Source organism: Shimazuella sp. NTD247 (assembly GCF_059510415.1).
Window position 1 is genome coordinate 173,015 of the sequence record NZ_JCAJZU010000003.1, and the last position, 115,343, is coordinate 288,357.

The window sequence follows — 115,343 nt, forward strand, 5'->3', positions numbered from 1 at the left end:
TCGGGAGTTAAGACATTTACAAAAAGAGTTGCAGAGCCAAAAAATTGCTGTTCCACACTTATCGATGGGCATGTCACAAGATTTTGAGATTGCAGTCGAAGAAGGCGCGACTTCTGTTCGGCTTGGTTCGATATTAGTAGGGAAACCTAGTTGAATTTTAGTCTTTTTCTACAATATTCGCTAAAGTGAGGGACAAGCTCCTAATTCCCATTAGGGAGGAGAGGAAAGTGATAGTTATGGGACGCTTTATGAATTTTTTCGGAATGAACGATGATGATGAACAATTCGAAGAGGTTGATTTGGAAAGAGAACCTGGGACGACTTCAAAAGGAAAGAGTAATATTGTGTCTTTACATACACAAAAAAACATCCGTTTAATTTTAATTGAGCCTAGAGTGTTTGAAGAAACACAAGAAATCGCTGACAATCTAAAAAGCCATCGTCCAGTTGTGGTGAATTTGCATCGTGTAAGACGTGATCAGGCTAAACGTGTCATCGATTTTCTCAGTGGCACTGTCTACGCTTTAGGTGGTTCTATCCAACGTGTAGGAGATCATATTTTTATCTGCACTCCAGCAAATGTGGATGTACAAGGAACCATTACTGAAATTATGAATGATGATACTTTTTAAAAAGAATTGAGGTGACTTAAGCCATGAGCATTCTTTCTATCGTACCTAATATTATTGGATGGGTGTTTTATATCTACCAGATTGTACTGTTTATTTACATCCTAATGTCTTGGGTCCCTCAAGCCAAAGATTCTCCAATCGGTATGCTGATTGAAAAAATAGTAGAACCGTATCTCAGTATTTTTCGTCGGTTTATTCCACCTATCGGTATGATTGACTTTTCTCCGATAGTAGCATTTATCGCCCTTCAATTAGTAAAGGTTGGAGTTTTGACGATTTGGTATTGGATCTTTTCTCTTATTTAGGAGCACATCATGAAAGACAGTCAACTATTACTTCATTTTCGTAAAGAGGAACATGCCTTTGTAGAACGATGTCTGGATTGGATCTATCAGTCTTCGAGAAAACAAAAAGAAATTGTTACACCTTTTTTAGATCCTAGAGAGCAGTATATTTTGGATACGCTTGTTAGACGAGAGAATGAAGATATCCGAATGGAAATAAACGGCGGGTATGCAGAAGCGGAAAGATGTCGCATTTTGTTATCCCCAGCCTATATTTTGCCAGAAGAACAATCTTTTTCCTTATTGTATTTGCGTTTGACTAGTGAATTGGCACTCGAGCATCGAGAAATTCTTGGTTCCCTTTTAAGCTTAGGAATACAGCGCTTTATGCTAGGTGATATCTTGCCTCATCAGACCGGAGCTGACATTATCTTAGCAAGAGAATTAAAAGATTATATGCTCGGAAGCTTGACAAAAGTCGGAAGAAAGGGGATCATCATTTCGGAGATTGTTCGTGATGAATTAAAAATCGAAAATCAAACAGAGTTGAATCACCATGCTATCGTTTCCTCTTTACGGTTGGATGCTGTTATTTCCGCAATATGCAGATTATCAAGATCCAAATCGACGGAATTAGTCAGGCTCGGCAAATGCAAGGTAAATTGGCAAAAGATAGACAGAGGCGACTATACCGTTTCAACTGGAGATGTTATTTCTGTCCGAGGATATGGTAGAATTCGTTTGTTAGAAGTGAGAGAAGCCACTAAGAAAGGCAAACTCCCCATAAGGTATCTACGCAATCTCTAGCTTTTTCCAGATATTTCTACGTCGCTTGCTGGCAAATAAGCAGGATATCTGTTAATATTGTCGAATAGGGAAGGCATGCGATAGACCATACAGGAGGTATGAAATATTTGTAACGCCAACATATATTCACAACCATCTACTGCAAAAGATCGATTTGGTGGTTATGATAATAGGGTTAAGTTTAATCTTTTTTTGGGATAAGATAATGCTAGTGATAAAAAGAAGTATTCTTTCTCAGAATGAGGTAAGCGATCCTGAATAGGGGAGTAATTGGCGTTATAGCATTGATCGTCCAAGTGGTGGCTACCATCTGTCTGATGATCGGGACTAATTAAGAGAGCATGCAGTTAATTTGGAGGTGCATTCATGCTAACGACGACTGAGATACACAGCAAAGAGTTTAAACGCTCTTTTCGTGGTTATGATGTCGATGAGGTTAATGATTTCTTAGATCAAATTATTCGTGATTATGATTTGATTATTAGGGAAAAAATGGAATTGGAACAACAAGTAGAGGAACTACAAGCTGAACTAGAGAGAGTGATGGAAGGCGAGTCCATGTACGCTAGTTCACAACAGCAGCCTCCTGTTCAAGAAGTTCCAGTACAACAAACCCCGTCTCGCTTTGCTGCTGATAATTCGATGCAGGCTTTACAACCAACAGCGGCCGCGCTTACCTCGATGGAACAAAGCATCCATAAGTCGATTCGAGTTGCACAAGAAGTGGCTGACGAAGTGCGCTTAAATGCAAAAAAAGAAGCAGAACTCATTGTGCAAGAAGCAGAGAAAAATGCAGATCGAATCATCAACGAAGCTCTTACCAAGGCTCGTGCAATTCATACCGAATTGCTTGACTTGAAGCAAAAAGCGACAATTTATCGTACTCGTTTCCGTACATTAGTACAGTCACATTTGGATATATTGGACAACTCTGACTGGGGTTCACTAGAAGAAATTGAAGAAGGATTAGACCAGCACGACAAACAGTTAGAACAATTATCCGAAGTAGATGATCACCAAGATTATATGATTGATAATACTTTACCAACTATACAACATGATTTTGATGATGAAGATTCACTTGTAATGGATGAAGTTGCAGTGTCTTATATGGAAGAGGAAGAGGAACCCCGTCGCGAGTTACGTAGAACTTCTCGTAAATTAAAGAAAAAAGCAATGTTCTAGTCTGGTATTCTATTAATCAATGAGTCATAATTATTGATACAATAGTGATGATAGGGAGAGTAGATGGAATCGCACCTCATTTAGCGAGCTGGGGAAGGTGGAAGCCCAGTTGAGGAATTCTTTCGAAGATCACCCTGGAACTGTTCATCTGAAACCAATTAAGATGAACCGTATAGCCCTCGTTACGGGTATTTAAGGGTGTTCATAGAATAAAAGCTGATATCCAGCTTCCTCTTGTTCATCGAAAAATGGGTGGTACCACGAGCCTTCTCGTCCTATTGGATAGAGAGGCTTTTTTATTTTATTGTAAAGGATTGGGATTATGGCCGATTATAGTAAAACCTTACGCTTGCCAAAAACAGATTTCCCAATGAGAGGAAATTTACCGAATAAAGAACCAGAACGTCAAAAGCGCTGGAAAGAAGAAAATATATATCAGCAAGTGCTTCAAAAAAGAAAAGGCGCACCGAAATTCATTTTGCATGATGGACCACCGTATGCAAATGGAGACCTTCATATTGGTCACGCACTGAATAAGATTTTGAAAGATTTTATTGTTCGTTATCATTCGCTCGCAGGTTTTGATGCTCCATATATACCTGGCTGGGATACACATGGTCTTCCAATCGAACATGCAATTGTTACGAAGAAAAAAGTTGATCGCCGATCCATTGATATTCCTACTTTTCGTGAATTATGCAAAGAATATGCACTATCTTTTGTGGAACGACAAAAGGAGCAGTTTGAACGACTTGGCGTTCGTGGGGATTGGCAAAATCCCTATATCACATTGAAACCGGAATACGAAGCAGAGCAAATTCGCCTCTTTGGAGATATGGTTGAAAAAGGACATATTTATCGGGGCTTAAAAGCGATATACTGGTCTCCATCTTCTGAATCGGCACTGGCTGAAGCAGAGATTGAATATTACGACAAGCGGTCTGCTTCTATTTATGTTGCGTTTCCAGTGGTCGAAAACAAAGGGGTGTTGCCAGAAGGCAGTGAAGTTGTTATTTGGACAACTACTCCTTGGACAATTCCAGCTAACTTAGGAATAGCTATTAATGAAAACTTTTCTTATAGCCTTGTAGAAACCAGTGATCGCAAGGTAGTACTTGCCACGGATTTAGTACCTTCTGTCATGAAAACCATTGGGGTAGACGATTACCATGTGACAGCAAGCTGGAAAGGAAAAGAATTAGCAGGAGTCATCTGCCGTCATCCGTTCTACGATCGAAAAAGCCCAGTCATTTTTGGTGATCATGTCACCTTGGATGCAGGTACAGGTTGTGTACATACCGCACCTGGACATGGGGAAGAGGATTTTTGGGTAGGTCAAAAGTATAATCTTGGAGTGCTTTCACCTGTTGATGAAAAAGGAAGATTTACCGATCAAGCACCTGGGTTTGAAGGGATTTTTTATGATGATGGAAACAAAAAAGTTACTGAAAAATTAGAAGAAGTTGGCGCGTTATTGAAATTGACCTTTATTCAACATTCTTACCCGCATGATTGGAGAACAAAAAAACCGATCATTTATCGAGCAACAGAACAATGGTTTGCTTCCATTGATAGATTTCGTGCCGAGATGTTAGAGCAAATCAAGCAAGTAAAATGGACTCCGAATTGGGGAGAAGTACGACTTTCCAATATGATAGCTGATCGTGGAGATTGGTGTATTTCCCGTCAACGTGTTTGGGGTGTACCATTACCAATTTTTTATTGTACATCTTGTAACCATGCACATATTAATCCAGAAACCATCGAATTCATTGCTGATTTATTTGCACGTGAAGGTTCAAACAGCTGGTATAAAAAAGAGGTCTCAGAACTAATGCCAGCAAATCAAACATGTTCCGAATGTGGAGGAGAAGACTTCAAAACAGAAACAGATACAATGGATGTATGGTTTGACTCTGGAAGCAGTCATCGTGCGGTTCTAAAAAACCGTCCTGAAACCGTATGGCCAGCTGACCTATATCTGGAAGGATCAGACCAGTATCGCGGATGGTTTAATTCTTCGTTATCAACTGCAGTTGCAACAACAGGTAAAGCACCATACAAAGCAGTTTTGAGTCATGGATTTACTTTGGATGGAGAAGGACGGAAGATGTCCAAGTCCTTAGGTAATACGGTTGATCCTGCGAAAGTCATCAAGCAGTATGGGGCAGATATTTTACGACTTTGGGTTGCATCTTCTGATTACCAAGCAGATTTCCGAGTATCTGACGAAATTTTAAAACAAATAGCTGAGGTCTATCGTAAATTGCGGAATACATTCCGTTTCTTGTTAGGCAACTTAGCAGATTTTGAGCCAAGTCAGCATCTAGTTCCATTTGCTCAAATGGATGAATTGGAGCGTTTTGTCTTAATCAAACTGCAGCATTTGGTTGAGCGAGTTACGAAGGGTTATAAAAACTATGAGTTTAACCATGTTTATTCTCAAATACATCAATTTTGCACTGTATTTCTATCCCAATTTTATTTGGATGTGCGCAAAGATCGTTTGTATGTTGAGTCTCCTGATTCTGTTTCGCGAAGAGGAACCCAGACAGTTCTTTATGAGTTGTTAGTGACTCTTGACAGATTGTTAGCACCGATTCTTCCACATACAACCGATGAAGTATGGGAGCATGTTCCTGGTGAGAAAGAATCAAGTGTACAATTGACTGATTTCCCAGTAGCAAATAAAGAACTCGTCGATGAGTCTTTGGAACACAAATGGAATCAGTTCTTAGATCTACGTGATATTGTCTTAAAATCATTAGAAGAAGCTCGTGCCGCTAAAGTGATTGGTAACTCATTGGGTGCTAAAGTAATAATTACTCCAGGATTTGAAGCAGCTGCTTTATTAAATCAAATATCACAGTTAAAAGATATGTTTATCGTTTCTGATGTAGAAATCCAGCCGGTATCTGGAGATGTAGAGCAAGTATTAGTGGAAATTCAGCCTGCTACAGGTGAAAAATGCGAACGTTGTTGGGTTATCTCACCAACAGTTGGCGAAAATCAACATCATCCAACACTCTGTGATAGATGTGCACCAATAGTGGAAGAGAACTTCGCAGATTTAGAAGTGTAATTATCACAAAAATAATAAAAAGGAAAGAGTTGCTGATATAGCAACTCTTTCCTTTTATAATATAATAGCCTTATTATCCAATAAAGGAGATGATCATGGTGATAAAAACCGTTTCCATTTTCAAAAATGTGAAAAATGTTGAACTTTTCGAACAATTTTATACGAAAGTGATTTTTCCTCGACTTCATAAATTTCCTGGAGTTCTTCATACTGATGTGACAAGAATCGTTCCGCTTAGTGAGGAAAAAGTGTCAGATGAGTTGAAAGCAGTCGAATTTATTTTAGAAACTTACTTTGAGTCTTACGAAGTATTGGAATCCATTTTTACAACAGCGGATGGACATGCCTTGATGCAAATAATTGAAGATAATTCACCAGGTGAAATGAATTCGTTTGTGGGGAGTAAAAAAACATTTCAAGCTGATTGGTATAAAGAAGGGGAGAAGAATACAAATATTGATCAAAAGTACCTAGAAACTTTTTAAAAAGTAGGTAAAAATGTGAAGTGGTCTGTTTCTCGATTTTTCACAGATATCAAAATAACATAATACAATAATTTATCTTTATTTACATACTATTCTCTTTCATTTTTTAGTGCATTTTATAACTCTGACCCCTTTAGACCATTATTAAGAATTTCGACTCATAGTTGTAACATGAATGATCGTGATAATGGTTATAAAATAATACAAAGATTTTTCCTTCTTAGATGAAAGTTTAAAAAGCCGATAAAGTGTATCGCTATTGCGCGATCCATTCCATTTTATCGGCTTTTTTCATGCTTGTGTAAACTAGGTTGGATTATATTAAAATAACATTATTTTTGTTTGGCACTTCTAGCATTCAAAGCAGCTAGAAGTGCTTGGGTTGTCAACTAGGAAACAGTGACAATATTGCCTCGTCTCCTAATATTTCCCAAAACATCCTCTGGGAGAAAGTTCGTAAAATCAAACATCCTGAATTCAGAGAAACTGTTATTTTTTCTAGTTATAAAGTTTGGATTCGAGACACTTCCAGACATATCCTCATGAGGAACTGAGAATCCATATTCATTTTTCATGTGGATTTTACGATCGCCACACTCCAGGGTAAGTTCTGAAGGCCCCTCTGCGTGATAGAACTTCCCATCTCGGTTAATTCGGTCACTAATCAGCGTAACCTTCACAAAGAATCCACCAGTAGTATGAAGGTAGTAAGGCTTCATGATTTCTCCACAGAGTTTGTTCCATTCTGACTTAAATATTATATCACCAAATGTACAGAACGAAACGAAATCGGCAATAATGTTTTGCTGCTTATCATTCAAACGGGGAGTATAGATGAGTATTTGATAGGAAAATGCGGTAATATTCATGTCGGCTGTACAAATTGGATAGTATATATGTGAGAAACTTTAATACGTATATTAACTATTACTTACTAACTTTTACAGTATATTGTTTTAACTGTAAAATAATTATAGGTGTATCGGAAGGGAGAAACAGATGAATATTCGCAAAGGAACAATGGATGACCTAACAAAAATTGTAGAAATGTACATTATTGCTAGACGAGATCTAGAAGAAAATGACATTTATCAATGGGACCACAATGATCCAAGTATTCAGATGATCCAAGAAGATATCAAAGCAGGGAATCTCTATGTTGCTGTGAATGAAGAAAATGACATACTGGGTTCTATTGTGTTAGATGAAGAAAAAGAACCAGAACATAAAGATGTAGATTGGGCAGTGGAAGATGGGCAAGCGCTATATTTACACCGCTTAGTTGTGCACTTAGATTTTCAAGGAGAAGGTACTGGGAAAGAATTGATGGTATTCGCTGATGAATATGCCAAAAAACATGGCTATACATCCATTCGTTTAGATGCATACGAAGAAAATGAAGTTGCACGTGGGCTTTATGAAAATTTTGGCTATCAAGAGATGGGTAAAGTTTATTTTCCACGCCGTGATGTTCCTTTTTACAGCTATGAAAAAGAGATTCGATAATCTAAGTAGATTGGTTGATCGCTTTGCTGTATTAACGTTATAATGTGATAGAAAACATTCCTATCACAGAAAGAGATACCATGCGACACATTACCGAAGTCGGTGTGGCATACTATGCTGGTGCTACAGATGAGTTGAAGGTCATTACTTCTAATAACTTTGACTTTGAAGCAACTGGCAAGGGATATGTGACAGTCATGGTTCCTGATGATGATCTTTCGAAGGTGATTGAGCTCAGCTCTGCTACTGGGATTACGCGTGTAGAGATTCATGGAAATGCACTTAGCATTTTTCGTGGGAAAAATGAAGAGACTCATATAATCATCGTAGGAACTAAGCGCTCTTATCAGCTTCTTCCTAATCTGTAAAGATCTGATCAGAAAGAAATAAAAATAGGAATAATGGAACCCTGTCCACTAGTGTTGTGGGCAGGGTTCGCTGCTTTTTCCGTGCTTTTCAAAATACTCCTTTTCCAGTAAAATCGTAACTAGTTGTCCCAACCACTATAGAGAGAGAGTTATGGCTGAGAGCCGAACATCATCCGTCAAGTTGTGGACGCGCGAGTATAAATTTATGCTCCTGATCAACTTTGCTCTTATAGGGGCATTCTATTTGATCGCACCGATTATTCCAGCATTTGCTCGACACACACATGCTGTGGGACAGGCGAATCTCGCTGTTGGTATTTTCATCATTCCAACTCTTATTTTCCGTCCGATTTCTGGTTTTCTCTGTGATCGGTATGGTTATAAGTTGATCGGATTGACAGCAATTGGTCTGATGGTCATTTCCTTTATCGGATATGCCAATGTACATACAGGTGATCAACTTGTATTTTGGCGTATTATCCACGGAATTTCATATGGAATGGCAATTCCTCCTGTTGACGGTTATTGCACACGAATTATTCCAGTAGCAAGATCTGCAGAGGGTTACGGATATTTTGGTGCATCTGGAAATCTCGGTATGACTGTGATTTCCAGTACCAGTCTGTATCTTGCAGATAAGGGTTATTTTCTACTGGTGTTCTTTGTTGGAATTGGATTGACAACATTGGCATGTATCTTGTTTTATCTAGTCAGAAGTGCAGATGTTGTTATTTCAAGTACTGGGGAAGACATTTCTAAGCAGTTTGTTGGACAAATGTCCATTGCAAATGTACTGAGGACAATGAGTCCATTTGCAGCAATTATGATGTTTGTCACCATCTATAATGCTGCTGTGACCACTTATATTCAGCCATATACAGAAGAAATGGGATATAAGAATCATGCATGGAAATTTGTACTTGTAAGTTCTCTCGTTATTCTGTTTAATCGACCGCTTGTTGGACGAAAAGCAGATCGTTATGGGAGGATGCCATTTGTTTACATATCGTTTGGCTGTTTTGCCATCGGGGTAATGTGTCTGTGTTTTGGACAAGGACTTGTCTTTTTTTACCTTGCTGCGATTGCCAACGGACTTGCGATGAGTTGTCTTACTCCATGTGTGCTTTCTTTGGCAATCCAATTTATTCCTATCAGTCGAAGAGCACTGGCTACTGGAATTTATTACACCATTTACGATTTTGGAGCATGTCTGTCAGCGTTTGGCGGGGTGATGGGCGAACGATGGAGCTACCACTATGTGTGGCTTTATCTTTCCCCTTGTCTTATCCTTGCCTTTGCTCTTGCATGGAAAAATATGAAAAAAAATCCACTACAGCTCCTTGAAACAAAGCAATTGCAGCTGGTGAAAAAATAAGGTGCGTAATGTAGCCGTTGGGCAAGTAAATTCTTGTTCAATGGCTACAACTATTTGGAAGTACTTTTTTTGTTTTTGGAAATGCTAACAAAAAAAGTGTGGAGGCGTATGATGAACGAACAACAATTGGCAACGTTAAAACAAAAGTTAATCGAAGAAAAACAAGATTTCGAGCAGCATTTAACGGAAAATCATGAGTATGGATTGGAGTTTGGAATGAATGATTCGATAGGTGAACTTTCTGGATATGATAATCATCCAGGAGATATCGGATCTGAGCTTTTCGAACGCGGAAAAGATTTAGCACTTCAAGACTCAGACCAGCACCATATGGAAGCGGTGGAAAGTGCTTTAGCTCGGATAGAATCTGGCGAATATGGAAAATGCGAAGTTTGCCATCAAGAGATACCGTATGATCGATTAGAGGCGATTCCTTGGACAACTACATGTAAAGAACATCATTCTACAAGACAAATAACTGGTCGTCGTCCGATTGAAGAAGAGGTGTTGGCAAATTCCGCTACTCACAGCTACAAAGATGATGAAGATTATAATGCCTATGATGGTGAAGATGCTTGGCAAGATGTAGAGCGTTATGGTACATCCAATTCTCCTGACTATTTTGCTGATGGAACTTCTTACGATGAACTGACAGAGGATAATGATGAAGCAGAAGGCTATGTTGATCTGATTGAAGGATTTGCTATTACTGATATTACTGGACATAGTGAAGGAATGCCGGAAATTGTTCACAATGAAGCTTATTATCGCAAAGAGAGAGAATTAAACATGGAGGAATAGAAAACAGCAATAGAGTAAATCAACATCGAAGCAACTTTTGGTTGCTTCGATACTGTTCATTTCAGTAGCTGTATAGCATCAAGGTGTAACGGTTTTGGCATCGTTTTGATGTGTAGCTTGTAAAATATCATTTTTTGAAAATAGCAGTAAAGAAAAAGCAAAACATAAGACTGCAAACAAACTGACAGAGAGAAACCCATAAACATTCGCATATAAAATACCAGCTACGAATGATCCGATAGTGGAACCCAAATACATTGTTGCGTTTCCAAGTGAGGAGATTGTCCCCCGTGAGGTAGAAGAAAGAGTTTGTAATAAGCTCATCATAATTGGGAACACCATTCCAAAAACGAAATAAATAAAGAAGTAGACTCCAGTAACAACAACGAGATTTGATATAAATGGGAGAATAATAAAGAGGCAAATAAGCAGCATTAGTCCAAAGAGAAAGGAAATTTTAATGCCGATTTTTTGAACCCAGTTACCGCTAAATAAACTGCTGATTGTATTCCCTAAGCCAAGAAATAACATTACTGTTCCAATGCTTGCAACATTTAAATCAAATTTATCAGTAAACCATGTTCCCATAAAGGAAAAAGCTGCAAAATTGCCAAGTTGAAAGAGAAAGTACGCTAGAAAAACGATTTTTGCATTAGTTCCACTTAGGAGAGTGCGGTATCGTTTGAAAATAGATAGATTTCCTTTTGACACCGAAGTAACTGGAATGGATGGCAATAAGCCAATAATGAAGATTACCATTAAAAAAGCACAAGCTCCAATGGCAATAAAGGGAGTAGCCCAGCCATAGGTGGCGAGAAAACTGCCAATAGGTACTCCAAGCATTTGCGAAACAGCTAGTCCTGCTGAAGCAATGCCCATTGCTTTTAAAACTATTTTTGCTGGAACTAATTGCGGAATGGAAGCCCAGACTTGTGGTGAAACAAAAGCACCACTTACTCCTGCTAAAAAGCGAAAGAGCAGCATAGACCAAAAGTTAGAAGCAAATCCACATAATAGGGTGAATAGTCCGAAACTAATCATACCTAGAACCATCACTTTTTTTCGGTTCCATCCATCGGACAGAGGCCCTGCAAAAAGGGCGAACAATGCGTATCCAAGCGCGAAGGAAGTAACGATCCAACCCGACTGTTCAACCGAAATTTGAAATGCATTGCGCAATGTTGGTAATAGTGGGGATACAAGAAAAATGTCTGTTCCGATAATAAACATCATAAAGAAAAATATACTCACAATCTTCCACAAGGTCATGGCCTCCTTTATTTTCTTAGTTCGTAAATAATCGAACAATAGAAATATATCACGACCTATGATATAGTTCAACTATTGAATAAAAAATTTTTTCGGTGGTGAAATATATTGAGAACACTTTATCAACCGAAGCGTGATGAGATTAATTTAGCGACTGTTCTCCATGCTCTAAGCGATGAAATAAGACTTAATATCATCAAAAGTTTAGCTGAGAAAGGTGAACAATATTGTAATGCACTCGAAATTCAGGCTCCAAAATCGACACTTTCTCATCACTACAAAGTATTGCGAGAATCAGGAGTTACTCATACAAGATTAGAAGGGACACAACGATTTGTTTCTTTACGGTATGATGATTTGAATGCGCGTTTTCCGGGTCTATTATCTGTCATTTTACAAGAACTCGGATTAGAACAGAAAGCAGGAAATGATCCATTTTCAAGTGGAAATGGCAAGGGTTGAGAAATGTGATGGGAAGATGAGTCATATATCATTTTCTTCCCCTGCATCCTTGTGCTACAATCGGAAAAGAAGAACAGGAACGGGGGAATTTTGTGTATCTTTTTTTTCTGATCTCCATTTTCGTCATAGCATTAGATCAATGGAGTAAATGGTTGATTGTACATAATATGGAGTTGTATCAATCCATTGCAGTAATTAATGATTTTTTTTGGATTACTTCACATCGAAACCGTGGAGCCGCATTTGGAATTCTTCAAAACCAGCAATGGTTGTTTATTTTAGTTACAAGCTGTGTGGTGGTTGCGATTATTGTCTTCCTATTGAAAATGAAGAAGGAGAATTTCTTAACAAAATTAGGGCTGTCTTTGGTGTTAGGCGGAGCAGTTGGTAATTTTATCGATCGTATTCGCAGTGGAGAAGTCGTAGATTTTTTTCATTTTCAATTCGGAAGTTATCAGTTTCCTATTTTTAATGTTGCCGATTCAGCGATTTGTGTAGGCGTAGTTTTATTTCTTGTTGCCACTATTATGGATTCCAAAAAAGAACAGTACGATACATCAGTAGGAGATGCATAATGCAATTACATTGTATTACGGTTGATGAAGATCTAGCAGGAGAGCGATTGGATAAAGCAGTTGCAAGCCTTAATTCCGAATGGTCGAGAGTTAGAGTTCAGGAATGGATTGCTGCCGATCGCGTAGTAGTCAATGGAAAAATGAAAAAAGAGAGTTATCGATTGAAATTAGGGGAAAAGATTGAAATTGATATTCCCGAAATAGAAGAGCTCGATATTTTACCTGAAGATATATCTTTGGATATCTGTTATGAGGACAGTGATGTACTCGTTTTAAACAAACCTCGCGGGATGGTAGTCCATCCAGCTCCGGGACATTCCACTGGTACCTTAGTAAATGCATTGCTGTTTCACTGCAAAGATGATTTATCTGGTATTGGCGGAGTAGCCCGCCCTGGGATCGTTCATCGTATTGATAAGGATACATCTGGTTTGTTAATGATTGCGAAAAATGATTTATCTCATCATTCTTTAGTAGAACAGTTGAAAGAACATAGTATTTCTAGGGAATACTTAGCTGTTGTTCACGGTAATATTCCCCATGATCGCGGTATGATTGATGCACCTATTGGTCGGGATCCAAAAGATCGAAAGAAGATGGCTGTAGAACACAAACATGGGAAACAGGCAGTAACTCATTTTACCGTTTTGGAACGATTGAAGAATAATGCTACATTGGTAAAATGCGTATTGGAAACGGGGCGAACACATCAAATTCGTGTTCATATGAAGTCTATCGGACATCCGCTTATTGGAGATCCGCTTTATGGACTGACAAAGAATAATTATGGATTTGAAGGGCAGGCTCTTCATGCAGCACTTTTAGGTTTTACACATCCGCGAACAAAAAAACGTATAGAATTAAAAGCTGACCCGCCGATTTCTTTTTTGAATTTAGTGAAGAAATTGCGGGAAAAAAATCCCTAGTTACCTAGGGATTTTTTATATTTTCTTTCGCTAAATATGTTCTATTTTCTCCTATATATCTGCCGCATTCTGCAAATTGGTTGCCTAAAATACTTTTGACGATAAGTTTTCCCTCATCTGTCTCAACGATTTTTCTAAGATCTTCAATTGTTTCATAGTGCGTTTCAATGATAAATTGAATATCCTCCATACCTGGCGGATTTTTTCTTGTACTGTCAATCAGATTGGTAATTTTCATTTTTACTACACCTGGAAAAGTGATCATCTTTGGGAATATATTTTCCATATAGTATTTCTCAAATTTCTTCGAATCTGAAATATTTTTATAAATGCCTACTGTTTTGTACATCCTGTTTCTCTCCTCTGCTGCATAGGAGCAATTCCTACTCTGTCATGATTGCTACAACACGACTCCAACCCGCGCTTGCATTAGCAATGCTGATGGGAAATGCACAAATGGTAAAACCATATGGTTTTGGTAGTTGGTCTAGATTGCACAACTTTTCAATTTGAAGATATTCCTTCTCCCTGCCAAGGAGATGGGATTCCCAAAATTGTGTTTTGCCTTGCTTGGCGTCTTGGGCCATGACATCGAATGGTCTGTCTAGTCCCCATGCATCGATGCCAATAAGCCGAATGCCTTTATCTACAAGATATTCTGTAGCAGACCTTTCTAATCCTGCATGTTTTAAATCGTAATTTGGAGAATTGAAATGTTTTGATGCTCCTGTATAAATAAGAACAATGTCGTACGGTTCAAGTTCATAATCAATTCTCTTCAATTCTTCTGTGACATCAGTCTCAGCAATTCCTTCCCCTGCAGATTTATGTGTCATATCCAATAAAACGCCATTTCCAAAACACCAGCGCAAAGGTACTTGATCGATGGTTCTTGCCGATTTTCCCTTAGATGTTGGTCCGTAGTGATAAGGAGCATCGATATGTGTGCCAGAATGCGTTGATAATGTTACTTCTTCTGTTGCCCATCCTTCACCATTTGGCCAATACGATTCATCTAGGTCAAACAATTTTTTAGATAAATTGGTTGCATTTTTATGGGGTGAATAGGTAATATAATGTTGGTTTAACTCAAACGGGCTTGTCTCATTGGAGAGAGTAGTGCTCAAATCAATTATCACTGTGTTCTTTTGATTATGTAAAAAACGCTCGATCAAGGTTTCATTCCTCCCAAGGGAAATAATTGGTTATTTCTTCTATTATACACATAAACAATTTGCCATTTATATAATATTCGGTTAAATAAAAATAAAAGAAAAGGGTATCTAGTGAGATACCCTTTTTGCTATATCGGATTAAATTTTTGCATATACCAAATCGTTTTCTTCTGAAGAAACAGCTGCTTCTGATTCTTTTTCTTTCAAATGGTTATGGTGTTCTGGGTAAGCATAACTACCATGCTCTGATAGATCAAGCCCAATATGTTCATGCTCTTCTGAAACACGAAATCCTACAACTGCTTTTATAATGGACAGCAGGATGAAGGAGGCGATAGAGACATAGACAATTGTTACAGCAACACCGAGAACTTGAACTCCTAATTGATGAAAGCCTCCTCCATAAAACAAACCAGGTGAGCCGATACCAACTGTTTTTACTAGCTCTGGTTTGGCAAAAAATCCGGTCGAAATGGTTCCCCATATTCCAGCAACACCATGTACAGAAAAAGCATAGATAGGATCATCGACTCCTCGTTTTTCTAGAAAACTTGCAGATATCACCGTGATAGAACCAGCGATAAATCCGATAATAATTGCGGCCCATGGTGCAACAAATGCGCACGAAGCGGTAATAGCTACTAAACCAGCTAACAGGCCATTGACCATAACGGAAACTTCAAGTTTTTGCTTTCTGATATATGCCATAGCCATGGAACCTAAAACACTTGCTGCTGCACCTAAGTTTGTCGTTAATGCTACATATCCAAAAAATCCATCTTTAAGCGTTAATGTACTTCCTGGGTTAAAACCAAACCAACCTACCCAAATAATAATTGCGCCTAATACGGAGTAAACTTGGTTATGTCCTGGAATTACATTGACGGTCCCGTCTTTGTTATATTTCCCTTTCCGTGGCTTTAACATGATCGTAGCAATTAAAGCAGCAACGCCACCTTGTAAATGGACAACGGTAGAACCAGCAAAATCTTGTTTGCCCAGTTCATGCAGCCAGCCTTCCGATCCCCAAACCCAATGCCCCACTACGGGATAGATAAAAATGGTAAAGAGTGCCCCGAACAAAATATACACTCCTAATTTTGCTCGTTCTGCAAACCCGCCCCAAGCAATTGCCAATGATACAGCAGCAAATGAAAACTGGAATAAGTAGGAGATTTCAACTGGCATCGCACCAGCTGAGGTGGAATTGGATAAGAAAAAGTTATTTGTCCCGATCCATTTACCATCGCCAAAAATAAAACCATAACCAACTGCCCAAAAAGCAATGGCTGCAATGGAGAAGCTGAGCAGCTGCTTTGCGGCAATATGTCCTGCATTCTTCATGCGTGTAGAACCTGCTTCTAACAGAGCAAATCCTGCTTGCATAAAGATGACCAATACAGCACTGAAAAATACCCAAAAAGAGTCAGCTAATAAAGATAGATCTGCTACCTTCAAGTTCAACACCCCTAGAATTTTATCTATGTTAGTAAAGCTAACATATTATCGTAATTTAAAAAAATGTTGGATTGATCATAGCATGGATGAGGGAATGTGGCAATTTTTTGTCAAGAAAGCTGACATTTAGACTTTTTTTTCATAGAAATAGGAAATAGATCTAATAAATCCCCTGAATTTGTTCGTGTTTTTTTGGATCGCCTTTTGGCTGAATGATAAAAAAAGTAGTAGAGGAGTATATATTTTTTAAACATGTTGTGTAATATTTTTATTTCATTAGAGATAATGTAAGTTTTTTCGAAAATTGATTTTTACAGTTGCAATACACTCAGCGTTTTTGAACAAATCAATTCGTTAGGTGGTATAAAATATGGGTGATTTAGAAAATATTTCTTCTATTTCTTTTTTTAATCTCTAAGCTACAACTGAAATAAATTATATGAAAATAGAATTAAGTGATATCAATTGTTTAACACATGGTTCGATTGTTTTATCTTTGGAGAACAAAAGGGTTATTTATTACAATAAGAGAGGGATTTCAAGGGAATGAATATGAATATTTTTATCGACTGAAGGAAAAACTAACACAATGGTCTTTTGATGTCTCCAAACCGGGGGATTTTCATGATGTATTAGCTTCTTTTTTGAAAAAAACAGCCTCATCTTGTCATTATGGATATTCAACTTCCTGCGTACGATGGCTTTCATTGGTGTCGAGAAATTCGTGCAGTATCTAAGGTTCCGATACTTTTTCTTTCTTCTAGAGACCATCCGATGGATATGGTCATGGCAATGAACATGGGTGCGGATGATTACATTCAAAAACCTTTCAATATGTATGTATGGCTAAAATTCAGGCGATACTCCGTCGAAGTACAATTATAAAGAACAAGTCACTGATCGAATGGAATGGAATGGTGCGATTATTGATTTAAAGCGCGCTGTTATTCGGATGGAAGGAAATGAGATTGATCAGGTATTTCTGAGTTCATCAGTCTTTTCTCTTCTTAATCCGTTTAAAGAAAGACTCTCCAAATGAAGTACCAGTTCGTTCTGATATTTTTTGATGACTCTTTCTCAAATTATCACTTTTTTCTGCACCACCAATTGTTTTTATTTGCTCATCAACAATCATGCCGCCACTGATTACTTCAAAGTCAAATTGATTATAGTAGGTGTTATAAATGTGCTGTATGACTGGGGTGAAAGCATAGCACCATGGACTGTATGCATCATAAATATAGATGATTTTTTTCATGTCAGTTGCTCTTTTTCATGATTATTTTTCAGATCAGCTAGTACTTCCATCAGTTGAGACTCGGCTTTGCGCAAAATCTGAATCTGTTCTTGGATTTCAGCTAGTTTTTCTTCTCCTTTTTTTATTCCATTTTGAATACAGGCTAATTTGTTGCTGTCCCAAGAACAGTGAAACAAATCAGCAATCTCGTTTGTCTTTAATCCCATTCCCAAATATAATTGAATCATGCGAATCTGCTCGATATCGATTTCGCTATATTGACGGTATCCATTTTTAGTGCGAGTTGGTTTAAGGAGTTGTTTTTCTTCGTAATAACGTAATGATCGAAGGCTGGCTCCTGTTTTCTTCGCGAGTTCACTAATATGCATCATGATTCTCCTCTGGATTCTTTTATTTGAAATAAATATAAACCCTCACACCATGTGAGGGTCAAGGGAAGTAGAGTAGTAAGTTTATTTCGGTTTTTTATAAAATTTGATAATTCGTTTTTCCAATGATTCCCAAGGTGATAGTAACTTGAGTAGTAGTGTTATTTTTACGTTTTTACCGATGGGGTAACGGAGTTTTGGATGTTTGCTTGAGGCCACTCTAGCTACTAAATCTGCTACTTCTTGCGGATTACCTGCATTTCTAACAGTTTGATTTAGTTCTTGTAGGATACCGTCTAAAAAGGATTGATATGGTGATTTGTCATTATGAGAATAAACAGACAAACCTTTAGACCAGATATCTGTTTGATATGAGCCTGGTTCAATCAGTGATACATATATACCAAAAGGAAGCATTTCCAATCGCAGTGATTCCGAAAATCCTTCCACGGCGTGCTTGGAGGCAACATACGGACTTAGTGCTGGAAAACCTATCTTGCCGCTAATACTGCTGATATTGATTATTTTGCCTTGCTTTTGTTCTCGCATATAAGGAAGGATTGCTTTGGTTACTCCAATTAAGCCGAAAAAATTGGTTTCAAACTGCTGCCGATAAGCTGCTATCGAAACTTCTTCTGCAAAACCCGCTTCCGCATAACCTGCATTGTTTACCAATACATCTATTTTTCCGATACGTTTGATTATATTTTGAACAACTTTATTTATTTCTGCTTCTTTCGTAACATCGAGGATATTGGATTCGATGTTCTCATAGGACTCAAACAGCGATCGTTTTTCTTTGTTTCGCATGGTTGCAATAACATAATATCCTTTTTTTGCTAATGTTATGCTGCTGAGATATCCAAATCCGCTTGAAGCTCCTGTAACAAATGCAACAGGTTGATTCATGATATTTCTCCTTTGAAATATGTTAGTAATGGATTAAATATGTATTTAATGCTAGATCACAGAAAATATCCCAATAAATTAGCCTGCGCCCCACTCAATCGAATGGGGCGCAGCTGGACTGGAGATATAAGAACACTAACAAGTGTCAGCGTTCGTTAGAGCTCCACTTGCTAAGCAGGGTTAACCGCTACTTTGCAAATCGTCCAGATTGAACCGTTCGGAATCCCAAAAGGTTCACTTTTTCTTCTTTGGTGCATGCCCTTTGCAACAGTTGATGCATAACCGACATTTTTCGCAGAAAATGGTGCGAAGGGGAATATTCCCACACTCTCTGCAAATTAATGTGTTGCCTGGAGGCAAAGTTGTTCCTTTCCTCGTTGTTGCAGGACACTTTTATTTTATCATTGTTCCGTTTGCTGGGAAATGAATAATTGAAATTTTAAAAAATACAGTTTCAACACTATTTCAAGTGTTGCGAATGGGAATTGTCCTCCTTTGGAATAGTAGTTTCTATATAGAGACAATCCGCTCGATCTCGGAAGAAACAATCCGAAAATATATCGGAAATCAGAAAAAGAAAGGGTGAAAGTCCATGATAAAGTCCTATAAGTTCAAGTTAGAGTCTGCCCATATCCAAAAGGAACAGATCGAAACATGGAGCAAGTATAATTCGAATAACGAGAGACCCTTTCTTTTAGGAAGGGTCTCTCGTTATTTTTGATTATTTTTTTGCAATTCATAACTTAATTTTTGAATAAAAATCGTTTCTGCTTTGGAAAATCGTTTTTCTTCTGCCCGAACCCAACCAAGATAAACGGATTCTGGTTTTGGCAGATCAAGCTCTATCATTACAAAATCCCCATTTGCGACTTGGGGTAGTTTCGAAAGAGAAAAGTCCAATCCAATCGTGACGATGTTTTCTTCGTGTAGTGCTTGAAAGATAGCGTCTTGATTATTGGTAGTAAATAAAACATTTGCTTTTCCATATACTTGTTGGAATTGATCCAAGTACCATTTCATATAATCATCGTTAAAAAACACAAATGATTGTTTCAGCAGCTCTGAAGGGCAGATGGTTCGCTGTAAGGCTAGTGGGGAAGTACGGCTTACACAAGCTACCATTTTCCCTTTCAGCAGTCTTCCAAATGTTAAACGTGTATTTTTTTGAACAAGATGATCAAACAAAATAATGAGTCCAAGATCAACTTTATTATGCAATATATCATCAATAATTTCTTGTGTACCTTTTTCGCTTATTTCCATATCAATTTGTGGATAAGCCCGTTTAAATTGGATGAGGATATCCAAATAAAGCGAAAGTGGTCCAGGTATGGTTGCTAGACGCAGTTCGCCGCTTTGCGTGTTAGAAAAGTCATTTGCTTCATCTTTTAATTCTTGTACCAAGCTGATGATTTCAAATGCTTTTTTTATAATAGCTTCTCCTTCAGCAGTTGGAACAGTTCCTTGACGAGATCGATGGAATAAAGTTACACCTAATTCTGCTTCTAGATTGGAGATAGATTGACTTACAGCAGATAGGGTAATGTGTAAATTTCGTGCTGCATTGGTAAGCGACCCTGTTTTTGCTACTTCGATCATACATTCCAATTGTTCTAGATGCATAGGTATCTTCCATTCTTTATTTTTAGTTAACGTAACATCACCATAATTAAATTTACCTAAATGTACAATATCGTTAAAATAGTTGCAAGTGCTTCTGTTGTATTTGCAAAAATATACCAGTCTTCATCTAAAGGTGTTTATGATTTGGAATCGAGTTTGGGAGTGCAAAATAATGAAATTATTTCAAGTATTTATCCAAGATTTTAAAAAGTTTTTAAAGCACCCAATGAGTATGATTACCTTTTTTGCGGTTGCATGTGTACCGATATTATACAGCGGCTTTTTAATTAAGGGAACTTGGGATCCGTATGGGAAATTAGAAAACTTACCAGTTGCGGTTGTTAATATGGACAAAGGCGCGAAATATCAAGGAGAAACGATGAATGTTGGGAATGAATTTGTACAAGAGTTGAAGAAGAATCCAAAATTTGCATGGAAATTTGTTGATGAATCCGAAGCGCAAATAGGTATTGAAAATAACCAATATTATGCAAAAATTGTTATTCCCAAAAACTTTTCCGAAGACGCTGCTTCTTTAAATAGTGAACATCCACACCAAGCGAAACTTCAATATGAATCCAATAGTTACTACAATTTTATCGGTGGTCAAATTAGTGAAAATGCGATGAAAGAATTGCGTACCAAACTTTCTGCGAATTTGACAGAGGCATATACCAAAAGTGTCTTTCGTCAATTCACCAAGCTGGCCACTGGTTTGCAGTCAGCAGGAAAAGGAGCGGATACATTACATGAAGGTGTTGTTCAGTTGCAAAGTGGTCTCTCTCTCGTAGCTTCCAGTTTGGGCAAATTATCTGATGGTGCCATCAAATTTCAAGAAAGCACAAAGCTTTTGTATCAAGGCTCTGGGAAATTAGCAAAAGGGGCGAGTGACTTAAACATAGGTGCAACACAGTTTTCCAAGGGTTCGCAGCAATTAGCAGATGCTAGCAAACAGTTAGAAAATGGGGCCAAAAGCGCAAAAACAGGAGCGAATGCGCTTGTAACTGGTATTCAAGCATCGAAACAAGGGGCAGATCAGTTGTCTAGCGGTTTAACTTCTACTCTCACAGGCAGCAAACAACTAGAATCTAGTTTAACAACAGCAAGTCAATCAAGTAAATCATTAGCGGATGGAGCAGAACAAGTAGCTGATGGACTTCAGAAGATGAAAATGCTTCACCCTGAACTAGCATTAGATCCCAATTATCAAAAACTGCTTTTGGCAAGTCAATCGGTTGCTAGTGGATCGAAGCAGCTCAGTGAAGGGCAGTCCCAATTGTTAGCAGGCAGCAAGGAATTGACAACGGCTCAACAAAAATTATTAACAGGAAGTCAAAAGTTGAGTCAAGGAAATAGTCAATTATTGCAAGGAGCAAAACAGTTGGCAGACGGGAACAGCAAACTTGCTAATGGATTAGATCAGTACAATATAAAATTTGCCGGTGCTGTCTCAGGAAGTAAAAAACTAGCCACTGGTGCAAGTCAATTAAATACTGGTGCAGTTTCGCTGCAAAATGGGCTGGGTCAATTATCTACAGGCAGTGTGCAAATGGTATCAGGAACTAAACAACTGGCTGCAGGAACTGAAAAACTTAAAACTGGAGCCAATAATTTGAGCAGTGGATCACAGAAATTAGCAACAAAGTTGAACGATGCAGCAGATCAAACTGCTGATTTGAAAGCAGATGATCAAACCTTTCGGTTGTTTTCTACCCCTGTAACCATTCAAACAGATGATAATCGACATATAAGTCTCTATGGCTATGGAATAGCACCATATTTTATCTCGTTAGCTTTGTTTGCAGGTTCACTTGTGTTTACAACTGTTTTTTCTGCACGGACATCAACAGCAGATACAACAGCTTCTGGATGGAAGTTGTTTATGAGCAAAACACTGACGTTTGCTTTGATGAGTCTAGCACAATCGACTATTGCCTGTACTATTTTGGTATACTTGCTAGATTTGTCCGTTCGAGATATTTTGTTATTCTACAGTTTTACAGCCCTTGTTGGATTTACCTTTATGTTTTTCTGTCAGGCAATGGTCACGTTATTTGATCAAGCGGGACGTTTTATCATCTTATTGGTGATGATTTTCCAGTTAGCTTCAAGTGCAGGAACGTTTCCATTTGAACTGTTACCAAGCTGGGCAAAAGCGTTAAATCCCTGGTTACCTATGACATATAGTATTCGAGGATTTCGTGATATTGTTTCAAGTGGAAATTATGGAGATCTATATGGTCAAGTGATTCATTTGATTTTATTTTTAATCGTATTCTTTATATTGACAGCAGGATATTTTTATTTCAAAAGACCGAGTAGAAGAAAACCGCTGTCTACTGTAGTTCAAGCGTAATTGTTTTAAACCAACTCATGGGGAGTTGGTTTTTATTTTTTTTGAGAAAATAATATTGACTCTCCTCTAAGGGCAGCCTTTATGCTCAAGAAAGAAAGGAGGATTAAGATGTACTTGACGGTGAAAGAAGTAGCAAATTTAGCTCATGTAACAGTAAAGACACTGCACTATTATCATAAAATCGCATTATTGATTCCGTCGAAAGTAACGGATGCAGGATATCGTTTATATAATGAGTCGGATCTGGGACGTTTGCAACAAATATTGTTTTATCGTGAGTTGGATTTTTCATTGGAACAAATAAAACTATTACTTCATCAGGAATGCAATCGACAAAAAGTGTTAGAAGAGCAAAAACAATTGTTAGTCACTCGAAAAAATAGACTAGATCAATTATTGGATACCATTAGTAGATCCATAGCATTTGAGAAAAGAGGGGAAAACATGGAGAAAAAAGATTTATTTAAAGGATTTGCAAGTGAACAAGAGTGGAGAGAAGCTTTAGCGGAGCAGGATGAGTATTTGCAAGAAAATTATGGGTACTCTGTGTTAGAAAAACAAGCGAAAATAAATGTGGATGATCTCAATCAGAGAGCAGAAGAAGCAGTTCGTTTTACCAATAAAATGATAAAAGCATTACAATCAGGAATGAAGTTTAATGATGAGCAATTGCTCCAGACGATAGGAGAACATGTTGCTTATTTGAAAGCACAAAATTTATTATCTAATGATGCTGATTTTGTAAAACAGACTGAGTTCTTTTTAGAAGATGATTTCCATCGCACGATGTTGGAGGATCAACAGACAGGACTAGCGTACTTTTTATATGTTGCGGCAAAGGCATATGTAAAAAACCTACAGGGATGATTTTTAAAATATAATGTATCCCCTCTAACAATTTTTCCATTGTTAGAGGGGGGAAATCCTAATGATTAAGCCTTAAATTGGGTTTACATAAAAATCTCCTGAAACCACTTTCAGGATGGTATTGTCAATGGACTTATCATTAAAATTTCCTTTGATAACAACGAGTGTGAAAGTAGGACGTTCTGGTGTGGTCTTTCCTTTTGTACGAGTGAGGTAATTGGTAGGGTCACTCAACAATCAGAGCTTCTTCAATAGAATAGGTTACCTCTTGTTCTTTGTCATTCACAAAGCTAAGATCCCCAGAGTAGTGTTTCATGAGACTCCTTGTTGAATGAGGAATGAGCAGGATTTTCCTGATTATAGCACACTGTGATAATGTTCGTAATATTTAGAAAAATAGACGAATCATTTAATCTTTCAAATTTGAAAGGAAACAGATAAGAATGAAAGATAGATCGATGGTTGGATCACATCTCAACTCATACAATGAAAATACATTACAGGAGGCGAGATAGATGAGAAAACGATCGATGGAAATTTGGATTTTTGTAATTGTTACATTAGGATTAACCACTGCTTTTTTGTTGTCTTCTAATAAATTGCTACAAGCGATCAGTCAAGCAGTGCCAATGTTAGTTGCTATTATAATAGTGCTTTTTATAAAAAGAGATGGAAAATGGAAAGAATTTGGACTTGCGAAACTGGGTACGTGTAAAGGGTATCTTTGGGTATTGATTACAGTAGTAATGGTGATAATAAGTTTCTTTTCTGCTTGGGTATTAGGTGTAATACATTTACCAGTAATAGAAAAGATAGATATGACACAATGGGGCCGTTTATGGTTTATGATAAAAATATTTTTGAATCCTGCCTATTTACTAGGACCAATTCTTTTTGCGATGGGGGAAGAGATTGGTTGGAGAGGATATTTGCAGTCTCGCTTGATGAAAGAAGCTGGTGTACAGAAGGCGATTTGGATCACGGCTTGCGTTTGGGCAGTTTTCCATTATCCATTTTTCTTTCTAGGAAATTATACGGATGAAGGGAATATATGGGTCAACGTAATTCTTTTTACTATCATGATTTTCTCACTGTCCTTTTTGTTCAGTTGGATTCGAATGAGCAGCGGAAGTTTGTGGCCAGTAATTTTGTGTCATGCACTTATCAATATTGTTCGTAGTTTTTTTACAACATTATTTTATATTAAAGGGCCCTATTGGACTTATATCACAGGTGAGAACGGAATCATCACTATTATTTTATGGAGTATTCTAGCGGTGATACTCTACAGAAAACAACAAATACGAACATAAAACAAGAAGACCTCTTTACTCGAGGTCTTTTAGTCGATCAATAAACATGGTAATGATAAACATCGCTAATAAACAAATAACAGATACCGAAACTAGACTTAATAACATGATAGACATTAAATACATGCTAAAATCATATTCTTCCTTTCTTCTCACCACTTTTTTAGAGCAAATATGAAAATTACTGTTATATTTTTAGGCATTTTTCTTATGTATGGCACAATATTTTATTTCCTTAGTTACAATATCGATGAAAGTTTATGTGGGTGGTTTTTAATCATTTTTTTCTACTGAATATCCAGTTATGTTTGTTTTTTACAAATGGATATATCAAAATAATACGACAAAAACGAATGGATTCCTTTTTGTTCCATATTGTGAATATAGAAGATATAATAATAGGATAAAAAAATTGGCAACAAAAAAATTTGTATATTTATATAAAAGCATCTTTTTTTGACATAAAAAAGAGGAAAAACGGAGATGTTCAAAAATGTCCAAATTTCATTTGAGTGAAGTACTAGATATATTATCAAGAACGCCAATTGTATTAAAAAATTTGTTGGGAGGTTTAGCAGAAGGCTGGATTGATCAACGCGAAGGAGAGAAAACCTGGTCTGCTTATGAGGTTGTGGGACATCTGATACATGGAGAGAAGACAAATTGGGTGGTGAGGGCTAAAGTGATTATGAAACAAGAAGAAGAGAGTGTGTTTCCTCCGTTTGAACGGGACGCTTTTTTACGAGCAGGAAAATCTAAAACATTGGAAGATCTATTAAATGAATTCACTTCTATCAGACAAGAAAATATAAAAGAGATTAGGACAATTATCAAATCAGAAGAGGATCTCCAACGTAAAGGCATTCATCCAGAGTTTGGCGTCGTCACGCTGCAAGAGTTACTTTCTACATGGGCTATTCATGATTTGAATCACATCCGTCAAATTGTCCGTGTGATGGCAAAATATTATGAAGCCGAAGTGGGTCCATGGAAGGAATATTTAGGAATTTATCAGTCCAAATAATATATTCTATTTCATTGGTAGTATGGAGGAGAAGAAATGACAGGTTATCGATTATTTGTGGTCGAAGATGAAAAGAAAATCGCAAACGGGATGAAAACATTTTTAGAGCCCTATGGTTACGAAGTACAACTTGTTGATGATTTTCAAAATGTTATGGAGCAGTTTACTTTTTTCGATCCTCAATTAGTTGTTCTAGATATCAATTTACCTTACCAAAATGGGTTTTATCTATGTCAGAAAATGAGAGAGAAATCAGCTGTTCCAATACTTATATTGTCTGCACGTTCTGGTGAAATGGAACAGATCATGGGAATGGAAAATGGAGCAGACGATTATATGATTAAGCCATTTCATTTGGATGTACTGCATGCAAAAATCAAAGCTCTCTTGCGGCGTTCTTATGGTCGTTTATCTGAGTTAGTATTACCTGAAACGCTGCAAGTAGGAGAATTAAAATTATCGATTCCCCAGATGGAAATGAGATATCGAGGAGAAACGCAGTCACTGACAAAAAATGAATGGAAATTGCTTTGTCTCTTTATGGAAAATAAAAGCAGAGTAGTTTCTAGAGACAGTTGTTTAGAGGCACTTTGGGATGATCAAACGTTTGTAGATGACAATACATTGACGGTGAATGTAACGAGATTACGGAAAAAATTACAGCTTTGGGAATTAGAGGATATGATTCAAACCAAGAGGGGAGTAGGTTATTTACTAAATGAACTGGAAGACATGGGGCAATAGTATACTGTTTTATATTCGGGCACATACTGCATGGATTATCCTTGTGTATTTTACATGGATGATGATGTATTTCCTTTTTGCATTAGGATTTTATTATTCAGGGTTTCATTATTCATTCGACTGGCAGCTTTTCGGTTATAGTCTGATTATAGTAACTTTTATTGTAGCATGTTTTGTTATTTGGCAGGGATTACAGCGATCTTCGACTTACACACTCTTTCATCAATTAGCGAAAAAGGAAGAAATAAGAATCGAACCTTTAACGAATCGATCATTGGAGTTCCAACTATTTTGGGAAGCATACCAAAATATGTTTGATCATTTAAAAAAGGAACAGGTGGAGTTGGAGCGTGTCCACAAACAACATCTTCAATTTATACATATTTGGATCCATCAGATGAAAACGACTGCAGCAACACTTTCCTTGTTGGCACAGCAATCAGAAAGTGATAAGAAACCAATGATGGAAGAAGTAGAAAAATTAACGGATGGTTTAGAATTAGCATTAACTATGGCGCGTTTGGACGATTTTTCCCAAGATTACCAAATAAAAGTAGTATGTTTATCGCAATTGCTTCGTCAAGTAATCAATGAAAAACGCAATCTTTTTATTCGACTACGTATTTTTCCAAAAATAGAGACAGTAAACGAAGAGATAAAAATATTAACGGATCCAAAGTGGATGCGTTTTGTATTGGAGCAATTGATTCAGAATGCATGTAAATATTCAGCTCAAATTAAGGACAGTTCTTATCTCCACTTTCAGATCAAAGAAGAAAATACACAAATTCGACTTTCTATTATAGATGAAGGTCCTGGAATCCCAAGGCAGGATTTAAGCCGCATTTTCGATCCTTTCTTTACTGGTGAGAACGGTCGCCAATTTGCAGAAGCAACGGGAATGGGCCTTTTTTTTGTGAAAACAATACTGGAGCAGCTGCATCATGGATATGAAGTTGAGTCTGTTGTAGATTTGGGTACAACCTTTCATCTGTTATTTCAAAAGATGACAAAAATGTAAGGATAAACACAGCAATTGAAAGCATAATCGATGTTGGAAGAGAAGGTATGTCAGTAAACTAAGAAAGGAGGAGGCAAAAAAATGATTTTAGAAGCAAAGAAACTTAGTAAACAATATGGATCCTATCAAAATAATACTTTCCAAGCCGTAGATCAATTTAATCTAGAGATAAAGAAAAATGAGTTCGTTGGAATTATGGGCCCATCAGGAAGCGGAAAATCTACATTATTACAAATGTTAGGAACTATTGAACGGCCGTCATCTGGTGAATTACGCATTGATGGTGCTAAAGTGACGGAGATGACTTCAGATCAATTAGCCGATTTTAGACGTAAGAAATTAGGATTTATATTTCAGGACTTTCAATTGCTCGATTCTCTGTCGATGAAAGAAAATATTTTCGTTCCTGTTGTTTTAAATAAAAAACCACTTGATGTAGCAAATAAAAACTTGGATCAAATAGCCGTTTTTTTAGGGATTGAATCGATTTTACACAAACGGCCATATGAAGTATCTGGCGGACAAAAACAAAGGGTGGCTGCTGCAAGGGCACTCATTCATGATCCATCATTGATATTAGCAGATGAACCAACTGGCAATTTGGACTCCAAATCAGCAAAAGCATTGATGGAATTACTTGTCAAGCTCCATACACAACAAAGTTCTACTATTTTAATGGTGACACATGATGCGGTAACAGCGAGTTATTGTGATCGAATTATTTTTATTAAAGATGGAAAGTACCTACAGGAAATATATAAAGGAGAGAAACGTTCTGATTTTTATGAGCAAATCCTACTTGTGCAAGCAAGCTTAGGGGGAGAGCTGTATGACACGAACATCCCTCATGTTTAAAAATTTGCTGCATCATCGCAGAAGTTATATTGCTTATTTCTTCAGTTGTGTTTTTTCTGTTGGGATATTTTTCTTATATTTAACTTTATTATTTCACCCAATCTTGAAAAAGAATAGTCTGCCAGAACAATTTATCTTTTTACTATATTTAGTGGAAATTATCGTAGCTTTGTTTGCATTTTTGTTTATTGGATATTCGCAATCTGCATTTTTACGAAGCCGAAGAAAAGATATTGGGATATTTCAGTTGCTGGGAATGCGAAGCAAGCAAGTCGCATCGCTGATTTTTTGGGAAAATTTCATGGTAGGCATACTTGCATTAGTTGTTGGAATAACAGCTGGAATAGTAGGCAGTAAATTCTTTTTTTTAGCTGTCTCCTATCTACTGCGTTTGCCTAGCGACATTCCTGCGTCTATCTCGTTTTCATCTATCATTGGTACAATAGTGTTCTTCCTGTTGTTGTTTTTTATTTTATCATCCTTTCAACGAGCATCCATCAACAAGTATTCAATAAGCGAAACGTTACGAGCTTCGGTAAAAGAAAAGCAGAAACCAGTATTTTCAAAATGGCTTGTCCTAATATCTGTGATATTTATCAGCCTAGCATATACTTTATCCCTATCAGCTTCATTTTTTTCTATTATCAAGTATATGCCTGTCATCTTGTTAGCGATTTTGATAGGGACATATTTGCTATTTACACAGACGAGTGTCGCAATAGTAACATGGATAGAAAAGGTTCCAAAATGGTTTTATCGAAACACTAACCTCTTTTTATTTTCTCAACTTCGTTATCGATTAAAAGATAATGCTCGCATTTTGTTTTTGGTTACTATTTTTACAGCGTTGGTGTTGACTGCTGTTGGTGTAAGTGCGACTTATTATGCGCAAGCAGATACCCTAGCAAATGAACACACACCTTATCATTTAAGTATCATCAATAATCCATTTACACAAGATCAGATGAACAAAAAAATAAGTGATCAATCTCTCCGATTAAAAAGAAATGTTCGATTTTCTCTGGTGCAGTTAGAAACAAAAGAAAGCCAAAAAAATAAAAACAATCCCAATGTATTTGTCCTCTCCAGTAGCGCATTTAATCATCTGCGAAACCAAAAAGGGCAAAAGTCGATAATTTTAACGCAAGATGAAATCGTTCAACTTAACAATTCAAACATATTGTATGCGAATGAACAGAGAAAACAAACTTTTTCTGTCATCAGTAATCATAAAACATATCATTGGAAGTGGGATCAGACAGTAAACGAGGTGCTTTTCAATGAACATGACCAAACTCGTGTAATGTGGGTAGTTTCAGATCGTGTATTTCAGGAATTAGCCCGTAATGCGGGTAAGCTTATCACAGCTGAAGGATACCAATTTTTTAATCCAGCGAAAAGCAAATCATTGATTACAGATATGAGAGATACCTTTCAAAAACTTCATTTGGATGTGAAAAATTGCACAGGCACAATGGCAGTTCAAGCATTTTTTCAATCCATTTTTTCACCTATTTTATTTGTAAGTATTTTTATAGGGATATTGTTTTTCTTGGCGGCAGGCAGTATTTTGTACTTTCGCTTGTATATCGATTTACCGCTTGATAAGAAACAGCTGGATATATTGCAGAAATTGGGCCTGCGCAAAAAAGAAGCACAAAAAATAGTAATCAAGCAAATGAAACTGTTTTTTACGGTTCCTTTTCTAGTTGGAAGCATTCATGCATTGTTCGGATTGGTTTTATTTAGTTTTTTATTTGAACGTCCCGTATATATCAGTTTTTTATGGATATGGCTTGTTTATTTTTTGTTAGGTACACTTTATTATTTTTGGACAAAACGAGTCATACTGCAAGCGATTGAGAACAATTGATCATGTATCTTTGCTTTCATATAATTGCTCTAGAAAATATCGCTTGTCCCTTTTAGGAGATAAAGCGCCCAGAGTCCGCCGCACAGAACTGATACAAAGGTTACTCGTGTTTTTGGCAAGAACCTCTCCGCACGAAGGGGGAAAATGGCCTTCGTACAGCTGGAAAAGTCCTTGAGGGAAATGGGGCTAACAACAAGTCATACCATTCTTTTCTAACTGGAAAAGGGAGAGTCTATTCCAACGAAAGGCAATGAGGTTTCTCATATCAGTGTAAGTGTTGGTCTGTTTTTGGGATGTTCACACATATTTAAAGTAGATCCTGAGTGATTTCTTACTGAACATAAGAACATTCTGCTGCTCTAGCAAAGCGTTCCAAAGTAGCTGTTGCAAAACTCTCTAAACCAAAAGATTTTCACACTTACCTTGGCTCGGAAATACGCCATTTTCGAAAGAAATACAGTTGGACTCAAGACCAACTGGCAGAGCAGGTTCGAAACAATGGTAGTCGCATAAGTACGACACGAGTCACCTAGTTCGAGTCTGATCAAAAAGAACTAACAGTGATCGTTGATGAGTTGGTATCACTCATGGAAGCACTGAATACCTCTGCCAATAGACTGTTCTGTAAGACATAAAACTCTTAGAAGAGATAAACATCCCGCTATCACCTTTCAAATGATGATGATAGTGGGACTAATTTTTTTCTCTTATCGAAAGGTAATCTACTTTGATGAAACCAAATCACAAGGGAATAATAGAAAACATTCAATATAACACGTTTGAATATGGTTATTTGCAACAGATTTTTCGACTTTTGGCGGCATTCATTCATATGGAAGGGTGAAAAAAATGGAGGTTTTTGCAAAGTATTTAGCAGGTATTGATAATCTTACCCACCGGGAGCGCATGCAGGAAATATTGGCGTGGGTTATGAATACATTTCCAAATTTGAAACCGCAGATCAAATGGAATACGCCAATGTTTTCGAATCATGGAACATTTATAATTGGTTTTTCTATCGCGAAGCATCATTTCAGTGTTTCACCTGAAGAAAAGGGTATTGTGCACTTCGCCGGTGACATCGCTCAAGCTGGTTATAGTGCAACAAAAGGTTTATTTCGAATTCAATGGAATGAACCAGTGAATTATAAATTGCTTGAGGAAATGATTAAATTTAATATTCAAGATAAGGAGTCATATACGAGTTTTTGGCGAAAGAAATAAAACATTGCAATTTCCATCCCGCTAGGAACGAATTAAAATAGAAAAAGTTCCGTTCTTAGAAGGCAAAACAAAAAGTAACGAACTTCCTTTGAACAACAATGGTTTTAAGAGCAGTTGTTGATACTTAGCAATATTTATATTTGACAAAGGTACTATAAATAAGCGATAATACATCTAGTTTGAAATGAACCTTTAATACAGTCCCGTGAGGCTGGCAAGGGTGCGGAGATAGTACCATTACGTACTTCTTGTTCAGTGTGGACAAGAAGTTTTTTTATTATCTAAAAAGGAGCAGAGTGTTCCATTGTCCACAAAATTAATTTTGGATGAAGCAGCGATCCGTCGAGCACTTACTCGAATTGCACATGAGATTATTGAACGTAACAAAGGTGTAAAAGATATGGTGCTGGTTGGGATTAAGACACGTGGGGTTTTTTTAGCAAGACGATTGCGTGAGCGTATTTGGCAAATTGAAGGACAAGAAGTTCCGATTGGGGAACTGGATATCACGCTTTATCGAGATGATCTTTCTGAGAAAAACAAAGAACCTCAACTGCGTGATACAGATGTCCCGCCAATTGTAGGGAAGAAAGTAATACTGATTGATGATGTTCTCTACACTGGCCGCACGATTCGCGCTGCAATGGATGCATTGATTGATTTAGGAAGACCAGAGATGATCCAACTAGCAGTATTGGTTGATAGGGGACATAGAGAACTGCCGATTCGTCCTGATTTTGTTGGAAAAAATGTTCCTACTTCGAAGCGAGAAATCGTTCATGTCTCCCTTTTCGAAGCAGACCAGCAGATGGATGAGGTGTCCATCAAACAAAAATGAATAAAACCTTTTAAAGGTAGTCCTGTGAGGCTGACAAAGGTGAACTTTTGACAATTCCAAAAGTCTCTTTGCCATGCAGGCGAAAGAGACTTTTTTTAAAGAGGGAAATCCTATTATCACAGGATAAAATATGAAGCACAATCGGAGGAGAGCAAATGGCTAAAATTCTTTTGAAGAATGGACGTATTTTTGATGCTGATGGAGATGAACTAGTATATCGGGATATCCTGATTGAAGGTAATCGAATCCAAAAAATTGGGGAACATCTAGAAGATAGTGATGCGGATATCATCGATTTAGCAGGCAAATTTGTTGCTCCTGGATTTGTGGATTTACATGTTCATCTACGGGAACCAGGATTTACACACAAAGAGACGATTGAAACAGGTAGCAGGGCAGCAGTGAAAGGTGGTTTTACCACGATAGCTTGTATGCCAAATACAAGACCTGTTATTGATACAGTAGAAGTAGTAGAAGAAATACTCTCCAAAGCCAAAGCAGCGGGTTATGCAAGAGTTTTGCCAATTGGTGCGATTACTACACGTCAGCTTGGAAAAGAGCATACGAATATGGAAGCATTGCAACAAGCAGGCATATTTGCACTCTCCGATGACGGGGTTGGTGTTCAGAGCAGCCAGATGATGCGGGAAGCAATGCAAAAGGCAAAAAAGCTTGGATTGCCAATTGTGGCGCACTGTGAAGATGACACACTTGTCAAAGGCGGAGTGGTTCATGAAGGGAAATTTGCTGCAAAACATGGTCTAAAAGGAATGCCTAGTCTTTCTGAATCGATTCATATAGGCCGAGATATTCTACTAGCTGAAGATACTGGTGTGCATTATCATGTATGCCATATCAGTGCAAAAGAATCGGTAAGGCTGGTTCGAGAAGCAAAATCGCGCGGTCAAAAAGTAACAGCAGAAGTTACCCCGCATCACTTGCTTCTTTGCGAAGATGATATACCAGGAGCCGATGCAAACTGGAAAATGAACCCTCCACTACGAGCGAAAGCGGATCAAGAAGCTCTGTTGGCCGCGCTGAAAGATGGGACAATTGATTTTATCGCTACGGATCATGCCCCGCATGCGGAAGATGAGAAAGCAGCAGGAATTGAACTTGCCCCATTTGGTATTGTTGGCTTGGAAACTGCATTTCCTCTGTTATATACCAAACTTGTAAAAACCGGTTTCCTCAGCTTGCGACAGTTAGTAGAGCTGTTGAGCACTAAACCAGCAGAGCGATTTGGACTGCCATATGGAACATTAGCAGAAGGTGAACTGGCTGATATCACAGTGGTTGATTTGGAAAAAGAACAAACAATAGATCCTGATACTTTTCTTTCCAAAGGCAAAAACACTCCATTTACAGGCTGGGACACAGTAGGATGGCCAACACTGACAATCGTTGATGGACAAGTAGTATGGAAAGCAGAATAAGATACAAACAGCGGAGGGGAATTTGAATGAAAGCACGTTTACTTCTGATCGATGGGACAGTATTTACAGGTGACTCTTTTGGAGCGAAAGGTGAAACAGTCGGTGAAGTGGTTTTTAATACAAGTATGACTGGCTATCAGGAGATTCTTACTGATCCATCCTATTGTGGTGAATTGATTACCATGACATATCCTTTGATTGGTAACTACGGATTAAATCGAGAAGACAATGAGACAATGACTCCTCATGCTCGTGGATTAATTGTGCGGGAACATGCAACTTACGCTAGTAACTGGAGAAATGAATACGCCATTGACGAATGGCTGGCGTTAAACAATATTATCGGTATTTCTGGAATTGATACACGTATGTTGACAAGAATAATTCGCATTCATGGAACGATGAAAGGCATGATTACTACAAGCGATGAACCAGTAGAAGTTTTATTGTCTCGCTTAGAAGATACTTCCTTACGCACGGATCAAGTTTCACAAGTAAGTACAAAGTCGGTACAAATTTCTCCTAACAATGGAAAACGGGTAGTGTTAATCGACTATGGTGCCAAGCATAATATCCATCGGGAATTAGTAGAACGCAATTGTGAAGTAATTATTGTTCCTTATAACACGACAGCTGAAAAGATTTTAAGTTACCGGCCTGATGGTGTCATGTTGTCTAATGGACCTGGAGACCCAAAAGATGTTCCAGAATCTGTCCAAACCATCCAAGGTCTGCTCGGAAAAGTACCGATCTTTGGAATCTGTCTCGGCCACCAGCTTCTTTCACTCGCTTGTGGAGCAGATACAGAGAAATTGAAGTTTGGTCATCGAGGTGGGAACCATCCTGTAAAAGAACTAGCTACTGGACGATCTTATTTAACTGCACAAAATCATGGATACGTCGTACGCGAATCTTCCTTAGAAAACACGCCTTTGTCTGTGAGTCATGTTGCGTTAAATGATGGAACGATTGAAGGAGTGGAGCACAAAGAGTTTCCAGCTTTTTCTGTTCAATATCATCCAGAATCAGCACCCGGACCACTTGATTCAGGCTATTTGTTCGATCGGTTTATGACAATGATGGAGGGGAAATAATCATGCCAAAAGATACGACACTAAAGAAGATTCTCGTAATCGGATCAGGGCCTATTGTAATCGGTCAAGCTGCGGAGTTTGATTATGCAGGAACACAGGCCTGTCAAGCATTAAAAGAAGAAGGTATGGAAGTTGTGCTTGTCAATAGTAATCCGGCCACCATCATGACAGATACCAATATGGCAGATAAGGTTTACATTGAGCCTCTTACAGTAGATTTCCTTACGCAAGTCATTCGCAAAGAAAGACCAGATGGGTTATTGCCAACCCTTGGTGGACAAACCGGATTGAATCTTGCTGTGAAATTAGCGGAATCAGGTGTTTTGGAGCGAGAGGGAGTACGTCTACTCGGTACGGAACTCCGAGCTATCACATGCGCAGAAGACCGTGATCAATTTCGCGCTCTGATGCACGAATTGAATGAGCCCGTCCCTTCCAGTGAAATTGTACAGACTGCGGATGAAGCAGTAACTTTTGCGAATTCAAATGGATATCCAGTAATTGTACGTCCTGCTTATACACTAGGCGGTACAGGCGGTGGAATTGTAAACAATGAGGAAGAACTAAGAGAGATTGTGGAAAATGGTCTTCGTCTGAGTCCGATCACCCAATGCTTAGTTGAACAGAGCATCGCAGGTTTCAAAGAAGTAGAGTACGAAGTAATGCGTGATGCCAATGACAATGCGATTGTTGTATGTAATATGGAGAACTTTGACCCAGTTGGGGTGCACACAGGAGATAGTATCGTATTTGCACCAAGTCAAACCCTTTCTGACAAAGAATATCATATGCTTCGATCCTCAGCGTTGAAGATGATTCGTGCTCTCGATATTCGGGGCGGATGTAACGTACAGTTCGCTCTTGATCCAAATAGTTTTCAATACTATGTCATCGAGGTAAACCCAAGGGTCAGTCGTTCTAGCGCATTAGCATCCAAAGCAACTGGTTATCCGATTGCAAGAATTGCAGCGAAGATCGCGATGGGTTACATGTTAGATGAGTTAATCAATCCTGTAACCGGACAAACATATGCTTGTTTCGAGCCGGCATTAGACTATGTAGTTAGTAAAATTCCACGCTGGCCGTTTGATAAATTTTCTTCTGCAAATCGTCGTCTAGGGACACAGATGAAAGCAACTGGTGAAGTAATGGCAATTGGACGGACATTAGAAGAATCCCTTTTAAAAGCAGTTCGTTCTTTAGAAATTGGTGCAGATTACCTGTACTTAGCTGAAACCAAAGATATTACAAGAGAAGAATTAGAACGCCGCATTGTGCGAGTAGATGATGAACGACTATTCCTCCTAGCAGAATGGTTTCGTCGTGGCTATTCGATGGAAGATGCACATCAGTTGACGAAGATTGATCGTTTCTTCTTAGTGAAGTTAGAACGGATTATCGCCTTAGAAAAACAAATCGCCAGTAGTCCTTCTTTATCTTCAGAATTATTATTAACTGCGAAACGAATGGGCTTCACCGATCGTACGATTGCACGAATCACAGGAAAAAAAGGAAAAGAGATCACCGCAACTCGTAAAGAATTTGGTATCATACCTGTCTACAAAATTGTGGATACTTGTGCAGCAGAGTTTTCGGCAACGACTCCATACTATTACTCAACTTATGAACAAGAAGATGAAGTACAAAAAGGTGATAAGAAAACAGTCCTTGTACTTGGCTCTGGACCGATCCGAATTGGTCAAGGGGTAGAATTTGACTATGCTACTGTCCATGCAATCTGGGCATTGCGCGAAGCAGGGTATGAAGCGGTAATCATCAACAATAACCCAGAAACGGTTTCAACAGACTTTAATACATCAGATCGACTATACTTTGAACCGCTTTTTAAAGAAGATGTCATGAATGTAATTGAACGGGAAAATCCAATTGGGGTCATCGTCCAATTTGGAGGACAGACTGCTCTTAATTTAGCAAGAGATCTCCGTTCAGAAGGAATTCCTATTCTCGGTACTTCTTTAGAAGAAATCGATCGTGCAGAAGATCGGAAAAAATTTGAAAAACTGCTGCATGATGCAAATATTGCCCAACCACCCGGAGCCGCTGTGACTTCCATCGATGCAGCAGTAGAAACTGCTACCAAACTGGGATATCCTGTGCTGGTTCGTCCTTCCTATGTACTTGGCGGACGCGCGATGCAAATTGTTTACAATGAAGCCGAACTTCGCGATTATATGGTAGAAGCTGTTAAAGTAAATCCGGAACACCCAGTACTGATCGATCGATACCTTCTTGGTAAAGAGTTGGAAGTAGACGCGATTTGTGATGGAGAAGATGTGTTGATACCAGGAATTATGGAACATATCGAGCGTGCTGGAGTGCACTCCGGCGATTCGATTGCAGTGTATCCACCACAATTTATTTCAGATAAACAAAAACAGCGTCTGGTTGAGATTACGACTGATATTGCCAAAGCACTGAATACAAAAGGACTAATTAACATTCAGTTTGTTTTATATCAAGATGAGATGTATGTACTGGAAGTGAATCCTCGTGCATCGAGAACGGTGCCTTTCTTGAGTAAAGTTACAGGTATTCCAATGGCACAAGTTGCTACTAGAATTATGCTTGGTGAGAGCTTGACTGATCAAGGATATACAAGTGGTCTATGGCCTGAAGCAGCCGAAGTTGCAGTGAAAGTGCCAGTCTTCTCCTTCGCTAAGCTTCGCAGAGTAGATATTATGCTTGGACCGGAAATGAAATCGACTGGGGAAGTGATGGGAAGAGATCGAGATTATGCACGAGCGGTTTACAAAGGGTTACTCGCAGCAGGCATATCACTTCCACGTTTTGGAACAGTAGTAGCGACAATTGGAGATAAAGAAAAAGAAGAAGTCATCCCATTAATGGAACGTTTTATCCAGCTTGGCTATCGGATTGTTTGTACTTCTGGAACAGCAGATGTTTTAGAGAATGCTGGAATTCCAGTACAACGAGTAAATAAATTAAAAGATGGTTCTCCTCATATTCTTGATTTGATTCGTAAGGGAGAAGCGGATTTGGTAGTGAATACTTGGACACGTGGCCGTACACCAGAAAGAGATGGATTCCTGATTCGACGTGAAGCAGTTGAGCATGGTATCGCATGTTTAACTTCGCTTGATACGGTGGAAGCATTGCTCAGTACAATGGAAACTATTCACTTATCTGCGCTGCCGATCGGTGAGGAAGCAAAAGTCACCAGAAAACAAACGGTCATGGTATAGGGGGAGCCCATGAATAACCAGATTATTGTTGCACTCGATTATTCGTTGGAAGAAGCAGAAGTATTTTTGCGTTCCTTTCCAAAAGCATTTATTAAAGTAGGGTACCAGCTTTTTTATCAAGCTGGACCGAGCTGGGTTGCAAAAAAGAAAGAGGAAGGCTATCAAGTCTTTCTCGACCTAAAGCTTCACGATATCCCCAATACTGTTTATGAAGGTGTGAAGGCGGTCAGCAAACTTGGCATTGACTTTTTAACCATCCATGCCAGCGGAGGATCAAAAATGATCCAAAAAGCAAGAGAGGCAGCAGAATCTGCCTCAACTGCTGATTTCCGCACCAAAATTTTAGCTGTTACACAGTTAACAAGTACGGATCAATTGATGCTCAATCAAGAATTGCAGATTCAAGGCGATGTTGCTTCTTCGACCATTCATCTCGCTGGGTTAGCTGAGCAAGCTGGTGCAGATGGAGTGATTTGTTCTGGGGAAGAAGTAGCTAGCATTAAACATGCAACTTCACCAGCATTTTTAGCAGTGACACCTGGCATTCGTCCTTTCGAATCTGGAAAAGACGATCAAAAGCGTGTGGTGACACCATCTCAAGCGATAGCTCGCGGTGCCGATTATTTGGTCATTGGCAGACCAATTACAAAAGCAAAAAATCCATTACATGCATACGAATCCATTTTAAATTCCATCGAGGAGGCTGCAACATGAGCAACTGGACACTAAATGAAGCAATCGAACGAAGGGAAGTATTACTCAAAGGGCACTTTCTATTGACCTCAGGCCGTCATAGTGATCAATACATGCAAATGGCCCAGTTACTTCAATATCCAGTGGAAGCGAGCGAAGCTGGCAAAGCAGTAGCAGATTTGTTTGCTGATGAAAAAATTGATTTGGTTGTAGGTCCTGCTCTCGGTGGCGTGATTATTGCGCATGAAGTCGCTAGTAGTCTGAATGTGCGTTGCATTTTCGCTGAACGAAAAGAAGGAGAAATGCAAATTCGTCGCGGGTTTCAAGTCAATCCTGGTGAGCGTGTATTAGTGGTGGAAGATGTGGTAACTACCGGCGGATCTGTAAAAGAAGTGATTGCATTATTGGAAGAAAGAGGAGCTATCGTTATTGGAGTAGGATCTTTAGTAGATCGTACAAAAGGTGTCAATCCATTTGAAGTTCCTTACCGTGCGCTAGAAGCGGTAAACATCGAAAGTTACACTGCTGAAGTATGTCCGCTCTGTAAAGAAGGAATTCCAGCTGTGAAGCCTGGAAGTCGAGAAAAAAAATAATAATGTATTTTCCTCCATCCTCTGTGATCCCACAGAGGATTTTTTATAATTTGTAGAATGGATTTTGTAATACTGGGAGAAAAATATTATCTTCTTTATCTGTCTTTTTGAAAAAATACTCATTATAATAAAAATTAAACAGACCCTTTGAGAGAAAAGAGACATAGGTGTTTGTGCTTAAAGAAAACAAGAATCCAATAGAGATTCACGACGGCAGTAATACCTTTGAACTGGTTGAAGCAGCACAGGGTGCGAGAATTATCGTACTTGCCTTTGGGGTTCCGGGTTCAGGTAAATCTACTGTTCTCCGAGAAATGGCTGATGATTTCAAAAAATATCACAGTATGAATCCTGTTTTCTGTGATTTGGATGATCGGCAAACAGAATTTCGAACAATTTTTATACTCTTGTCGCGCTATTTTTCGTTCATCAAAACGAAAAAAATTGTTCTTCCCTCTGGGAGTGACAAAGCAATGCAAGTCACGTGGTTGTGGATTTTGGATCAATTGTCAGATGATTCTAATGATCCAATTTTTATCTGTGATGCAGGTCCCAATTTTTGGATGCGTTTTCAGTTGGTGACTACTGCCAGAATGGTAGCATATCTCCGCAATAAAATCGTTCAGGCATATGGCTTGGATCTTCCAGAGCTACGATTTCATGTCCATCTGCTTGAACTAATAGCTCCTGTGGAGGTAGCCTTTTGGCGAAATTATATTAAAAGAGAAAGAGTAGTTCATCCGAAACCTTTTTGGAATGCAGTAAGAGGAGTAAAAAACGCTTTTCTGCAAATGCTTGCATACTGTGACTCTTGGGGGAAAGTCAAAAACGGCATTACTGCCAAACGTAAGAATGTCTAATGATGGAAATCTTATATTTATCACTTTAGACTAGACGGCGGTTTCAACATTTTGTTGAAACCGCCGTGTGAGTTTTCATAGTCAGTAGACAGAATTAATAGTAAAATAATGATAACTTCCCTACTTATAAAGAGAGATAAAGATGACAGAAGTAGACCCTCTTGCTGAATTGACACAAATGTACAAAGATGCGATCACCTCCATTTGCCTGATTCCAGGGGCGAGACTGCCAACTGTGAAGGAACTTGCCTCCAGTTATGGCTTGGATGGGCATTCCGCGAAAAATATACTCGATGAGCTCAAAGATGGAGGATATTCTAGGCCTGAAGCTGATGGTCTACCAATTGTCGCAAGACAACAATGGTCGAATCCTCCAAAGCCCGTACTTGATTCTCTTCCTGCCGCACTAAAGCGTTCATTTAGACAGGATGAGGCGAGAATTGATTTTGCGGGTTTTACAGGCGAAACATTGTGGGCAGCTATCAGGCAAGCAATTGAAGTCTCGATGGATTCTGAACAGTTCCCTCGTCTTATCGCCATCCGTGTGATGGTACCTGATTCGAAAAAGAAAATGGCTCTCCCTTATGTTCTCGATAATCGAGAAGATGATGGTGCACGTGAACGATTTGATGATTTGAGCCAAATGATCACCACGAAAATGCGATCGATCAAGGATTTGCAGACTGTAGATTATGGTCGGGTCGTTTTTCAGGTCTCACTTGAAATCGGCAGAATCCCCTATTTTTCGCCGATGGATAAGATCATCATCATTAATCAGTCCGAAGTGCTTACTGGAAGCTATATTCCTGTCAAACATCGGGTTGAACTGCACGATGTTTCTAAGATCATCATGGATATTCGCGGACATCGTATTAACATGTATCATTCGGAAGAAGCAGGTTTCGTTCAAGAGAAACTGGGTCAATATAACCGTTGGTGGGAGATTGCTGATAAGGAAACATTTTAATTTTCTCATCAGCTAAAACAGGGTCAGAGATAATATATCTCTGACCCAAGCTCTATATAAAATTAGATAATTATGGATTACGGATAGATGAGCGGCGGTGACAAATTGTCACCGCCGAATGATTCCACAATAACTTACTTTTGCGGGAAGGAAGAAATATAAGACTTTTCGTGTTCTACAATCCGAAGTGCTTTACGGGCTGCTGCCTCAGCAGAATTACCCAGATTGTGGACGAAAATTTCTACATCCAAAGCAATCTGGTGGGAACACTCCAAAACTTTCCTTTCTTCTGTGTCCCTGGAATCTCGATTTTCCTCCATAAAGAGCTCGCTGATGTGAGCTTCTTTGTCTTTTAGTGAAGTGGAAATATCTTCTGAGATGGTGAGTGTCTGCTTAGCTTTCGCTTTTACATCTTCAAGAGCATTGCTCCAGACTTGGAGGGATGCTTGGAAGTTCTCCTTCGATGCAGAGAGAGTCCTTTCCCGAAGCATCTGCACATTTGATAGTGCAACTGTCAGGTCATGAAGGTGTTCTTGATGAGTGGCAGCCAATGCGAGATTATTGAGAATGATTTCTCTATCTTCCCCCCAAAGTTTCCAAACTTCTTGCTGAATCGCTTTGAGGTTCTCCCATGTCTCGCGAATTCCTGCTTCGGAACCCTTCCAGTTGGCTCGAAATTTCTGTTCGAGGTGAATCAGTTCCCGCATCCTTGGATACAGTGTCACCATCTTAGGGATATCACTGGCGCTCATTGCTTCTTTTACTTCTGCAATAGTTTTCACTAGCAGACGCAGGTTCGTTTCTCTATTATTTTTGTGAAAGGTTTGACGCCGATGGATAATTGGATCTACTACAATTCGTTCGTAGCTATCGCCAAATTCTCCATGAATGATTGAATCCCAAGCTTCATGCATTGAACGCCATGCTTCTTGATCTTGTAGAGTGGTTACTCCACCATGGTTCATTGCGTTCGTCAAGTCATTGTAATCGACATAAACCTGATGCACATACCGAACATTTCCTACCCTTTTGGAGGCACCCATAATCGTAAAGGGGAAAGAAGGATCACCCCAACGATTGGTGACAAAGATAACTGTCTTCGTCATCGACTCCAGCATATAACGTGCTTGGACTTCACCCATCGCTCTTGCAGTATTCGGCTCATCGGGGAAGTCAATGACTACTGTCTCCAATGGCCCACCAAAGACAGAACGAACGAGGTCTGGGTTTTTTGTATTGAGTTTTTCGATCTCCAAAGTCATGCTTTTGACATATCGCTTCCAGGCAAGGTAATTGCCGGAACCGACAATTGTCATAGGCATTCGTCCAGCTCTCCAAGCAAAATCGTCGAGGGTCGGGAAGTCTAGTTGCTCGATCATGTCATTCTCTATTCTGTGTTTTTATTGCTAGTGACTTACGATCATTATACTTGATGTCAGAATATACTGCTAGATAAAGGTTATGCCTTACGTATCAATTTTTTAGCAGAGCACAATCGATACACCTATCAAAAATTTGTCACATAATGGAAAAAAAGGGAGGGATGAAAAACACATTTCAGCAAGAATCTGACATATAGGAACAGTAATATTGAGGTGGGAATGGTATGAAAAGGTTTTGCAATGCAATGGTTTTTGTCATTTTTTTATTTAGCTCTACTGCTTATTTTATATTTTCTAAGTCAACATTTGTCGAAGCAGCGTCAAAGGAGCAAGCAAGTTTTATTGATTTTGGTACGATCCCACAGGAGTCATATCTGGCTTATTTAAAAAAGACCGGAAAAATAAGAGATACTGCAAATATGGAACAGACATTAAAGAATTATCTGCATAATCGCCAAAATCCTTTTCCTTTCACACAAGGTATTGATACAACAAGTGACTTCGGGAAAAAAATCTATTTACATAAACAGAAAATATTGCAGCAAACCATCCAAAAAGTAGATCGAACCATAGATTTCTCTCGTTTTCCTTTTACTAACCATCAAGATAATGCGATTGTAGCTCTGATGGAATTTCCAGATCTTCGGCATAACAAAATTTCCAATAAAGCCGATAGTAGTTTCTGGGTGAAAGATTTTAATAGTGATCATTACCAGCAGCTTATTTTTGGTAAACAAAATTATGTAATGGATAATGGGAAAAAATTAGTGACAGTGAACCAATATTATCGCCAACAATCGGCCGGATCATGGTCTTTGCAAGGAGAGTCAACAAATTGGTCACTTGCAAAACATCCTGCAGCATATTATGGTGCCCACCATCAAACAGAAGATTATATTCAAAATGATGTGAATCCAACTGCACTAGTAAAGGAAACATTGCAGCAGGTCGGAAAAAAAATAGCAGGCAAAGAAGCACGGTATGATCAAAGAGATCCTTATGACCTTGATGAAGATGGGAATGTGATGGAGCCGGATGGGCTGCTGGATAATTTATTTATTGTTCATGCGGGATTAGGGGAAGAAGAAGGCGGTGGAGATGATACGATTTGGTCTCATCGATCAGTCATTGGACCCGAACCAGTAGCAATTCCGGGAACGAAACTGAAAGCGTATGACTATATCATTCAGCCAGAAGATGGGGCTAGCGGTGTATTTGCACATGAATATGGACATAATTTAGGGCTGCCAGATGAATATGATACAAGTTACACAGGAACAGGATCACCTGTGGAGGCGTGGTCGCTCATGTCTTATGGAAGTTGGACTGGTGAAACCCTTGGAACGGAACCAACAGGTTTTGGGCCTTGGGATAAAATGTTTTTTTCAGCCACTTACGGAGGAAATTGGTCAACACCAACGGTTGTAGATCCAGCAAAGAGTAAACGACCCATTCCAGTATTACTAAATGAAGCAGTGGCAAACAACAAAAATGGAAAAATGGTAAAAATAAAACTCCCAAATCGTATCGTTTCGCCTCCTCTAGAACCATTAGGTAAAAAGTCTTATTATTCTACCAAAGGCAATATGCTGAATACCAAATTAGTATCGCCAACAATTGATTTAAGAAAGAAGCAAAAGGCCAATCTATCCTTTGATACTTGGTATGATATCGAAGCTGGATATGATTTCCTTTATGTAAATGTGTATATTGATGGGGCTGATAAACCAAAACAATTAGCAGCATTCACAGGCTCTACAAAGAAAAAGTGGGTAAATAAATCATTGGATCTATCGCCCTATGCTGGTCATCAAGTGAAGTTAGAATTTCAATATGTGACAGATGTTGGGGAAGTAGAGGAAGGCTTTTATGTTGATAATATAATGATAGATAGTGATGGGAAAACAGTAGTAAAAGATGATGCCGAAACCAATACACCGTTTCAACGAGATGGTTTTCAATTTTTTGATGGCTCCCCGATTGCATATCCAAATTATTATTTATTAGAGTGGCGCACGCAAAATGGAGTGGATCAAGGGTTAGCACATTTACGAAGACATAATAGTTTTTTGCGCTACGACCCGGGACTGCTCGTCTGGTATTACGATGGAAGCTACGGGGAAGACAACCAAACTGGACTCCATCCTGGCGAAGGTTTTTTAGGAGTGGTGGATGCTCATCAAGTCGGGCATTATTGGAGCGACGGTAAAGTAGGCTCAACACGCTACCAAGTGAATGATGCTGCGTTTCATCTTATCCCAACATCTCCAATGAATATTGTTTATCCTGATATGAAAATGACGTATCCTTCCGAGAAAGGAATAAGTCTTTTTGATGACAGGAGTGATTATAGCAGTCCTTTTAATGCCGCAGGAGGTAAAATACTGCCAAAGCAGGGGATTCAGGTACAGATAAGAAAAGTGAGTGCAGATACGCGGAAAGTGCTGATCGAAGTTAATAAGCGGTAATAAAACCACTGCTGCCCCTCTCAGATAAGCATCTGGAGGGGCAACATACTGACATCACATGCCATGTGTTACTTCATGTAGTAGTCACACACAGCATGGAAGATTCCGCCGTTCACGGCTCCTTCCATTGTGGAGGTGCCGACCGAAGCGACACGACTCTTGTTCTTGGCGATCGTTTGCCGCCATCCGAGGTACTCGGTCAGAGGAATACCAGCCTGCTGGTCCACCTTGTCCATGTTGGACTCGATGTAACCATAGAAGCCAGCCTGTCCCTTTACCAGTGCCTCGAAGTTCTCAGCCTTCCCTGTGGCAGGAGTCTCCGCGATGTTGACAGCAGAGCCATCGAAGGCAGCAGCTGACATCGTGCTCTTCGGACAGACGTCCGCGAGCATGACGAAACGACCGAAGAGATCCTTGGGCGCGATGTGGGAGATGTTGATGCGCTTCCCCTCATCCGTGCCTACCCCGTACGTAGAAGCGGCGATGACGTAACTGATGAACAGACGAGCAGCGGGGTTGAATCCGAACTGCTTAGCCTGCTCATCGGCCTCGATCATGCTGACGTACTCAGTGGTGACGTCGACGCCCTCTTCCGCGCGGAACAGCTTCTCCGATTCCGAAGACATGCTCCGGAACGTGCAGCCGCTGTGCCCACAGTCGTGGAATGCCAGCGCGAAGAGGAACGCCTGCTTGATGGCGTCCGGGAACCCCTTGGATGCTCGGTTCGCGAAGCGCTTCTGGAGCATCCTGGGGAAGAGCTTGAAAACTCCTTTGGGCTTCGAGATCAGCTCTTCGTAACCAGTGAGCAGATCCTTGCCGGCCTCCACGATCTCCACGAAGTGTCGGAGATTGTGGTAAGCAGGATTGGAGTACTGCACCGTCTTGTGTGCTTCGATGAGCGCTCGGAACAGGATATTCTCGAAATATTCCCAGGTAAAGGACTGGAGTTCCTCACCGTTCTCGGGGTAGTAGTTCAAGAGGTCCTGCTCAAGCGTCCCAGGCAGACGGTACCAAGTAGAGAACTCCACTGGGACCGGGAAAGCACCCATGTGAGGGCGAATCGCAGCGTAGTTCCAGAGAGCCTTGGCGGTCATAACTACCTTCCTCGGTGTGTGATGCTAGTTGATTGAGTTATAATTAATATAACATTATATAAATAGGATAGAAAGGTGTAAAAATTGAAATTTTATAAATATTACTAATGTTGATTATAGTTATAGTCATATTATAAAATATTAAATTATTTATTGCGTTTTATTCTTTGCAGTGTGAATTTTTGTTAGGAGGAAACATGGATTATACATCTTTGCACACTTTTCCTGTTCGAGATGAAGCTAAGAAAAAATTACAAGAAGATTTAAGACTACAAATAAAAATTATTCCATATGACAATGATCCCCGTATTGTTTGTGGTATCGATCTCGCTTACCACAATGACAAAGCAGTCGCAGTGTTAATTGCAATGAAACATCAAACCAAAGAAATAAAAGAGATCGTCCATCATGTTGATAGCGTAGAAGAAGCTTATATGCCGGGAATGCTTGCTTTTCGGGAGCTTCCGCTCATCTTAAAAGCTTGGGAGAAGCTCACTGTTGAACCAGATGTTGTTTTTTTTGATGGAAATGGGATGCTTCATCCACGCAGAATGGGAATTGCAACACATGCTTCGTTTTTTCTGCAAAAACCAACCATTGGAATTGCTAAGACATATTTAATGGGGCAACATGAAGCATTGGGAGACAAGCAAGGGGATTATCAATTTATTTATGACCAAGGGGAGTGTATTGGAGCGATTGTCCGTACACAAGCGGGAATAAAACCTGTCTATGTTTCCGTAGGAAATTATATGACATTAGCAGATGCCATTCGATTGAGTATGGATCAAGTAGGAAAAGAGAGTAGAATTCCAGAGATCGTTCGACAAGCGGATATCTGGACGCGTAAATTGCGCAGAGAACTTCTCGAATAACTAACCATTTCTTGCCAGCGAGAAATGATATAGTAGAATACATAGCGTAATTATATTTGCTTGGGGGTCTTAGGATGAAATTTCAGTTATTACGTCATGCGACCATGTGGCTAGAATATGCAGGAAAGAAAATAATAATAGACCCGATGTTTAGTTTGAAAGGAGAACTGGCTGCAACTCCAAATACACCAAATCAAAAAGCGAATCCGCTTATCGATTTATCATTAGATGTGAAAAATTATTTGCATCCAGATGCCATATTTCTTACTCACTCTCATCGGGATCATTTCGATGATGCTGCGATCGCTCAATTGCCAAAGGATACTTTATTTCTTTGTCAACCAGTGGATAAAGAAAGAGTAGAAAAAGAATCATTTACAAATGTAAACGCAGTTGAGACACAATATAATTGGGATGATATTACTATCTTTCGGACAAGTGGACAGCATGGACGCGGTCAGATTGGCAGACAAATGGGTGAAGTATCTGGTTATGTTCTGCAAGCTGCATCTGAACCTACTGTCTATATCATTGGTGATAGTATTTGGTGTGAGGAAGTAGAGCAGGCTGTTTTTCAATATAATCCAGAAGTAATTATTGCTTTTGCTGGTGCTGCACAATTTCTAACTGGTGGAACAATTACGATGGATAAGGAAGATATAAAACAATTGCGGCTAGCATCACCATCAAGTCATATTGTTGTGACACATATGGAAGCTTGGAACCATTGTCTGTTAACAAGAAAGCAGCTAAGTGATTATCTTGTACAATTGGATATCATAGATCGTATTCATGTGCCGCAAGATGGAGAAGTGATTTCTTTTCCATTTATAAAACCCCAGTAACTGGGGTTTTATAAATTTTCTTTCGCTATAAGTTCATTTTTTTTGATCATTGATTTTGAAATACGCATTTTTGAGAAAGTAAACACCAGTAGTGCCAGCCAAATAAATCCAAAACTGATAAACTCTATGGAAGTAAACTGCTCATGGAAGAAAAAGATTCCAAGTACCAAGTTTATCGAAGGGGCAATATATTGAAAAAAGCCAAGTGTGAACATAGAAACTCTCTTCGCGCCAATGGTAAACCATAGTAACGGCAAAGCAGTGATAATGCCGGAACATAAGAGCAAAAAGATCAAAAGACCGGAAGCATGTCCAATAATACCTGTCCCATTATATTCAACAAAAACAAGATAAAGTATAGCAAATGGTGTAATTACAATTGTTTCTAATGCAAGTGATATCATCGCATCCACTTGAACTAACTTTTTTAGTAGACCATAAAATGCAAAACTAAGTGCGAGTGATAAGGAGATCCAAGGGACTTGTCCATATTCAATAGTCAGAATAATTACACTAATAGATGCAAGACTGAGGGAGATGATTTGCCATTTATCCAATCTTTCTTTCAAGAAAATCATGCCAAAAGTAATGCTTATTAATGGATTAATATAATATCCCAAACTACACTCAATGACATGTTTATTGGTAACAGCCCAAATATAAATAAACCAGTTAGCACTGATGGCAATCCCGCAGCCAAATACACACAAAAGGGTTTTGGTGTTCATAAACACTTGTTTAATCCTATGCCATTGCTTTCTTATTGTAATCAATATAGCTACAAATACAAAAGACCAAACAAAGCGGTGAGCTAAGATTTGAATAGATGGTATTTTACCAAGATAGTCCCAATAGATAGGTAATATTCCCCAGGAAATAAAAGTAGCTATCACATAGCCGATGCCTGTTTTTTCCTCTTTCTCCAGTGATGACATTCCAATAACCTCATTTCCAAAAAATTAGTTATCTATTATTAAGAAAATATTGTAAAAAAGAGTAAAATTATTTATGACAATCCTATCACATTTAATAATTATTATATACTAAATTATAATACTTCATTTTTTTGTTAAAATGATCTGATTGTTTCCTATTTACGTATTTTTTCGATTTCATTTGAGTGACCACTTTTGGTTTGTTTAAATTTGATATATATCTAGATTTAAATGTTTTTATTGTTAAATAGATTGAACGTAAAGTTTACATTACTTATAATGGTACTAATCAGAAAGAAAAATTGTATTCTCATTATTTGTTTTTTTATGAAATTTCATTTTATTCTAATTAACTGGGACGGTGCATCATGAGTGAACACCTTATGAACAATTAATTGCATCAGCTAATGAACCTCTTGTATTAATAACTAGCAAGGAATCAGCTCCTTTCTATCCAAAAGAAGCATACTCACACGTGGAGGAAATTGAAGATTATGTGCTCAATCCCATTGTTTTTCATCGTGCGATTCAGTTACACCAAAAATATCAATTTCAAAAAGTAATTCTGTAACAGAAGCAGATACGATTCCTGCTGCAAAACTACGAGAGTACTTTCAAATTGATGGTCAAAATGTAGAAAGTGCTATTAATTACCGGAACAAGGTGATTATGAAGCAGAGGGTAGCAGAAGCTGAGCTTCGTGTGCCGAATTTTAAGCATATTCATGATGTCATCGATTTGCATCGATTTTTGGATGAGTATGGATATCCAGTAATTATCAAACCTTTGGACAGTTTTGGCTCGATTGGTACTACAATACTTCGAACGAACGAAGATTTAGAGAAGTTTTTAAAAAGCAGACCCATCATGGAAAATGTGGAAAACAATTTTTAAACGGGACGTTATATACAGTTGATGGCATCGTTGCAGCGAATGAAGTTGCATTTATTAGTGTTTCGGAAGCAGTGGGTGGAAATTTTATCGATTTGGATCATAGTGGAATTTCGGAATTCTATCAGTTAGATCCAATAAATCCATTAGGAAGACGTCTGATAACGTATTGCAAACAAGTGATAAAAGCTTTAAAAACTCCTAGAGGTACAGCTTTTCATACTGAGATTTTTCATACGGAAAATGATGATATTGTACTTTGTGAAATTGCAAGCCGTCCATCAGGAGCACATATTGCTCAAAGCGTAAAGGCGATGTATGGAATAGATTTGACACAAACTCATGTAAAATTACAAGCAGGTGTTTCTGTCCAATTTCCGAAGAATGGAGAGAACTATTTACTTGGGATGTAGAAGTAGAAATTTCTTCTTAATAATAGGAACGCAGTATAAACACAAGAGAAAAAAACCTCAAAAAAGGACAGTACATTAAGTAAGTTTTGAGGTTTGTTTTGATGTATTTCAGATTGGTACATGATACCGGCTAAATCGAATAAGACTTGTGCCTGGTTGAGTATATTGCTAGTGTCGCATCTTTCGTTATGTTAGTTCCCTGCTGCTTAAATGAAGGATTAAATGGTTGTATTTTAATAATGTTTACATCTATGTTAGTGCATACAAGCATAGCATGTGATAATTTTCCTTATTATTAATTTAATAGTGCATATAAAATATAAATGTTTTTATTGTTAATTAGATTGAATATCATTTGGCAATTTCTTATAATGGTACTAATTAGAGAACAGGTATTTTTTCTCTAATTTTGGAAATAAATTATGGATTGGACGGTGCATCATGAGTATATTAATTCTTAATTTTTCGCCTCACGACAGAACACCATATGAACAATTATTTGCAGCATTAGATGAGCCGCTTGTTTTAATTACAAGCAAAGAATCAGCCCCATCCTATCCAAAAGAAGCTTATGATCATATGGAAATAATTGAGGACTATATGCTTCACCCTATGATCTATCACCGTGCTATTCAATTACACAAAAAATATCAATTTAGAAAAGTAATATCAGGTTTTGAACCAGATATTATGGCAGCTTCCAAATTGCGTGAATACTTCCAAATCGACGGTCAAGATGTAGAAAGTGCGACACAATATCGAAACAAAGTAATTATGAAACAACAGGTAGCAGATGCAGGATTGCGAGTTCCGATGTTCAGACATATCCATGATATTATTGATCTCCATCAATTTTTAGATAGATATGGTTATCCTGTCATTGTAAAGCCTTTGGACAGCTTTGGTTCTATCGGTACTGCAATCCTTCGTTCGGAGACTGACCTAGAAGCTTTTTTACAAGGAAAGCCAAAGTTGGAAAACGTAGAAGTAGAACAATTTATCTCTGGTACTTTATATACAGTCGATGGTTTAGTTGCAGATGGGGAAATAGCCTTTATCAGTGCTTCAGAGGCGGTTGGAGGCAATTTTATTGATTTGGATCACAGCGGAATAACAGGATCTTACCAATTGCACCCTTCCAATCCATTGGGAAAACGCCTGATAGCATACTGCAAAAACGTGATAAAAGCATTAAAAACACCTGAGAATACTTCATTTCATGCGGAAATTTTCCATACTGATGATGATGATATTGTGTTATGTGAAATCGCAAGCCGTCCTTCCGGTGCACATATAGCGCCAAGTGTAAAATTTACATATGGTGTTGATTTAACGCAAGCACATGTGCAGTTACAAGCAGGCGTACCGTGTCATATTCCAAATAATGGAGAAGATTATTCTCCTGAAAAATTATCTGCTTGGATTTATTTTAATGTAGAAGACGGTGTATTGCGGTCCCTTCCCACTGGTGAACTGCCAAAAGGGATTTTTGAATATCAAGTTTTCGGAAAAATTGGTGAATCGTATACCAGACAATCTTATGGCATAACAAAAGTTGCTTTCATGTTGATAGAAGGAAAAACAGAGGAAGAGTTAAAACAACGAGTTCAGGAGAGTTGCAAATGGTTCACATCTCAAGTTACTTGGGATTTAGAAGTCACTATTACATCATAAGAGAAAGTTGGCATAGCGATGATATTAATTTTTTGCGCCCGGAAGTTTCCTGTACACGAATGGTACAAGTCATTAGATGAACAATTTGTTTTATTGACAAGTGATGAGATAGTAGATTATTTCCCAAAAGAAAGATATGCTCATATAGAAGCGTTTTCTGACTTTTGGAATAATCCGATAGTTGTGAAAAGGGCGATGCAATTATCTAAGATTTTTCACTTTTCCAAGATCGTTGGTCCGATGGAATTAGATATGATAAGAGTTGCAAAGTTGCGGGAACATTTTAAGTTAACAGGTTCACAAAATACCCAGAGCGCTTTGCAGTATCGGGATAAAGTTTTAATGAAAGATAAAGTAAGCGCTGGCGGCTTACGTGTTCCAAATTACCGAAGGCTGCAAGATGAGGTTGACCTGCTTACATTTATCGAAGAGAATGGCTACCCTGTGCTGATTAAGCCACTGTTAGCATTTGGATCCATCGGGGTAGAAGTTTTTCGTAATGAAGGAGATTTGGAACGGTATTTGAAGCAAAAACCTCAACTGCTTGGTTTTGAAGTAGAAGAGTACATTGATGGTACGCTTTATACAGTAGACGGAGTAGTACAGGATGGACAAGTTGCTTTTATCAGTACGAGTGAATATGTGGGTGGAAACTTAATTGATCTTGACAGTAGCGGAATTAATGGTAACTGGATTATGCATCCTTCGAATCCGTTATCCAAACGATTGATAGATTACACCACCAAAATGATAAATGTATTGGAGACACCTAAAAATACTGTTTTTCATGCAGAGTTGTTTCATACCCATCAGGATGATGAAATTGTACTGTGCGAAGTAGCTAGTCGTACTCCAGGCAGTCATTTGCCGCATATCATTGATCAAACATATGGAATAGATCTAGTTAAATCAACTTTTTTAACTCAGTTAGATATACCTGTTAATGTACCGGTTTCTTCCAATCAAGATCCAGATAAATTATATGGATTTGTTTATTTTACACCAAAAGAAGGTCGAATTCAGGCTCTTCCTTCAGAAGCCCCTCCAAAGTGGGCTGTAGAGTATACTTTGCTTGCAGAAGTTGGACAAGTTTTTCCAAAAGGAGTCAATTATGATTATCCATATGCTTATATCATTTTTGAAGGAGAATCAGAAAGCGTATTAAAAGAGCGAACAACACAAATATGTGAGTGGTTTACTAGCAGGGTTGTTTGGGAAAACGAATTGCGTATAGAAGCATGATAGAAAATGAGATTGCAAAGAGAAAGAAGGTGAAATTCCTTTGAATATCTTGGCTACTTATCGAGCATTTAATAGAGAAGTATGGTTTCTTGCTGTTGTTTCCTTTTTAAGTAGGATGATTACTTTTGTGCTTCTACCATTTATGATCATATATCTTGGTAAAATTGGTATGGAAACAACACAAATCGGATGGATTATAGGATGCGGTTGGATTTTAGGATCGGTTATAGGTCCTGTAGTCGGTTATTTTGCTGATCGATTTGGTACGAGACTTGTCTATTTTTGTATTATGATTTTGTGGTTGTTATCGTTTTTTGGATTTGCGTATGTGGAAAACTTCTATTTGCTTATTTTGATGAGTTTGTTGAATGGAATTGGTCGAACATCGATCGAATCTCTTCTGCTTACACGAATGTATCAATCGGCACCAACAACTGACCAATCCAATGTTTCTAAATTGAATTATATGGTTTCCAATGCCGGGATAATGATAGGTCCATTTGTTGGAACAGAATTATCAAAGCATTATGGAGCGGAAGTTTTTATTGGTTCAGCGATTATTTTCATGCTTTTTTTGTTACTGGATCGTTTTTTTCAGATAAATAAGGTGAGGGAAGTAGCTAGAGACATTATTTCTTTGAAAGCAACCATGACTGTTTTGGGTAAAGACAAAGTACTGTTATGGTATATCGTAGCTGGAACGATTTTTGCGGTTGTGTTTATTCAAATCGATTCGACATTGCCACTTGCCCTGAAAAATGCCAATCAATTTCAATGGTATTCTCCCCTCAGTTTGGTAAATGCATTGATTGCAGTAGTAATCACAACTCCTTTGATCAATTGGTCTGAAAAACGTTCCCTTTCTTCTATGATGTTTTTAAGTGTTTTACTCATGGCAATTGGATTTTTATTTTTTTTGAACAGCTGGATTCCCTTTTATTTTTTAGGTTTTATCTTCATTTCACTTGCTGAAATTTTGTTTTATCCACTCTGGAGAGAATTGATTGGAAATTTAAACCCTTCTCTGCAAGCGACCTATTTGGGTACAACTAATTTTTCGTATATTGGTTATTTTATCGGGTCCGCTTTAGGTGCAGAATTATTCGAATGGTGGGGAATTGGTTTTACTTTTCTATTCTTTGCTATATTGAGTTTGACTGCATTTCTTGCCTTTAAAATGGGTCAACATGTGCTGGAAGCACAAAAAAAGCAAGATCAAGCTGAGATAGTCGCAGCAGAAATCGCTGAAAAAATGTAAACCTCAAAACTGACAAATAATCAGGTCAGTTTTGAGGTTTTTTTTCTAAAATGGATTGCAGTTTCTGTTTATCTGGTGTTACATATAGCGTTCTTTGATCTGCATAAATAACATACCCAGGTCGTGTTCCAGAAGGTTTTTTTACATGTTTAATCAAGGTATAGTCAACAGGTACTTGACTTGATTCTCGTGCTTTACTAAAAAACGCGGCTAACATAGCTGCTTCCCGCAGTGTCTCATCTGATACTTGGTTCGAACGAATGACTACATGGGAGCCTGGTATATCTTTGGTATGAAGCCATGTATCTGTCTTTTTTGCAATTTGGTGGGTTAGTCGATCATTTTGTTTGTTATTTTTACCAACGAGAATACTAGTGCCATCGCTGGCATAATAAGTGGTGGGGGACGGCTGGTTTGACTTCTGCCTTCCTTTTTTCGTTTGCTTTTTGATCCAGCCTTCTTCTGTTAACTCTTCCCGTATTTGCTCGGTTTCGGCAAAATTCGCTTGTGATAGATGTGCGAGTACAGTTTCTAAATAAAGATTCTCTTCTCTTGCAATTTGAATTTGCTCTTCATTGTATCGTTTTCCAGCTTTTAATTTTTGATATTTTTTAAAATAACGCTGCGCATTTTCATTTGGTGAAAGAGTTGGATTTAAGGAGATCGTTACTTCTTGGCCTGATTCATCATAATAATTGACAACGGTGATGGATTTGTCACCTCGTTTAATTTGGTGCAAATAAGTTGTCAACAATTCACCATATAACCGTGAAGTTTCTGCTTTGTTGGCATTATCTAGCTCTTTCTGTAATAGCTTGATTTTTCGCTTGTTTTTTTCAACAGCTCGGGTCAAATGTTGTACCAGTGCATGTGTTTGTTGTCCGACACGATCCCGCTCTGCTTTATCGGAATAAAATTCATCTAAACATAAACTCATGGAGTGAAAGTATTGATGATCTCCTTTTAGATGAGTCAAGTTTATCGATGAAAATTGAGCACGGTTTTGTCTTGTAGTAATTTCAGGTTTGTAACGATGATCGATCATATCTCTTTGCCAATTCCAAAAAGTGTCCCAGAGATCTTCTCGATCGCCTAATTTGGCAGCAGAGATGATTTCTTCGGCTGGAAGTGGACCAAGGCCCATAAATTGCTGAACGAGTTGTTTTGACAACTGACCAGCATTATAATCCAAGCTAGATATAAATGTGTCGTGATCAACAGTTAGAGGATTTTTTTTCGCTTGGTCTGGAGGAGAAATATATTCTAGGCTAGGGAGTACTTGTCGATACTGGCTTGTTTGAAAGCCTACGCGACGCATCGCATCGATGATTTTATTTGAATCAGGGTCCAATAAAATCAGGTTACTATGCCGGCCCATGATTTCTATGATTAGCTTTCTCTCCACAATATCCCCTAGTTCACTTCTGCCTTTTAAGGAAATATGAATGATTCGCTCCATTTCAATTTGCTCTATTTTTTCAATGATGCCGCCTTCCAATTGTTTACGCAATAACATACAGAACATCGGTGGTTCTGCTGGATTTTCATAGTTTGCGGTTGTAAGATGTACGCGAGCATAAACAGGATGGCAGGAGAGCATCAACCGGTGATTTTTTCCTTTTGCTCGAATGGTAAATACGATTTCCCATTGACTAGGTTGATATATTTTGGTGATACGTCCACTTGTAATTTCTGTTTGTAACTCATGTACCACAGCGCGAGTTACTGTTCCATCGAATGACATTCTTCCTACACCCCTTATCTTTCCCATTGTACCTGAACATACAAGGGAAAACCATTCTTTACTTCTAAGTTCGCTTGTCCTGCATAAGATGAAATGAGAAGGCCCTGGACAAGGAGGAAAGTCATGTCGGATTCATCGCGTTTTGTGGAGTGGACTGCGGAAAAAGTAGCAGATTTTTATCAAGTTACCAAGACGAGCGGATTGAGTGGAAAAGAAGCCAAGAATAGACTCGCCAAAGTAGGGAGTAATACGCTCTCTGAAGGAGAGAAAGTCTCATTAATTGTATTATTTTTAAATCAATTTCAAGATTTTATGGTGCTCATTTTACTCGTAGCGACATTGATTTCCGGTTTACTTGGGGAATATGTGGATGCGGTCGCGATTCTGAGCATTATTATTTTGAATGCGATTTTGGGATTTGTTCAAGAAGTAAAAGCAGAGCGTTCTTTATCTGCTTTAAAAAAACTATCTGCTCCTATGGCAAAAGTATTTCGTGAAGGAGTATGGAAGCGGATAGAGGCAGGTTTTCTTGTTCCAGGAGATATTATTTCTCTAGAAAGCGGCGATCGTGTACCTGCGGATGTGCGTTGGATGACCACTTCTGGATTAATGGTAGAGGAATCAGCCTTAACGGGTGAATCGATGCCGGTAGAGAAGACAATGGAAGCAATGCCCCATGAAGAATTATCTTTGGCCGATTTTCGGAATATGAGTTTTATGGGGACAATGGTTGTCAAAGGATCTGGAGTTGGCATTATTGTCCATACAGGTATGAACACAGAAATGGGCAGAATAGCGCACCTGATTCAAAGTACAGAGCAAAATATGACACCATTGCAGCGTCGTTTGGAACAACTTGGGAAAATATTAATTATTGTCGCATTGTTTTTGACTGCCTTAGTTGTTGTGACAGGCGTCATGCATGGACAAGATTTATATAAAATGTTTTTAGCTGGCGTTAGTTTGGCTGTTGCCGCCATCCCGGAAGGTTTACCAGCCATTGTAACAATTGCTCTCGCATTAGGTGTACAACGCATGATCAAAAGACAAGCAATTGTCCGCAAACTACCATCTGTGGAAACCTTAGGTTGTGCTTCTGTTATATGTTCTGATAAAACAGGGACATTAACCGAAAATAAGATGACAGTTACACACATCTATACCAATAACAGGCTGATCTCGCTGTCAGAGGGAGAAGATAAGCTTTATCCACAACAAGATCCGACTTTGCAACAGCTACTGCAAATTGCTGTCCTCTGTAATAATGCTACACTTACGCAAAATGGGAAAAAAATGCATTATGAAGGGGATCCTACAGAAGGTGCTTTGCTTGTTATGGGTGCAATTGGCGGTATTACGAAGGGTGATTTAGCAGGTGCTTGGACGAAAATAAAAGAATTTCCATTTGATTCCGATCGGAAAATGATGTCTATTATTGTGGAAAACAAAAATCAGCAAAAACAGCTATGGACTAAAGGTGCACCAGATGTATTGATTCGGGATTGTACTCACATTATCAAAAACGGTAGGGTGGAGAAAATTACAGCAAAAGATCGGCAAAATTTATTGAATCAGAATGAAATTCTCGCTTCGCATGCTTTGCGTAATCTCGCTTTTGCCTATCGTGAGTTAGTCACCTCTCCTTTATCACAGTCGGAAAAACAACTAGAGCGAAACCTAGTTTTTGTAGGGATTGCTGGGATGATTGATCCACCTCGTAAAGAAGTGAGAGAAGCTATTCGGCTTTGTCGAAAAGCAGGGATACGGACTGTAATGATAACAGGAGATCATCAAGCTACTGCGGAAGCGATAGCGCTACAACTTGGGATTAAACGTACAAATGGTTTGACAGTGACAGGCCGTGATATTTACAATATGAAAGATACAGAGTTTGACCAAAAAGTAGAGCAGATTGATGTTTATGCACGTGTTTCGCCGGAACATAAACTAAAAATAGTTTCTGCATTGCAGCGAAATGGACATGTTGTCGCGATGACAGGAGATGGAGTCAATGATGCTCCAGCAATAAAAGCAGCTGATATTGGTATCGCCATGGGAAAAACCGGAACCGATGTTTCTAAGGAAGCATCTTCCTTAATTTTAGCAAATGATAATTTCGCTACAATTGTCTCTGCGATTGAAGAAGGTCGACATATTTATGATAACATTCAAAAATTTATTAGCTACTTATTAGCGAGTAACGTTGGAGAAATACTTGTCATGTTTTTTGCTATGCTAGCTGGCCTTCCACTTCCATTAATACCTATTCAAATTTTATGGGTTAACTTAGTGACAGATGGACTTCCAGCAATGGCACTTGGAGTAGATCCAGCGGAAGAAGATACGATGTCTCGAGCTCCTAGAAATAGCCGAGAAAATATTTTTGCCAGAAGAGTAGGATGGAAGATCATTACAAGAGGGCTTCTCATCGGACTTTGTTCTTTATTAGCTTTCTGGGTAACATACCAAGAGAGCGGGCAGTTGATGCTGGCGCAAACTGTGGCTTTTGCAACACTTGTCTTCTCTCAATTGATTTATGTGTTTGACTGTCGTTCACAAGGGACAATTTTTGAACGCAATCCACTTTCCAATATGACACTGTGTTTGGCAGTTCTCATTTCGGTTTTCTTGCTTGTTGTAGTTATTTATTACCCGCCGTTTCAACCGGTTTTCCATACCGTGCCGTTACACTTGCATGAATGGCTTCTCATTACAGTGACATCAACACTACCTGTCATCCTAGCAGGATTAATGGATTTATTACGCAAACCAATAAGAAGAGCCTTGCCGAATTAATTGATCTTTGCAATAGAAAGGAAATCATCATGAAATTTCATAAAATGCATGGTTTGGGAAATGACTTTGTTGTTGTTCATCTAGAAGAACAGCTTCCCGTTAATGTATCGGAGTTGGCCAAAAACATTTGTGATCGTCATTTTGGTGTCGGTGCAGACGGTTTGGTTTTTATCCTTCCATCAGAAGAAGCAGATGCACAGATGCGAATTTTCAACGCTGATGGAACGGAGTCACAGCAATGTGGAAATGCAGTGCGTTGTGTTGCGAAGTATGTTTATGAAAAGTTAGAGAATCCCAAACAAAGTATGTTGATAGAGACAAAACGAGGAATTCAACAAGTAATGCTGCAAGTACAAGACGGTATCGTGGAACAGGTGCGAGTAGATATGGGAGAACCGATATTAGAGCCTTTCCAAATCCCTGTTCAATCCAAAAGTATTCATCATCATGTAGAAGTGAATGGTAAAAACTATGATTATACTGCTGTTTCCATGGGTAATCCGCACGCAGTAATTCAAGTGGATGAATTGACCGATGATGTAGTGGAGCAAGTAGGTTCCCAGATTGAATCGCATGAGCTTTTCCCTGAACGAGTAAATGTGGAATTTATCACGATACATTCATTACGGGAAATTAGTATGCGGGTATATGAGCGTGGCGTTGGGGAGACGATGGCATGTGGATCAGGTGCGTGTGCGGTACTTGTCGCAAGTCATTTAAACGGTCGTGCAGAAAGAAAAGCTACGATTCATCTGCTCGGAGGAGACTTGACGATAGAATGGAACGAAGCGGATAATCATGTCTATATGACTGGTGCATCTAGCTATGTGTTTGCAGGAGATTATCTTATCTGATCAAATATTGAAAATAGCACTTCTCGTTACACAATTGGAGGTGCTATTTTTATTTTGTTAAAGACAGCATGCTATTTGCTATATTCCAAATGAAGGATTAGTCGAATAGAACTGTGTATGGTAAAATATTTTTCGAAAATAAAAAAGATATGGGGTTTTATGAATATGCTTAACATAGAAGACTATCTTCAGCAGTGGCTTCGACATCGATCAGTATTGCAAAAAATCGTTCCATTGATTCCAAATGAACATATCGACTTTAAACCTTGGGAGAATGCAATGACAATGGGCTCTTTAGTTACTCATATTGTCTCTGCAACGGATATGTTTGTAAAAACCGTAAAAACTGGCACGTTTACTCCACCAAAAAACAAAATTCAATGTCAAAACATAGATGAAATTCGAAACATTGTACAACAAATGACGAACGAGACAATCGAAAATTTGAAGTCAATTACTGAAAAACAGTTGGAACACCAAATAGAAATATTCGGTTTTTCTGGAACAGGCAGTTTATGGTTATCTAGTGCAAGAGACCATGAGATTCATCATAAAGGTCAATTACTTACATATATGAGAATGGTGGGAATTGAAGATTTGCCATTTTTTGTTGAACAGCCTTCTAAAAAATAAATGCAAGTGGCTCTTTAAAACTGATAGCACCTCTCTGACCATTTGGTCAGAAAGGTGCTATTTTTTACTGTGTAAGTGCATCATTTGATAGATTCCATCATAAATTCTATAACCTCATAGTAGCCGTTTGCTGGTTCCGCTCCATCTACAAATTCCTATTCCAGCTTTTATGTACTGATTTTTCCAAATCCGCATCCTCAGCGTGAAAATAGAAATACTGCAACAAAAAGACTCGTTGCTGCAATCCAAATCGATTTTATTCCTAAACATGAAGATACATATGCGCCAAGCAATGCACCAGTGAAAAATGCGAGAATTATCCATAGAAAACGAGTGAATCGGACTTTTTCTTTTTTGTCATGGGTAAACAAGGCTAAGTATGCCGCTTGCGATGCAGTACGCAAATTGCCTGTTGCTACAGTGTTGTTATACGACCATTTATCCATTTTATCAAAGTATGCCACCTGCACCGATGCAGCAAAAGCAATGAGCGAGGTGACAATAATATTTGGGACTCCCACCGGAATAAAACCAATAACAAATAAGATTAAGCACTCGATAAGTAAGACAAAACGTGCAGTGTTGTGAGGTTTCTTCGGATGTTTCATCCGCTCAGCGACAGCAACGCCAATAATAAAAGCCAGAATCGGTGGAATGTGAATAAATGCTTGATGCCACTGGCCTTGTGCCATCTTGACACCAAGTAAAACGACATTTCCTGTCTGGGCATTGGCAAAAACGCTATTTCTCGTAACATATGTATATGCATCTAAAAAGCCACCAACCATCGCTAAGAGTAATCCTAACCATAAAGAAGAGGCAGTGGGAATGCTATAATCCGAGCCATCACTAGGACCATTATCCTGCTTTTCTATCGTTTTGAAGTCCATTTTCATTTCAAATCCTTGTTTTTCATATATATATGTATTATGTCCAATCTAGCAGACGTAAAATAGGAACTTAAAACAGACAAAATTCCCGCTTTCGAGGAAAAGACTGTTTTTGAACTCCAGATGTTATCTAAGAGTAAAGCACATAAGTAGTGTAGTATAAAAATCAAGCCTATCGTCCCAAGAATCCTACGGCTTTAGTCTTATGGAGTGTCAAAGAAAATGGAATATCATATTAACTTACAGCAAAAAGGATGAGGTTTACCCCTCACCCTTTTTTGCGATTAACTATTATCCAGTGAATAGTTGTGTCCAGTAGCTGCCATAGCTACCGCCTGCTACATAACCGACACCGATTTTGGTATAAGATGAATTTAATATATTTGCACGGTGGCCGGGGCTGTTCATCCAACCTGTCACTACTGCTTGTGCAGAAGGATAACCAGCAGCGATATTTTCCCCAGCAGTGCGATAGGAGACACCAAATTGTTTTAGCATGTCAAATGGCGACCCATAAGTAGGGGACTGGTGGGAAAAGTAGTTTTTGTCGACCATATCTTGAGATTTTTTGCGAGCGATCGAACTCAATTTGCTATCGAGCACCAATGGTTGTAATCCTTTTTTTGCTCGTTCGACATTCACTAGACGGACTACTTCTTTTTCAATTGGTAGTACACTTGAATCAGACGTAGATGTATTGGTGGTAGAGGCACCACTGTTCGATGATCCGCTGTTTGAAGTTGGAGTTGCCGAATTAGAAGAAGTGGATGGCTGTGTATTCGTTTGATTTGGAGATGTGTTTGTATTCGATGTTGTTGGTTTATCAGATGTATTGGACTTTGATGAATTTGCAGTATCTTTGGAGTGTGTCTTTTTCTTTAACACTTTTGTTTTCTTTGCTTTTGCCTTTTCTTTAGCAACTGTTTTCAGGAAAGAAAGTTTGACTACCTTTACATGTGTTGCCTTAGGTGCTAATTGATAAATATTTGCTGGTGTAGATGATTCCCCTGCTGCTTGTCCAAATGTAGGGAGCAAAAAGATTGCAGGTATGATCATCACATATATCCACCGCATGATATCCCTCTTTTCTTAAAGAATTTAATGTGGTTACCAGTATATATGATTTTTTTGTGGATAGAGCTGCTAATTTAAGGAAATAGAAAACGGGAGACAAATGATTTGTAAGGAAGAGATATTTTATAAACACAATATATTGCTGAACGGGAAGATATTCGATGGCAAATTTCTCTTAAAAACTACTTGTGTTTTATGGAACCTGATCTATCAAAATATTTATATATATTTATATCAAAATATAAAAATACAAAGAAAATGTAATATATTACCTGAGAAAAAGCGAATAATGCTTATTTACACGGAATTGTGGTTTGTCGTATTATGAAAATAATAAAAAATATTTGAGATTTACATTTTCTTTTGCCTCTTTGTTTTTTTCTGTATCCATCATTTTATTTGGAAACATTAAAGGGAGGTTTTTGGTGTGAAAATGTATCGAGTAAGTTTTGCGGTAATGTTTGTATTCGCTCTAGTAGTCTCTAGTCTTTTTGTCCAAACAAGAAGAGTTGATGCTCTATCGTATGACGGAACCAATCCTTATTCATCATCAGGGAATAACTGTGCTTACAAAAGTTCGTTTGTGTATCAAACCAAGTATATTTATATGACGACTAGAACTGGAGACAAAGTAAAACTGGGTTATTTACAATTATGGGGAAGCGCTTACTGTCATACAGCTTGGGCGGAAGTGCATTTGTACGGTTCAGCTCCTTACAATGGATACGCAAATGCGTTGATTCACAGAAGTAATGGTACAGAATCGAATTGCTGGAGCTCAGGTGGAAACGGCACTGTGGACGAGGGACAACATTCCTGCCACACAGGACAACTATGGGATAAAGATCCATATCAATCATGGAGTGCAGGTGACATTGATAATTGGGGTGCTTATACAAGCTGGTTTTAATTACATGAAAAACGCGACAAGGGGACGGTTCTCTTGTCGCATTTCTTTGTTGTTGATGGGTATATATGTTAATATGCCTCTATGAGGTGTAAGAAGCCTAGATCTGGCAGGGTAAGAAGTGAGACGGGAATATATCACATCATGGTTAGAGGGGTAAATAGAATGCCCATCTTCAAGGATGAAGAAGATCATCAACCATTTTTAGATATGGTAGTGCGCTCTAAGGGATCAGATAATTGTGAACTATATGCCTATTGTTTGATGCACAATCATGTACATTTGCTTTGGAAAGAAGGAGAAGGTACGATCAATCATTTTATGAAACTACTTGGAGTAAGTTATGTTTCATATTTTAATAAAAAGTATCATCGAGTAGGTCATTTGTTTCAGGATCGATATCGAAACGAAAATATTGAATCAAAAGCCGGAATCTATTCAAAATAGACTCGAATTACATAAGTACAATCACTAATCATGAACTTCAAATAGAAAAAATAGGATGAAAAATAAATGCGCATTTCTTTTTAGGAAGCGCTTTTTGGTGTTTATCGAAACATCTGTATCTTTAGAAAATGCTCTATTACCTAGTGAAAGCGGGTAAGATCCCATTTACAGATGAAAATGTGTCACAGGTAATAATCAAGCAGATTATTTCTTCCCAATAAAAAGGAAGGTTACGACAGCCCCAAAGATAAAAATAATACTAATCACTAGTAATAAGTAGTGAATACCTGAGACAATAGCGTTATTTCCAAACATGCCAACGATTGCTACTCCTATAACAGCACCAATTTGACGAATCGAATTTAAGCCGCCGGAAGCAACGCCGGTTTGTTCCTTTTTTGTAGAAGTAATTACAGCAGTCATGAGAGAAGGTATAGTGAGAGATACACCGATCCCAATGATAAATAAACTGATGCCAGTCCAAATATAAAGTGAATGATCACTGAACTGCATGGCAAACAGTGTGCCAATACAAGCCAGTATAAATCCGATAATCATTGGGATTCGCGGTCCTATTCTGCTGACAATTTTGCCTGTAAGTATTGGATTAAAAGCCATAGCAATAGTCATTGGTAATAAGTATGTACCTGCTAGAAATGCTGATACATGGTTTGTCTGTTGAAAGAAGATCGGCAGGGCAAATAAGATAGCAGAAAATCCAATGTTCACCAGCAAACCAGCTCCCATTCCAGCAGAAATGGTTGTTTGTTGAAATAAATCTAAGGGAAGCAAAGGATGTTTTCCTTTGATCTCTGTAATGAGAAAGCTGATGATACTGGTAATAAAAACGAGAAATGCTCCAATAATTACAGGAGAATCCCATCCATAGTATTTCCCTTCTACAAGAGCAAAAGATAGTGCTAAAATAGAGAGTATTGCCGTAATTTGACCAATGAGATCAAATCCGTTTGTTGATTTTGCCTTTTGAGGTTCATTCACATAATAATAAGTAATGAAAAGGCTGAATAGTCCAATTGGTATATTGATGATAAAAATACTAGACCAGCCAAAGAAATCTACAAGTATTCCGCCTGCGACTGGACCAACTGCCAATGCGATTCCTGCAACTGCAGCTGAAGCAGCTATTGCTTTTGCACGTTCTTTTGGATCAGAAAAAACGTGCGACAGCAGCGATAATGAAGCTGGAAGCAAAGCAGCACCTCCGATTCCAAGCAGAGCCCTTAATCCTATTAGGATGTTGAGGGTTGGGGCGAATATGGATAGAGCGGAGATGACCACAAAAATCAACAAGCCCCATAAATATACGCGTTTTGTGCCCAGTCGATCTGCTATAGATCCCATGGAGAGTAACAGTCCTGCAAAAAAGATGGTATATGCGTTTACTACCCATTGCAATCCGCTCATGCCTCCCCCTAAGTCTTGATGTATGTGGGGTAGAGCAACATTGACAATGGTTGTATCTAGTAAGACCATAAAATAACCGAGTGAAATGGCGATTAACAATACTCTTTTCTTCCAAGTGGAAGTTTCGTATTGCAGTAAACCTTCTGTTTGGCTCATAAGGTGATGTTCCTTTCTGCTTGACATCGTATTTAACAATAGTGTAAAGGAAACGGTCATTGCAGAAAGATGATCGTTTATCATAGAAGTAATAAACCTAGGATAATACAGATAGAGAGGCGGCTGGATGATGGAATTCGCAGAAAGAGACAGGTTAGAAGAGTTAGCGCAGTTTCTACGTACTAGACGTCAAAGAATATCTCCTGAACAAGCAGGATTCCAACGCGGCAGCAGACGCAGAACACCTGGTTTAAGACGTTCCGAAGTAGCATTACTTTCCCACGTGAGTGTAGATTGGTATACCTGGCTGGAGCAAGGAAGAGATATCAAAGTATCTTCAGAAGTGCTTGAAAATATAGCAAAAGCACTTCAATTAAACGAAAATGAACGCAAGCATCTCTTTTATTTAGCTCTTCAACAAACACCTGCAAGCCATTCTTCCGTTACTACAGAAATTAGCCCTAGTTTACAAAAACACTTAGATCATCAAGGGATTCATCCTGCTTTCATTTTCGATAATCGTTTGAACATCATTGCATGGAACCAAGCAGCTTGCTATGTTTATGGGGATTATGCAAAAATGTCAGAATTGGAGAGAAATGTAGTATGGAGAGCCTTCACTTCTCCATTGGTAAAGCAGTTACGGCAAGATCAATGGGAAAATTATGCTAGAGATCGATTAGCTCAGTTTCGCGCCAACTATGCAAAAAATGTCGGGGATACATGGTGGATGAAATTAATTGCAGATCTTCACAAAGTAAGCCACGAGTTTCGCAACTGGTGGCAAGAGCATGATGTACTGGATAATCCAGAAGGCAAGAAAATCGTCCATCATCCAAGAGTAGGCAGACTTATATTTAAACATTTATCTTTCCAAGTTTGTCATTCTCCCGATTTGATCATGACGATTAATATTCCATATATGGATGATAATACGATAGCGAGACTGCAGGTTTTATATGATGAGAAGATATGTTTAGAAATCGAGTAGCATACGTGCGACAAGAGGGAGGTTTTCTTGTCGCATAATCAAAACAGATCATTGCTTACTCATATGAGATGATTCAGATGTCTGCTCAACTAAACGATAGCTTAACCAGACGAATAAAATTGCGGTCAATTCAGATCCGCCGGATAAAAACCCAAGATTTGTCACCGATCCATATTTCAATGCAAGTCCTCCTATCAGCGATCCTAATCCACTCCCAAAATAAAGGAAAGAACTATACAAAGAAAGAACTATTCCCGAATCTTTCCCGGATATCTCAATCAGTCTGTGCTGTTGTGCCGGATTAAATGTAAATCCACTGAAACCCCATAGCGCCATGGCTGCAATCCCAAGAGCAATCGTATGGAAGAGAGAGAAAGTTGTGACTGCAACGAAGAGGAGGGTAAGGGCAAGCAGAATGGTTCGAATTGCGCCAAAACGGTCAGTGGAGTAACCTCCAAAGAGAACTCCGAAGAAACTAGCAACTCCAGAAATAAAGAGAATCAAAGTGATAGTCTGTTCAGTGGCTCCAACTCGCCCGAAAATATCGGTGATATACGTATAGACAATGTAAATACCAGTTGCCCATGCTAAAGTGATGAATAAAGAAGCCAGGATGGCAGGACGTTTCAAAAATAAGAGACGTTCTTTTATTGATACAGCCTGTTCTGTTACAGTAACCACTGGGAAAAAGAGACGAATTAGCACAGCTGCAATCAAAGAAATAACCCCTACAAGCCAAAATGTCCATCTCCAATTGGAAACCGAAGCAATCCACACGCCTAATGGAACTCCGAGAACAAGAGCAATCGTGAGTCCGCCGACCACAATAGATATTGCTCGACCCCGCATTTCAGGTTTTACCAATTTTGCTGCTGTATACGTTGCTGCAGGGGAAAACATACCTGCAGCTAAAGCAGTGATAACCCGGAATGCCATCTGCATCCAATAACTAGACGCTAATCCGCATAATATATTCCCGGCAGCAAATAAAAGCAAAGAGTAAAAAAGTAATTTTCTTCTTTCGGTCAACGCTGTCAACGTTGTGAAAACAGGTGAACCAATTGCATAGACAATTGCAAATATTGTTACAAGTTGTCCGGCAGCAGATAGAGAAACTTGGAAATCTTTTGCAATCGCTGGAAGTATGCCGGCAATCATAAATCCTTCCATACCAATGGAAAATGTACCAAACACTAATAAAAAAATACGGTAATTCATCGAATGCACTCCTATTATTATGTTCTTCATAAATAGAATCGAAACAGTTCCATTTAAAGATAAAAAAATTTGTTTTCGATTATTCAAATTGGAACTAAATCGGTTCTATTTAGCGCTAAAAAAATAGAGTAATTATGTTATTCAGGAATCACTTCCTTCACCAAATCAGAAATCGTTGTTTGCATCAATTGCTGTTTCATCGTATGCTCAGCATCAGTATAAATTTGATTTAGTACAGGCTGTATACTTTTTCCGATCTGGCAATTTTCGTTTGGTGGACTATGATGTAATTCAAAAAGGGGTTTTTCCACAATTGCTTCATATACATCTAACAGTGTGATATCTTTTGGATCTTTTGCCAGCTTCCATCCTGCTCCCTTCCCGCCTTGCTGGACGATGACCAAATCGGCCTTCGCGAGCAATCGCAAAATACGCCGGATAAAGACTGGACTAGTATTGACACTGACAGCAATTCGATCCGCTATGACAAATTCATTTCTCTCTTTTGTCATAAAAGCAATAAACACGAGACTGTGAAGGGCAATTGTATATCGACTTACTACTGCCATCAATTGTTTCCACCTTTCAATGTAACCATTGTAGTTCTATTTGTATTTTCTGTCAATTGAATAATGCAACAAGAGGACAGTTTCCTTTGTCGAGAATAAAAATAGGCGCCCGTACAACCAGTGAAGCAGTTGTACGGGCGTAGGATGGGACAGTCGAGCAGCGGTCAGAGAGCGTATGCCCGGATGACCACGCTCAGGGCAAATGCGATGGCAGCGATGCTGATGGAAGTCTTCCAGAAGCGACGAGGGATGTACCCGTTGCTCAGATGCGGTCCACTTCCGAACAACCATTCATACGCGAAGGCTGCCAGTCCTGCCAGGGTCCCTGCGACCCAGTAGAGCCAGATGACACTGAAGGAAGTGTACTCCTTCATGTTCAGCCAGCCAGCAGCAAGGCCGAGGATCACGGGCAGAAAGAAGAGCAGCAGCTTCGGGGAGAAGAAAGCATCGATCTGCTGCCTCCGCTGCTTGCCGGATTTGATCCCACGCATCATTCCTCCAACGAGTTGTTCATGCGGTTTCCTGTCTTTTATTTTATATGAAAGGGTAGAGAGAGCATAGTAGAGATTTTATAGAAATAGGCAATAAAAAGTAGAAATGAAAACAGGATGAGAGTTTAACATCTCATCCTGTTTGATCTATTTGGTTTCTTGTAAACTGTTTAAAAGGGAGTTTGACCGCTATTTCCTTATAGGATGAAATTACCCCCCCTCAGGTGGTCCTGTCATCCTAATTTCCCCCATTTCATTTCAGTGTTATATTGGAATACTTTATTTTTATACTCTTCAAATAATTTTTGGTCACCCAATTTTTGGTAACAAAATCCAAGATTAATGGCAATCTCACATTTTTTTTCGCTGGTCTTATTTGTTTGGAGTAATTTTTCAGCCTTTTGGTAAGGATGAATAGCTCTTGTAAACTCCCCTTGTTCTACCAAACAGTCTCCTAGAGAAACGAAACTATCAATCAAATTGATCATATCATGATTTTGTTCACTTATGGAGATAGCCTCTACCAGCACTTTTTCAGCTTCTTCCCATTTTTTTTGCTTCATATAGAGTTGACCTAAATGAATAAATGCAGCAATAAGGTGGAATTCATCATGGATACTTTTCCGTAAATTAATCGTTTGTAGAAAACATTTTTCAGCTTTTTTTAAATTTCCAAGTTTGAAATAGATAGTACCAAGGGTGGATCGGATGGTCAATAGATAGTCAAAAAATCTACCGTTTTGTGCAATTTCCAAACCTTGATAGGCATAATCAAGTGCTTTTTCATACAATTGAAGTTCGGATAATACTACAGCAAATGTATTATACATTTGAATAATAGTTTCTACTTGAATAGTAGAGAGTATAACTTTAGTATTTGGCAAGCTTTCGATTTCTGAATGAAGTGCTTCGATAGCCTCTAAAGCTCTTTCTGGTTGTTGTAATCGTTTTAAATAAATGCTTTTGTTTAATAGAAAGTAATAGTGAAATCTTATTCTCTCTCCATCAATCTTAAAAACTTTCAATCCATCTACTGCATACTGCAAAGCATCCTCCAACTGATTCTCAAAAAAAGCTACTCTACTGAGTTCATTATAACAAGCTGCTTTTAAATTAGTTCGATCAAGATCGGGTTTTTGCCCAAAAAGGGTGAGTGCTTCATGAAAATATGCTTTTGCCTTCTTCCATTTCTTTTTTTCATATGCACAACGTCCGAGTAAGTAAGTGTAAAAAGGGTAAAGGTTATCACGTTTGGTAATCGCATACTTTTCTTGGATCTCCGCTAATTTTTGCAAGGAATCATCTGCGTCCACTGCGATGACGTTTTCGATTTCTTTTAATTCCTCGTTTGCCTCTTGCTCCAATTGTTCTTTCTCTTCCACGATTCCAAACAGGGAGTTTCCCAAGCCTAATTTCTCCGCATAATAAATATACATCGATTCTGTCACATTTGGTAATCCGCGCTCCGCATTGCTGATGGTCGATCGGGAAATATTTTCATCGACCATGTCTTCGATCCGCTGTCCCAGAAGCTGGCGTTTGTCACGCAGTATCGCTCCGATTTTCTCCAATGCTAGTGTCATTTCTTCACCTCTAAGAATCAATAGGATGTCTCTTAGATTCCATATCAATTTTGCTAATTCCTGCTTGTATCAACAGAAATATCCAAGAAAAATAGAAAAGAATATAATTATTGAAAAAATTTTAAATATTATTTATTGTTTTTATATAAGCACACCGAGGCAAGTCACAGACAATCCACAAAAACTAAGGTTGTTGCGATGAAATTAGACTGGCTGATCGATATTCGCATGTTTCCATTAGAGGTAACGAATTTATTACAAGCGATAGCGGATGAATACCAATATACCGCGAATCAAATGCATAGGCGCAAAAGGCAGATCATCGCTTTATTTTTGCAGCGAAGACAAGATTATGTTGTGCGGTGTTTGTTTCCCGATGGTTTGGATGAGGAAGAGATGTGGATACAAGCGTTGATTTGTATGGAAATCCGAAGATTACATTTTCTAACTAGAGGTGATGAACATGGCTTTACGGTTGATGGTAGAAGGATGTACAGAAAAGGTAAATGAGTTTATCGAATCGATCAAAACGATTCCCCAGTGGCGGTGTTATCGAGCATCGCGCATGTCGATCGGCGGAAATGAACTGCGGATTGACTGTTATTTTGATGAAAAGCCAGCACAGGCGATGAAGCCGACAATAACAGACAGATCAATCAGTAAATTAAAGATCACCAGTGAGACAGGGGAAACGATGGAAATCACGTTGCTCGATGCCGAAGTAGTGCAGATCGGCAGCGGGATTACGTATGTTCATGGGAAAAACTATGACCCATTTTCTGTTGGTATTGGAAAAGAGGATTGATGATGAGTAAACCAAAAATTATACGACAAAAGAACCGTCCCCTTGTTGACTTTGTGTGTAGATTTATCCCCACTAAGTATTGCGCTTAGTGGGGATTTTACCTCTCAGAAGGAGAGCACTGGGGGTTTACGGAAGAACATATCGACAGTTACTTCGAATACTTCTGCGAATGCCATTAGCTGATCTACGGTCACATACCGATTCTCATTTTGACCATTTTCGATCATGTAGATTCGGCGTTGCGACATTCGCACTCGGCCTTGAACCATCTCTGCCAACTTCTCTTGCGTCCAACCTCGACCTGTCTTCGATCGAAGTTCAAGAATATTTGGACCAAGGTTGGCAAGATCAGTATCGATACTTTCTGGACTCAGCGACTCTGTACGGATGACTCCGAAGTCCTTTGGAAGAGCATCGAAGATGTTCTCGTGTTCTGTGAGGAACCATTCAGGCGCTACACGAAGTACCTTTGCACATCCCAAAAGAAGATGTACACTTGCACTCGGAAGAGTTTGTTGGGAGTCAGGTACTCCCCTCTCCAATATGGAAAGAGGAGCTGGACTTGCCTTAATTCCCATTTCCCTTAGTTGCACCGCCAACACTTCCAGAGTCATCTTCCGATGCTTCCGGAGATGGCGAAGATTCCTTCCGAACAAACGAGACCACTCCGTCTCGGTTTCTGTTCGAGGACCAGTCCACACGATATCTCCTCAAGAAGTAAAAGTGTTTTCCTTGATTTGATTATATAAAAAGCAAAATGTAATTTCAAAATATTTATTCTCGATACAACTCATTTTCAATAACACTAAAAAGCGATTATATGAACGCTGAATATGCGACAGGGACGGTTCTGTTGTCTAAAAATAAGTTACCGAAGCGATACAGTTAACAAGGAAGAGGACAGTAAAAAATATTGCTGTCACTAAACCTGTTGTATCTTTCTTTCCCATCTTTATTGATTTTATAAAGAGTAACCAACAAGTTATTGCAGCTAAAAGCGGGATACTTATTCCAAAATACATCATCATATTTTCTGTGATAATATGACTTTCTCCCCAAAAGAAGATAACCATCAGTAAGTATAGAAGCAGATGAATAATGGTCAAGAAATATACTGTTTTTCTTATTTTACTCATATAAAACTCCTTTGTGATTATATTTATTCGGATAACAGTTGCGGTTTTTTTCATTTACATTGAAGACATTCATCTAAGAAAGTAAATTTCCCCATAGCTCGATGGAGATAAGAAAAAGCTATTACACTAAAAGCGAGATGAATAAATAAAGATACAAACATTCGATAGCGTGTTTTTTGCGAAATATATTCTGCAATGATAGACACAGGCAGTGCATAGAGAAACAGAGCAAGAATAGAAGCAGTAAATGCCATAATAATTATACCAATGGATTCGTATGAGGAAAAATCACTTATCGTTGCGATGTAAATGGGAGTAATAAACGCCATCGTGCATGTAACTAAAAATTTTCGTAAAATGATCGATTTCATCTTTCTTTTCTCTTTCTGAAGAAGGTGAAGTTTACAGACTAACTATAACTAAACGAAATTGCAAAGAAGTTATTTCGCGACAAGAGGACCGTCCCTGTCGCGAAAATATATAATCTTATGCGAATGTTAAATGATGGATGCTCCTTGTTATATAAAAAATAACTGTTCCAATTTATATTATCCGATATAATTTGGAAATGTTGACAAATCTATTTTTAACAATCATATGGCAAAAATACAATATCATTTACAAAATAGAATGATTACGATATAAGTGAAAGGTAAATGTGTGGACAAAGTGTATCTATCAGAAAGGGGACGTATATGCTGCGTTTAGTCAAAACATTTTACATAGAGATTATATTGGTACTTTTAGTAGTAAATATACTCTTGTTTTTCAGTTCATCCACCTTTATTCAATCTGGTTGGGATATAGCAGATGTAACCACACTTGTGCCAATGGGGAAACTACAGAGTTTATCTACTATTTTTTTGAGTATTTTTTTGGAAGGTTTGCCTTTTGTACTGATTGGTGTTTTGATATCGAGTTTGATACATGAGTTTGTTAATGAAAACACGCTTTGGAAAGGTCTGCCTAAAAGTCCGTTCTTATCTATTCCGCTTGCCAGTTTACTAGGGCTGATTCTGCCTATATGTGAATGTGGAATTGTTCCAATCGCAAGGAGATTGGTAGAGAAAAAATTACCTGCATATGTTGCGTTTACATTTTTGCTCGCAGCTCCGATTGTGAATCCTGTTACTATTGTTTCCACTTATGTAGCATTTGGAGATGATTGGGAGATCACTCTTATTCGCCTGATTTTGGGAGCTGCGATCGCGATTGTCATGGGATTTTTGTTTTTTCTATTTTTTCGTAATCGCACTGTTTTACACGATGAACCTTCTGATCATAAAGAAGAAAGATGCTGTACAAATGATGGCTGTTCCCATCAGACACATGCTGTTTCATGGAAAGAAAAAGTAAATCATGCGATGTATCATGCTATTTTTGAATTTATCAATACTGCTAAATATTTTATTTTAGGAGCGTTATTAGCTGCTATTTTTCAGACATTTATTGGGTTTTCTGTGATGAAGTCATGGAGTGGAAATGAATGGATTTCTATTCTTGTACTGATGGGCATTGCCTTTGGATTATCGATTTGTTCGTCATCTGATGCGTTTATTGCTTCTTCTTTTCGCTCTGCTGTTGGTACAGCGCCACTGTTCGCTTTTTTGGTGTATGGACCAATGATGGATCTAAAAAATATGTTGATGATGGCTGGTAGTTTTCGAGCTTCCGTAGTTTGGTTTTTCTGGGGCGGTACAACCGTGCTTACCATTTTATCTGTTATCTTTTTGATTTAAAGAAAGGAGGGAATATCATGCCGGCATTTATACGTTCACTTGTCTTGTTTGGTTTTGCACTGATGGTAGCTTACTTGATCATTTCCAAAGAAATATCGTATTTTTTAAATCCGCGATTTCAGTATTTCAGTATTTTTAGCTTACTATTTTTACTCGTTCTTGGATGTGTGCAAATTCAGCATTATAAACAAGGGAATGTCCATTCAATAGGGACTTGGGGTTATTTCATGATGTTTTTGCCCATCTGTGCTTTTCTCTTCTTTCCAAGTAAACCATTGGATGCGAGCATTGCAGATAATAAAATATATACCTATGTTAATAATGCAAAACCAAAAGAGACATTGAAAAAAGAAGAAATAGGTCATGTTGATGACAGTTGGGAAAAACCTTATAAAGATAAGGCTGATCAACTGGTGAAATTGCCAATCATTGAATTGACGACCCAAAATTATTCGCAAGTGATGGATGTATTGACGCTTTATCCGGAAAGATTTGTTGGAAAAAAGATCAAAAGCAAAGGGTTTGTATATCGTGAAAATGGATTTACGGAAAAGCAGTTTGTACTTGGCCGTCTATCGATGACTTGTTGTGTTGCAGATGCTGGAGTGGTTGGGTTTTGGATCGAATCACCATGGAGTGAACAAATGAAGAAAGAACAATGGTATGAGGTAGAAGGGACATTTGAGATGAAAAAGAGAGAAATGGGAGATGTTCCAAGTATCAACATGAAAATATTTAAACGTGTACCAGCGGAGAAAGATTCCTATATTTATCAAACATAGGAATAAATTATAGATTATCCAAAGAGTTACAAAAACGTTCGATTAGCACATTTGATGATGAAGTCAAGGGAAAAGGGAATAAACAGGGCCGGGTGGCCTCATCTGAATAAGTAAGACCACCCGGCAATGAGCAGGTTACGGATCACACTCCCATCGTCTTCTCAACCCGTCGAAGCTTGTTGATGCACACGTCAACGACGCGATAGAGTGCGTAGCCGAACGCACCGCACATCACGCCGCAGCCCGCGCCGCAGACAACGATCAAGACGTTTTCCATAATCCCTCCAATTTGAGGTTGCTCGTATTTATAGATTAAATGATTTAATCTGTATTATCAAATATAATAGGAGTTTAAAATGATTATCAGGCAGAGACGAAAAGTTCAATGACTCGGTATGCATTTCAACTTCTGGTTTTGTGTAGTGAAGTCATTAGGAATAAAGCACAAAAAGACTTGGGTTTTTGCATTCAAGTCGTTTTCTGCTCTTTTATGTTACTTTCGTTATTCATCTAGTTTTGTTTGCTTATCTAATATAAGTTGATTTCCTGGTAAATCATCAAGCCAAGCAGCATCGTCGGGACAATCTAAAACCATAAAATGACCATAAAAATCAGGATGACGGGCTTGAAGGTATTTTAAGTAAATTTTCCCTTTGTCTACAGCCAAAATTTCGATTTTTCCAGAGGTATGGCTCATAACAAAGCGAATTCGTTTTCCTAGACCAGAAGTTTTTGCTTTGGCCATTTCAATAACATGGTATGCGTCTCTAAGTGATAATACAAAGCTAGCATTTCCAGTTACTGGACGATTTTGAAATACATAATAAGGGGTTACTCCTGCCCAAGAAAGTTTATCTAATAATTCAGTGAGAATATCAGAGTTGTCATTGATTCCGCGTAATATTGGTGTTTGGTTGACCATGATCACGTTTGCACTTTGCAGAGCATGAATCGCCTTATATGCTTCTGGAGTTAATTCCCGAGGATGGTTAAAATGTGCCATTACATAAATTCGAGCATCAGGAAGGGAGTAATTGGATAAAGTCTCAAGTAATTCGGTATCTTCCTAAATTCGCATGGGATTAAACGCAGGTAACTTGGATCCAAAGCGGATGATTTTAACGTGAGGTATTTGACGTAGCATTCCAAGGATTTGTTTGATTTTTTGTGTAGCTAGAATCAGTGAGTCTCCACCTGTTAATAAAACATTATTGATTTGATGGTTTTTAGCAATGTAGTCTATACCTTGCCCAACTTCCATTGATGTTTCTTTTACATCATTTCGAAATAGTCGTTTACGAAAACAAAATCTACAATAGGCACCACATACTTCCGATACTAATAAGAGTGCTGTTGTTCCATATTTATGTTGACATCCTGGAACCACATAATTCAAATGTTCATCAGATGCATCCCATCTTCCATATTCATCTAATTCTTCTGTTTGTGGAACGATTAATTTATAGATTGGATCATCTGGATCTTCCCAGTTGACTAAAGAAAGGTAATAATCATTCACACGAAATACAAATTTGTCTATTATGGAACGAAGTATTTCTCGTTTTTCTTCTGGTATAGATTCAATCTTTGTTATATCCGTAAAATAGCGAGGCATGGGTTCTCTCCCTTAAATATTGAATATTTTGATATTTCAGTAGAATATGATAAGTAGTGTCTGGGTCGAGTTCATCCAACCCAGACGAGGAAAACAGTGAAGTTACTGTTCCTTGTTGCCCTGCTCCTTTTTCGCAAGTCGCTCCTTTCGGTTTCTCCATGACTGAGGGAAGGACTTGAGCACTCGAAATGCCACCACCAGAGCGAATAGCATGCTCAGAGCGATGATGTACGGAGCGGTTCCTGCTTTCTCCTCATGGTAGTAGGAGAAGGCAAAAATGCCAGAGAACAGGAGGACGCCTGCAACCAGTGCAACAACAAACGGATTCTTCATAGGAGCGTCCTTATGGGCTCGCAGATCCTTATCGGATCAAGTTGGACTATGATACTTACAGTATAACGAATAGGAAGTAATTTGTCTTTTATTTTGCATACGAAGTTTCTTTATCTCCAATCTAGAATGCCCCTCGGTTTTATAGAGATCGAGGGGCTGATTTATTATCACATATTTATTGTGTTGTAACTATCAGTTGTTATTTTGGTTACTCCATTGGTAGGAATACAAGTGAATGCTCTGTTATTTTTACAATATGGATTCGTTTTTTTCAGCGGATCTCGTCTATTTTTATGACATGAACTTTTGTCGACATCGGATGGGCTGATGTAAAAGAACTAAAGTTTCCAATCTGGTGTTCAATCTCCGTTACGCGATAAGTAAATGTTTCACTATTTTTGTCAGTTTTAAATTTGATAATGTCGCCAGCATTAGGAAGAGTTTGAACACTTTTGACAACGTACTCTTTTTTTACACCATTTTCTTCATATAAAATAGTAAATGTAATCATTGGTCTGGTCTGCATCTTCAAACCTCCTAGATTTAAAAATTGAAATAAAACCAATAGAGATAATAATATGTCCTTTTAGTATACTATAGATATTCGCATTTATTGCGTTCTTGCGATGATTGAAATTCGAATATTATAAAAAAACAGTTCTAGTCCAAAAGAAAGCAGAGAGTATAGGTCAAAAATACTTAAACTGGTTTGTGTTACAGATCGATTCTTAAAATAAAACAAGAAATCAAGGTATTCAAAGCTCAAAAGAACACATTTTACGTTTACCAATTTTATATGAATAAGTTTTCTAGCTATGCTTAGAAAAGCTGTTTTTAATATATGTATTCTGCTTTTATCCGAATGAATATTTGCAAAGTAATCCTCTCTACCAAATACATGTTAAAATCAGAATAATAAAAGAAAGGGGAGTAGGAGCATTGGGAAGATATGAATTAGAAAATGCTAAGAAGCGTTTAAAGGAATTGGAAAATGCGAATACCAATGATGATGGTGATTATGTGATTGGTTTTGGTTGGTCTGAAGAAATATTGAACTACAGTCAACTTCTAAGGGAGATCCGAGAGACAAAAGAAACCATTCGTAGATTAGAAAAATAAGAAAAAATGGAAACGGTTATCTATAAAGTATAAATGCTATGAGTCGTCTTCGGACGCCTTTTTTACTTATGTGGATACTATTGTTCGTTATGTAAGTTTGGAATAAATAAGTTATATTTACTATCTATATGACCTCCTTCTATGGAAATAATCAAAAAAATAATATATTGTAAACATAACAGCATGGATAAAAGGTCCATTGCATGAGTGGAAGAGACCAGCATGTCTGATAATAAAAAGGTAATCATTAGCGAAGTACTTTCTAAACCTTCGCATGTGGAATTTTACCTAGAGCTGAAACATGGTTTTACTCGTAGCGAATTGCTTGCTTCATTGAAGGAGTTTCGGAAATCCTATCGTTCTAAAGAATACAAGGTGGAGATCACTCTTCCAAACAATGTAGAGATGGATATTTTGTTCCGAAACAATTCGAATCACGAATGGGATTGGACAATGAAAGGCCAAGCAGTCCGTCTTTCGCCTGAGCATATGAGACTTTTTGAATCTATCGCGGAGATGCATAAAACACTTTTTTCTTAATTAAATAGGAATCAGTCCAGTGGCGATGGTGTTATTCTAACATCATCGCCAGTTAATTTTTTCTTAGGTTTTGGCTGATAAACAAGACAAAAAATCATGTTTAAATTAGATAAATACCTTTCTTTTGGTATAATAGGATTGCTATTTTTCACCCCCTATTAGCAAAGGGAAGAGGAAATGGACTGGAAGCAGTTTGCTGAGCAGATTCTGGTGGATTTGAGCCGGATGCAACCTTCAGATGAAGTGGGATGGACAAATCTCGCTGATAAGCTTGCAAGTTCTGGTGTGAAAGAAGTGAGGGAGAAGCGATCGGTGTTTTCCAGTGAAGAAGACAAGATTAAGTATGTACTGGGACAGATTCTTTTTCAACTTACAAAGGGATTTTATCAGGAACTGACGATGGCATACCAGTCGCTTGAAACGGAACTTTATAGGAGCGATAAATAGCCAACTTTGGACAGGGTGAAGCATTGCCCTGTCCCGTCACGAAAAAGTAATAGCACATGTTTATTCACAATGAAAATGGTTATCCAATCGGAGTGGATTTTTTGCGGAAAAGAAATCGAATGATAAAAATAAGGATCAATATAGTAAAGAAAATAAGGGCTATCCAGCCAATGAATAAAGGCCAATAGTTAGGTATATAGTCTGTTAGATTATTTGTAAACGCTAATAACAATACAATGGGAGTTGGCACTTTTATCCCCAGCATAATGGTGTTTGTTTGGCCTAATTTGAGATTCCAGATAAGCGTTTTTCCATCTATGCTCTTTGTCGTTGCATTTGTTTCTGTGGGAGCGATAGGTAGTGTGAGTAAAAAACGCATGCGCAAACGATCCAAAAAACTATTTACATATGGTGCATAAGGTCCAGCGATATTTTCGATCGTTTTATTTAGATTCACCGCTGTTTGATAACGTAAGAAAGTTTGGAAAAAACCACTATCAACCGTTAATTCTTTGATCGTATTTTGTGTGGGAGCGGCTACGGGCTTTGCTGGTATCGAAGAGGGAGCGACTACTGTTAATTCTTTGTTTAGTGGATGTTTTGCAATATTATCTACTGGTTTTGTGGCCACAAAACCAACTTTTCCTTTTTCATTGATCAGCTTGGCTTCATACCCTTTATAAGAATAAAGGGTGGCTACGTGTTGCAAGTATTTTTTTGCATAAGTATTGCCCAAAACCTTCCATTGGTAAATACCAGATCCATCTTTGTTTATACTTACATGTAGATCTCCTTGTACACAGCCAGTAATGATACTGATCCACATGAGGAAAATGACGGTAATCCCTCGTTTTTTATACATAGATGCTCCCCTTTTGAAACATTAGACTCTAGTATATTATTATAGTCGTTTACGATTGTTTCTATGATATAAGAAGTGAAATGGTAATAGAGAGCTATAGCTGAATAGGTAGAGGACTGATCGACAAATGGATCAGTCCTCTTGTTAGCTTCAAATGGGTATCTTGCTCAAAAGAAATAAGATACAAAGGACATACCTTTATCTCTTGCGAAGTCTAGCGTGCTGTTAATAAATGCTAAATTTCTCATGGACACTCTTTTTCCAAATTGAATGATGGAGTCGGTATGTTCTCCTATTAATCTTTCACAAAATAGTTGTCCAATCGCTTCCAGTTTTTCTTCTTCTGTGTTAAGTTTTAAAAAATCAATATGGTTGGCGTACTCCTTCACCACTAATATGCTATTATTTTTACTATCTATATCCCATTTCCATACATCTTTAAATGTCTGAGCATGAACTTCTTGGAAAATAAGCTTAGCTATGGACGGATCTGTTATTCTTAAAAATAAAATATAATGAAGTGCAAACTGCCTAAGATAAAGTAATTCAACTCTAATTTTGGATGGACTAATATCAGGATAGAGCAAGGCAATTGCTGAAACAGCTTTTTCGTCTTCGTCATTAGCATCCATTAAAAAACTTTGATACACATTCGCAATCTCACTAAGTTGCTCCATTACATTACCTCTGCTTCCTATTGAACTATATATTTCTTATACAACCATATTTCACTACCATTATGACCATTTTACCATTTATTATTTGATTAATTCTTACTTTTGTAAATAATTTCGGAGATCAATTCTAAAATAATAAATATGGGAATTGTTATATTTTTGATGACCCAATTCGAAGAAATATTAGAATATGACTTAAAAGTAATATTCAGTATATTTACTATTGTGTAAATAAATAATAAAATTATAAATGGAAGAAAGATGAAATGCAGGAGGGGTATAGTGGAATTTTTAGAACTTTCGCCAGACTTATATGAAAAATTTATTGTCAAACTAAACGTTAACCGTGCAACCAAGAATGATTTTAAAGGAGATAATTATGTTTTTGTGTTTAGTCGGTGTATTGATGATAGTTCCACTTATGGTGATGTACAAATCGAACTCGTACCAGTGAAAAAAATCCCCAATTTCCACCATAACCTAAAAAATGTCGAGCGAATTGAAATCAAAGACCATCATTTTGATGAGAATGAATTAGATGGGAAAAAAACAGTTCCAATTGGAGAATCGATTAAAATTATTAAAAACAGAGGCGACTTTGATACAAAGTATATTGCTGTCGTAGAAGACGAACAAACGGATCAAGTGAAGTACCACTTGCTGTTGACTAAAAATCGTGGGCATATTGGAGGATTTGAGCAGTTACCATATACCCTCTATCCGCTTCACTTTGAGATGAAAATGTTAGATTATAAGGTAAAGCAAGAGATGGATAAACTAGATACGAGTATTGAGCATGTAAAAGAATTAGACGGGTTTGATGAATATATGGAAGAAATTGTTCACCGTCTTGAGAAACAAAAGCTAAATGTGGAAAATCAGGTAAAGGGTGAATATCTTAGATCATTCTGCCAAGAAACAGACACGTAAACAAAAGCTTTTAACAATATGGAGAAGATATTTCTCGTGGTGGAGAAAATAGTGAAGAAATCCCTTCATTGGAAGGGGTTTTTTGCTTTGTGAAAGTTTTTTGATACAATATGATTGTCCGAATATCAATCAAACAAGTAGGAAACAAACATGAGTACTTCTTTCACGCAGGAAGAGGCGAAGGCTGCTTATCAGGAGTGGCGTAAGCAGACAAAGAATATGAATTCTCCTGAATTTCTAACCTATATGAAAAAGGTGGAAGAGCTGCTAGGTATGAGCGAGACAAAGATTCGCGCAGAGCTGAAAAAGCCTTATTGGACGGGTAAAATGATTATTTCGTCTGCCCGAAAGATGAAAGGCCAAGTTCACAGTCCTGATCATTTTCCGAGTGAACAGCTTCACTATGGTATTGTTGCTCAGTACTTGTCTCAGTTTGTTTAAGATATTTTGATAGTATGGGATTAGCAATCAGTCTAGTCCCATACCAGATTTATGTTCGGAGTTTATTTACCATTTGACTATATATATCGATTTTTTGTTGTGCCTCTGCTTTTGTACTCCCTACAGCTTCCATATATATTTTCACTTTTGGCTCTGTTCCTGAAGGACGAATGGCAATCCAACTCCCATCATCCAAAATGATTTTCCCTACATCTGCTGCCGGCAATTCCCCTATCCCTAGACGAAAATCTAACATCTGATATGATTTATTTGACCAAATTTGAAAGAAGTTATCAATGATGTTTTGCGCGTTCTCTGTTGATAAAGAAATAATTTTGGATTGATGATATCCAAATTGTTTATAGATGTCTTCCAATATATCAAACAGGGTTTTTTTCTGTTTTTTATAATGGGCTACTACGTGACAAAGAAATAGGCTTGTTTGCATTGCATCTTTATCTCGAACAAAATCTGCTAATAAATAGCCATGGCTTTCTTCAAATCCTATCATCAGGTCTTTATTTTTTTCAATAAGCTGCGCAATGTATTTAAAACCGGTTAGGGTTTCAATTGTTTTTACTCCGTAGTGAGCTCCAATTTTTCCTGCTAAACTTGTACTGACAATCGTAGTATAGGTTGTTCCACTTTTTTGTTGTTCTGATAGGAGAAAATAAAGCAGGAGAATACCGACTTGATTTCCAGATAGATGATGAAAGTCATTTTGATGTGGTATCATTATTCCTACGCGATCTGCATCGGGATCTGTAGCAATAATCAGATCTGCATCGATCCCAGAAGCTAACTCTTTTGCTAATTGAAATGCACTTTCTTCTTCAGGATTGGGAGATACTAAGGTGGGGAAATCAGGATGTGGTTGGCATTGTTCAGACACGAGATGTAACTGGATAAATGGTTCCTTTTTACATAGTGATGGAAATGTTTTGATTCCTGTACCATGCAAGGATGTATAAACAATATTAATTTTTGAATTTGTGATGGTACATGGTATGATTTGGTGAATTTGTTCTATGTATTCTTTTTCAATGAATGCAGGGACATCCATAATTTTTCCAGTCTGTTTTGCATGATCATATGTATAGGTGGGAATGGTAAGGACGTCATCTATTTTCTTCATTTGTTGTTCGATGTGTTCTGCTTGTTTTGGCATAAGCTGTGCGCCATCTGCTCCATAAACTTTATAGCCATTGTCTGTTGGAGGATTATGACTGGCTGTTATCATCACTCCTCCAGAAACACCTAATTTGCGAATGGTATAAGATAAAAGTGGCGTTGCACACATATCTGTGAAGAGATATACGGGAACTTGATGAAAAGCGAATAGAGCAGCTGTTTCTTCTGCAAATGATCGAGAATAGTGACGGTTATCATAAGCGATGACTATGCCTTTGTCATAAAGGACATTATCATGAGAATGAAGATAGTGAAAAAATGCTTCTGATACTTGGCGAATCGTAAATCGATTTAATCGGTGTGGTCCTAATCCGATGTTTCCACGAATACCAGCCGTACCAAAAGACAGCTTGGCTTCAAACTTTTTTTGCTCAGCTAGAGAGTAGTTTGCTAATTCTGCTTTTTCATCACAATGTAATACAAAAGAGTGTAGCCATTTTTCATAGCAGCTCACCACTATTTTCCTCCCGAATAAGTTTTTAAAGGGGGTAGTATGATGTCACATGAACATTTTCTTCATATGGCAATCCAACTGGCAGCAGATAATGTGAGAATTAAAAATGGGGGTCCTTTTGGAGCAATTGTCGTAAAAAATGGTCAAGTGGTTGGGAAAGGTGTAAATACAGTAACAACTGATTGTGATCCGACCGCACATGCAGAGATCCAGGCGATTCGAAATGCATGTGCAAATTTAGGCAATTTTCAGTTGGATGGTTGTATTATTTATACCAGTTGTGAACCGTGTCCAATGTGTTTTGGAGCAATATATTGGGCAAGACCAAAAAAAGTGTATTTTGCTTGCACCAAACAGGAAGCAGCAGATGCAGGATTTGATGATCAATTTATTTACGAGGAATTAACACTTTCGCATGAAAATAGACAAATACATATGGAAAAGTTAACTTCTGAAGATAAGTTGATCCCTTTTCAAGAATGGATGCATTCAACACAGCGAGTGGACTATTAATAGAAAAAAATCTGCATAGAAATAAGGTGTTTGAAATTGGTAACTTCCACACAATATGATGTCATGAAAGAAATTATGTTAAGCCGAGCGAGTGTAAAGCGATATGATCCAAATCATGTGATACCACAAGAACAAGTAGATGAATTACTTACCCTAGCATCATCTGCCCCATCTTCTTGGAACTTGCAACATTGGCGTTATCTGGTGATAACAAAAAAAGAACAAAAAGAAAAACTGCTCCCAGTTGCATTTGGACAGAAGCAAATCACGGAAGCCTCGATGATTGTCGTTGTCCTAGGAGATTTAGAATCATATCGTACGGCTCATCAAATTTATGGTGATCAAGTGGATCAAGGGTTGATGACACGTGAAATGCGTGATAGCTTGGTATCACAAATTGAAGGTGCATATGCAGATAAACTAAGATCACAGATGGATGCTACATTGAACTGTGGTTTAACTGCAATGCAATTGATGCTGGCTGCCAAGTCTATGGGCTATGATTCTTGTCCGATGGGTGGTTTTGATCCATCAAAACTGATAAAAGAATTTGAAGTTCCTGAACGATATTTTCCTGCTCTCTTGGTTGCGATTGGTAAACCAGCCCAGCCTGCTAGGCCATCATCTCGTCTTTCGTTGAACGAATTAGTGATCCGAGAATCATTTTGATTGTGTATATTTCTGTCTTTATATCGGAAAAGAAACCTACACTTTTGTAAAAAAGGTAGGTTTCTTTTATTTATTAATTTCATATATAATTTATATATGAAATCTAAAGAAAATTAGTAGAATTATTTTATGATAAAAAGATCGATCCCCTTTCCTGTAGTCATTCGTTGTAGGAGTGATAAATACATATGCATAATTCTGTTACACTATGGCCAAAATCCCAATTTCGGCTCCTTGTCCTACTATTAGTCATTGTTGGTGCAACACAAGGATTGGTTTCACCACTGATCGCCACCAGATTGGAACAATTGCACATCTCTCCAAGTGTTAATGGAATAAGTGCTGCTAGTTTGTATTTAGGTGTGTTTGTTTCGATGTTTTTTTGTGATAAATTGTTAAAATACATCGGTTTTAAAAAAACGATATTAACTGGAATAATAGTGATGAGTACAGCAATGCTGATATTTCCATTGATTAATAGTATAGAATGTTGGTCTTTTTTACGATTTTTACTTGGTATTGGCGATAATATTACTACTTTTGCTGTGCAACTCTGGATAGCGATAAATGTAAAGAAAGAGGAAAAAGGAAAGCGATTTTCTCAGTTTGGGCTGGCTTATGGACTTGGTTTAGGATTAGGTCCATTAGGATTAAATCTAGAAGTGTTTGGACATTCTTTTCCTTTTTTTATTATGCTGGTGTTTCTCATCTTCATTCATGTCGTCTGTCTCGTAAAGTTGGAGAAAAGTAGTCCACTTGCTGCTTCCGCTAAACCGCATAAGCTGATTCAACCAACATTTAGAGCTATTTATTTTATTGGATTTCTTCCTATGTTGGCTGCCCTTATCTATGGTTTTATCGAAGTTGGCATAGCGGGAAACTTCCCTGTGTATGGTATGAAAATAGGGATGACAAAAGTAGAAATATCTTTGCTTATCACAGTGTTTGTATGGGGAAGTCTATTATTCCAATTGCCATTGGGGATTATAGGAGATAAAATAGGAAGGCATAAGTTACTGCTATTGCTCTGTTCGTTTGGATGCGCAGGTATGGTCGTCGTTCCGTTTTTAGAAAATAATATGGTAGGATTATTACTAGTATTAGGTATTTTAGGTGGCATTATCGGATCCATGTTATCTTTAAGTTTAGCTTTTATAAATGATGTACTTCCACCTGAAATGATAGCAAGAGGAAATTTGATGACTACTTCGCATTTTGCGATTGGCAGTATGATAGGACCTTACATCGGTGGATTGCTGATGCAGTATACTACGGTTGCTTCCCTTTTTTATTTTTTAGCTGGTTCTCTATTTAGTTTTGTATTTTTTAGTATTATTTTTCAGTATCAGAAAAAGGAAAAAACAGTTATTCATGACATGAATATGCAATAGATTTTTATCTCGAATTCTTGTTAGGATAGAGGTATATACTTTTCCCCATCTTATCGATGGGGTCAGTTTGGCGTGTAGAAGGTTTGAGGTGAACAATATGAAACCATCGATCAACGAATGGTCTACGACTCGATTTTATATTTTTTTATTTTTAGTAGTAATATTTGGAGTAACGCAAGGATTTTTAGTACCAGTCATCACCACTTTATTGGAGCAGGCTCACCTTTCCCCTAGTTTAAATGGATTAAGTGCAGCAATGTTGTATGTGGGTATGTTATTTTCGATGTTATTTTATTCAAAATTAATAACTCGTTGGGGTTATCGTAATACTATCTTACTGGGAGTAACTATTTTGTTACTATCCCTTGTTTTGATCCTGTTTACGAAAGGGGTATGGATCTGGTCTATCCTTCGTTTTTTCGTGGGCATTGGAAATAATATCGCCTTACTCTCTTGTCAAGTATGGGTGATTGCTACCGTAAATCCAAAGTTTAAAGGTAGACGACTTTCTCAGTTCGGGATGATGTATGGATTGGGATTTGGTTTAGGTCCGCTGGGATTAAATGCGTTATCGTTTGGATTTGCCGTTCCTTTTCTTATTATTATTGCATTGTTAATTATTGCACTTCTTCTCTCGATGCGACTAACTAATGGGCATTCCAATTTTTCACAAAATACGACGGAAGCTACTTCAACAGCATCGATAACTTATAAAAATGTATATAAATTAGGATTTCTTGCCATGCTTCCTATGTTGCTATATGGATTTTTGGAAGTAGCGTTATCAGGAAACTTTCCGATCTATGGATTGAAAATGGGATTGACAAAGGCGGAAATATCATCATTAATCACTGCTTTTGTATGGGGGAGTTTGGTTCTTCAAATTCCGCTTGGTATGTTAGGGGATAAGATAGGCAGGAGAAATTTGCTGCGAATCTTATGCTTAACAGGTGGTATTGGTCTGCTCCTTGTTCCTTTGGCAGGAAATAATTTTGTGGTTTTATTTGTTTTGCTGGGACTATCTGGTGGGTTAGTTGGTTCATTATTTTCACTGGGTCTTGCTTATATGGACGATATTCTTCCTGCCCATTTACTGCCGAAAGGCAGTGCGTTGTGCTCAATTCATTATAGTATCGGAAGTATTGTTGGTCCTTATATGGGTGGAACACTGATGCAATTTTTAGGTATCTATTCTCTTTTTTACTTTTTAGGAGCAGCATTAATTGGCTATGTGATTGTTAGTTTTGTTTTTTATACTCATGGGTTATCCAGACAAAATACAATGATGGAAACAAATATTTCCTAATACTCATAGGAAGAGAATTCTTTTACTACACAGTATAAGGATTCTTTTTTGTAAAGATAAGTCTATCCGTCTAATTTCCTTTTGCAGCTCATAAACTGGGTATAAAGCTAGTAAAGGAGCAATTGATATGACAAAAAAGGAGCATAATCCGTTCCAAGATCAGTATCGGGTTTGGTATCCATACCATAGTCCTGATGATCCTTGTCCGCCAAAGGCAAAAGTGTATGTTGTTCCCCCAAATTTATTTTTAGGTTTTCAACCGCCAAATCTTCCGCAATATTCGAAGCAAGAGGCGTTGATGAGAGGTACCCTGTGGCCCGTTTTTTATAGTCCTTATCCTCCTAAAAAACGGAGGGATAAAGATGACGCATGATAAGCGCAGAGCATTACTGCGTAAACTTCAAGAAGTGGATTTTGTATTAGTGGAATTAAACTTGTATTTGGATACACATCCAAGTGATCAGGATGCATTAAATCAATACAACCAGTGTTCATTAGAAAGAGATGGCATTCGAGCTGAATACGAAGAAAAATATGGTCCATTGATGCATTTTGGTCATTCTTATAATCGCTATCCATGTGGTTGGAGTGAAGGCCCGTGGCCATGGGAGATTTAGAAAGTGAGGACACCCAACAAGGTAATGTTGGGTGTCTTTTTCATCATGTTTCAATTTTAATACAGGTTGTCCAGATCATAGATGTAAACTTTTTCTGATCCAACATTCAGAGACTTAATAATCGTCCCGTTGCGGAAGAGTTTGATGATGGATCCAGAAGTGGGGACAAGTGCACGAGTTGTATTATCCATTTCTTTAGACCATGATCCATTATGGCACTCTACTCGATCAATATCCCCATATGCTTCTGTTCCTCCATTCATGTCAGCAATTTCCAAACGCCCCTCAATGAAAAGCATGATGAAGTCCTCTCTCTAGATGATCTTTCTATCTATTTATAACATATATTTAAGGAAAATTGCGAAAATAAATATTTATTTCCTACATTCATGAATGAAGGGGAGTTAAATACAAATGGCTTTTTAAAAAAAGATTTTCTATAATGGATATAAGTATAGCAAGTGCCACGCTAGGAGTAGTCATGAGTGGACTCAAAGGAACTGCCGCTTTCGTCTCGATCAACGCAAAGGGGATCGGTGGAGGTCGAACGCAGCTTGGATACGCTCCTTCTCCCGAACTCAAGGCAGTTATCGACATTCTGTTCTCGCAGGATGTTCCTACCACTGTTGCGTTGGAATCGTATCGATCTGGAATGAAGCGTATCCAGATCAGTATTGATGCTCGTAAGCTGGTGGTGGAAAGTTTCAAGGTCAGTGTGATTCAAGAGCTTCTGAATATCTTGAGGGAGTATGTGAGTCGCAAGCAGCCTATGCAGACTCTGTCCATTCCCGAGGATTCGGAGTACTTCGAAAAGCTGCTCGCATCTTTCCCAGGTGATGAAGTCCATCGCGTACATGAGTTCGTGTTCAGGCTCTTCGAGGGTGAGTTGAACCAGAACATCAAGCGCTTGTGTTCAGACCTGGTGTACTGTGTGAAGACTGGCATGATAGAAGACCCGAAGGACAAGCTGAAGCTTGCACTCGAGCAGTTGCTTCCTGATTGTTAAAAAGAATGGGAGCAAAGGCTGGCGTGACACTTCCTCATGTAGTGACTAGATTATATATCTGGTGTACTGCATGGGGTGTGAACATAATCATTTTTTTAATATAGAAAATAAGCATGACAAAAAATCTCCTTTAGGGGAGGTTTTTTCGTTTTAAAAAATCTTATAATGTTTCAAATAACTATTAATATTTGATATATTTATATATTAGTATAGGAGGTTTATAAATGAATAAGGGATTTATTTACATATTCATAGCGATAATAAGTCTTTTTTTAGCAGCATGTGGAGCACCTGTCCATTCTGACTCTAACGTGCATCAAAACAACTCATCTTCAAATAACTCGTCTTCAAACAATCCACCAACAGATGACTCTTGGGTTACCGATCAGCAAAAATGGGCCGAACAAAATATGTCCGCTCCTGAGAAATTAGTTAATAACATTATGCTTTCAGCGGAAAAAGGAGCGACGTACCCTGATGCAAATATTGTTTTAGGAGATACATCTCAAGCTGTAAAAAACATTTATGGTGCGCCAGAAAAAAGTGATGCAACCTATATGGATTATAGTAAATCCCATGGCATTTCAATTGGTCTGGAAAACGGCACTGTCTATCAAATCGATTCCACTAACTCTCAATTTCAAACGATAACTCAAAATGATATTACCAATATACTTGGAAAACCTACGAAGTCAGGTTTCGAAGGCGGCAGTGAATATTATGAATACCAATTGAAAAATTATCGTTTATTTTTTAATTTTGATGGAAATAAAGTATATTCTGTTTCGATACAATAAGGATTAAATTTATAGGTGAGAAAAGACAAGCCCTATTCTCTCATACAAAGAGAATGGGTTTTTCTTCATGATACAGATATTCTAAGCATATATTTTTCGTATGAAATTACTTTTTTGAGGTGGGGATATCTATTGTGGATATATGAAAAGAAATTACAATATCCAGTGAAAGTAAGTCATTGTAATCCGCATTTGGCAAAGTTACTCATTGAGCAATATGGCGGGGCAGATGGGGAGCTAGCAGCAGCACTCCGTTACTTAAACCAACGCTACACTATACCAGATAAAGTAAAAGGATTGTTAACCGACATTGGGACGGAAGAGTTTGCCCATTTAGAAATGATTGCTACGATGGTATATAAGTAAACCATATCATTATAGGTATAATTAATTACAACTGAATGGAATGATAAATCAAACAAATATCTCCTGATATAAAGGTGTTTTTATTCTAGAGAAGTGATTTTTAGTTTAAAATGCGACGTCCCTCAAGTCAAAGATTCCAGTTCCTAATGGAACGAATCTAGCTTAAGGGACATTGTCACACAGCGGAAGGTGTTAGTCGAAGTCTGCGAGTAGCCTGTCACGACGGCCGAACAGCCAGCCATCAGACCTTCGCTGGATCACGGTGACCATACTCCGGTCAACGATTACAACAATTCCACTTGTTTCGACCTTAGCAAGGTCGATGCAGAAGAGTTTTTGGTTGCGGGAGAAACGTGGCTCGACTTCGATGATCTCGGGCAAATTGCCCCAAACCCGGTCGAACCACGCCCCGCCACTGAGGGTCCTCCTACTCCGGAACTCCTCCTTCCACTCCCACAGAAGGAGAGGAATTTCTAGTGAGGTAGGGGGAACTTCTTCGCAAAATGCGCTCTCCAGCACCCTGATCAGTTTTTCCGAACTCATCAGACTGAACCGGTAGTCAGATTTCAAACCGCGGACGTCTCCTCCTTTTGACACAAGCAGCTGAAGCTCTTTGGTAGCTTCGTACTCGGCGAAGATGTCACTTTCGTATGATCCGATCATGACTAGCCTTCCCAGACGTATGGTACGTCTATATGTTGGTGTGACGATAATTTATTATATCATAATCATCCTAATACCCAAGCAAAAAACCTCCAACATTGGAGGGTGAGGTTTTTTGGATGTATTTTTAAATTTTCGGATGAATGACAATAGAAAACTCGTCATTCTTTTGATGTTTTTCTTTGGTGTAGATACAGCGGTCGATAATGGTTTTAAGCAGTAAGTTTTTTTCTTTAGCAGTTTCTAAAGTGGTGTATATATCTAAAATGTTTTCAATTTTGGGGATGATATCTAATTTGGCTTTTTGTCTTTCCATTTCAATCTCCAGATCAATTTCGGATTGATTTAAAGCATGGTGTAATTCATCCAATCGACTTGCGATCTTTTGAGATCGACTAATAAAAGTAGCTTCATCATATATCCCTCGTTCTAGAAGGTCATGCAAACGATCTTGTTGTTTTCGGAGATCGTTTATTTCTATTTTTAGATTTTTGATTGTCTGTTCATAGATGGCAGTATGGGGTTCATTTTCCATATACTCTTTTGGATCAATTTTTAATTTGTATTCTTCTAACCAGTCGTACAGAGCCTCCAAGATTCTTCTTTCGATATGTTCTAGTCGGCTGCTTTTATTGCAATTTCCACCACGCCCTCGATTGGTACAAACAAGATGCGGCCATTTAAACTTTGAATTGGATGCTCTTACTAGGGTTAGAGTGCCGCCACAGACCCCGCAAATAATTAATCCTGCCAGGGGATTTTGTAATGAAGTGGTCTGTTTCCACCGGGGATTTCTCTTATTGATTCGAATGTCTTGGGCTTTCTCGAATATTTCTTCTGAAATAATTCCTTCATGTTTCCCATCTACTATTATTATTTCATCTTCTTGTCTATTTCTAGTATCCACTCTTTTATTAGGATCAGCAGATTTCACTCGTTCTACTGCTTTCCATCTGATTTTACCAATATAAATTGGATTTTTGATGATTTGAAGGATGACGTTATTAGACCATTTTGAACCAGTGTACGATGCGATTCCTAGTTCATTAAGTTTTTTTGCGATATTTGTAGTACCTAATCGCTCATTCGGATTATCACTTGTATACCATTGAAAGATCATTTTCACGATAGGAGAAGTTTCTGGATCAGGAACAAGGGTTAGATCACCTGTTTTTTGATAGCCGTATGGAGCACGAGTTCCAATGTAATTTCCTTCTTGTACGGAACGGATTCTACCATTTTCTAGACGGCGTTTAATGATGTTAAATTCTTTCCTTGCCATAAAGGCTTCGAATTCACTGTATTCTTCATCAAATTGATCATCCAAATCATAGATTTTGCGTGGTGTAATGATCTTCGTTTTGGATTTTTTAAACGTTTTCAAAATAAATCCCTGGTCTTGCATATCTCCACGGCCAAGTCGATCCATGTCCATACAAAGCACTGCATTGTATTGGTTGTCACTTACTTCCTCCATTAACTTCAACATTTCCGGCCTATGTATTAGACTTTCTCCAGAGACAATCTCTTGATAAATCTTAATGATATTTAGCTTTTTCTCTTTGGCTACCTGAAGCAAGGCTTTTTTGTGTTTTGCTAAAGTTTCACCTTCACCCTTCATTTCGGATTCGAGATCAGCTCGTGATTTTCTCAAATACATTGCAACTCTTTCCATTGATTCACTTCCTAAATTTCAAGGCTAGTCCGATCGTTTCTTTTGCATATGTATGGAATAAGAGGTGGTAATATGCAGGAGATACAAAAGGAACCATACAAAGACGGTATGATGTACCACATAGGTAAAACAGATATATATATTGTAAATCCATTGATAACAGAGGAAGAAAGGAACAATCGTTTAGAGGAAGTGAAAAGGGTACTATTTCACCTATTGTATAAGAAGAAATCTACTGGATGTATAGATATTTGAAATATAGTAAAGATGAACTTTAGTTCACCTGGGTTTTAGGTGTGATAAATTGCATATTTTGGTTAACTTCCTTGATGTAAATTCCTTTGAGTGGTTTTAGTGAAAAAATCGTCAAATATAAAAAGCGATCTAGGGAACTAGATCGCTGCTGTGTGTTGTTGAATGTAGATGTTGCTGGCGATGATTGAAATATTTGGTATAGTGGGAAAACAATGTTTTCATAGCTTTAGAAGATATTTCGGAGCTTGATGAGGAAAAGCTGTCAATTGAGGGGAAATATTTTTGAGATTATCGCGATTGTATAAGTAAACTACTGAGGAAGCTGCAATATTGTCCTCCATATTAGAGAACATTTTATAGTGCAAGAGGTGATGTATATGGATGGTTCCTGTTCATGACAAACTAGTATATCAACATAACATCATTAAATGAAACCTCTGCCAAATCCAAAACGAGGTAAAATGAATTTAATGGCAATTAAAAATAAGAAGATTAGCATCGACTCACCTCCTCTTATCGGGAGCTATATATCTTATGTGGAAGATTTTAATTCTGTAAAGGTATCTAACCTACTTTTTTGTTCAATATAAATTTAATTTTGGAGTTGAGATATACCCACGGGTGGTGTTTTCATTTGGAGGGGGTACGGAAATAGGACGAAACTATTAGGTCTATAAATCAGTATCCATTGCCTGAGGGGTAACAGAAAGGGAAAAAACGGAGTTGGCAAAATGGCACATATATATTTATAGCAAAGGGAGAATATTTGAAACTATTGAGACTCTCCACGACTAAAGTCGTGGGATTCTTAGGTAGTTAGCGCACGCAGTCCATTTCTGTTTTGTGCAACTCCTAAGTTTGGGGCTGTCTCATCAGCCCATCCCATGCAGTTAGAAGTGTACCCACATGGGCGGAACGCCTGTTACCAGCGCTCTAGTTCTTTTCCTGCCTCTAATGGTTTTACTCGGTGGGAGACGTATCCATTTGCCACCGAAACCCTATACCACTACATTTTCAAAGAACAAACCTACTACCAGTAGGATGATCACCGATCATGTGTTCTAATATACAAAAGATTTGTTGTTCTTGCAACCCCTTTTTTTGGGGTTTCGAACAACGCTGCTTTTCATCCCACGATTGAAACCGTGGGCTTTCAACCAGCATAATTCTGTAAAAAACATGGTGAAGAATCAGAAGCTGTCGAAATCGATCACCGATGCTTCGTGGTCGGAGTTTGTTACGATGCTAGAATACAAAGCGAAAGAATACGGAAGGAAGTTGGTGAAAGTGGTAAAATCCTTACCGTCCAGTCAGCTTTGTTCGAGTTGTGGCTATAAAAACAGAGAAGTGAAGCAACTCCAGTTACGAGAATGGACATGCCCAGAGTGTGGCGTTCCCCATGATCGAGACATCAATGCAGCCAAAAACATAGTGAAAGAAGGTAGAAGATTACTTGCCGTGGGGCTCACGGTCTAAGCTTGGTAAACTTCCTTGGAATACCAGGGATTACCCAAGAATCCCACGGCTTTAGCCGTGTGGAGTTGTCAATAAGTATAGTAAAATCGGAAGAGATGATCATTTCTCTGATTTCGTCTAGTGACAGGATTTCTATCTTAAACTGCAAAGTAGCCCAAGCGAAAGATGGTTAATCGCTTATCCTACAGGTGTTTGACTGTTTCTTGGGTATGTGAAACGATTCGGGAAAAAGGGGTCACACTTTCTATCGTTGACTAGTAAATCATGGTTCGTTTTGAAATTCGGCGATCCTAAAAACAGCGTGGTAAAATAGGTATAGTTGACGGAGGATAATGTTATGATTTGGTTTTTATTGCTTGTTGTTATTCTTGCTTCAGTAATGGGATTTTTCCAGGTTCCGATTTGGTTCATGTATGGCGTATTGGCGGTTTTGATTATTTTCTATTTTATCCGAAACCCGCTTGTGTTTGGGAAAGATCCCGAAAAGATGGTGGCATACCTAAAAAAATCAAAAGCACCACACTTACAATTCCTGTTCTATTTTCTTCATGGGGATTTATCGGCGGCGGAAGATGTGATGGGGAATATCCGCTCGAAAAAGGCGAAACAAGGCTCCGAATTGATGATCTTAATGGAACGAAAAGAATATGGAAAGGCAAAAGATCTCCTTGCGAAAATGAGTGGAAATAAGACAAGGTGGTACGCTTTGTCGGATATCGCGATTCAGGAAGAGGACGCTGATTCATTCAAACAATATAAAGGAAAGATAAATGACACGTTCCTTTTAAACTTGTTGGAAGTCGATCAAGCCGTTTTTGATGGGAGAAGGGAAGAGGCGGTTACACTGCTCGAGAACATGATTCCTAAGTTAAGAGGTTATAAATTACTGACAGCTGTACAATTCCGGAAACAAATACTTGAAGGGAGAGTCTGAAAATCCGAAGCATGTTTTCGGATTTTCATTTTGTTTTTTTTCGCCATCCCTCAAAAAGGTGGAGTAAGGATTACAATAAACAAAAAAAGAGGGGTTATCCCTCTTTTGGTTATCTAAGTTTGCAACTCAGTTATTAAAAGATTCAAATTTTCTTCAGTGGTGTTCCATTCATTTGGAGTTAGAACAATTTTTTCGATGGGAACTCCTCCTCTTTTTGTGGGTATTCCAACATTTTCATTATATCATTTATTCAAAATAAAAGGTATTTTTAAACGAGAGCAAACCAGCATTTGTGTCACCAAGTGCAATTTGCCCAATAAATGGAATCTACCTGACGGACTAGAGCATGAACCGTTTCACTAAAAAAACCCATGATTTCAAGGAAGTCATAGTGGTGAAAGCAATCCCTAGGAATGATCCTGTCTTTTAGCGAAAAAGGCTTGTCCCTTTGGTCTCGTTCATGCTAATCGTCTCTAATAAGAGAAACACGTCTGTGCAGCATCCAGTTATCCGGACCACCCGTATATAGTAAAATCATATAGATGAGAGTCATTAAGGTAGATATATGAAACCGTGGGCAAGATCATTCTGCAAAGGGAAAACATGGCACAACTGTTGTCATGCTTTCACTGCATCCAGTGAGTACCTACTAACACCTCGAATGCATAGACTGAATGCTTTCAATAGCGATCATACTCGCCTTTTTTGTTGTTTTTTGAAATTGAGGTGAATAGAAACCAATAACGCGATTTTACATCATATATACCTATGTCATTGCCTTATATGATAATAACACTCAGAACGGAGTATAGTAGATATTTTGCATACATCTTATGTTGTAATCATCTGAATAGAATATTAATAATTTCATGTGAAGATAATAATATTGGTGTACAAGGAAGTGTTATATACTATAATAGATTTAGGCTGAGATACAGTCGATGGGCTATGAGAGGAATCACAATGACGAAGCTTGTTCTGCCTGATGAGATCGCAGCAGTTTGGGAGATTGATTGCCATCTTCGTGTTAAAAAGTTTATCAAACCTAGTCCGAAGGCTCCCAAGCTAATTACTTTTAAGCTCGTGGATGATTTTTATCTCCAGGTTACGCATCGTACTGTTTGCGTGACGCATAGTCTTGGTAATTCTACTGAATCAATGCTATTGACGGTTGACAATGATTCAGCATATGGTCTGTTTCTTCCGTCAGGTCAGTCGAAAGAAATGAAGACCCCAAAAAATATTAAGGTCTGTACTGTCAAGAGAAAGTAAATCATAAAGAAGTATGATTTATACTTTTAATCTGGGCAGCATCGAGTTGTCCAGATTCTCGAATATAAGGAAAGTATATAGATGGAGTCAGTCGTCATTCGACGGCTTTTTTATTTTATATATAAGGAGTTGATCGAATGATCCAAAAACTCAGAGAAGGTGATACAATTCAATTGAAATATAGTTGACGTGGAGTTGTATTCTACATCAATCGTAGAATTAAGCAGTATCAGGTGATATGTAGAGATGATTATCATGAATTGGTTCCGTTTGAGTTTGTTTAAGAAGTCTATTTTCTGTTTTAAGCGCAATTAGAATTTCAAACAAACCATACATGAATACAGGTATTGAAAATAATAGGAACATAGGAGGTATGCGATATGAAGATCAAGAGAATAGATCATGTGAGTATAAATGTAAATGATCTTTCAAAGGCTAAAGCGTTTTTTCTTGATTTAGGACTTGAAGTGCAAGCGGAATGGGAATTGGACGGAGAACAGCTGGACAGAATAGTTGGCCTTAATGATGTTAAAACGGCATGTGTAGGATTGGGGATGCCGGATGGTCAGACATGGATAGAGCTAGTCAAATATTATACGCCGTCAGATGAAAAAGATATTCAGCAATCTTTTGCAAATACGCTGGGTATCCGACATATTTGCTTTGCTGTTGAAGATATTGAAGCTATTGTTGCAAAATTGAAAAAGAAGGGTACGGAAATATTCAGTGAGATACAGCAATATGAAGACAGTTATAAGTTATGCTACGTTCGTGGTCCGGAGGGAATTATTTTAGAGTTGGCGGAGAAAATCAGATAAATATGGAATGGGACTTTAAATGATATAGATCTCCAACTTTAAAGATTTCTTCTTAACTATCGGGGCTTTAACACAATTAGGAATATAATTTAAGAGCCTAAAATATGCAGGTTTTTATGCATTACTTGCCTATTTTGGCTTTTTTACATTCATAAAAAATACTTCCATCTATAGCATTTTTAAATTGCCAAATACACCAACATTTCACGTATTAACCTACTTTGCGGACTAGAACAAGAACCCTGTTAATACCATACAGAAAGGATGATAATAATGAGTAATCCAGATTTAGAAAAGCGTTTTAGCTATCACCCGGCAAAAGAGGGACAACCAGCAAAATATATTGATCGGAGAGAAAAAGCAAAGGAACTAGCATATCTTATCGATGAGCTTTGTCCTAACTCACGTAAAAAGTCATTATCTCTTACAATGTTAGAAGACGTAATCCATACGGACATCCCTCGACAGCGGGAACCGAGAGCAAATTGTCATCTATAAATGGCAGGCGGGCGTGTCCATACCGGATACGCCCGCCTTGTCTCACTTACGGGTTTTACATTGTTTTGATGTTCGTGATAATCACTCGCAGGCCCGGAGTGTTAAAATCGCTCAACAGTTCGCGTGCCGTGACTGGATCTTTCTGTCCGATGAGCCAGATCTCAAGCATCTCGGAGTCGCGAGGGAAGGCTTTGGTAACCTCCGCCTCATTCTTTAGCGACAGGAGCGCTTCCGCGGCTTCAGAATGGAGTCCATACGCTCGTCGTTGAACATAATGGTTCCTTTCGATGAGACAATGGGATGCGGAAAAACCGCTAAATTAAATTATACATGTTATGCACGTTTATGTGTAGTGGAGGGTGAAACCAGCAACTGAACGAAAAGGGAGCCGAACGCCACAGGCGCATCAACTCCCTCTTTCCGAACCCTACGTGTGACTTTCACCGCATACCGTTCTCCAAGAAACTACAAAACTATTTTCTTGACAACTCCATACGGCTAAAACCGTTGGATTCTTGGGACCATAGCCTCGTGACTATTTCATTACCAAGCTAACCCCTTGCGCCCCACGGTTTATATTTGTTTTATTTCTTCTTTGCCGCGAGCAAACTTGGTTTTCGTCTGTCACGACTATACATGTATTACCATGGGAATGTTTGTTTGTATACTTGCTTTTTTCCAAAGGTTGAACTAATGAAGGAAAATTCCTTACCCTCGTTCAACGCTCGCTTTCATCCCACGATTTAAACCGTGGGTTTTCTCGCTCGCAATGTTATAATACTTTATGAGAGTACAGCTTTGATTTCCATAGAGGATGACTCATTCTTATCTAATAAATCTAAATAAAATTTTGCAAATGTAGCTTCCATATATGGAATAAGCCATATAAAGCCGATTCCTAGGGTAAGAATACATAATAAGCCCCATCCGATAAAAGATAGATTAAGTAAGAAAAATCTCCACTTATTCCCATGCATTATATGACGGCTGTGAGTGATTGCTTGATTTACGGAATAGTATGGATGGTCAATAAGAATATAGCTAGTCATGGCATAAGATAAACTTTTTATAATTCCAGGGACAACGAGTAATAGAGACCACAAAACGATATAGATCGTGGGAAGTATCATGGACCAAATGCCTCTAACAAAAAGCTTGACAGATCGAAAATAAGTAAATAAGTCTGAAATTTTGGCTATTTTGTTTCTAACTATTGCTAAATATATTTGATTACATCCGAGATATAATCCTCCCCCGACTAATAGGGACCAAATTGCATCTATATTATCAAGCCGTTCACCCCATACTTTTGGATTTGAGATGATGTTTAGTTGGGAAACCAACGTACTGAATATTTCACTATTTTCATACAACTTTGACTCCACAATTTGATAAAAAAAATAAAAAGGTGTAAGTACAAAATCAAAAGGCGAACTTAAAAAATTGCATAACAGTATGGCAACAATTGCTATGCCCCATTTTCCTGTTAAAGATTGTCTTGCACTATGCTTAAGTTCTCTAAAGTTCACCATGTTCACTCCATTTTTCGCAGATAAAAGGATTATAATGTATTATTTGTAGTATATGATGTTATATTTTAATTACATTCTTATTACAAAAAAATAAAAATCCCCTATCTGTACGAAATAGGACTCTTTTAATTGAAAGATGGTAGAATATAGGTGTTTTACCCAAGGGTGGAGTTCGCATAGATGGATCATTCTTTCTTTATAACGAGAGCCTTTTTTCCATATTCATAAGAAATTCACTATAGGGAGTAATATGGTTGAGTCATATCCTATGATGTATGAGGATATAAAGGATAATCAATTAAGCAAATTTTGTGATATGTACCTTTTGGAGAAATAAAAAGACCAATGTCAAAGGTTTTATAACCTGACATTGGTTCTTATTTAACAGTTCGATCCCCGACCCGTTCGGACTGCACACCTCGAATTTCGTTCCTGAGGTTCCGATCAAACGGATCGTGGAACTGATCGAAATCTTTAGCGTGGAGGGGTAACTCTTCTTGGGATCATCTCCTAGAGAAGGTTGTGACCTGTGAAAGGTCGTAAGGACAATGATCTTCGATTTATTCGAAAAATCATTGCCCCCAAAAGTGTGACCAAGTACTCTTGCCTAAAAAAATCGTACATTCACATAAAAAAGGAATACATTTTTGCTGGAACAGGGAAGTTTTATGATCACCTAACACATTTATTTATTAACTGTTAGTTCTGCACTTCCTTGACATGTTGCTTTGGACTTCTCACAATAAAGATAAAGTCTATAATTTCCAGAAGGTGCATTATTCCATTGATTTATGTTATCAGTACTAGCTGTTATATAACCTTGATCATATTGAGCACCATTTCTCTTTAGCACCCATTTGATCGGTAATCCATCATTTCCCTCAGATTGTTCCCATACACTTATATTTCCACCATGATGATATATTTGTTTACTTGATGTTACTTTTTGTCCATGAGAGATGCTGGCCCATATGGAGTTAGCAGCGAAAACAACCGTACTGAAAGTAAATAAAAATGTAAAAGCAAGCACAGAAGAAAACACAGATTTTTTCAAAATCCTCTTGTTTATGATGATCGACTCCTTATGTAGTTAATGAAAGAAAGTTTAGATTTTCCAAAATTAAGGATATCTTATCATATTATACAAGGAATAATTTAAATATACAATATTATAAAAATAAAATGGATAGAATTGAGTCATTGATAGAGGATTTATTACAAGGAGAAAAAAAGAAGGCGCAATTCAAGCGATTAATTGAATACGAAAAGAAAAAATAAAGAGTAATTAGTGAGTAGTTTTAAGTGGTTAGACTTTTATTTTTCAATTATTAAAGAAGTACCTGTAGAAAGTAACACAAACAAGAGAAACCCAAAATTCGGGTTTTATTGCCGATGGTGCTTTATATGGATTTTTTGTCGCAAATAAAACAAGTTATTTAGAAAGCGAACCACTTTTGTTTAAAATGGAAGAAGATAATTTATTTTTAGTTTCCTGGAGGTTACATTATTATGTCCATTTATTATTTTATGTTTGAAGCAGTTCCAGACTCCAATAATATGGAAGAAAAAGATTGCGAAGGTGCATTTATAAACTGCTGGGTAAAGAATGAAGACATGAGTTTAGCGTTAAGAGAAGCTGAAAATTATGTAGATAATGAAGGATGGAAAATAAAATGTCTAACAGAGCATTTCATTGTACATAGAAATGATTACGAGGGAGACTTAGAGTTAAAGGAAGCTCTAAATTGTTTTGATGAAGCTGAAAGGCATGGTATTTCCTCTATTTTTTATACTTGGTCTGCCGATAAGTATTTAAATTGATCGCTGTATTTAAATTTGCTGATTTAATTTTTAGGGAACGCTCAGAAAGGTTCCCGAAGAGTATTTCCACAATGCCTGCTGTTAAATATGGACTAAGACCTAACCCTCCCCGATAGCTTCGTTGTGTTTTGAAAGGATAGAGAGACGACGATTAACGCAATGATCACTATTCCAAGAACAACGATGTCCAGTACTGTTCTATTTTTCATGATGTATGCCTTCATTACATTGTTGTAAATGCCAAACATATAGTTAAATGAATTCAAATAACTTGAATGTATAGGGCTGAAAAATGTACCTATAATGTAATGGTATATAAATTAACAAAAGATGCGACAAAAGAACAAATCAAGGCAGCAGGGTTAGAAGAACACTATGTCAATCATGATTTATCCTTATTTTATAATAATGCAGCAGGTAATCCATTTACTGCCACATACATACAATCCAAAGGTGACCCGATTGCCGATCTCTATGAAGACATTGCAGCCGAAGAAAAAGCGAGAGCAACATACCAATGGATAATTGATTTATCAGATGATCCAGATATTAACGATTCCCTTAAATTTCTGCGAGAAAGGGAAATTGTGCATTCGCAGCGTTTTCGTGAAGCAGTAGAACTAGTGAAAGAATTCCAAGGGCAGAAGAAGTTTTTTTGATGAAACGAAATAAAACTTCTTAGAATAGTGATACTTATTTTATTCAAATGTTTCAATGCATAAAATAAAAAAGTGGAAAGAGAAAAAGATTTAGATTTTTATTACAGTCCAGTCATGTAACAGTAAGAAAAAACAGCAATTAAGCAGCGATCGTTCTCCGGAATTTAACCAGTGAACGGTCGTCAAGTTTTTGAAAACGTTTTTTGTTGTGAAAATCAATGTATTCGCTAATCATATGTAGAGCAGATTCTGCATTTTTTGGTTTTTCTAAGTTGACTTTTTCCGTTTTTGAGTGTGACAAGAACGACGATGCAAGTATTATCGAAGTAGTCTCCCATTTATTAATAATAGGGAGACTATTTTGTGCTTAAAAGCAAACAGCTCAAGTCTGCTTCTGATGATAACACTAGATCTAATTTGTTTGAGATAAAATATGTCCTTGAATGTCTCTAACCCAGTTTAATTCATTTTGCCATTGATTTATTTTCAATTGAATTAGCCTGTTTTCCATATTATATTGGCTATTTTGCAATTTTTGCTCCATTGGATTTTGATCATCTGTTTGACTTTCAGAAGTATCATTTAAGTGTTCAAGTGCTGCTGCACAATAATCAATATAATGATTAACCAAGTAGAGTTGATCTTCTAAAGCTAAATGGTGTAAACGAAGTGCCTTAATGTGAAAATACTTTTTATAAGACCCCAGATTGGAAGCGGTGTCCATCATTAATTCATAAAACCGTTTCTTACCAGCAGCTGTGATTTTATATACAGTTGAAGGACGCTGCGTGTGAAAAGGAGTTTCGTTAGGAAGGGCTTGTTCAATCAATCCTTTTTGTTCCAGTTTAGTAAATAGACCAGATAAACTTCCTTTACTTATTTTTTTCCAAGGATCACCGATCAAGCGGTTCGCAAGCTTGATAATCATATAGGCATACAATGGATATTCTTCTAAATATGAGAGGATTAATAGCTCATACATGTTATCTTTCACATCTCCCTAATTATTTGATGAATTCAATGAAAAGCTGTCTTTTGAACATAAAAATAATGCTTGACAGAAAAAATGATAAAGACTATTGTTATGCATGAAGGTTCTTTAAGAACCATTATACAAGGGAGTGGCTATTAATGAAAGCCTTACGTTCTATTTTAGATGAAAAAGTAGAGTTTACCATTAATCATTTAGCTCAATATGTAAAGGATTATATTCATGCAAACTGGGAAACTTCCTTAGCAACCAATGAACAGAAATGTAAAGAAATGTTTAGAAATCAGGCGGATTCTGCCTATGCTTTTTTTGGTAATACTCTACTAGAACCCGTTTATGCTGAGGTGGCTAAAGAAGGTTTTTCGATTCATAAAGCTAATCTAAGCTCTTCTTTAGAACACTGGGGACCGCCTGAAGAAAGAGAAAGATGTTTGTGGAGTAAAATTATGAAATCAGATGGTACCCCTCTTGGCAGCTTAGTATTACGGGTTTTTCATGATCATACCCAATTTCGTGTGCCCTATTCTCCAGATGTTTTTGGTCTTGAAGAGACAGAGGCAGTGGATATCAGACAAATTATTTCCAAAGCACCTACCCGTGTAAAAAGAGAAGAATTTTTGCGTGCTTTTAGCAAGAACACAGGAAGTGAACAAAGATGGGAGTATAGTGCTGAAATCGGGTTAGCTGATTGTCTTGATCATGAACAGCCAGAACGAAGTGAAGCCTTTTTAGATTATGCTCTTTCTGTTTGGGGACGTTACAATTGGGAGTTGACTACTGTTGTTCCTCATCAGGGGAAACTGATTGCGTTTTTTAAACGAGAAATAAAAGAATCATAATATAAAAGGGAATGTGATACAGGTATTAATGATTCTAATCTTTTTGGTAATCACATTTTTGACACTCCACATGGCTGAAGCCATGGGATTCTTGGGACGGTAGCCTTCTGACTACTTCATTACCAAGCTAACTCCGTGAGCCCCACGGTTGAACAGAGTTTTTGTTGCTACGTCATAGCAAAGACTTATTGCTTGGTTTTCGCATCTCAGTCTAGCCATTTTTCGGTACGCATAGCATTTTACGTGCAAAACGATTGGTTTGCATAACCCTATAGACTATCCACTTTTCAAAGAGCAACTGTCGATAGTCTAACAACAGATGTTCGTAAAGTGTTTTTTGAAAAATTTGTCAGATTTACGAGAGGTAGAAACCTCCCTCGTCTACAAAGTGAAACTAGTGAATTAGCGAAACTTGTGCTCCCGTTATAGTGATGCTCGCTAACATCCCACGATTCAAACCGTGGGTTTTCTCACTAGCAAGATTATAATCAAATATATAAGACAGATATTTCAACAAGTTATATACATTAGGGGAGTATCCTATTATTAATTGAATAGGGTTTAACACAGTAAATTTGGTTTCTTACATGACCAATCTAAAATATAAACTGTATTTATTTATATTTGTAGATTTTCATACCGAAGAGGAGATTTGTATATGTATCAAGTAATAAACATAGTAAATTTACTTTTTTCGATTGTTTTAGCTCTTTTTTGGGGAATTTGTGCGAATCGAGCCAGTGTGGTAGCTTTTCGTGAAGGTACAGCAATGTTTCATCGAAACGTAAAACGTCTAAGATTGGGACTCATTGTTGGCGGGATATTATTTTTGATTAAGATGTCCATTGTCATTTTTTATGGTATATGGGGCTGGGATTTTGTTAGAGAGTCTATTATTCTAGTATTACCATTACTTGTACCGACAATCATTTCAACATTTATTTTTACTTTTCCGCAAATATGGAAAATCGCTAGTTTAAAGGAGATACCCGAAGAAGATAGTGAGAAAAACCGTCGAAGTGCATATCATCCGAAAGTGGTAATTCTGGTTCAAGCGTCCTTTTTAGCCACTGCTCTTGCTGCTTATTTTACGGTTTTTCAATATCCATTTACATTAAGTTGGCTTCATGGAGTTTATGTGTGGATGATTTTTGCCGTGATTATTATTGCTTTATGGTATCGTCAAAGAAGACGTTATGAAAAATTTTCTCCATATAAATTAGGTTTTATTTTTCGAGTACGTCGATCGATTCCTTTATTACTTACCGTGGTCATTTGTTTGACATCTTGGTTTGCTTATTCCATAGAAGTATCCCGTGTTCCTAAGCAATATAACATGGCTGATCATGATCAGATGAAGCCGGAATTGGTTGAAACTGCTGATGCAAGTGGAAATCATCAAGGACATAAGCAGTCAATGAGTGTAACAGATCTAAAGGGTCCGCAAACACAAATACCCGACCGTCATTTTACTTTGGTCGCTCAAAAACGAAATGTGCATCTTAGTTCAGGAAAAACAATGGAAGCTTGGACATTTAATGGACAAACTCCTGGACCTGAATTGAGGGTAAACCAAGGTGATATGGTTGAAGTAACGTTAAAAAATCAGAATATTAATGAAGGAGTTACTCTTCACTGGCATGGTTATAACGTTCCAAATGGGGAAGATGGTGTTGCTGGTGTGACACAAAATGCTGTGAGACTAGGAGAAACTTATACCTATCGTTTTATAGCAAAACAGGTCGGAACTTATTGGTATCACTCTCACCAACAGTCATCGATTCAAGTGTCAAAGGGATTGTTTGGCGCACTTGTTGTACTACCCAAGAGCAATTTTGAACAAAAAATAAAAGATATTACTGTACTTGACCACCCTTGGAATGTTTCTGAAGATGCGGATCCAGTCGGTTCCTTTGGAACAAATGACACAGTAACTACACAAATAGTGGCATTTGGAACACAGGTCAGGCTTCGTTTGATTAATGCAGGAAATGAAGTAAGATACTTTCTGCTTTCGGGCACAGTGTTTCGTGTTGATTCTATAGACGGCAATCCGATCAATAAACCTACAGATTTGGTTGATCAAAGACTATTGCTTGGGGGAGGCAACCGCTACGATATTACTTTTACGATGCCAAACCACCCTATTAGACTAACAAGTCAAAATTCTGCAGGTAAAATCGCAGGCAGCATGAAAGCGGAGATGATTTTATTAAATTCTAAAAAATCAGATAAATTACCTGTTATAAAAGAAAAGACTGCGCTATTTGATCCTGCAAAATATGGAAAATCAAAGGCGACTATTATTAATCTAAAAAGTAAATTTGATCAGCAATACAAATTATTTTTAGATAATCGTTTTGGTTTTTTTGATGGTAAATTTACTGTGCCTGTTTATACAATTAACGGAAAGTTATTTCCAAACACACCAATGATTCATGTAAAGAAAGACGATCTTATAAAAATTACTTATATTAATAAAGGCAATATGGATCATCCCATCCATTTACATGGGCATCCTATGTTGGTTTTAAGCCGTGATGGCAAACCGGTAACAGGGAGTCCTTGGTGGACTGATACATTAAATGTAGGATCTGGAGAAACTTATGAAGTTGGATTTATAGCTGATAATCCTGGGATTTGGATGGATCATTGTCATAACTTAAGTCATGCTGCAGCTGGGATGACGATGCACTTACTCTACGATGGGGTAACAACTCCTTTTCAAGCAGGAGAAGCTTCGTTAAATCAACCTGAGTAATTGAAAATTTCTGTTCGTTTTGATATTGCTTTAAAAAGATTGTGAGTTATTATTCGAGCAAAAAACTGCTTTAAAATTTTGATAGACTACTGTCTGCTATTTTGATTTAGGTCATTTAGAAATCAGAACTACTTCGTTTCCGAACTAGATCAACAGACTTTTACAGTTAGTTGATCTAGTTTGATTTTGGTGTAAGAACAATTGTAATTCATATATAGGTAGTTGAAATGTCATAGTACTATACGGATATTGGATGTTGCGGAAATACCATTTATTGGATTTTGCAGCGAAAGGGTGAGATTTCATCATTCGTATCCCAAGTTTGTTTGTATTTTTTTCTTTATTCGTACATTTATGGGCGACTAAGAATAAAAGAGCCATACTATGTAAGCTGTTTAACGGACTTAGCAGTGACTCTGTTATAAGTGCCATATTATAGTATAATGATTTTATAGAAGAATTCCAAAATTCATGCGATTTAACACAAAAAAGGAGTGATATTTTGTTTTTGTTATCCATTATCAGTTTTTTTATCTTTGCTATCAGTGGAGTTCAATTGGTTTCAGGCGGTTATTTGTTAGCTGGCATTCCAGCGCTGTTAATTTCTGGGATAGTTCCAGTTTTGTCCTCTTTTTGGGGCAGCCAACAAAGTTATAGTAACGACAGCTGGAATGACAGTAGTCAGGATGATGGCTGTTGTGATATTGCAGGATGTGGATGTGGTCCATGCTGGTATGTGAAAGATTAATAATGGCGTAACAGGTATTTTTTCAATACATTGAATGATGGAAATAAGGAGTTTTGCGGGAAAGTGGACAATAAACATAGCTCGAGATGAAAGGATTCATGGATAAAATTCATGGATCCTTCTTTGTTACATGAACGAAAATTGTACATCTTGTTAGCATGAATATAGTGTTTTCGTCTATTGCTTTGACAGTGGCATCGCTGTTTAGTGCTGGTAATTTACAAGTATGATAAATTCTATTTATAATAGAGGTATCTGTCCGATCCTCTAGAAGGGACTTCAAAGTGAACGACGATGTTCTCGGTTGGGTGATGGAAAACGGCAGGCCGTTTCTCATCGCGATGAACGTTCAGCTTTATCTGCAGGGGAACAGTGGGATGTCTGATGACATTCTGAAGAACTCGATCCCCCATGGGCTGACATCCAGTGAGCTTGAGGAGGCTCTTAAGACTCTGGAGTCCCAGAATCTCAAGATCTCCGCTGAGGACCGAAAGAAGGTCTACAAGTGGCTGGGATTGAATCCTGAGTAGCAGTCGAGGTCTGACAGCATGCACCAACATCTCTCCCTTGTGAGAGATGGGGCCGGCTCTAATACTAAAGTAGAGTCGGCCCAGCGAAAATAAGGTAATTAGCATATATATTTTTTCCATCCCTTTTTTTATGAAAAGGGTCTTTTTTACAGAACGAACTACAAATCTTCGGTTTCTGCCATATGTTGTTTATCGGATAACTTTATTCAGGAATAAAAGAGGGCTTTTTATAGAAAAGAAAATGAAAAACAAATCTTCCATTTTCTTTTCTATCGTCCTATGGTCTTCATCTGAGAAAGGTTATGACAACGTATATTTATTTCATCGAAAGTCTGCTTATCAAATGTGATAGCAAAGCACTTCTAACAGGCAGTTGATCAATCAAAATATGCTCATTTTGTGCATGAGCACCATCGCCCATTGCTCCTAGACCGTCGAGCGTTGGAATGCCGAGAGCTGCTGTGAAATTGCCATCACTCCCACCGCCAACGGCTGTCTCTGTTAACGTAATTCCAATTTGCTGCCCACATTCATAAGCGAGTTTGAAAAGCTCTTCGGTAGATCTGCTTTTTACCATTGGCGGACGATTGATCCCTCCTGAGACTTTTACAGAAGCTTTGGGCAAAATGGCTTTTGCGTTTAATATCTCATTGGCGGTCTGCTCTCCAGCAAGAGGATTAGAAAATCGAAGGTCAACTTGTAGTTCCGCATGATCAGCTATGACATTAGATCGTGTCCCGCCTTGAGCAACCCCGACATTGACAGTAGTTCCAATCGTGTAATCTGTAAATGAATTCAACCATAAAATTTGCCGGGCCATCTCTTCGACTGCACTAACACCGTCCTCATGATGATTCCCTGCATGGGCAGCAATTCCCTCAATTGTGAAGATAAAATCTCCTACACCTTTTCTTTCTGTTTTTAATGCTCCTGTTCCACGAACCGCAAATTCGGTAACGAATACTGCGGTACTCTTTTTCGCTTCTTCTTCAATCAATTCTCGTGAAGAAAGGCTGCCTATTTCTTCATCACTTGTACATAGAAATACAATTTTTTTGTTAAGCGAAATCCCTAATTTTTTACAGGCTTTTAGTGCCCAAATAGCTTGTATAATTCCAGCTTTCATATCATATATTCCTGGTCCAAATGCACGGTTTCCTTCAACGCGAAAATGAAGTTTTCCTTGATCCCAAACGGTATCAAAATGACAGAGTATCAAGATTTGTTGGGCTCCCTCTCCATACGTAAAACGCAGATGATTCCCTGTATGTTCCCTAGGAAATATATCAGCAGTGAGTCCAAGATGTCTGGCAAATATCGCTTGTAAAACCTTCCCGCATGTATCTGTCAGTTCCTTATTATTCGAAGGGGATTCTGCTTTAACCAACTGTTCCAAATCAGCTAACATCTCGGTTTGATGAGACTTTAGATATTGTAAAAAAGCACTCATGTTTCATCATTCCTTTCCTTATGCTGGGCCCCAACTGATTAATACACCGATCACGACAAAAATAATCGATAATGCAACCCAAATACCAACCAAGGGCAGCATAAATCGCACCCATTTGCCATATGCAATCCCACTTGCTGCAAGCACACCCATCAAAACACCAGAAGTTGGATTGATACAGTTGACTACCCCTTCACCTAAAATTACTGCCTCTACGGCTACTTGACGGGTAATATGCATCAGATCAGCTAATGGAACAAGGATTGGAACGATCATAGCAGATTCACCAGAACCAGAAGATATCAAGAAGTGAATCAAGGCACTGCCTAAAAACATCCCTACAGCTCCAAAGACTGGTGGCAGCGATTGCAATAAATGAGCTAGTACATTGACAATGGTATCGATCAGTTTCCCATCACCCAAAATAATGACAACTGCTCGTGCCATACCGACAATCAATGCTCCTGCAACAAGACGCTGGCACCCTTTGAGAAAGGTTTTGGAGATATCATTTGCTTTCATCCCTGCGATAAGACCAGATCCTACTGCCATAAAGACAAACATTGCAGTCATTGCATCTACATCTAATTTATAGATAATGGTACAAATTACGAAGACTAGCAGCGTTAGTCCTGCGAATGCAAGCATCCACTTTTGACGTGGAGTAAAGGTTTGATTCTCATCCCACTCTTTTACATCTCCAATGGAGAGCGGAAATTTATCATCACCTAACAAACTATTATTCGGATTTTTGCGAAGCTTAAGCATGTAAACATAAATATAGGCAAGTGTTGCGATTACAAACGCTGCATAAATGACCGCTCTGTATCCGATTCCAGAAAGAATGGGAAGTTCCGCTATTTTTTGTGATAGTCCCAAAGTAGACGGGGTAATCATAGAAGCGTTAAACCCGGCATATGCACCGAGATAGATAAGGGATACTCCAAAAATAGCATCTAATTTCATTGCTCTAGCAATAATAATACCTAGTGGAACGAAGGCGATGATAGAATTGACTACTACGCCAGTTGTACCAAGTATAGAGAACAAAACGCCAATAACAATGATTAGTAACATTTCTTTCTTTTGAAAGCGTTTAACCGTTTTGGCAATAGCAGCATTAATCGCTCCTGTTTTCTCTAAAACTTCTAATGCTCCACCAGTAAACAAAATCAGAAAGATAAGTGGAGCTGCTTTTACCATTCCTGTTTGAATAGCCATAAAAAAGTCCATGAATCCAGTAGGATTGGAGGCAACAGAATGATAGCTTCCTGGTACAGTAACAGTCAGATCTCCTTGCTGCACATGTTTAAACTCACCTGCTGGTAAAATATACGTCGCTATGGCACAAATGATTAAGATACAAAAAAGAAGAACATAAGCATCAGGCTTTAAAAGACGTTTGAAAAAATTCGGTTTTTGGTTCATCGCTTTTTCCATACTTTTTGCCTCCTTTGGTCTTCTATTTATCTAGTTGTAAACTCTTTTTTCCAAATCGTATATTTTTCTATTCTTTCTGCATTAGGTTGATAGCCTATGCCTGGATTGGCAGAGAGGGTTATAGTTCCATCTTTTTGTACTTCCACAAATGGATCGATGATATCTTCCTGCCAATACCGAGTAGAACCTGCTGTATCACCGGGCAGTGAAAAATTCGGTAAGGAGGTAATGGCAATATTATGTGCTCGTCCAATCCCAGATTCCAACATTCCTCCGCACCAAACAGGAATACCGTGCTCAAACGCATATTCATGAATTCGTTTTGCTTCGGACAGACCACCCACACGACCAATTTTTATATTGATAATTCGTGTGCTTTCCAGTTCTATAGCCTTACGGGCATCCTCCAGAGTATGGATACTTTCATCTAAGCATATTGGTGTTTTTAACTCTCTTTGCAATTTTGCATGATCGACAATATCATCATGTGCAAGCGGCTGTTCAAACATCATTAGTTTCAGTTCATCCATTTCTTTAAATAAATTTAAATCGTCAAGAGTATATGCAGAGTTTGCATCTGCCATCATGGGAATGTTTCCAAAGCGACTGCGTAGTCCTTGTAAAACATCTAAATCTTTACCTGGCTTGATCTTTATTTTCATTCTGCGATATCCTTGCTCAAGGTATTGCTCTACTAACCGATAAAGATCCTCTATTTTTTCTTGAATTCCGATACTTATGCCTACCTCGATCTTTTCTTTTTTTCCCCCCAATGCAGATGCAAGTGTTTTACCTTGACTTTTTGCATATAAATCCCAAACTGCGCCTTCGAGAGAAGATTTTGCCATCATGTTTCTTCTTATAGGAGAGAACCAGTCATAAATATTATCTGGATGGATAAATTCTTCATGTTCAAAAAGGATAGGGATCAAAAATTGTTCAATGATATGTTTTGCTGTTCCTACTGTTTCTTCGTTGTACATCGGAGCAGTATTAACTACACATTCTCCGTATCCAACGAAGCCTTCTCCATGGACTTCTGTAAGTAAAAATTCACGATCTGTTTGAGTGCCAAAACTGGTTTGGAAAGGGGATACCATTTTCATTTTTAATTGACGCAATACGATTTTATCCAATTTCATTGAAAACACTCCTTTTATCTCTAGCTGAAATAAACTGAGTACTCACCTCCTTAACAAGATATATTCTTTGTTCATTCTGAAAAAATGCCCAACTGTGAATATAATTGTTCTAGCTTTTTGCGACGGGATTGATCTTCTTGAGACAGCTTACTTTGTAGACCTACTAAAAATAGATTTAATAGACTGATGCTGGCAGCGATAGAGTTATAGCCTGACATGAGATTGGTTTCCGCATAGAAACAAAGATCTGCTGTATTTGCGATTGGGGATAAGATACGGTCTGTTACTGCAATTACCTTTGCTCCTACTTGTTTCGCGTATTCTGCTATCTTTAGTGAATCTCGACTATATCTTGGATAAGATATAATAAAAGCTACCGATTTTTCCGATAAAGTAAGCAGTTTACCCATATGGCCAGAAGTAGGATTCAAATCAACGTGATCACGAAGTTCACCTAAGCCAAAGGAAAACCAGTGTGCAGCCGCATATGAACTTCGATACCCAATCACCAGCACACTATCTGCCTGCAATAGCCAATCTATGGCTTTCCATAACTGCTCTTCATCTATTTCATGGGAAATACGTTGTAATATCTCAATATCTTTGTCAATAATCGGAGTGAAGACCGCAGATGTTTTTCCGTAATTTGCAATTTTTTCGTCGGGAGATGACGGTTTCTTTGCAACAACTTCGTCTTGAATTGATTGCTGCATTTCAGAAAAACCTCGAAATCCTAATGCATATGAGAGGCGAATCACAGTGGTCTGACTCACATTGATTTCCCTGCCAATCTGTTCTGCTGTCAAAAATCCAACTCTATCAAAATTTTCTAAAATATATTCAGCAACTTTTTTTTGTCCTGTTGATAGTTTTGGGAATAACCCTTGTATCAATTGGCGAAAGTTGACGTTCATAAGTTTCATCCTTTGCAGTTTTTGCTTCCTATTTGTAAAAGGAAGTATTATATGCTTCATAATTGAGTTAGACTATATCATGAAAAAATAATTTTGCAAACCCTTTCATGGATTTTTATTATTTAGTTTTACAAAGGGGATGGTAGTGGTTTTCTATTTTTTTGAGCAAATGCTTTTTTGTAGCATGGAAGGTCATAAAAGGAGATCAAGCATAGAAGCGGTTGGAAGAAAGAAGGAAAAAGGTATGGAGGGGATTAAAATAGCAGATATAAATTAGATCGCTGCACACATGAGCAGAACTCGATTGTGCAGCGACCGGCTCCCTATATGAAGAAGCTTATCTAGATGGAGGAACCACCCAAGAACCAATTTTCACACTATTGTATGCTTCCGTCCCTTCCTTCCGGTAGTCATAAATGCGATGGCTGCGGTACGCAGATTTGTAGGCCAAGGTGGCAATTCGGGAGACCTCGGGATCAGTCAGTTTGACCTTTTGCTGCTGAGCGTGCTTGCGAACACACTCCATCACACGATCATGCATCTCTTTCCTAAAAGGAGGGGAGTATGACATGGTGGGTTCTTGACTTTGATTGATAATAGGCTCAAACTCTTTCAGAACGTTATGAAAAATACGAAGCCTTGTTGCGTCGAACTTGATTCCACTCTTATGAGTTTCACTCATCATTGCTCCATGTGTTGTGGGAACCGATGATTACTTTAAAATCTTATCACACTTCATTCAGAAGGGGGGAGATTTATTTCAATTTTTTTTAAAATAAAGCGGCTAACTCTGTTTTGTCTTTGCTGGTTCGCATGGATGCATTTTTTTATTTCTATTTTACATGGAAGTTTCATTATTGAATAATCACTTGATATTCTTTCATCCATTCATTAATTTGACATAAGTATGCAAACAGATAAGTTGGCCCGTCATAGGAAGATGAGTCTTCTGGTGAGTTATCAGTAATAGCAAATACTTTCTTTGTATCGAGTAATTTCAAAATTGGGGAACTCTGATCCATCAGAATTTTTTTCATCTTTTGGCGCATTTCTTTGGCATAAGAAGGGTTTTGTGTCATCGGATATGCGCTTTTTTTCCGATAAAGTACGTCATCAGGCAAAAGTCCTTTAAGTGCTTTGCGCAAGATTCCTTTTTCTTGACCTCCAATGGTTTTTAATGCCCAAGGAATATTCCAGACGTATTCGACTAAACGATGATCACAAAAAGGAACGCGTACTTCTAAGCCTACTGCCATACTCATGCGGTCTTTACGATCGAGTAAAGTTGGCAGCCAACGAGTTAGTGTCAAATAAAAGATTTCACGGATTCGTTCATCTTTTTCACTTTCACCAGATAAACGTGGTACTTCATCAAGTGCCTCACGGTATCGGCGATCGATATATGCTTGAGGACCGATGCGGGCTGCCCATTCTTTAGATAAAATACTTTCTATACTGATCGTGCTGGATTGGGTAAATGGGATCCATGGAAAAGTATTGGCTTCTAAGGAAACTTTTGAATGGAACCAAGGATAACCCCCAAATACTTCATCTGCAGATTCCCCAGAAATAGCTACAGTGGCATACTTTTTCAACTCTTTAAACAGGAGGTACAGGGACATATCAATGTCTCCCATGGATGGAAGATCACGAGCATGCAATGGAACAAGAAAATTTTGAATAAGATCTGGTGTATCCAATAGGATGTTATGATGCTCTGTCTCAACATGAGCCACTACTTTTTTCACCCAGGGAGAATCCAAAGTTGGGTGAGCAGGAGTTGCTTGAAAATGCTTTTCACTATCTCGGTAATCAACAGAAAAGGTTTGAACTTTTCCTCGCTTCTGTTTGTTTAAAATCTCTGCGGATAAAGCTGTGATGCCGCTAGAATCTAATCCGCCAGATAGTAGGGTACAAATAGATACATCTGAAATTAGCTGACGCTCCACAATATCGTACAGCAATTCACGAATTTTTTTTGCAGTTGTTTGAGGATCATCTGGGTGTGGATGACTTTCTAATTTCCAATACTGTGTTAGATGGCTTCCGTCTGGATTAAACCGAAGGGTGTAGCCCGGACGAATTTCTTCCACACCTTTAAAAATACCGTGCCCTGGTGTTCGAATGGGAAATAAAGCGAATAGTTCAGATAAACCTTCTGCATCTACAATTGGTTGAACCAAAGGATTCGCCAGCAATGCTTTCAGCTCAGATCCAAAGATAATAGCGCCATCTCGTATAGCATAGAAAAGTGGCTTGACCCCAAGTCTATCTCTGGCTAAGAAAAGTTCTTGTTTGTTTTTATCCCATATACCAAATGCGAAAATACCATTTAAATGTTCAACACAAGCGGGTCCCCATTCGATATAAGAGCGCAGTAGTACTTCTGTGTCAGAGCGGGTTAGGAAAGAATGTCCCCGTGATTTCAATTCTGCTGTTAGCTCGATAAAGTTATAGATCTCCCCGCTGTATGTGATAACGTAATTGTTATTGTTTTCGTTTTCATTAGCGATCATCGGCTGCTTTCCACCTTCAAGATCGATGATTGCCAATCGACGATGAGCAAATGCAGCATTGGTGGACAGCCATATCCCTTCTGCATCAGGGCCGCGACATTCCAAAGTATCAGCCATCGATTGTAAAACATCTTTTTGTTGATTTAAATCGGTGTTCCAATCGATCCATCCCGTAATCCCACACATTGATTTCCAACCCTCTTTCACTCGGATATTTTATAATTTTCCATTTAATTTTAAATATTAGCTCGTATTTACACAAATTCATTTTTGTCTATAATGAAATTG

The 115,343-nt window shown here is 38.1% G+C and carries 114 protein-coding genes, 4 pseudogenes and 1 other annotated feature (1 of these 119 cut by a window edge); of the genes and pseudogenes, 76 read left to right on the forward strand and 42 right to left on the reverse strand.

The annotated features are described in order from the left end of the window. The 7 genes from AC5WOC_RS09235 to AC5WOC_RS09265 form a co-directional block, all read left to right on the forward strand. Window positions 1–154 carry the final stretch of a YggS family pyridoxal phosphate-dependent enzyme gene (locus AC5WOC_RS09235; RefSeq protein ID WP_496055121.1) on the forward strand. It extends 527 nt beyond the left edge of the window, so only the last 154 of its 681 coding nucleotides appear in the window; the start codon falls outside the window, past its left edge; it ends in the stop codon at window positions 152–154. Window positions 155–227: 73 nt separating this feature from the next. Then, window positions 228–632: a cell division protein SepF gene (locus AC5WOC_RS09240; protein WP_496055122.1), complete on the forward strand. Its 405-nt coding sequence runs from the start codon at window positions 228–230 to the stop codon at window positions 630–632. 23 nt (window positions 633–655) lie between these two features. Continuing rightward, window positions 656–937 (forward strand): YggT family protein, encoded by a 282-nt coding sequence (locus AC5WOC_RS09245; protein WP_496055123.1) that lies wholly within the window; start codon window positions 656–658, stop codon window positions 935–937. A gap of 9 nt (window positions 938–946) precedes the next feature. Next, window positions 947–1,723: a YlmH family RNA-binding protein gene (locus AC5WOC_RS09250; RefSeq protein ID WP_496055124.1), complete on the forward strand. Its 777-nt coding sequence runs from the start codon at window positions 947–949 to the stop codon at window positions 1,721–1,723. Window positions 1,724–2,089: 366 nt separating this feature from the next. Next, window positions 2,090–2,908: a DivIVA domain-containing protein gene (locus AC5WOC_RS09255; protein ID WP_496055125.1), complete on the forward strand. Its 819-nt coding sequence runs from the start codon at window positions 2,090–2,092 to the stop codon at window positions 2,906–2,908. A 38-nt stretch (window positions 2,909–2,946) separates the two neighbouring features. Then, window positions 2,947–3,189: a binding site (T-box leader), on the forward strand. A gap of 41 nt (window positions 3,190–3,230) precedes the next feature. Next, window positions 3,231–5,990: an isoleucine--tRNA ligase gene (ileS, locus tag AC5WOC_RS09260; RefSeq protein ID WP_496055126.1), complete on the forward strand. Its 2,760-nt coding sequence runs from the start codon at window positions 3,231–3,233 to the stop codon at window positions 5,988–5,990. 95 nt (window positions 5,991–6,085) lie between these two features. Then, on the forward strand, window positions 6,086–6,475 hold the full coding sequence (locus tag AC5WOC_RS09265) for a hypothetical protein (protein ID WP_496055127.1): 390 nt from the start codon (window positions 6,086–6,088) through the stop codon (window positions 6,473–6,475). Between the two features lie 389 nt (window positions 6,476–6,864). Here the strand turns inward: AC5WOC_RS09265 and AC5WOC_RS09270 are convergent, their stop codons facing one another. Continuing rightward, window positions 6,865–7,194 carry a hypothetical protein gene (locus tag AC5WOC_RS09270; RefSeq protein ID WP_496055128.1) on the reverse strand — a complete coding sequence of 110 codons (330 nt, stop codon included), beginning with the start codon at window positions 7,192–7,194 and terminating at the stop codon, window positions 6,865–6,867. A gap of 280 nt (window positions 7,195–7,474) precedes the next feature. Between AC5WOC_RS09270 and AC5WOC_RS09275 the strand changes: the two genes are divergently transcribed. From AC5WOC_RS09275 to AC5WOC_RS09290, 4 genes are all read left to right on the forward strand, one after another. After that, window positions 7,475–7,981, forward strand: coding sequence for a GNAT family N-acetyltransferase (locus AC5WOC_RS09275; protein ID WP_496055129.1), 507 nt, complete (start codon window positions 7,475–7,477; stop codon window positions 7,979–7,981). A gap of 80 nt (window positions 7,982–8,061) precedes the next feature. Beyond that, the gene (locus AC5WOC_RS09280; RefSeq protein ID WP_496055130.1) at window positions 8,062–8,349 is read left to right on the forward strand and encodes a hypothetical protein; all 288 of its coding nucleotides are present in this window, start codon (window positions 8,062–8,064) and stop codon (window positions 8,347–8,349) included. 151 nt (window positions 8,350–8,500) lie between these two features. After that, the gene (locus tag AC5WOC_RS09285) at window positions 8,501–9,724 is read left to right on the forward strand and encodes an MFS transporter (RefSeq protein ID WP_496055131.1); all 1,224 of its coding nucleotides are present in this window, start codon (window positions 8,501–8,503) and stop codon (window positions 9,722–9,724) included. Between the two features lie 111 nt (window positions 9,725–9,835). Next, the gene (locus tag AC5WOC_RS09290; protein WP_496055132.1) at window positions 9,836–10,525 is read left to right on the forward strand and encodes a TraR/DksA C4-type zinc finger protein; all 690 of its coding nucleotides are present in this window, start codon (window positions 9,836–9,838) and stop codon (window positions 10,523–10,525) included. A 78-nt stretch (window positions 10,526–10,603) separates the two neighbouring features. Here AC5WOC_RS09290 and AC5WOC_RS09295 read toward each other — a convergent pair whose 3' ends face one another. Further along, entirely contained in the window at window positions 10,604–11,788 is a 1,185-nt protein-coding gene (locus AC5WOC_RS09295; RefSeq protein ID WP_496055133.1) for an MFS transporter, read from the reverse strand. A gap of 114 nt (window positions 11,789–11,902) precedes the next feature. On the opposite strand from AC5WOC_RS09295, the gene AC5WOC_RS09300 reads away from it, so the two are divergent. The 3 genes from AC5WOC_RS09300 (at window position 11,903) to AC5WOC_RS09310 (ending at window position 13,757) form a co-directional block, all read left to right on the forward strand. Further along, a complete protein-coding gene (locus tag AC5WOC_RS09300; protein WP_496055134.1) occupies window positions 11,903–12,256 on the forward strand; it encodes an ArsR/SmtB family transcription factor in 354 nt (117 codons plus the stop codon). A 92-nt stretch (window positions 12,257–12,348) separates the two neighbouring features. Beyond that, a complete protein-coding gene (gene lspA, locus AC5WOC_RS09305) occupies window positions 12,349–12,831 on the forward strand; it encodes a signal peptidase II (protein ID WP_496055135.1) in 483 nt (160 codons plus the stop codon). Beyond that, window positions 12,831–13,757 carry an RluA family pseudouridine synthase gene (locus AC5WOC_RS09310; RefSeq protein ID WP_496055136.1) on the forward strand — a complete coding sequence of 309 codons (927 nt, stop codon included), beginning with the start codon at window positions 12,831–12,833 and terminating at the stop codon, window positions 13,755–13,757. Before lspA ends, AC5WOC_RS09310 begins: the two co-directional genes overlap by 1 nt. A 4-nt stretch (window positions 13,758–13,761) precedes the next feature. Here AC5WOC_RS09310 and AC5WOC_RS09315 read toward each other — a convergent pair whose 3' ends face one another. The 3 genes from AC5WOC_RS09315 to AC5WOC_RS09325 all read right to left on the reverse strand — a co-directional run bounded on the left by AC5WOC_RS09315 (window position 13,762) and on the right by AC5WOC_RS09325 (window position 16,390). Then, window positions 13,762–14,106, reverse strand: a complete 345-nt coding sequence (locus AC5WOC_RS09315) for an EthD domain-containing protein (protein ID WP_496055137.1) — start codon at window positions 14,104–14,106, stop codon at window positions 13,762–13,764. A gap of 34 nt (window positions 14,107–14,140) precedes the next feature. Continuing rightward, on the reverse strand, window positions 14,141–14,932 hold the full coding sequence (locus AC5WOC_RS09320; RefSeq protein WP_496055138.1) for a cyclase family protein: 792 nt from the start codon (window positions 14,930–14,932) through the stop codon (window positions 14,141–14,143). Window positions 14,933–15,070: 138 nt separating this feature from the next. Then, window positions 15,071–16,390, reverse strand: a complete 1,320-nt coding sequence (locus tag AC5WOC_RS09325; protein WP_496055139.1) for an ammonium transporter — start codon at window positions 16,388–16,390, stop codon at window positions 15,071–15,073. Window positions 16,391–17,062: 672 nt separating this feature from the next. Between AC5WOC_RS09325 and AC5WOC_RS09330 the strand changes: the two genes are divergently transcribed. Continuing rightward, window positions 17,063–17,275 carry a response regulator gene (locus AC5WOC_RS09330; RefSeq protein WP_496055140.1) on the forward strand — a complete coding sequence of 71 codons (213 nt, stop codon included), beginning with the start codon at window positions 17,063–17,065 and terminating at the stop codon, window positions 17,273–17,275. A 106-nt stretch (window positions 17,276–17,381) separates the two neighbouring features. On the opposite strand, the gene AC5WOC_RS09335 is transcribed toward AC5WOC_RS09330, so the two are convergent. The 4 genes from AC5WOC_RS09335 to AC5WOC_RS09350 form a co-directional block, all read right to left on the reverse strand. Continuing rightward, window positions 17,382–17,648, reverse strand: a complete 267-nt coding sequence (locus AC5WOC_RS09335) for a hypothetical protein (RefSeq protein ID WP_496055141.1) — start codon at window positions 17,646–17,648, stop codon at window positions 17,382–17,384. Then, window positions 17,645–18,019, reverse strand: a complete 375-nt coding sequence (locus AC5WOC_RS09340) for a MerR family transcriptional regulator (RefSeq protein WP_496055142.1) — start codon at window positions 18,017–18,019, stop codon at window positions 17,645–17,647. The genes AC5WOC_RS09335 and AC5WOC_RS09340 overlap by 4 nt, the downstream gene beginning before the upstream one ends. An 81-nt stretch (window positions 18,020–18,100) precedes the next feature. Then, on the reverse strand, window positions 18,101–18,925 hold the full coding sequence (locus tag AC5WOC_RS09345; RefSeq protein WP_496055143.1) for an SDR family oxidoreductase: 825 nt from the start codon (window positions 18,923–18,925) through the stop codon (window positions 18,101–18,103). 711 nt (window positions 18,926–19,636) lie between these two features. After that, window positions 19,637–20,548 (reverse strand): LysR family transcriptional regulator, encoded by a 912-nt coding sequence (locus tag AC5WOC_RS09350; RefSeq protein WP_496055144.1) that lies wholly within the window; start codon window positions 20,546–20,548, stop codon window positions 19,637–19,639. Window positions 20,549–20,720: 172 nt separating this feature from the next. Between AC5WOC_RS09350 and AC5WOC_RS09355 the strand changes: the two genes are divergently transcribed. Next, window positions 20,721–22,904, forward strand: coding sequence for a YhgE/Pip family protein (locus tag AC5WOC_RS09355; RefSeq protein ID WP_496055145.1), 2,184 nt, complete (start codon window positions 20,721–20,723; stop codon window positions 22,902–22,904). A gap of 108 nt (window positions 22,905–23,012) precedes the next feature. Then, the gene (locus AC5WOC_RS09360) at window positions 23,013–23,771 is read left to right on the forward strand and encodes a MerR family transcriptional regulator (protein WP_496055146.1); all 759 of its coding nucleotides are present in this window, start codon (window positions 23,013–23,015) and stop codon (window positions 23,769–23,771) included. A gap of 72 nt (window positions 23,772–23,843) precedes the next feature. On the opposite strand, the gene AC5WOC_RS09365 is transcribed toward AC5WOC_RS09360, so the two are convergent. Then, on the reverse strand, window positions 23,844–24,005 hold the full coding sequence (locus tag AC5WOC_RS09365; RefSeq protein WP_496055147.1) for a hypothetical protein: 162 nt from the start codon (window positions 24,003–24,005) through the stop codon (window positions 23,844–23,846). Window positions 24,006–24,286: 281 nt separating this feature from the next. On the opposite strand from AC5WOC_RS09365, the gene AC5WOC_RS09370 reads away from it, so the two are divergent. The 15 genes from AC5WOC_RS09370 (at window position 24,287) to AC5WOC_RS09440 (ending at window position 41,530) form a co-directional block, all read left to right on the forward strand. After that, window positions 24,287–25,084 (forward strand): CPBP family intramembrane glutamic endopeptidase, encoded by a 798-nt coding sequence (locus AC5WOC_RS09370; protein WP_496055148.1) that lies wholly within the window; start codon window positions 24,287–24,289, stop codon window positions 25,082–25,084. A 493-nt stretch (window positions 25,085–25,577) separates the two neighbouring features. Beyond that, the gene (locus AC5WOC_RS09375) at window positions 25,578–26,108 is read left to right on the forward strand and encodes a DinB family protein (RefSeq protein WP_496055149.1); all 531 of its coding nucleotides are present in this window, start codon (window positions 25,578–25,580) and stop codon (window positions 26,106–26,108) included. Between the two features lie 36 nt (window positions 26,109–26,144). After that, window positions 26,145–26,852, forward strand: coding sequence for a response regulator transcription factor (locus tag AC5WOC_RS09380; RefSeq protein ID WP_496055150.1), 708 nt, complete (start codon window positions 26,145–26,147; stop codon window positions 26,850–26,852). Next, entirely contained in the window at window positions 26,827–27,873 is a 1,047-nt protein-coding gene (locus AC5WOC_RS09385; protein WP_496055151.1) for a sensor histidine kinase, read from the forward strand. Before AC5WOC_RS09380 ends, AC5WOC_RS09385 begins: the two co-directional genes overlap by 26 nt. Window positions 27,874–27,954: 81 nt before the next feature. Further along, window positions 27,955–28,728, forward strand: a complete 774-nt coding sequence (locus AC5WOC_RS09390; RefSeq protein WP_496055152.1) for an ABC transporter ATP-binding protein — start codon at window positions 27,955–27,957, stop codon at window positions 28,726–28,728. Further along, a complete protein-coding gene (locus AC5WOC_RS09395) occupies window positions 28,703–30,601 on the forward strand; it encodes an FtsX-like permease family protein (protein ID WP_496055153.1) in 1,899 nt (632 codons plus the stop codon). The genes AC5WOC_RS09390 and AC5WOC_RS09395 overlap by 26 nt, the downstream gene beginning before the upstream one ends. Window positions 30,602–31,450: 849 nt before the next feature. Beyond that, a complete protein-coding gene (locus AC5WOC_RS09400; RefSeq protein ID WP_496055154.1) occupies window positions 31,451–31,825 on the forward strand; it encodes an iron chaperone in 375 nt (124 codons plus the stop codon). Between the two features lie 304 nt (window positions 31,826–32,129). Further along, window positions 32,130–32,663: a bifunctional pyr operon transcriptional regulator/uracil phosphoribosyltransferase PyrR gene (gene pyrR, locus AC5WOC_RS09405; RefSeq protein ID WP_496055155.1), complete on the forward strand. Its 534-nt coding sequence runs from the start codon at window positions 32,130–32,132 to the stop codon at window positions 32,661–32,663. A gap of 155 nt (window positions 32,664–32,818) precedes the next feature. Beyond that, the gene (pyrC, locus tag AC5WOC_RS09410; RefSeq protein WP_496055156.1) at window positions 32,819–34,099 is read left to right on the forward strand and encodes a dihydroorotase; all 1,281 of its coding nucleotides are present in this window, start codon (window positions 32,819–32,821) and stop codon (window positions 34,097–34,099) included. Between the two features lie 26 nt (window positions 34,100–34,125). After that, on the forward strand, window positions 34,126–35,193 hold the full coding sequence (locus AC5WOC_RS09415) for a carbamoyl phosphate synthase small subunit (protein WP_496055157.1): 1,068 nt from the start codon (window positions 34,126–34,128) through the stop codon (window positions 35,191–35,193). Between the two features lie 2 nt (window positions 35,194–35,195). Beyond that, window positions 35,196–38,417, forward strand: a complete 3,222-nt coding sequence (gene carB, locus AC5WOC_RS09420) for a carbamoyl-phosphate synthase large subunit (RefSeq protein ID WP_496055158.1) — start codon at window positions 35,196–35,198, stop codon at window positions 38,415–38,417. 9 nt (window positions 38,418–38,426) lie between these two features. Then, window positions 38,427–39,131, forward strand: a complete 705-nt coding sequence (gene pyrF / locus AC5WOC_RS09425) for an orotidine-5'-phosphate decarboxylase (RefSeq protein WP_496055159.1) — start codon at window positions 38,427–38,429, stop codon at window positions 39,129–39,131. Then, complete coding sequence (pyrE, locus tag AC5WOC_RS09430; RefSeq protein ID WP_496055160.1) at window positions 39,128–39,703, forward strand: orotate phosphoribosyltransferase; 576 nt, start codon at window positions 39,128–39,130, stop codon at window positions 39,701–39,703. Before pyrF ends, pyrE begins: the two co-directional genes overlap by 4 nt. A gap of 167 nt (window positions 39,704–39,870) precedes the next feature. After that, window positions 39,871–40,563 carry a hypothetical protein gene (locus AC5WOC_RS09435; protein ID WP_496055161.1) on the forward strand — a complete coding sequence of 231 codons (693 nt, stop codon included), beginning with the start codon at window positions 39,871–39,873 and terminating at the stop codon, window positions 40,561–40,563. Between the two features lie 142 nt (window positions 40,564–40,705). Then, window positions 40,706–41,530 (forward strand): hypothetical protein, encoded by an 825-nt coding sequence (locus AC5WOC_RS09440; RefSeq protein ID WP_496055162.1) that lies wholly within the window; start codon window positions 40,706–40,708, stop codon window positions 41,528–41,530. Window positions 41,531–41,664: 134 nt separating this feature from the next. Here the strand turns inward: AC5WOC_RS09440 and AC5WOC_RS09445 are convergent, their stop codons facing one another. After that, the gene (locus AC5WOC_RS09445) at window positions 41,665–42,909 is read right to left on the reverse strand and encodes a hypothetical protein (protein ID WP_496055163.1); all 1,245 of its coding nucleotides are present in this window, start codon (window positions 42,907–42,909) and stop codon (window positions 41,665–41,667) included. 227 nt (window positions 42,910–43,136) lie between these two features. On the opposite strand from AC5WOC_RS09445, the gene AC5WOC_RS09450 reads away from it, so the two are divergent. Then, complete coding sequence (locus AC5WOC_RS09450) at window positions 43,137–45,380, forward strand: immune inhibitor A domain-containing protein (RefSeq protein WP_496055164.1); 2,244 nt, start codon at window positions 43,137–43,139, stop codon at window positions 45,378–45,380. 68 nt (window positions 45,381–45,448) lie between these two features. Here AC5WOC_RS09450 and AC5WOC_RS09455 read toward each other — a convergent pair whose 3' ends face one another. Beyond that, the gene (locus AC5WOC_RS09455; RefSeq protein ID WP_496055165.1) at window positions 45,449–46,474 is read right to left on the reverse strand and encodes a hypothetical protein; all 1,026 of its coding nucleotides are present in this window, start codon (window positions 46,472–46,474) and stop codon (window positions 45,449–45,451) included. Window positions 46,475–46,671: 197 nt separating this feature from the next. Between AC5WOC_RS09455 and AC5WOC_RS09460 the strand changes: the two genes are divergently transcribed. After that, entirely contained in the window at window positions 46,672–47,349 is a 678-nt protein-coding gene (locus AC5WOC_RS09460; protein WP_496055166.1) for an endonuclease V, read from the forward strand. 74 nt (window positions 47,350–47,423) lie between these two features. Next, entirely contained in the window at window positions 47,424–48,194 is a 771-nt protein-coding gene (locus AC5WOC_RS09465; protein WP_496055167.1) for an MBL fold metallo-hydrolase, read from the forward strand. An 8-nt stretch (window positions 48,195–48,202) separates the two neighbouring features. Here the strand turns inward: AC5WOC_RS09465 and rarD are convergent, their stop codons facing one another. Beyond that, window positions 48,203–49,129, reverse strand: coding sequence for an EamA family transporter RarD (gene rarD, locus AC5WOC_RS09470; RefSeq protein ID WP_496055168.1), 927 nt, complete (start codon window positions 49,127–49,129; stop codon window positions 48,203–48,205). A gap of 669 nt (window positions 49,130–49,798) precedes the next feature. On the opposite strand from rarD, the gene AC5WOC_RS09475 reads away from it, so the two are divergent. From AC5WOC_RS09475 to AC5WOC_RS09495, 5 genes are all read left to right on the forward strand, one after another. After that, complete coding sequence (locus AC5WOC_RS09475) at window positions 49,799–50,023, forward strand: ATP-binding protein (RefSeq protein ID WP_496055169.1); 225 nt, start codon at window positions 49,799–49,801, stop codon at window positions 50,021–50,023. 92 nt (window positions 50,024–50,115) lie between these two features. Beyond that, complete coding sequence (locus tag AC5WOC_RS09480) at window positions 50,116–50,433, forward strand: hypothetical protein (protein WP_496055170.1); 318 nt, start codon at window positions 50,116–50,118, stop codon at window positions 50,431–50,433. A 441-nt stretch (window positions 50,434–50,874) separates the two neighbouring features. Further along, on the forward strand, window positions 50,875–52,107 hold the full coding sequence (locus AC5WOC_RS09485) for an ATP-grasp domain-containing protein (protein WP_496055171.1): 1,233 nt from the start codon (window positions 50,875–50,877) through the stop codon (window positions 52,105–52,107). An 18-nt stretch (window positions 52,108–52,125) separates the two neighbouring features. Further along, window positions 52,126–53,349: an ATP-grasp domain-containing protein gene (locus AC5WOC_RS09490; RefSeq protein WP_496055172.1), complete on the forward strand. Its 1,224-nt coding sequence runs from the start codon at window positions 52,126–52,128 to the stop codon at window positions 53,347–53,349. Between the two features lie 40 nt (window positions 53,350–53,389). After that, window positions 53,390–54,607 carry an MFS transporter gene (locus AC5WOC_RS09495; RefSeq protein ID WP_496055173.1) on the forward strand — a complete coding sequence of 406 codons (1,218 nt, stop codon included), beginning with the start codon at window positions 53,390–53,392 and terminating at the stop codon, window positions 54,605–54,607. Between the two features lie 25 nt (window positions 54,608–54,632). Here the strand turns inward: AC5WOC_RS09495 and AC5WOC_RS09500 are convergent, their stop codons facing one another. Then, complete coding sequence (locus AC5WOC_RS09500; RefSeq protein WP_496055174.1) at window positions 54,633–56,351, reverse strand: Rqc2 family fibronectin-binding protein; 1,719 nt, start codon at window positions 56,349–56,351, stop codon at window positions 54,633–54,635. Between the two features lie 123 nt (window positions 56,352–56,474). On the opposite strand from AC5WOC_RS09500, the gene AC5WOC_RS09505 reads away from it, so the two are divergent. The 3 genes from AC5WOC_RS09505 to AC5WOC_RS09515 all read left to right on the forward strand — a co-directional run bounded on the left by AC5WOC_RS09505 (window position 56,475) and on the right by AC5WOC_RS09515 (window position 60,634). Then, window positions 56,475–59,147 (forward strand): calcium-translocating P-type ATPase, SERCA-type, encoded by a 2,673-nt coding sequence (locus tag AC5WOC_RS09505; protein WP_496055175.1) that lies wholly within the window; start codon window positions 56,475–56,477, stop codon window positions 59,145–59,147. Between the two features lie 29 nt (window positions 59,148–59,176). After that, window positions 59,177–60,001: a diaminopimelate epimerase gene (dapF, locus tag AC5WOC_RS09510; RefSeq protein WP_496055176.1), complete on the forward strand. Its 825-nt coding sequence runs from the start codon at window positions 59,177–59,179 to the stop codon at window positions 59,999–60,001. A gap of 165 nt (window positions 60,002–60,166) precedes the next feature. Then, on the forward strand, window positions 60,167–60,634 hold the full coding sequence (locus AC5WOC_RS09515; protein ID WP_496055177.1) for a DinB family protein: 468 nt from the start codon (window positions 60,167–60,169) through the stop codon (window positions 60,632–60,634). A 197-nt stretch (window positions 60,635–60,831) separates the two neighbouring features. On the opposite strand, the gene AC5WOC_RS09520 is transcribed toward AC5WOC_RS09515, so the two are convergent. Together AC5WOC_RS09520 and AC5WOC_RS09525 are read right to left on the reverse strand one after the other, a co-directional pair. Next, entirely contained in the window at window positions 60,832–61,530 is a 699-nt protein-coding gene (locus AC5WOC_RS09520) for a YoaK family protein (protein ID WP_496055178.1), read from the reverse strand. Between the two features lie 285 nt (window positions 61,531–61,815). Next, window positions 61,816–62,598, reverse strand: a complete 783-nt coding sequence (locus AC5WOC_RS09525) for a CAP domain-containing protein (protein ID WP_496055179.1) — start codon at window positions 62,596–62,598, stop codon at window positions 61,816–61,818. Window positions 62,599–63,031: 433 nt separating this feature from the next. Between AC5WOC_RS09525 and AC5WOC_RS09530 the strand changes: the two genes are divergently transcribed. Both AC5WOC_RS09530 and AC5WOC_RS09535 read left to right on the forward strand, forming a co-directional pair. Beyond that, window positions 63,032–63,508 (forward strand): DUF2690 domain-containing protein, encoded by a 477-nt coding sequence (locus AC5WOC_RS09530; protein WP_496055399.1) that lies wholly within the window; start codon window positions 63,032–63,034, stop codon window positions 63,506–63,508. A 141-nt stretch (window positions 63,509–63,649) separates the two neighbouring features. Next, the gene (locus AC5WOC_RS09535; RefSeq protein ID WP_496055180.1) at window positions 63,650–63,952 is read left to right on the forward strand and encodes a transposase; all 303 of its coding nucleotides are present in this window, start codon (window positions 63,650–63,652) and stop codon (window positions 63,950–63,952) included. A gap of 204 nt (window positions 63,953–64,156) precedes the next feature. On the opposite strand, the gene AC5WOC_RS09540 is transcribed toward AC5WOC_RS09535, so the two are convergent. After that, window positions 64,157–65,533: an MFS transporter gene (locus AC5WOC_RS09540; RefSeq protein ID WP_496055181.1), complete on the reverse strand. Its 1,377-nt coding sequence runs from the start codon at window positions 65,531–65,533 to the stop codon at window positions 64,157–64,159. A 127-nt stretch (window positions 65,534–65,660) separates the two neighbouring features. Here AC5WOC_RS09540 and AC5WOC_RS09545 point away from each other — a divergent pair, with 127 nt between their 5' ends. Then, window positions 65,661–66,524, forward strand: coding sequence for a helix-turn-helix transcriptional regulator (locus AC5WOC_RS09545; protein ID WP_496055182.1), 864 nt, complete (start codon window positions 65,661–65,663; stop codon window positions 66,522–66,524). A gap of 48 nt (window positions 66,525–66,572) precedes the next feature. Here the strand turns inward: AC5WOC_RS09545 and AC5WOC_RS09550 are convergent, their stop codons facing one another. The 4 genes from AC5WOC_RS09550 to AC5WOC_RS09565 all read right to left on the reverse strand — a co-directional run bounded on the left by AC5WOC_RS09550 (window position 66,573) and on the right by AC5WOC_RS09565 (window position 70,406). Further along, on the reverse strand, window positions 66,573–67,742 hold the full coding sequence (locus AC5WOC_RS09550; protein ID WP_496055183.1) for an MFS transporter: 1,170 nt from the start codon (window positions 67,740–67,742) through the stop codon (window positions 66,573–66,575). 137 nt (window positions 67,743–67,879) lie between these two features. Continuing rightward, on the reverse strand, window positions 67,880–68,311 hold the full coding sequence (locus tag AC5WOC_RS09555) for an Rrf2 family transcriptional regulator (protein WP_496055184.1): 432 nt from the start codon (window positions 68,309–68,311) through the stop codon (window positions 67,880–67,882). 164 nt (window positions 68,312–68,475) lie between these two features. Next, the gene (locus AC5WOC_RS09560) at window positions 68,476–68,802 is read right to left on the reverse strand and encodes a hypothetical protein (RefSeq protein WP_496055185.1); all 327 of its coding nucleotides are present in this window, start codon (window positions 68,800–68,802) and stop codon (window positions 68,476–68,478) included. Window positions 68,803–69,035: 233 nt separating this feature from the next. Then, window positions 69,036–70,406 carry a tetratricopeptide repeat protein gene (locus AC5WOC_RS09565; protein ID WP_496055186.1) on the reverse strand — a complete coding sequence of 457 codons (1,371 nt, stop codon included), beginning with the start codon at window positions 70,404–70,406 and terminating at the stop codon, window positions 69,036–69,038. A 177-nt stretch (window positions 70,407–70,583) separates the two neighbouring features. Between AC5WOC_RS09565 and AC5WOC_RS09570 the strand changes: the two genes are divergently transcribed. Next, window positions 70,584–70,895: a hypothetical protein gene (locus AC5WOC_RS09570; RefSeq protein WP_496055187.1), complete on the forward strand. Its 312-nt coding sequence runs from the start codon at window positions 70,584–70,586 to the stop codon at window positions 70,893–70,895. Beyond that, window positions 70,849–71,190 (forward strand): hypothetical protein, encoded by a 342-nt coding sequence (locus AC5WOC_RS09575; protein ID WP_496055188.1) that lies wholly within the window; start codon window positions 70,849–70,851, stop codon window positions 71,188–71,190. The genes AC5WOC_RS09570 and AC5WOC_RS09575 overlap by 47 nt, the downstream gene beginning before the upstream one ends. Before the next feature lie 104 nt (window positions 71,191–71,294). On the opposite strand, the gene AC5WOC_RS09580 is transcribed toward AC5WOC_RS09575, so the two are convergent. The 3 genes from AC5WOC_RS09580 to AC5WOC_RS09590 all read right to left on the reverse strand — a co-directional run bounded on the left by AC5WOC_RS09580 (window position 71,295) and on the right by AC5WOC_RS09590 (window position 72,697). Next, window positions 71,295–71,891 carry a helix-turn-helix domain-containing protein gene (locus AC5WOC_RS09580; protein ID WP_496055189.1) on the reverse strand — a complete coding sequence of 199 codons (597 nt, stop codon included), beginning with the start codon at window positions 71,889–71,891 and terminating at the stop codon, window positions 71,295–71,297. 156 nt (window positions 71,892–72,047) lie between these two features. Continuing rightward, window positions 72,048–72,326: a hypothetical protein gene (locus AC5WOC_RS09585; protein ID WP_496055190.1), complete on the reverse strand. Its 279-nt coding sequence runs from the start codon at window positions 72,324–72,326 to the stop codon at window positions 72,048–72,050. 50 nt (window positions 72,327–72,376) lie between these two features. Continuing rightward, window positions 72,377–72,697, reverse strand: coding sequence for a hypothetical protein (locus AC5WOC_RS09590; RefSeq protein WP_496055191.1), 321 nt, complete (start codon window positions 72,695–72,697; stop codon window positions 72,377–72,379). Between the two features lie 324 nt (window positions 72,698–73,021). On the opposite strand from AC5WOC_RS09590, the gene AC5WOC_RS09595 reads away from it, so the two are divergent. Further along, window positions 73,022–74,065 (forward strand): permease, encoded by a 1,044-nt coding sequence (locus AC5WOC_RS09595; RefSeq protein ID WP_496055192.1) that lies wholly within the window; start codon window positions 73,022–73,024, stop codon window positions 74,063–74,065. 17 nt (window positions 74,066–74,082) lie between these two features. Further along, entirely contained in the window at window positions 74,083–74,847 is a 765-nt protein-coding gene (locus AC5WOC_RS09600; RefSeq protein ID WP_496055193.1) for a TIGR03943 family putative permease subunit, read from the forward strand. 142 nt (window positions 74,848–74,989) lie between these two features. On the opposite strand, the gene AC5WOC_RS09605 is transcribed toward AC5WOC_RS09600, so the two are convergent. The 4 genes and pseudogenes from AC5WOC_RS09605 to AC5WOC_RS09620 all read right to left on the reverse strand — a co-directional run bounded on the left by AC5WOC_RS09605 (window position 74,990) and on the right by AC5WOC_RS09620 (window position 77,321). Continuing rightward, window positions 74,990–75,124, reverse strand: a complete 135-nt coding sequence (locus AC5WOC_RS09605) for a hypothetical protein (RefSeq protein WP_496055194.1) — start codon at window positions 75,122–75,124, stop codon at window positions 74,990–74,992. A gap of 225 nt (window positions 75,125–75,349) precedes the next feature. Beyond that, window positions 75,350–76,462, reverse strand: a pseudogene (locus AC5WOC_RS09610) (KamA family radical SAM protein). 102 nt (window positions 76,463–76,564) lie between these two features. Continuing rightward, the gene (locus AC5WOC_RS09615; protein ID WP_496055195.1) at window positions 76,565–76,795 is read right to left on the reverse strand and encodes a hypothetical protein; all 231 of its coding nucleotides are present in this window, start codon (window positions 76,793–76,795) and stop codon (window positions 76,565–76,567) included. Window positions 76,796–77,066: 271 nt separating this feature from the next. After that, window positions 77,067–77,321, reverse strand: coding sequence for a hypothetical protein (locus AC5WOC_RS09620; RefSeq protein WP_496055196.1), 255 nt, complete (start codon window positions 77,319–77,321; stop codon window positions 77,067–77,069). Between the two features lie 413 nt (window positions 77,322–77,734). Here AC5WOC_RS09620 and AC5WOC_RS09625 point away from each other — a divergent pair, with 413 nt between their 5' ends. The 3 genes from AC5WOC_RS09625 to AC5WOC_RS09635 all read left to right on the forward strand — a co-directional run bounded on the left by AC5WOC_RS09625 (window position 77,735) and on the right by AC5WOC_RS09635 (window position 78,901). After that, window positions 77,735–77,914 (forward strand): hypothetical protein, encoded by a 180-nt coding sequence (locus AC5WOC_RS09625; protein ID WP_496055197.1) that lies wholly within the window; start codon window positions 77,735–77,737, stop codon window positions 77,912–77,914. A 222-nt stretch (window positions 77,915–78,136) separates the two neighbouring features. Beyond that, window positions 78,137–78,454: a hypothetical protein gene (locus tag AC5WOC_RS09630; protein ID WP_496055198.1), complete on the forward strand. Its 318-nt coding sequence runs from the start codon at window positions 78,137–78,139 to the stop codon at window positions 78,452–78,454. A 177-nt stretch (window positions 78,455–78,631) separates the two neighbouring features. Continuing rightward, window positions 78,632–78,901: a hypothetical protein gene (locus AC5WOC_RS09635; protein WP_496055199.1), complete on the forward strand. Its 270-nt coding sequence runs from the start codon at window positions 78,632–78,634 to the stop codon at window positions 78,899–78,901. A 79-nt stretch (window positions 78,902–78,980) separates the two neighbouring features. Here the strand turns inward: AC5WOC_RS09635 and AC5WOC_RS09640 are convergent, their stop codons facing one another. Further along, window positions 78,981–79,763: a hypothetical protein gene (locus AC5WOC_RS09640; RefSeq protein ID WP_496055200.1), complete on the reverse strand. Its 783-nt coding sequence runs from the start codon at window positions 79,761–79,763 to the stop codon at window positions 78,981–78,983. A 167-nt stretch (window positions 79,764–79,930) separates the two neighbouring features. After that, window positions 79,931–80,440 carry a hypothetical protein gene (locus tag AC5WOC_RS09645; RefSeq protein WP_496055201.1) on the reverse strand — a complete coding sequence of 170 codons (510 nt, stop codon included), beginning with the start codon at window positions 80,438–80,440 and terminating at the stop codon, window positions 79,931–79,933. A 282-nt stretch (window positions 80,441–80,722) separates the two neighbouring features. Between AC5WOC_RS09645 and AC5WOC_RS09650 the strand changes: the two genes are divergently transcribed. Together AC5WOC_RS09650 and AC5WOC_RS09655 are read left to right on the forward strand one after the other, a co-directional pair. Beyond that, window positions 80,723–81,370: a hypothetical protein gene (locus AC5WOC_RS09650; RefSeq protein WP_496055202.1), complete on the forward strand. Its 648-nt coding sequence runs from the start codon at window positions 80,723–80,725 to the stop codon at window positions 81,368–81,370. Window positions 81,371–81,520: 150 nt separating this feature from the next. Next, the gene (locus tag AC5WOC_RS09655) at window positions 81,521–81,811 is read left to right on the forward strand and encodes a hypothetical protein (RefSeq protein ID WP_496055203.1); all 291 of its coding nucleotides are present in this window, start codon (window positions 81,521–81,523) and stop codon (window positions 81,809–81,811) included. Window positions 81,812–81,860: 49 nt separating this feature from the next. Here the strand turns inward: AC5WOC_RS09655 and AC5WOC_RS09660 are convergent, their stop codons facing one another. Then, entirely contained in the window at window positions 81,861–83,456 is a 1,596-nt protein-coding gene (locus AC5WOC_RS09660; protein WP_496055204.1) for a phospho-sugar mutase, read from the reverse strand. A gap of 42 nt (window positions 83,457–83,498) precedes the next feature. Between AC5WOC_RS09660 and AC5WOC_RS09665 the strand changes: the two genes are divergently transcribed. The 6 genes from AC5WOC_RS09665 to AC5WOC_RS09690 all read left to right on the forward strand — a co-directional run bounded on the left by AC5WOC_RS09665 (window position 83,499) and on the right by AC5WOC_RS09690 (window position 87,952). Next, entirely contained in the window at window positions 83,499–83,969 is a 471-nt protein-coding gene (locus AC5WOC_RS09665; RefSeq protein WP_496055205.1) for a nucleoside deaminase, read from the forward strand. A gap of 36 nt (window positions 83,970–84,005) precedes the next feature. Continuing rightward, complete coding sequence (locus tag AC5WOC_RS09670; RefSeq protein WP_496055206.1) at window positions 84,006–84,638, forward strand: nitroreductase family protein; 633 nt, start codon at window positions 84,006–84,008, stop codon at window positions 84,636–84,638. Window positions 84,639–84,826: 188 nt separating this feature from the next. Beyond that, window positions 84,827–86,029: an MFS transporter gene (locus AC5WOC_RS09675; protein WP_496055207.1), complete on the forward strand. Its 1,203-nt coding sequence runs from the start codon at window positions 84,827–84,829 to the stop codon at window positions 86,027–86,029. 97 nt (window positions 86,030–86,126) lie between these two features. Then, window positions 86,127–87,335: an MFS transporter gene (locus AC5WOC_RS09680; protein WP_496055208.1), complete on the forward strand. Its 1,209-nt coding sequence runs from the start codon at window positions 86,127–86,129 to the stop codon at window positions 87,333–87,335. Between the two features lie 127 nt (window positions 87,336–87,462). After that, window positions 87,463–87,708, forward strand: coding sequence for a spore coat associated protein CotJA (locus AC5WOC_RS09685; RefSeq protein WP_496055209.1), 246 nt, complete (start codon window positions 87,463–87,465; stop codon window positions 87,706–87,708). Next, the gene (locus tag AC5WOC_RS09690) at window positions 87,698–87,952 is read left to right on the forward strand and encodes a spore coat protein CotJB (RefSeq protein ID WP_496055210.1); all 255 of its coding nucleotides are present in this window, start codon (window positions 87,698–87,700) and stop codon (window positions 87,950–87,952) included. The genes AC5WOC_RS09685 and AC5WOC_RS09690 overlap by 11 nt, the downstream gene beginning before the upstream one ends. A gap of 56 nt (window positions 87,953–88,008) precedes the next feature. On the opposite strand, the gene AC5WOC_RS09695 is transcribed toward AC5WOC_RS09690, so the two are convergent. Further along, complete coding sequence (locus AC5WOC_RS09695; RefSeq protein ID WP_496055211.1) at window positions 88,009–88,251, reverse strand: hypothetical protein; 243 nt, start codon at window positions 88,249–88,251, stop codon at window positions 88,009–88,011. 182 nt (window positions 88,252–88,433) lie between these two features. Here AC5WOC_RS09695 and AC5WOC_RS09700 point away from each other — a divergent pair, with 182 nt between their 5' ends. The 3 genes and pseudogenes from AC5WOC_RS09700 to cotJC form a co-directional block, all read left to right on the forward strand. Then, window positions 88,434–88,958: a hypothetical protein gene (locus tag AC5WOC_RS09700; RefSeq protein ID WP_496055212.1), complete on the forward strand. Its 525-nt coding sequence runs from the start codon at window positions 88,434–88,436 to the stop codon at window positions 88,956–88,958. Between the two features lie 224 nt (window positions 88,959–89,182). Then, the gene (locus tag AC5WOC_RS09705; protein ID WP_496055213.1) at window positions 89,183–89,755 is read left to right on the forward strand and encodes a DUF4309 domain-containing protein; all 573 of its coding nucleotides are present in this window, start codon (window positions 89,183–89,185) and stop codon (window positions 89,753–89,755) included. Between the two features lie 132 nt (window positions 89,756–89,887). Further along, window positions 89,888–90,118: pseudogene (gene cotJC / locus AC5WOC_RS09710) on the forward strand (spore coat protein CotJC); the annotation flags it as partial. Window positions 90,119–90,313: 195 nt separating this feature from the next. On the opposite strand, the gene AC5WOC_RS09715 reads toward cotJC, so the two are convergent. Both AC5WOC_RS09715 and AC5WOC_RS09720 read right to left on the reverse strand, forming a co-directional pair. After that, window positions 90,314–90,784 carry a hypothetical protein gene (locus tag AC5WOC_RS09715; RefSeq protein ID WP_496055214.1) on the reverse strand — a complete coding sequence of 157 codons (471 nt, stop codon included), beginning with the start codon at window positions 90,782–90,784 and terminating at the stop codon, window positions 90,314–90,316. Window positions 90,785–90,911: 127 nt separating this feature from the next. Further along, window positions 90,912–92,459, reverse strand: a complete 1,548-nt coding sequence (locus AC5WOC_RS09720; RefSeq protein WP_496055215.1) for a recombinase family protein — start codon at window positions 92,457–92,459, stop codon at window positions 90,912–90,914. 72 nt (window positions 92,460–92,531) lie between these two features. Here AC5WOC_RS09720 and AC5WOC_RS09725 point away from each other — a divergent pair, with 72 nt between their 5' ends. The 6 genes and pseudogenes from AC5WOC_RS09725 (at window position 92,532) to AC5WOC_RS09750 (ending at window position 97,712) form a co-directional block, all read left to right on the forward strand. Further along, the gene (locus AC5WOC_RS09725) at window positions 92,532–92,714 is read left to right on the forward strand and encodes a hypothetical protein (RefSeq protein ID WP_496055216.1); all 183 of its coding nucleotides are present in this window, start codon (window positions 92,532–92,534) and stop codon (window positions 92,712–92,714) included. 1,170 nt (window positions 92,715–93,884) lie between these two features. Continuing rightward, window positions 93,885–94,190: pseudogene (locus tag AC5WOC_RS09730) on the forward strand (RNA-guided endonuclease TnpB family protein); the annotation flags it as partial. Window positions 94,191–94,527: 337 nt separating this feature from the next. Next, complete coding sequence (locus AC5WOC_RS09735; protein ID WP_496055217.1) at window positions 94,528–95,124, forward strand: hypothetical protein; 597 nt, start codon at window positions 94,528–94,530, stop codon at window positions 95,122–95,124. Window positions 95,125–96,087: 963 nt separating this feature from the next. Then, entirely contained in the window at window positions 96,088–96,396 is a 309-nt protein-coding gene (locus AC5WOC_RS09740; protein ID WP_496055218.1) for a hypothetical protein, read from the forward strand. 380 nt (window positions 96,397–96,776) lie between these two features. Then, window positions 96,777–97,214 (forward strand): VOC family protein, encoded by a 438-nt coding sequence (locus tag AC5WOC_RS09745; protein WP_496055219.1) that lies wholly within the window; start codon window positions 96,777–96,779, stop codon window positions 97,212–97,214. Between the two features lie 273 nt (window positions 97,215–97,487). Beyond that, a complete protein-coding gene (locus AC5WOC_RS09750; RefSeq protein ID WP_496055220.1) occupies window positions 97,488–97,712 on the forward strand; it encodes an Acb2/Tad1 domain-containing protein in 225 nt (74 codons plus the stop codon). A gap of 782 nt (window positions 97,713–98,494) precedes the next feature. Here AC5WOC_RS09750 and AC5WOC_RS09755 read toward each other — a convergent pair. Both AC5WOC_RS09755 and AC5WOC_RS09760 read right to left on the reverse strand, forming a co-directional pair. Next, window positions 98,495–99,244 carry a DUF975 family protein gene (locus tag AC5WOC_RS09755; protein ID WP_496055221.1) on the reverse strand — a complete coding sequence of 250 codons (750 nt, stop codon included), beginning with the start codon at window positions 99,242–99,244 and terminating at the stop codon, window positions 98,495–98,497. 685 nt (window positions 99,245–99,929) lie between these two features. Beyond that, on the reverse strand, window positions 99,930–100,298 hold the full coding sequence (locus AC5WOC_RS09760; RefSeq protein WP_496055222.1) for a hypothetical protein: 369 nt from the start codon (window positions 100,296–100,298) through the stop codon (window positions 99,930–99,932). Between the two features lie 455 nt (window positions 100,299–100,753). Between AC5WOC_RS09760 and AC5WOC_RS09765 the strand changes: the two genes are divergently transcribed. Beyond that, complete coding sequence (locus AC5WOC_RS09765; RefSeq protein WP_496055223.1) at window positions 100,754–101,065, forward strand: hypothetical protein; 312 nt, start codon at window positions 100,754–100,756, stop codon at window positions 101,063–101,065. Between the two features lie 308 nt (window positions 101,066–101,373). Next, window positions 101,374–101,724, forward strand: a pseudogene (locus tag AC5WOC_RS09770) (manganese catalase family protein); the annotation flags it as partial. Between the two features lie 412 nt (window positions 101,725–102,136). Here AC5WOC_RS09770 and AC5WOC_RS09775 read toward each other — a convergent pair. Then, window positions 102,137–102,706: a PadR family transcriptional regulator gene (locus AC5WOC_RS09775; RefSeq protein ID WP_496055224.1), complete on the reverse strand. Its 570-nt coding sequence runs from the start codon at window positions 102,704–102,706 to the stop codon at window positions 102,137–102,139. 149 nt (window positions 102,707–102,855) lie between these two features. Between AC5WOC_RS09775 and AC5WOC_RS09780 the strand changes: the two genes are divergently transcribed. The 4 genes from AC5WOC_RS09780 to AC5WOC_RS09795 all read left to right on the forward strand — a co-directional run bounded on the left by AC5WOC_RS09780 (window position 102,856) and on the right by AC5WOC_RS09795 (window position 107,593). Continuing rightward, window positions 102,856–103,554 (forward strand): DUF6022 family protein, encoded by a 699-nt coding sequence (locus AC5WOC_RS09780; RefSeq protein WP_496055225.1) that lies wholly within the window; start codon window positions 102,856–102,858, stop codon window positions 103,552–103,554. A 658-nt stretch (window positions 103,555–104,212) separates the two neighbouring features. After that, on the forward strand, window positions 104,213–106,315 hold the full coding sequence (locus AC5WOC_RS09785; RefSeq protein WP_496055226.1) for a multicopper oxidase domain-containing protein: 2,103 nt from the start codon (window positions 104,213–104,215) through the stop codon (window positions 106,313–106,315). A gap of 502 nt (window positions 106,316–106,817) precedes the next feature. Further along, on the forward strand, window positions 106,818–107,063 hold the full coding sequence (locus AC5WOC_RS09790) for a hypothetical protein (RefSeq protein WP_496055227.1): 246 nt from the start codon (window positions 106,818–106,820) through the stop codon (window positions 107,061–107,063). A gap of 284 nt (window positions 107,064–107,347) precedes the next feature. Then, on the forward strand, window positions 107,348–107,593 hold the full coding sequence (locus AC5WOC_RS09795) for a hypothetical protein (RefSeq protein ID WP_496055228.1): 246 nt from the start codon (window positions 107,348–107,350) through the stop codon (window positions 107,591–107,593). Between the two features lie 316 nt (window positions 107,594–107,909). On the opposite strand, the gene AC5WOC_RS09800 is transcribed toward AC5WOC_RS09795, so the two are convergent. The 5 genes from AC5WOC_RS09800 to asnB all read right to left on the reverse strand — a co-directional run bounded on the left by AC5WOC_RS09800 (window position 107,910) and on the right by asnB (window position 115,241). Next, entirely contained in the window at window positions 107,910–109,043 is a 1,134-nt protein-coding gene (locus AC5WOC_RS09800) for a M20 family metallopeptidase (protein WP_496055229.1), read from the reverse strand. Window positions 109,044–109,061: 18 nt separating this feature from the next. Then, window positions 109,062–110,483 (reverse strand): YfcC family protein, encoded by a 1,422-nt coding sequence (locus AC5WOC_RS09805; RefSeq protein WP_496055230.1) that lies wholly within the window; start codon window positions 110,481–110,483, stop codon window positions 109,062–109,064. A 26-nt stretch (window positions 110,484–110,509) separates the two neighbouring features. Further along, window positions 110,510–111,625: an o-succinylbenzoate synthase gene (menC, locus tag AC5WOC_RS09810; RefSeq protein WP_496055231.1), complete on the reverse strand. Its 1,116-nt coding sequence runs from the start codon at window positions 111,623–111,625 to the stop codon at window positions 110,510–110,512. A 71-nt stretch (window positions 111,626–111,696) separates the two neighbouring features. After that, window positions 111,697–112,539: a MurR/RpiR family transcriptional regulator gene (locus AC5WOC_RS09815; RefSeq protein ID WP_496055232.1), complete on the reverse strand. Its 843-nt coding sequence runs from the start codon at window positions 112,537–112,539 to the stop codon at window positions 111,697–111,699. 854 nt (window positions 112,540–113,393) lie between these two features. Further along, window positions 113,394–115,241: an asparagine synthase (glutamine-hydrolyzing) gene (gene asnB / locus AC5WOC_RS09820; RefSeq protein WP_496055233.1), complete on the reverse strand. Its 1,848-nt coding sequence runs from the start codon at window positions 115,239–115,241 to the stop codon at window positions 113,394–113,396. Window positions 115,242–115,343 lie beyond the last annotated feature (102 nt).

Coding starts and splice junctions, on each gene's coding strand:
- AC5WOC_RS09585 (WP_496055190.1), bottom strand. CDS start 72,326: ATGAGTAAAATAAGAAAAACAGTATATTTCTTGACCATTATTCATCTG.
- AC5WOC_RS09370 (WP_496055148.1), top strand. CDS start 24,287: ATGAGAAAACGATCGATGGAAATTTGGATTTTTGTAATTGTTACATTA.
- pyrE (WP_496055160.1), top strand. CDS start 39,128: ATGAGCAACTGGACACTAAATGAAGCAATCGAACGAAGGGAAGTATTA.
- AC5WOC_RS09360 (WP_496055146.1), top strand. CDS start 23,013: ATGTACTTGACGGTGAAAGAAGTAGCAAATTTAGCTCATGTAACAGTA.
- AC5WOC_RS09750 (WP_496055220.1), top strand. CDS start 97,488: ATGAGTAATCCAGATTTAGAAAAGCGTTTTAGCTATCACCCGGCAAAA.
- AC5WOC_RS09775 (WP_496055224.1), bottom strand. CDS start 102,706: ATGTATGAGCTATTAATCCTCTCATATTTAGAAGAATATCCATTGTAT.
- AC5WOC_RS09555 (WP_496055184.1), bottom strand. CDS start 68,311: ATGGCAGTAGTAAGTCGATATACAATTGCCCTTCACAGTCTCGTGTTT.
- AC5WOC_RS09690 (WP_496055210.1), top strand. CDS start 87,698: ATGACGCATGATAAGCGCAGAGCATTACTGCGTAAACTTCAAGAAGTG.
- carB (WP_496055158.1), top strand. CDS start 35,196: ATGCCAAAAGATACGACACTAAAGAAGATTCTCGTAATCGGATCAGGG.
- AC5WOC_RS09675 (WP_496055207.1), top strand. CDS start 84,827: ATGCATAATTCTGTTACACTATGGCCAAAATCCCAATTTCGGCTCCTT.
- AC5WOC_RS09765 (WP_496055223.1), top strand. CDS start 100,754: ATGTCCATTTATTATTTTATGTTTGAAGCAGTTCCAGACTCCAATAAT.
- AC5WOC_RS09700 (WP_496055212.1), top strand. CDS start 88,434: ATGAGTGGACTCAAAGGAACTGCCGCTTTCGTCTCGATCAACGCAAAG.
- AC5WOC_RS09735 (WP_496055217.1), top strand. CDS start 94,528: ATGATTTGGTTTTTATTGCTTGTTGTTATTCTTGCTTCAGTAATGGGA.
- AC5WOC_RS09635 (WP_496055199.1), top strand. CDS start 78,632: ATGGACTGGAAGCAGTTTGCTGAGCAGATTCTGGTGGATTTGAGCCGG.
- AC5WOC_RS09590 (WP_496055191.1), bottom strand. CDS start 72,697: ATGAAATCGATCATTTTACGAAAATTTTTAGTTACATGCACGATGGCG.
- AC5WOC_RS09655 (WP_496055203.1), top strand. CDS start 81,521: ATGAGTACTTCTTTCACGCAGGAAGAGGCGAAGGCTGCTTATCAGGAG.
- AC5WOC_RS09395 (WP_496055153.1), top strand. CDS start 28,703: ATGACACGAACATCCCTCATGTTTAAAAATTTGCTGCATCATCGCAGA.
- AC5WOC_RS09570 (WP_496055187.1), top strand. CDS start 70,584: ATGAAATTAGACTGGCTGATCGATATTCGCATGTTTCCATTAGAGGTA.
- AC5WOC_RS09780 (WP_496055225.1), top strand. CDS start 102,856: ATGAAAGCCTTACGTTCTATTTTAGATGAAAAAGTAGAGTTTACCATT.
- AC5WOC_RS09415 (WP_496055157.1), top strand. CDS start 34,126: ATGAAAGCACGTTTACTTCTGATCGATGGGACAGTATTTACAGGTGAC.
- AC5WOC_RS09535 (WP_496055180.1), top strand. CDS start 63,650: ATGGTTAGAGGGGTAAATAGAATGCCCATCTTCAAGGATGAAGAAGAT.
- AC5WOC_RS09785 (WP_496055226.1), top strand. CDS start 104,213: ATGTATCAAGTAATAAACATAGTAAATTTACTTTTTTCGATTGTTTTA.
- AC5WOC_RS09250 (WP_496055124.1), top strand. CDS start 947: ATGAAAGACAGTCAACTATTACTTCATTTTCGTAAAGAGGAACATGCC.
- AC5WOC_RS09685 (WP_496055209.1), top strand. CDS start 87,463: ATGACAAAAAAGGAGCATAATCCGTTCCAAGATCAGTATCGGGTTTGG.
- AC5WOC_RS09815 (WP_496055232.1), bottom strand. CDS start 112,539: ATGAACGTCAACTTTCGCCAATTGATACAAGGGTTATTCCCAAAACTA.
- AC5WOC_RS09270 (WP_496055128.1), bottom strand. CDS start 7,194: ATGAAGCCTTACTACCTTCATACTACTGGTGGATTCTTTGTGAAGGTT.
- pyrF (WP_496055159.1), top strand. CDS start 38,427: ATGAATAACCAGATTATTGTTGCACTCGATTATTCGTTGGAAGAAGCA.
- AC5WOC_RS09350 (WP_496055144.1), bottom strand. CDS start 20,548: ATGCATCTAGAACAATTGGAATGTATGATCGAAGTAGCAAAAACAGGG.
- AC5WOC_RS09280 (WP_496055130.1), top strand. CDS start 8,062: ATGCGACACATTACCGAAGTCGGTGTGGCATACTATGCTGGTGCTACA.
- AC5WOC_RS09400 (WP_496055154.1), top strand. CDS start 31,451: ATGGAGGTTTTTGCAAAGTATTTAGCAGGTATTGATAATCTTACCCAC.
- AC5WOC_RS09615 (WP_496055195.1), bottom strand. CDS start 76,795: ATGAAGAATCCGTTTGTTGTTGCACTGGTTGCAGGCGTCCTCCTGTTC.
- AC5WOC_RS09310 (WP_496055136.1), top strand. CDS start 12,831: ATGCAATTACATTGTATTACGGTTGATGAAGATCTAGCAGGAGAGCGA.
- AC5WOC_RS09335 (WP_496055141.1), bottom strand. CDS start 17,648: ATGAAAAAAATCATCTATATTTATGATGCATACAGTCCATGGTGCTAT.
- pyrC (WP_496055156.1), top strand. CDS start 32,819: ATGGCTAAAATTCTTTTGAAGAATGGACGTATTTTTGATGCTGATGGA.
- AC5WOC_RS09485 (WP_496055171.1), top strand. CDS start 50,875: ATGAGTATATTAATTCTTAATTTTTCGCCTCACGACAGAACACCATAT.
- AC5WOC_RS09375 (WP_496055149.1), top strand. CDS start 25,578: ATGTCCAAATTTCATTTGAGTGAAGTACTAGATATATTATCAAGAACG.
- AC5WOC_RS09515 (WP_496055177.1), top strand. CDS start 60,167: ATGCTTAACATAGAAGACTATCTTCAGCAGTGGCTTCGACATCGATCA.
- AC5WOC_RS09450 (WP_496055164.1), top strand. CDS start 43,137: ATGAAAAGGTTTTGCAATGCAATGGTTTTTGTCATTTTTTTATTTAGC.
- AC5WOC_RS09345 (WP_496055143.1), bottom strand. CDS start 18,925: ATGAATCAACCTGTTGCATTTGTTACAGGAGCTTCAAGCGGATTTGGA.
- AC5WOC_RS09745 (WP_496055219.1), top strand. CDS start 96,777: ATGAAGATCAAGAGAATAGATCATGTGAGTATAAATGTAAATGATCTT.
- AC5WOC_RS09265 (WP_496055127.1), top strand. CDS start 6,086: ATGGTGATAAAAACCGTTTCCATTTTCAAAAATGTGAAAAATGTTGAA.
- AC5WOC_RS09385 (WP_496055151.1), top strand. CDS start 26,827: ATGAACTGGAAGACATGGGGCAATAGTATACTGTTTTATATTCGGGCA.
- AC5WOC_RS09575 (WP_496055188.1), top strand. CDS start 70,849: ATGGCTTTACGGTTGATGGTAGAAGGATGTACAGAAAAGGTAAATGAG.
- AC5WOC_RS09680 (WP_496055208.1), top strand. CDS start 86,127: ATGAAACCATCGATCAACGAATGGTCTACGACTCGATTTTATATTTTT.
- AC5WOC_RS09255 (WP_496055125.1), top strand. CDS start 2,090: ATGCTAACGACGACTGAGATACACAGCAAAGAGTTTAAACGCTCTTTT.
- AC5WOC_RS09290 (WP_496055132.1), top strand. CDS start 9,836: ATGAACGAACAACAATTGGCAACGTTAAAACAAAAGTTAATCGAAGAA.
- AC5WOC_RS09705 (WP_496055213.1), top strand. CDS start 89,183: ATGAATAAGGGATTTATTTACATATTCATAGCGATAATAAGTCTTTTT.
- AC5WOC_RS09805 (WP_496055230.1), bottom strand. CDS start 110,483: ATGGAAAAAGCGATGAACCAAAAACCGAATTTTTTCAAACGTCTTTTA.
- AC5WOC_RS09520 (WP_496055178.1), bottom strand. CDS start 61,530: ATGAAAATGGACTTCAAAACGATAGAAAAGCAGGATAATGGTCCTAGT.
- asnB (WP_496055233.1), bottom strand. CDS start 115,241: ATGTGTGGGATTACGGGATGGATCGATTGGAACACCGATTTAAATCAA.
- AC5WOC_RS09605 (WP_496055194.1), bottom strand. CDS start 75,124: ATGGAAAACGTCTTGATCGTTGTCTGCGGCGCGGGCTGCGGCGTGATG.
- AC5WOC_RS09245 (WP_496055123.1), top strand. CDS start 656: ATGAGCATTCTTTCTATCGTACCTAATATTATTGGATGGGTGTTTTAT.
- AC5WOC_RS09475 (WP_496055169.1), top strand. CDS start 49,799: ATGAAGCAGAGGGTAGCAGAAGCTGAGCTTCGTGTGCCGAATTTTAAG.
- AC5WOC_RS09390 (WP_496055152.1), top strand. CDS start 27,955: ATGATTTTAGAAGCAAAGAAACTTAGTAAACAATATGGATCCTATCAA.
- AC5WOC_RS09740 (WP_496055218.1), top strand. CDS start 96,088: ATGACGAAGCTTGTTCTGCCTGATGAGATCGCAGCAGTTTGGGAGATT.
- AC5WOC_RS09440 (WP_496055162.1), top strand. CDS start 40,706: ATGACAGAAGTAGACCCTCTTGCTGAATTGACACAAATGTACAAAGAT.
- AC5WOC_RS09500 (WP_496055174.1), bottom strand. CDS start 56,351: ATGTCATTCGATGGAACAGTAACTCGCGCTGTGGTACATGAGTTACAA.
- AC5WOC_RS09800 (WP_496055229.1), bottom strand. CDS start 109,043: ATGAGTGCTTTTTTACAATATCTAAAGTCTCATCAAACCGAGATGTTA.
- AC5WOC_RS09600 (WP_496055193.1), top strand. CDS start 74,083: ATGCCGGCATTTATACGTTCACTTGTCTTGTTTGGTTTTGCACTGATG.
- AC5WOC_RS09355 (WP_496055145.1), top strand. CDS start 20,721: ATGAAATTATTTCAAGTATTTATCCAAGATTTTAAAAAGTTTTTAAAG.
- AC5WOC_RS09315 (WP_496055137.1), bottom strand. CDS start 14,106: ATGTACAAAACAGTAGGCATTTATAAAAATATTTCAGATTCGAAGAAA.
- AC5WOC_RS09465 (WP_496055167.1), top strand. CDS start 47,424: ATGAAATTTCAGTTATTACGTCATGCGACCATGTGGCTAGAATATGCA.
- AC5WOC_RS09645 (WP_496055201.1), bottom strand. CDS start 80,440: ATGGAGCAACTTAGTGAGATTGCGAATGTGTATCAAAGTTTTTTAATG.
- AC5WOC_RS09540 (WP_496055181.1), bottom strand. CDS start 65,533: ATGAGCCAAACAGAAGGTTTACTGCAATACGAAACTTCCACTTGGAAG.
- AC5WOC_RS09715 (WP_496055214.1), bottom strand. CDS start 90,784: ATGATCGGATCATACGAAAGTGACATCTTCGCCGAGTACGAAGCTACC.
- AC5WOC_RS09545 (WP_496055182.1), top strand. CDS start 65,661: ATGATGGAATTCGCAGAAAGAGACAGGTTAGAAGAGTTAGCGCAGTTT.
- AC5WOC_RS09445 (WP_496055163.1), bottom strand. CDS start 42,909: ATGATCGAGCAACTAGACTTCCCGACCCTCGACGATTTTGCTTGGAGA.
- AC5WOC_RS09630 (WP_496055198.1), top strand. CDS start 78,137: ATGTCTGATAATAAAAAGGTAATCATTAGCGAAGTACTTTCTAAACCT.
- AC5WOC_RS09460 (WP_496055166.1), top strand. CDS start 46,672: ATGGATTATACATCTTTGCACACTTTTCCTGTTCGAGATGAAGCTAAG.
- AC5WOC_RS09550 (WP_496055183.1), bottom strand. CDS start 67,742: ATGAATTACCGTATTTTTTTATTAGTGTTTGGTACATTTTCCATTGGT.
- AC5WOC_RS09380 (WP_496055150.1), top strand. CDS start 26,145: ATGACAGGTTATCGATTATTTGTGGTCGAAGATGAAAAGAAAATCGCA.
- AC5WOC_RS09695 (WP_496055211.1), bottom strand. CDS start 88,251: ATGCTTTTCATTGAGGGGCGTTTGGAAATTGCTGACATGAATGGAGGA.
- dapF (WP_496055176.1), top strand. CDS start 59,177: ATGAAATTTCATAAAATGCATGGTTTGGGAAATGACTTTGTTGTTGTT.
- menC (WP_496055231.1), bottom strand. CDS start 111,625: ATGAAATTGGATAAAATCGTATTGCGTCAATTAAAAATGAAAATGGTA.
- AC5WOC_RS09560 (WP_496055185.1), bottom strand. CDS start 68,802: ATGCGTGGGATCAAATCCGGCAAGCAGCGGAGGCAGCAGATCGATGCT.
- AC5WOC_RS09720 (WP_496055215.1), bottom strand. CDS start 92,459: ATGGAAAGAGTTGCAATGTATTTGAGAAAATCACGAGCTGATCTCGAA.
- AC5WOC_RS09340 (WP_496055142.1), bottom strand. CDS start 18,019: ATGATGCATATTAGTGAACTCGCGAAGAAAACAGGAGCCAGCCTTCGA.
- AC5WOC_RS09620 (WP_496055196.1), bottom strand. CDS start 77,321: ATGCAGACCAGACCAATGATTACATTTACTATTTTATATGAAGAAAAT.
- AC5WOC_RS09525 (WP_496055179.1), bottom strand. CDS start 62,598: ATGCGGTGGATATATGTGATGATCATACCTGCAATCTTTTTGCTCCCT.
- rarD (WP_496055168.1), bottom strand. CDS start 49,129: ATGTCATCACTGGAGAAAGAGGAAAAAACAGGCATCGGCTATGTGATA.
- AC5WOC_RS09665 (WP_496055205.1), top strand. CDS start 83,499: ATGTCACATGAACATTTTCTTCATATGGCAATCCAACTGGCAGCAGAT.
- AC5WOC_RS09330 (WP_496055140.1), top strand. CDS start 17,063: ATGGATATTCAACTTCCTGCGTACGATGGCTTTCATTGGTGTCGAGAA.
- AC5WOC_RS09755 (WP_496055221.1), bottom strand. CDS start 99,244: ATGGTGAACTTTAGAGAACTTAAGCATAGTGCAAGACAATCTTTAACA.
- AC5WOC_RS09530 (WP_496055399.1), top strand. CDS start 63,032: ATGTATCGAGTAAGTTTTGCGGTAATGTTTGTATTCGCTCTAGTAGTC.
- AC5WOC_RS09505 (WP_496055175.1), top strand. CDS start 56,475: ATGTCGGATTCATCGCGTTTTGTGGAGTGGACTGCGGAAAAAGTAGCA.
- AC5WOC_RS09595 (WP_496055192.1), top strand. CDS start 73,022: ATGCTGCGTTTAGTCAAAACATTTTACATAGAGATTATATTGGTACTT.
- AC5WOC_RS09490 (WP_496055172.1), top strand. CDS start 52,126: ATGATATTAATTTTTTGCGCCCGGAAGTTTCCTGTACACGAATGGTAC.
- ileS (WP_496055126.1), top strand. CDS start 3,231: ATGGCCGATTATAGTAAAACCTTACGCTTGCCAAAAACAGATTTCCCA.
- AC5WOC_RS09285 (WP_496055131.1), top strand. CDS start 8,501: ATGGCTGAGAGCCGAACATCATCCGTCAAGTTGTGGACGCGCGAGTAT.
- AC5WOC_RS09640 (WP_496055200.1), bottom strand. CDS start 79,763: ATGTATAAAAAACGAGGGATTACCGTCATTTTCCTCATGTGGATCAGT.
- AC5WOC_RS09275 (WP_496055129.1), top strand. CDS start 7,475: ATGAATATTCGCAAAGGAACAATGGATGACCTAACAAAAATTGTAGAA.
- AC5WOC_RS09725 (WP_496055216.1), top strand. CDS start 92,532: ATGCAGGAGATACAAAAGGAACCATACAAAGACGGTATGATGTACCAC.
- AC5WOC_RS09455 (WP_496055165.1), bottom strand. CDS start 46,474: ATGACCGCCAAGGCTCTCTGGAACTACGCTGCGATTCGCCCTCACATG.